This window comes from Pseudomonas sp. GV071 (genome assembly GCF_003050835.1).
Classification (GTDB): domain Bacteria; phylum Pseudomonadota; class Gammaproteobacteria; order Pseudomonadales; family Pseudomonadaceae; genus Aquipseudomonas.
Genome location: NZ_QAOJ01000010.1, coordinates 1 through 115343, shown reverse-complemented (window position 1 = coordinate 115343; position 115343 = coordinate 1). Strand labels below are relative to the sequence as shown.

The following is a 115343-nucleotide window of genomic DNA, read 5'->3' as shown; positions in this document are numbered from 1 at the left end:
TCCGCGCCAAACAGCTGCTCACCCAAAAAGGTGTAGCGTTCGAGGAAATCCGCGTCGACGGCAAGCCCGATGTGCGCGCCGAAATGACTCGCAAAGCCCGCGCCACCTCGGTGCCGCAAATCTGGATCGGCACCACCCACGTGGGTGGCTGCGATGACCTTTATGCCCTGGAACGCGCCGGCAAGTTGGACGCGTTGCTCAAGGGCTGATTTTTACTCCTTTAAACGATAAGAAGGTTTTTGCTAATGACTGACCAAGTGACCACTGAAGGCGCTGCTCAAGGCGCTGAAAACCCACAATTCTCCCTGCAACGCATCTACGTGCGCGACCTGTCGTTCGAAGCACCGAAAAGCCCGGAAATCTTCCGTCAGGAGTGGGCGCCAAGCGTTGCCATGGACCTCAATACCCGTCAGAAAGCGCTGGAAGGCGATTTCCACGAAGTGGTTCTGACCCTGTCGGTTACCGTTAAAACCGGCGAAGAAACCGCTTTCATCGCTGAAGTGCAGCAAGCCGGTATCTTCCTGATCAAAGGCCTGGACGCCGCGTCCATGAGCCACACCCTCGGTGCGTTCTGCCCGAACATCCTGTTCCCGTACGCCCGCGAAACCCTGGACAGCCTGGTAGTCCGTGGCTCGTTCCCGGCACTGATGCTGGCTCCGGTGAACTTCGATGCCCTGTACGCCCAGGAACTGGCGCGTATTCAGGCTGAAGGCGCGGGCGCTGCTCAGCACTAAGCTTCGCTGCAATAAAAAAGGCGCCCCGCGGGGCGCCTTTTTTTGTGGCCGTTATTCAGATCAAGAGCATCGCGGCTGAAGCCGCTGCTACAGGAAAAGGTGACCGTAGGAGCGGCTTTAGCCGCGATGCTGTTTGGATTTACTCGTCGCCAGCGGCGAAGTCGTAATCCATCGACTGACTTGGACCCTGCAGGTAGTAACCCTGGATGTAATTCACCCCGGCTTGCCACAAGGTGGCCAGCACGCTGGCGCTCTCCACGAACGGCACGATGGTCAGCTTGGCTTGCGCATGCAGGCTGCTGAGTAGGGTTTTCAGCGCTTCCTGGGCGTCGGCGGTGCTGAGGTCCTGGGAGAACGAACCGTCCACTTTGACGAAGTCGACACTCAGGTGCTTGAGCGTGTTGAACGGGTTCAGCGAGCAGCCAAACTGGCTCAGGGCGACCTTGCAGTGCAGCTCCGCCAAACCCTGGGTCAAGGCTTTCGCCTGTTTCAGGTAGGTGGTGGCATCCGGCTCGCTGAGCTGGAAGGCCAGGGCATCCGAGGGCAAACGCGCGGCTTTGAGGGCCACGCTCAGCCATGGCAACAGGGTCTGGTCCTGCACGCTGGCGTTCGACAGGTGCACGAACAGGCAGGTGTTGTGGCCCTTGGCACGGTGGTCGGCGAGCAGCTTGATCGAGTTGAGGATCACCCACCGGTCGATCTTCTCGGCCATGCCGGCATCGCGGGCGGCTTCGAGGAATTCGCCGGGAGGCACTTCGACGCCTTGCGGGTTGAGCAGGCGCAGCAGCACTTCGTAGTGCTCGCTGCTATCGCCCCGCAGGCTGATGATCGGTTGGAACAGCAGACGGAAACTGTTGTTTTCCAGGGCCTGCTGAACCATGGCGATGATGCTACCGCGGTTGGCGGCGGCGGCCAGTTCCTGCGCCGGGTTGTACAGCTTGAGCGCATTGCCATCGCCAAGTTCGTCGGCGCAGCGGTGCGCGCGGTCGACCACTTCCTGGGCGTTGGGGGTTTTTTCGTTGAGGCCGGCAACACCAATCGACAGGCTGGTCTGCACGGTGCGGCCGCTGACGTCGAACATATGCCCTTCGACCTTTTTCAGCAGCGCGGCCAGCTCGGGTTGCGCCTGTTCCGGGGGCTTGCCCGGTTGCAGCACGGCGAACACGTCGTCACCAAAGCGGGCCAATTGCGCGTCATCACTGAAGTGCTGGCGCAACAGGTTGGCGAGATCGGTGAGCAGCAGGTCGATGCCCGCCAGGCCGGTTTCGGCCAGCAGGTTGCTGTAGCGGTCGACGCGGATATAGCTCAGGGTCGCCGGCGTGCCGGCATTCACCGCGCGTTCGGCGGCAGCATCCATCAGCTCGAGGAAGTGGCTGCGGTTGAACAGGCCGGTGACCAGGTCCTGGCTGCTGATTTCCCGCAGCTTTTCTTCCAGTTCGGCGTTGCCGCTTTCGGCGCGGATCACCACCTGGATGCAGGGTTCGCTGTCGTAGGTGGCGGGCGAGAAGCTCATCCGGGCCGGGAAGGTCTGGCCGTTGGCCTTGATCCCGCTGCAGGTCAGTTCGGCACTGCCCTCGGCGCTCTGGTAGTTCTTCAGGAAGTCTTTGAAGTTGGCGTGGTCGCAGCTGGCGATCAGGTCGATCATCGGCATGCCTTCGAGCTCGTCGCCGTCTTCGTAATCGAACAGCTTCAGGTAAGCGCGGTTGGCATAGATGTGCATGCCGTCGTGCACGTAGGTGATGGCGTCCACCGAGCTGTCGAGCAGCAACTGGCAACGCTTCTCCGCTTCGCGCAGGGCGATTTCGGCCACACGCCGGCCGCGACGCTCTTCAAGGTTGGCCAGTTCACGATTAGCCACCAGGATCAGGCGCTCATCCTCGCCTTGCGGCAGGGCGTCTTGCGCGCCGAGGGCGAGGGCTTCGGTGATGGCGTCGGGGTCGTTGTCGGCGGTCAGCTGAATCAGCGGAATGTCTTTGGCCTGGCGGCGAATCGCATTGATCGCTTCGCTGGGGTCGAGGTTTTCACTGCTCGGCGCGGCAATCAGCAGGTCCCAGCTTTGCTGGAGGGCGGTGGCCAGGTCGTCGCTGGACGTCAGCCGGTGCACGCGGGTGGCGCGACCAGCATTGCGGAACAGGCTGACGAGACGCTCGGCCTCGTTCTGCGAGTCCTCGAGAATCAGCAGCCGGATGGTTTTTTTCTCAATGGCCATGGCGTGTGCTTAGACTGCGCCGAGCGGGCGCGAAAAGGCGACAAAAGGGGGTGTGCGGGGCAACTTACAGTGACTTCCAAAGTGAGTCAAAGTCTTCCTCGCCGCTTGCGCTCTGGTTCTTCTGTGGTGTGACCGGTTTCCCTTGTTCAGGGGGTGTCTGCTCTACCGCGCGGTACTCGAACTGGTTGAAGCTGCCGGTGCTGGTTTGCTTGCGGCTGAGCACGGCACGACGTTCTTCGCCGTTCAGGTTGATCTGCACTTTATTGCCTTCCTGGAACGGCAGGCGGGCGGTGATCAAGGTGGCCGGGCGCGAAATCGCGCTGATTTCTGGCAGCAGCAGGGCACGCAGGTACTGGCTGTTCTGGTCGGCCTTGCGTAGCAATTGCAGGCCACATGGCTGCGCATGCGGGGCGATCAGTTCGATACCCATCTGTGTGCCGCCACCACGAACCTGGCGAATCCAGCGCACCAGGGCGACGCTCCAGCTTTGTTCGGGCGAATCCTGTACGCCGAGCAATTCACCGGCTTGCAGTTGGGTTGGCACTTCTTTCGGCCAGCTCAGGCAATAACCGCCAGGGCTGTGGTTGACGATGGCCAGCTCGAACGTCGGGTAGCTGTTTTCGCCGGTGCCGGTAGCGGCCGCATCGGCTTCATTGGCCGGGCGCTGGTACTGGATTTCTTCGTGGGGCAGCGCCGCGTTCCAGTCCATGGTGACGTTGGCCTGGGCGTCGAAGGCGTTACGCCAGACATCCTTGGCGTCAGCATTGAACGCCTTGAAACTGGCGGTCTGGCGCTCTTCCGGGCGCTTGAGCACTTCGTTGAACGGCTTGCCGCCGGCCAGGAAGAAGTGCAGGGCGCTCATGCCCAGGCACAGGGTCAGGCTGCCCTGACCGGCATTGCGTTGGAAGGTGCGTTCGGCGATGTCGCCCCAGGCTGAGCTCAGGTGCTGCAGCAGGTCGATGCTCATGCCTTCGGGAATCAGCAGGCGCGATTCGCCGCGTTGCTCCGGCGTGAGCATCAAGTGTTCCTTGATCGCGTCCACCAGCGGCTGCGGGTCGATGCCCAGCAGGTTGTGCAACTCGTTGTCCTGGTACAGCGACTTGTAGCGTGGTGGGCCATCGACCTGAGACGGAATGGCGAACAGGCTGCCGGGTTCATCTGCCGCTTGCAGGTGCACCAGGCTGCTCCACGAACCGAGCACTTCGGAGAGCCGCGCAATGCCGCTCTGGCGCATCTGGTTGGTGCGCGCGCAGCCGAGCAGCAAGGCGATCAGGTAGGTCTGCTCAACGCTCAGGCCTTTGGTGTGCAGGGCCAGGTCGTCGCGTACGACAACGGTTTGCAGGGCACTGTTCTGGGCGATCTGGTAGAGCTTGTGCAGTTCCAGCCACAGGCCTTCGGGCACCGGGCAGTACAACTGGCTGGCGCGAATCAGCGGGCCGCACAGGCAGTGGGCTGCACGTTGAATGGCGATGGTCAGCAGTTGCAGCTGGTTGCGCTCGCGGCTGGTGCGTGACGCTTCCTGGGAAACGATCAGTTTGTAACCAGCGGCCAGGTGGTTTTCCAGGGCCTGGCAAAGGTTGGCCACTTTACGCGGGCGCTCATCCAGAACGATGGCCTGGTTGAGGAAGTGACGTTCCAGGTGTTTGCAGACGAAATACACTTCGGCGCGCAGCAGCTCGAGCAGCTGCAGGCGGTTTTCTGCGGGGGTGATCAGTTGGTTGAGCTCAACCAGGCATTGGTACAGCTGACGGGCCGTTTCGCCCAGATTGGCTTTCGGCAGGCCGGCGATCCAACGTTTCAGGTCGCGAGGGCTGGAGTCACAGAACGATAGCTTCTGCTGGTTTGGCGTGGGTACACGTAGCAGCAGGTGGGGATTCTGTTTATCCATGTAACTCGTAATCCATCTGGCTGGACACTCCTGCGCACGGGGGCGTGGCGAGTCGATCTGAATGTCTGGTTTTTCGAACTCTAGCAGCATCTTGCCACACCCGCAGCCAATCGAGGGTATGGCTAAGATGGCATTTTGCCTTTGTCGGCAGAGGTTTCTTCTGCTTGAGACCCCGGCGCCGACTTAGACGTTCAACAGCCGCGCAAATCAGCCGCTGTCGATGCGCCGCCAATGGCGGCGATCAGCGTGCGTCAGCCAGGCGTTCGCCCATGCGCGTGGCGCTGCCGGCGACCATGTGCTCAGCCCACTTCACCTGGTTCGGGCCAAACAGCACGATGGCGGTGGAGCCGAGTTTGAAGCGACCCAGCTCGGCGCCCTTGGCCAGCTCAATCGGCCCGCGTGCAGCGGCGTCGTAGCGGGTGGTTTTCAGCAGGCGTGCTGGCGGGGCGACCTGCCCGGCCCATACGGTTTCGATGGCAGCGACAATCATCGCGCCCACCAACACCACAGCCATCGGCCCGCGCTCGGTGTCAAACAGGCACACCAGGCGCTCGTTGCGGGCGAACAGCTCCGGTACGTTTTCGGCGGTGGTCTGGTTGACCGAGAACAGCCGGCCCGGCACGTACACCATTTCTTTCAGGGTGCCAGCCAGCGGCATGTGCACGCGGTGGTAGTCCTTGGGTGACAGATAGATTGTGGCGAACTCACCACCCATGAACGGCGCGGCGCGTTCGCTATCACCGCCGAGCAGTTCCACGGCGCTGAAGCTGTGACCCTTGGCCTGGAACAGGCGGCCATGTTCGATGGCGCCCAGTTGGCTGACTGCACCGTCGGCCGGGCAGAGTACTGCGCCAGGGGTTTCATCCAGCGGCCGCGCGCCATCCTTGAGGGCGCGGGTGAAGAAGGCGTTGAAGTTTTCGTAGGCGGTCGGGTCTTCGACCTGCGCTTCGCTCATGTCCACTTGGTACTGTTTGACGAACCAGTTGATCAGCGGATTTTTCAGCCAGGTCGCACGGCATTCAGCGATACAGCCAATCAGGCGCGACAGCAGGTGGTGGGGCAACAGGTACTGGCTGAGGATAAACAGACGGTCTTTCATGGGTGTCCTTGCATGGTGAATAAGTGGCCGGAAGTACGCGGGAGGTTCAGACCTCGATCGGCGTGTCCGGCAGGTTGCCCCACTCGCCCCAGGAGCCGGCATACGCCTTGACCCGTGGATAGCCCAGCGCCTTGGCCACCAGGTAGGTGAAGCCGGAGCGGTGATGGGTCTGGCAGTGGGTGATGATTTCTTTGTCTTTGCTGATGCCCAGTTCTTCGAGAATCGCCGGCATATCCTGGCGAATGCGCAGAGCACGGGTTTTGTCCATGCCGGCGGTCCATTCGAAATTCACCGCGCCAGGGATGTGGCCGCCACGGGCGGCGACGACTTTCTCGCCGCTGTATTCGAGTGGGCCGCGGGCGTCCCAGATCGCCAGGTCGCTGCTGCCCAGACGGCTTTGCAGGTATTCGCGGGTGGCGGTAGGGGCATCGTCAATGTGCAGGGCAACAGGTGCCTGGCTGCTGGCGGCCGGCACCTCGCTGCTGAGTTCGCGGTGCTCGGCTTGCCAGGCCAGCAGGCCACCGTCGAGGTAGTGGTACTGGCTGTGGCCGATCACATCCAGCAGCCAGATAAAACGGCCGGCCCAGCCGCCACCTTCATCGTCGTACACCACGTACACCGCATCGGGGTTGTGCCCCAGTTCGGCGAACAGTGCCTGCAGATTTTCAGCGCTCGGCAGCAAGCCGGGCGCTGGCGGCTGACCCAGTTGGGTGCGTTTGGGATCGACGAAGCGGGCGCCGGCAATATGGCCTTCGGCGTAGCGGGCTGCGCTGGTGAGATCGACCAGGATCAGCTCCGGCGCGTTCAGACGCGCAGCCAGTTCGGCGGGTTCGATGACCAGGGGCAAACCAGAGAAGGCGGACATGCTTGGCCTCCGAGCCAAATGATAAGGGGGCAAATTGTAGCGGAAAGGTTAGCGCCCGCGTTTGGCAAAGCTGGCCAAAGCGCGTTCGATGCATTGCGATATTTTGCCGAACGCCTGTACGCAAGGGTCGCTGAGCGGCGTGCCCTGCTGGTCGACCACCAGCAGCATCACCACCTTGCCGTTGTTGGCCAGCGAGCGGATCAGCATATGTTCACCGGGGAACAGGGCTTTCAGGGTGCCGGGCATGAGCGCGGAAAACTGCGCGATGTTTTCCGGGCTCAAGCGCAACTGCCCCGGCTGGGCCAGCAGGCGCTTGAGCACCTGGCTGTTGGCCGGGTCGAGGGTCAGCGCCTGGGCTTCTTTGGGCAGCCCGACGGTTTGCTGGGTCACCAGGCGGCTGTGCGTCTTGTCGGCCAGCAACACCAGCGCACGGCTCATGCCGCAGGCATCCAGGGCATCGCGGATGCAGGTGGTCAGTTGCAGCAGGTTGGCGAAGGCGCTCGGTTCGCGCAGCAGCTCGCGGCAGTGCTGCTGCCAGGCGGGCGAGGTGTCTTTGGCCACGGGTGGTGGCGGGGCCGCTTGCAGGCGACGGACATCCCAAGGCCAGAGCAAGGCCTGGGCCGGGTGCCATAGATCGCTGGCCGAGTATTGTCGCGCACTGTTTACCGCTTGCTGGTGAGTCAACTGCTGCAGCTCGGCCAGTGACACCTGCAGATACAGCGCGGTAATACGTTGCCAGCGCAGGCTGTGCGCGCTTTGCCAGCCGGCGTGGGAGCTCAGGGCCAGGGCATTGGCGAACACAATGGTGTTGCCAGGCTGGGTCAGCCAGCGCGACAGCGCCGGGTCGGCATCCAATAGCTGTTGCTGATGCAGCGGCTCTTCATTATTACGGGCAATGTGCAGCGCCTTGGCCAGCAGGCGGCGCTCGGTGGCCAACAGGCGGTAGGCCTGGATGATCCATGCCGGCAGGCGCCAGTGTTCAGCCAGGGCCAGGCATAGGGTGGGCAGTGACACCCCGAACAGCTCGCGCTCGACTTTTTGCGTAGGTTCGCCGAGGGCCAGCACGCGGTGTTCCCATTCTTCGATCAGCTCGGGGTGGGCTGCGGCCAATGGCCACAGCGGCGCCAGAAATAGAAGGCTGCTCCAGTGGATCTCCTGCCACAGCCGCGCCAGGCGATTGGCAAACAGGCCGCTGGCCTGTTGTGAGGCGTGCAGACTGATTAGCTGGATTTGCCGCAGCGGCTTGGGAATTTTGTCCTCGGCCAGCACCGGTAACATATTGAGAAGATCTTCTGTGCGCGCCAGGCCCAGGCGGCTGATGGCGATTTCCAGGCTTTCCGCAGGCTCGCTGAGGCTGTTGTTGCTGCGGTTGGCTTCACGCAACACCAGCAGGGCCAGCGAGGGGCTGGCCTCGATACGCTCGGCCACTTCGCGCAATGAGGTGCTGCTGCTGACCAGGGATCGCCGCACCCGCTCGTGGGTGGTTGCCAGGATTGGCAGGCGCACACTATCGAGATGCTTGAGCCAGGTTTTCAGGCTGGAGGGTAGCGGTGGCAAGGTCGGCATGTGTTTTTAGCCCATTGGCTTTTAACCTTAACTGGCTATAGTCTGGCGTATAAGTTCCGATAATTAGAAGGGCTGATTTTTATAACCCTTCCCTTGGCTGTGTCTTCTTGGCTTTTAAGTAACCTTCTATGGCAAAAATCATTGGCATCATTGTTGTGTTCGCTTCGGTTCTGGGCGGATACATTTTGTCCCACGGCAAGATCGCCGCGTTGATCCAACCCTTCGAGGTGATGATCATCGGTGGCGCTGCACTGGGCGCATTCCTTCAGGCCAACCCCGGCAGCACCTTCATGTCGGTGTTCAAGAAAGCCCTGAAGATGTTCGGTAACCGCTTTACCCACACCTTCTACCTTGAAGTGTTGAGCATGCTCTACGAGATCCTCAACAAGAGCCGTCGCGAAGGCATGATGGCCATCGAGGCCGATGTCGAAGACCCCGCCGCCAGTGCCATTTTCAGTAAGTACCCAGGCCTGCTCAAAGATGCCGGCATGACCGCGTTCGTCTGCGACTACCTGCGCATCATGTCCTCCGGCAACATGGCGCCGCATGAGCTGGAAGGCCTGTTCGACATGGAATTGGGCAGCCTCAAAGAAGAACTCGAACACAACTCCCACGCGGTCACCCGTATCGCCGACGGCTTGCCAGGCTTCGGTATCGTCGCCGCGGTACTGGGTATCGTGGTGACCATGGCCCTGCTCGGTCAGGTAGAGCAGTCGGCTCTCGGCCAGCACGTAGGTGCGGCGCTGGTGGGGACCTTCCTTGGGATTCTCGCCGCCTATGGTTTCTTCGGACCGCTGGCGACCTGCCTCGAACACGATGCCAAGGAAGAGTTGAACGTGTACGAAGCGATCAAGGCCACCTTGGTGGCGTCGGCCTCCGGTATGCCGCCGTCGCTGGCCGTGGAATTTGGCCGCAAGGTGTTGTTCCCCGCGCACAGGCCGAGTTTCAGCGAGCTGGAACAAGCGATTCGCGGTCGCTGATAGATGGATAACAACCAACCCATCATCGTTAAGCGCGTTAAAAAATACGCCGCAGGCCACCACGGTGGCGCCTGGAAAATCGCCTTCGCCGACTTCGCCGTCGCGATGATGGCGTTCTTCCTGGTGCTGTGGCTGATGTCCTCGGCTACTCCTGAGCAGAAGAAAGCCATCTCCGGTTATTTCCAGGACCCGGTCGGTTTCAGCGAAAGCGCCAGCCCCTACGTGATCGACCTTGGCGGTACGCCGACGCCGGCGCCGGACAAAACCCTGAACCCGGAAGTGAAAGACGCCAAGGCCGCCACCGATACCACCTCGGACACCGATAGCGATATCGCCCCGAGTGAAACCCAGGCCGAGAACATCGCCGAGAAACTCGAGAAAGAGCGCCTCGAACTGTTGCTGCAAGAGTTGCAGAACAAGGTCAACGAGAACCCCGAGCTGCAGCGCTTCAAGGACCAGATCCTGTTCGAGATCACCCAGGACGGCCTGCGCATCCAGATCATGGACGCCGCCAACCGGCCGATGTTCGACAGTGGCAGCGCGCGTTTGCAGCCGTACTTCGAAGACATCCTGCTGGCCATGTCCGACACCATCAAGGCGGTGCCGAACAAGATCAGCATCAGCGGCCATACCGATGCCAAGCCCTTTGTCGGGCGCGGCGACTATGGCAACTGGGAGCTCTCCGCCGAGCGCGCCAACGCCGCCCGCCGCACCCTGGTGGCCGGCAGTTACCCGGATGAACAGATTGCCCGCGTGGTGGGCTATGCCTCTTCGGCGCTGTTCGACCGCGACGACCCGATGAACCCGGTGAACCGTCGTATCGACATCATCGTGCTGACCAAAAAGGCTCAGCGTGCGATCGAGGGTGGGCAGGGTGCGGGTGAGGGTGGAGCAGATGCCCCGGCCGGCGAAGGCGCTCCAACTGCGCCAGGTACACCGGCTTCAGGCTCGCCTGTGCCAGCACCAGCTGGGGCGCAGACCACCCCTGAGCAACTCAAAGAAAAGCTCAACGTGTTTGACAACGGCGCGTTGAAGCTGGATCAGGCGCGGGAAAACTGAAGCCTGCTGTGAATGAAAAAGGCCGCGTCTCGACGCGGCCTTTTCGTTTCAGTAATCCTGCTCGGGCAGGGTCGAGATGATGTGCCGGTAGCTGGCCATCCGTTGCGGCTGCACGCGGCCTTCCTCGAGCGCCTTGAGCAAGGCGCAGCCGGGCTCGCGGTCGTGTTTGCAGTCGCGGAAGCGGCACTGGCCGATCAGGTCGTGGAATTCGATGAAGCCCGCCTCCACGTCATCGCGGCTGACGTGCACCAGGCCGAATTCGCGAATGCCCGGGGAGTCGATCAGTTCGCCGCCATTGGGAAAGTGGAACAGCCGCGCCGTGGTGGTGGTGTGGGTGCCCTTGCCGGTCAGCTCAGACAGCGGCCCGACACGGGTGTCGACTTCCGGCAGCAGGCTATTCACCAGGGATGACTTGCCCACCCCCGACTGGCCGACGAACACGCTGACATGCCCATCCAGCTCCGCCTGCAACAGCTGCATGCCGTTGCCATGGTGGGCGGACACTTCCAACAGTGGGTAACCCAGCTGGCGGTACACGCCGAGCAGTGCATTCAGCGCCACGGCGTTCTTGTCATCGATCAGGTCGGCCTTGTTCAGCAGCAGCAAGGGGCGGATGCCGGCGTGTTCGGCGGCAACCAGGTAGCGGTCGATGAGGTTGGCGTGGGGTTCGGGCAGCGGGGCGAAGACGATCACGATCAGGTCGACGTTGGCCGCCACCGGCTTCAGCACGCCACGGGTGTCGGGGCGGCAGAGTTCGGTATGGCGCGGCAGTTGCGCGACGATTACACCGATACCCTGGTTGCCGGCGCGCCACACCACCTGGTCGCCGGTCACCAGCGTCGGCAGGTTGGCACGTAGGTGGCAACGGAATACTTGGCCGGCCAATTCGCCGTCACGGGCTTCTACTTCCACTTGCACGCCGAAGTGGGCAATCACCAGGCCGACCTGTTCGGGGCCCAGGTCGCCGCCTTCCAGTGCGTCCAGCGATTGCGACTCGCGCTTGGCGGCGCGGGCAGCGCGCTCGCCTTGGATCTTCTCGATGCGCCAGTTCTGGCGACGGTTGAGCTGGCGTTTGGCCATGGGGCTTCCGGTGTGAGGGGGCAACAAATGCAGGACCTGCGACTGCGCAGGTGGGCGGCGAGTTTAGCACGCTGCTCAAGTTCGCCGCCGGGCGCTGTGGCTGAGCTAAACTGCGCAGCTACGTACGAGGAGCAGCCCCATCATGCAAAATCCGCAGAATCTGATCTGGATCGATCTGGAAATGACTGGCCTGGAGCCGGACACCGACGTGATCATCGAAATGGCCACCATTGTCACCGACAGCAACCTCAACGTGCTGGCCGAGGGCCCGGTGATTGCGGTGCACCAGAGTGATGAGGTGCTGGCTGCCATGGACGAATGGTGCACCCGTACCCACGGCGAGAGTGGCCTGACCCAGCGCGTACGCGACAGCAAGATCAGCGCCCAGGAAGCCGAAGCACAGACCATCGCCTTCCTCGAGCAATGGGTGCCCAAAGGCAAATCGCCGATCTGCGGCAACAGCATCGGCCAGGACCGTCGCTTCCTGTACCGCTACATGCCGAACCTGGAAGCCTACTTCCACTACCGCTACCTGGACGTTTCCACCCTCAAGGAACTGGTGGTGCGCTGGGCGCCGCAGATTCGTGACGGTTTCAGCAAGAAAGGCAGCCATCTGGCGCTGGACGACATCTACGACTCGATCGCCGAGCTGAAGTACTACCGCGAGCACTTCATCAAGAAGTTCTAAGCGCTCGAAGGCTCTTCGTAGGATCGGCTTTAGCCGCGATGCTTTTCACGTTAAAGAGCATCGCGGCTGAAGCCGCTCCTACGAAAGATGTATGACCTAACGCCCGTGCTGCGCCAACGCCCATTGCACATGCTCGCGGACCATCTCCGAGGCGTCCTCGCGTCGCGTTTCCAGGGCTTCCAGCACCGGAATGCTGGAAGGCGCATTGCCCAGGCCCACAGCCAGGTTACGCAGCCAGCGCTCATAGCCCGCGCGGCGTAGCGGCGAACCTTCGGTGCGGCTGAGAAACTCTTCTTCGCTCCAGCGAAACAGCTCCGCCAGTTGCGCGTTGTCCAGGCTATGCCGGGGGGCGAAGTCGCTTTGTTCGGTTGGCCGGGCAAAGCGGTTCCACGGGCAGACGATCTGGCAGTCATCACAACCAAACACCCGGTTGCCGATCAGCGGCCGCAGCTCAGTGGGGATCGGCCCTTTCAGCTCGATGGTCAGGTAGGAAATGCAGCGTCGCGCGTCCAGCACATAGGGTCCGACAAAGGCGTTGGTCGGGCAGATATCCAGGCAGGCGGTGCAGCGGCCACAGTGGTCAGCGGTGGTTGGTTCATCGACCGGCAGCGGCAGATCGACGAACAGCTCGCCAAGAAAGAAGTAGCTGCCGGCCTTGCGGTTGAGCACCAGGGTGTTTTTGCCGATCCAGCCCAGCCCGGCCTGCTCCGCGATAGCCTTTTCCAGCACCGGCGCGCTGTCGACAAAGGCGCGGTAGCCGAACGGGCCGATGGCTTGCTGAATGCGCTCGGCCAATTGTTGCAGGCGTTTACGGATCAGCTTGTGGTAGTCGCGGCCCAGGGCATAGCGCGACACATAGGCGGTTTCCTTTTCGCCAAGGCGCTGCGCCATCAGGGTGTCGCCGGGCAGGTAGTCCATGCGCAGCGACACCACACGCAAGGTGCCAGGCACCAGTTCATCCGGGTGCGAGCGTTTGCTGCCGTGGGCGCCCATGTAATCCATTTCGCCGTGATAGCCGGCCGTCAGCCAGCGCTCCAGGTGCGCTTCGTGTTCGCCCAGCTCCAGGCCGGCGATGCCGACTTGCTGAAAGCCAAGCTCACGGCCCCAGTCTTTGATCGACTGGGAAAGTGCGGCGAGATCGAGGGAGGGGGAGGACATGGCAACAGGCAACCGGGGCGGACGTGCGTATAATTCTGCCAGACATCCGAGCTGACTGACGCATGCCGCATTCCAACGCCCCCCTGCCCACCGCTTTACACAGTGCCGCCCAGGTACGTGATCTCGACGCCCGCCTGATTGCCGCGGGCACTCCCGGCTTTGAGCTGATGCAGCGCGCTGCCCATGCGGCCTGGCGTGCATTGCGTCAGCGTTGGCCGCAGGAGCAGGTGGTCACGGTGTTGGCCGGGCATGGCAACAATGCCGGTGACGCCTATTTGTTGGCCGCGCTGGCCCAGCGCGCCGGCTGGCAGGTGCAGGTGTATGCGGTGGGCGATCCGGCCCGCCTTTCGGGAGATGCGGCCAGTGCATATGCCGAAGCCAAGACTGCCGGTGTGAACGCCGAGCTTTGGCAGGACGGTGCCGCACTTCGTGGTGTGCTGGTCGACGGCCTGCTCGGCACTGGCCTTACCGGCGAGGTGCGCGCGCCTTACGCCCAGGTGATCGCAGGCATCAATGCGAGCGGCCTGCCCGTGCTGGCGCTGGACCTGCCGTCCGGCTTGTGCGCCGATACCGGCGTCGCCTTGGGCGCGGCGGTGAAGGCTGATCTGACCGTGACCTTTATAGGTCTGAAGATCGGCCTGTTCACCGGTGAAGCGCCGGCGCTGGTGGGCCATCTGCTGTTCGACGACCTGCAGGCGGATTCGCGCCTGGTGACGCAAACCGAGGCCGTGGCGCAGCGTCTGGCGGTCGCCACCCTGCCGCAACTGCCGCCGCGTTCGCCAACCGCACATAAGGGCCAGTTCGGCCAGGTGCTGGTGGTCGGCGGAGATCGAGGTTTCGGCGGTGCCGCGCTGCTAAGCGCCGAAAGCGCCTTGCGCAGTGGCGCTGGCATGGTGTCGCTGGCGACTCGCCCGGAGCATGTGCCGGCGGCACTGGTACGACGCCCGGAAATAATGACGGCCGGGGTCAGCTCGGCCAACCAACTGCTAGCCCTGACCAACCGCGCCACAGTGCTGGTGGTGGGCCCTGGCCTTGGTCAGGAGGCCTGGGGCCGCAGCCTGTTTTCAGTCGCACGCAGCGCCGAATTGCCGCAGGTCTGGGACGCCGATGCGCTGAACCTGTTGGCAGCAGCGCCGTGCGCCTTGCCAGCGGGCAGCGTTATTACTCCCCATCCCGGCGAGGCGGCGCGTTTGCTGGGCATTTCCACCGCCCAGGTGCAGGCCGACCGCCCGGCCGCCGCCCAGGCGCTGGCGCAGAAGTACGCGGTGGTGACGGTGCTCAAAGGGGCCGGCAGCCTGGTTGCTGCGCCGGATGGTCAACTCAATCTGTGCGACCACGGCCATCCGGCCATGGCCGGTGCCGGTTTGGGTGATGTGCTGGCTGGCGTCATTGGCGCATTGCTGGCCCAGGGTATGCCGGCCTTCGCAGCAGCCAGCCTGGGTGTCTGGCTGCATGCGCGGGCCGGGGAACAATTGGGCGCGCAGGGCCGCGGCCTGGCCGCCAGTGATCTGATTACCGTTATTCGTCAGCTTTTGCAGGAACAGTCGCCATGTCTGAACTGAGTGTGGATATCTATAAAGCCGACGAAGCGTCGATGCTGGAGTTGGGCGCGCGGATCGCCGAGTTGACCGGCGGGCGCGGCATCATCTACCTGCATGGCGACCTGGGGGCGGGCAAAACCACCCTGTCGCGCGGCATCATTCGTGGCCTTGGCCACACGGGCGCGGTGAAGAGCCCGACCTTCACCTTGGTCGAACCCTATGAGCTGGGCGCGGTGCGCGCTTACCACTTTGACCTGTACCGCCTGGCCGATCCGGAAGAGCTTGAGTTTCTGGGTATTCGCGATTATTTCGAGGGCGATGCGCTCTGCCTGATCGAATGGCCGCAGCGCGGAGCAGGCGTTTTGCCAAAGGCGGACCTGACCATTACCATTAGCCCCCATAAGAGCGGGCGCCTGCTGCGTTTTACGTCGCACAACGGATTGGGCGAGGCCTGGTGTGCCGCCTTAACCAAATACGAAAAGCATCAATAAGAGAGTGGGGTTGGGTATGCGCATGCGCGCGCTGGTTACCGGGGTTGCTGTGCTGCTTGCTGTATTGGCTGCCGACATTGTGGCTGCGGCCGATATCAAGAGCGTACGGCTGTGGCGCGCTCCGGATAACACCCGCCTGGTGTTCGACCTCTCCGGTCCGGTGACCCACAGCGTATTCACCCTGACCTCGCCCAACCGCATCGTCATCGACGTCAATGGCGCCACCCTGGCGACCAAGCTTGAGCAGCTGTCGATAGCCAATACGCCGATCACCAGCGTGCGCTCGGCGCAGCGCTCGCCGACCGACTTGCGCATCGTCATCGACCTGTCCTCTCCCGTGACGCCGAAAAGCTTCACCCTGGCGCCCAACCAGCAGTACGGCGACCGTCTGGTGGTCGATCTGTTCGACCAGGGTGCCGACAGCTCGCCGAGCCTGCCTTCGACCACCACCGCCGCCGCGCCAGAAGCGCCGGTGTCGCCGACCCAGCCGCCACCCAAACTGACTCCGCCCGACCCGAGCGGCAAGCGCGACATCGTGGTCGCCATCGACGCCGGCCACGGCGGCGAAGACCCTGGTGCGCTAGGCCCGCGCGGCGCCCGCGAGAAAGACGTGGTGCTCGGTATCGCCAAGGAGCTGCAGCGCCAGGTCAACGCCACCAAGGGCTACCGTGCCGAGTTGGTGCGTACCGGTGACTACTTCATTCCGCTGCGTAAACGCACCGAAATCGCCCGCAAGAAGGGCGCGGACCTGTTCGTTTCCATTCATGCTGATGCCGCGCCCAGCTCATCGGCGTTCGGTGCCTCGGTGTTCGCCTTGTCGGATCGCGGCGCTACCTCGGAAACGGCGCGCTGGTTGGCCGACAGTGAAAACCGCTCCGACTTGATCGGCGGTGCCGGCAACGTCAGCCTCGACGACAAGGACCCGATGCTCGCCGGGGTACTGCTCGACCTGTCGATGACGGCTTCGTTGTCTTCCAGCCTCAACGTCGGCCAGAAGGTGCTGAGCAATCTGGGCAGCGTGACCTCATTGCACAAACGTCGGGTAGAGCAGGCTGGGTTTATGGTGCTGAAGTCGCCGGACATCCCGTCGATCCTGGTGGAAACCGGGTTTATCTCCAACCCCAACGAATCGGCGAAGCTGGCCTCCGGCAGCCACCAGCAGTCGCTGGCGCGTTCGATTTCCAGCGGTATCCGCCAGTTCTTCCAGCAGAACCCGCCGCCAGGCACTTACATTGCCTTCCTGCGTGACTCCGGCAAGATCGCCCCTGGCCCGCGTGACCACATGGTGGCTCCCGGTGAAAGCCTGGCGTTGATTGCCCAACGGTATCAAGTAACCCAAGCGGCCATCCGCTCGGCCAACAACCTCAAAAGCGATTCCCTCAAGGCCGGCCAGCACCTGCAGATTCCGCCCACCGCGCTGGTGGCACAGCCATGAGCAACCTCTATTCGCCGCAAGCGCGGATTGAGTTGTTAAGCCCGCGCCTGGCCAACCAGATTGCTGCGGGGGAGGTGGTTGAGCGGCCGTCTTCGGTGATCAAGGAGCTGCTGGAAAACAGCCTCGACTCCGGCGCCACCCGCATCGATATCGACGCCGAACTCGGTGGCACCAAGTTGTTGCGCGTGCGCGATGACGGCAGCGGTATCGCCGCCGAAGACCTGCCGCTGGCATTGGCGCGGCACGCGACGAGCAAGATCCGCGAACTGGAAGACCTCGAAGCCGTGATGAGCATGGGTTTTCGCGGTGAGGCGCTGGCGTCGATCAGTTCCGTCGCGCGCCTGACCCTGACTTCGCGTACCGCCGACGCCGAGCAGGCCTGGCAGGTGGAAACCGAAGGTCGCGACATGGCGCCTCGGGTGCAACCCGCCGCCCACCCTGTGGGTACTTCGGTGGAAGTGCGCGACCTGTTTTTCAACACCCCGGCGCGGCGCAAGTTCCTGCGCTCGGAAAAGACCGAATTCGACAACGTCCAGGACGCGGTCAAACGTCAGGCCCTGGCGCGCTTTGATGTGGCCTTCCACCTGCGCCATAACGGCAAGACAGTGCTGGCGCTGCATGAGGCGCCGGATGAAGCCGGTCGTGCCCGGCGCGTGGCGGCGGTTTGCGGTTCGGCTTTCCTCGAGCAGGCAATGCCGATCGAGATCGAGCGCAACGGTCTGCGCCTGTGGGGCTGGGTGGGCTTGCCAACCTTTTCGCGCAGCAACACCGACCTGCAGTATTTCTTCGTCAATGGCCGCGCGGTGCGCGACAAACTGGTGGCTCACGCGATTCGCCAGGCCTACCGCGACGTGCTGTTCAATGGCCGGCATCCGACCTTTGTGCTGTTTCTGGAAATCGACCCGACTGTGGTCGACGTCAATGTGCACCCGACCAAGCATGAAGTGCGCTTTCGCGATAACCGCATGGTTCACGATTTCCTCTATGGCACTTTGCACCGCGCCCTGGGCGAGGTGCGCCCGGAAGACCAACTGGCCGCGCCGGCTGCCGTGGCCGGTATGTTGCGGCCCACTGGGCAGGCCGCGGGCGAGTTCGGCCCGCAAAATGAGATGAGCCTGTCGGCAAATGTGCTCGAGCGCCCGCTAAGTGAAAACACCTGGCGTGCGCCGGGTAGTGGGTACCAAGGGGGATATTCCGCGCCGCAGCCAACCTCTGGCCTGCCGATGGCCGAGAGCCAGGGCGTGTACCGCGAGTACTTTACGCCCCTGGCCAACGGCCCGACGCCAGCGGCCTTGCCGGACAACCAGGGTGACATCCCGCCGCTGGGCTACGCCCTGGCGCAGCTCAAGGGCGTGTACATCCTGGCTGAGAATGCTGTCGGCATGGTGCTGGTGGACATGCACGCCGCCCACGAGCGCATCACCTATGAGCGCCTGAAAATCGCCATGGCCAGCGAAGGCCTGAGCGGCCAACCGCTGCTGGTGCCGGAGTCGATTGCCGTAAGCCAGCGTGAAGCCGATTGCGCTGAAGAACATGCCGCCTGGTTCCAGCGCCTGGGGTTTGAGCTGCAGCGCCTGGGCCCGGAAACCCTCGCTATTCGCCAGATCCCGGCCTTGCTCAAACAGGCTGAGGCCAATCGCCTGGTGCATGATGTGGTCGCCGACCTGATGGAATACGGCACCAGTGACCGCATTCAGGCTCACCTAAACGAGTTACTTGGCACCATGGCCTGCCACGGCGCCGTGCGTGCCAACCGCCGTCTGACCATCCCGGAAATGAACGGCCTGTTGCGCGATATGGAAAGCACCGAGCGCAGCGGCCAATGCAACCACGGTCGGCCGACCTGGACGCAGCTGGGCATGGATGATCTCGACAAACTCTTTATGCGCGGCCGCTAAGGGCTACCTTCTATGTCCAGCCGCCTGCCTCCGGCAATATTCCTCATGGGGCCGACGGCCGCCGGTAAGACCGACCTGGCCATCGAGCTGACCCAGCATTTGCCCTGCGAGTTGATCAGCGTCGACTCGGCGCTGATCTACCGTGGCATGGATATCGGCACGGCAAAGCCGTCGAAGCAGCTGTTGGCGGAGTTTCCCCATCGCCTGATCGATATCCGCGACCCCGCCGAGCGTTACTCCGCCGCTGAATTCAGCGCCGACGCGCTGGCGGCCATGGCCGAAATCACCGCCAAAGGCCGTATTCCACTGCTGGTGGGCGGCACCATGCTGTATTACAAGGCATTGCAGGAAGGCCTGGCCGATATGCCAGCCGCCGATGCCGAGGTGCGCGCGCTGCTGGAACAGCGTGCGGCGAGCGAAGGTTGGGAGGTGTTGCACCGGGAATTGGCGGCGGTGGACCCGGAGTCCGCGGCGCGTATTCACCCCAATGACCCGCAACGGCTCACCCGAGCCTTGGAAGTATTTCTGGTCAGCGGCCAGACCATGACGTCGCTTAGAGAGCGTCAAGCCGCTCAAAACGGCGGTTCTAGCACAGCCGGTGCCCCGCAATTCCCCTATACTGTCGCCAACTTGGCCATTGCGCCTGCGCAACGCCAGGTTTTGCACGCGCGGATTGCCGAAAGATTTCAGGCCATGATGGAACAGGGCTTTGTCGAAGAGGTCGAAGCCCTGCGCAGTAGAGGTGACCTGCATGTCGGGTTGCCGTCTATACGGGCAGTGGGTTATCGCCAGGTCTGGGATTACCTCGACGGCAACCTGAGTCGGGAGCAAATGGTCGAGCGAGGCGTTATCGCCACTCGTCAATTAGCCAAAAGACAGTTCACCTGGTTGCGCAGTTGGTCCAATCTGCACTGGCTAGACAGTCTGGCTTGCGACAATCTGCCACGTGCCTTGAAATACTTGAAGTCGGTCTCCATATTGGACTGAGACCTTGCTTATTGCCGTCTACTCTTGGGGGTAAGGCGGCTAAGTCCACCACTTTTCATACTATAACTATCGATCTCCAAAGGAGTGCGGCACATGTCAAAAGGGCATTCGCTACAAGACCCTTACCTCAATACCCTGCGTAAGGAACGCGTACCGGTTTCAATTTATTTGGTTAACGGCATCAAGCTGCAAGGCCAGATCGAATCCTTCGACCAGTTTGTTATTTTGCTGAAGAACACTGTCAGCCAAATGGTCTACAAGCACGCAATCTCCACTGTGGTGCCGAGCCGTCCGGTTCGTCTGCCGAGCGCGACAGAAGGCGAGCAAGTCGAAGCAGAACCAGGTAACGCCTGATAGGAGTCTGCTTTGTTCTTCGAGCGTCATGAAGGTGGTGAACGGGCCATCCTGGTTCATCTGGAAGGCCAAGACCCAGAGGCGCGCGAAGATCCGCAGGAGTTCCAAGAGCTCGCCCACTCGGCGGGTGCGGACACGGTGGCGTTCATTAACGTGCCACGTCATCGGCCGACCGCAAAATTTCTGATTGGCAGTGGCAAGGTCGAGGAGTTACGCGACCTGGTCAAGGCCGAGCAGGCCGATCTGGTTATCTTCAACCACATCCTTACCCCGAGTCAGGAACGCAACCTTGAACGTGTGTTCGAGTGTCGCGTGCTCGACCGTACGGGGCTGATTCTGGATATCTTTGCCCAGCGTGCACGCACCCATGAGGGTAAGTTGCAGGTTGAGCTGGCGCAGCTCGATCACCTGAGCACGCGCCTGGTTCGCGGCTGGACCCACTTGGAACGGCAGAAGGGCGGTATCGGTCTGCGTGGTCCGGGTGAAACCCAGCTGGAAACCGACCGCCGCTTGCTGCGGGTGCGTATCGGTCAGATCAAACAGAAACTCGAACGCGTGCGCAGCCAGCGTGAGCAGGCACGGCGCGGGCGTAAGCGTGCGGATATTCCCTCCGTTTCGCTGGTGGGCTATACCAACGCCGGTAAATCCACCCTGTTCAACGCCGTTACCCAGTCAGAGGTGTACGCGGCGGATCAACTGTTCGCCACCCTCGACCCGACGCTGCGCCGCCTGGAGCTGGATGACCTCGGCCCCATTGTGCTGGCCGATACCGTGGGGTTTATCCGTCATTTGCCGCACAAGCTGGTCGAGGCCTTTCGCGCTACGCTGGAGGAGTCGAGCAACTCCGACTTGCTGCTGCATGTGATCGACGCGCACGAGCCGGACCGTCAGCAGCAGATCGAGCAGGTGTTAGCGGTGCTGACGGAAATCGGTGCTGATGAGCTGCCGATTCTCGAGGTGTACAACAAGCTGGATCTGCTCGAAGGCGTCGAGCCGCAGATTCAGCGTGATGAAGCGGGGCGTCCGCAGCGGGTGTGGTTGTCGGCCCGTGATGGGCGTGGCCTTGAGTTGTTGTCGCAGGCGGTTGCCGAGTTGCTCGGCAACGATCTGTTTGTAGGCACCTTGTGCCTGCCGCAGAAGTTGGGCCGCCTGCGCGCGCAGTTTTTTGCCTTGGGCGTAGTGCAAACCGAAGCGCATGATGAGCAGGGCGCCAGTCTCTTGGCTGTGCGGGTTCCACGTGTGGAGTTGAATAGGTTGATCAGTCGTGAAGGCTGGCAGCCGTCAGAGTTTCTGGAGCAACACACTTTGCAATAAAGCCTGCGACTGTGGCTTTGCTGCTGTTGGGTGGCATCTGTAGCATTGGCGGGCGCGCCGTGGGCGCGTCTTTGCTTTATCAGTATGGAGAGCGCTATGGCTTGGAATGAGCCGGGTGGCAACTCGAACAATCAAGACCCTTGGGGTGGACGCAAGGGTGGCGGTGACCGCAAAGGTCCACCGGATCTCGACGAAGCCTTCCGCAAGCTGCAGGAGAGCCTCAACGGGCTGTTCGGCGGCAGTAAAAAACGTGACAGCGATGGTGGCTCCAGTGGCGGCGGTGGCGGTGGCTTCGGCCTGATCGCTGTGGTCGTTGCGGTGTTGGCTGCTATCTGGCTGTACAGCGCCGTGTATGTTGTCGACGAGCAGGAACAGGCCGTGGTGCTGCGCTTCGGCAAGTACTACGAAACCGTCGGCCCAGGCCTCAACATCTATTTCCCTCCGATTGATCGCAAGTACCAGGAGAACGTCACCCGCGAGCGTGCTTACAGCAAGCAAGGGCAGATGCTCACCGAGGACGAGAACATCATCGAGGTACCGCTGACGGTTCAATACAAGATCAGCAACCTGCAGGATTTCGTACTTAACGTTGACCAGCCGGAAGTGAGCCTGCAGCAGGCCACCGACAGCTCGGTGCGCCATGTGGTGGGTTCCACCGCGATGGACCAGGTGCTCACCGAAGGCCGTGAACTGATGGCCAGCGAAGTCAAAGAGCGCTTGCAGCGTTTTATGGACACGTACAAGACCGGTATCACCGTTACCCAGGTGAACTTGCAGAGCGCCGCGGCGCCGCGTGAAGTTCAGGAAGCCTTCGATGACGTGATCCGTGCCCGTGAAGACGAGCAGCGCGAGAAGAACCTGGCCGAGTCCTACGCCAACGGTGTTGTGCCGGAAGCCCGTGGTCAGGCCCAGCGCTTGATCGAGGATGCCAGCGGTTATCGCGATGAAGTGGTTTCCCGCTCGACCGGTGAAGCAGATCGTTTCACCAAACTGGTCGCCGAGTACCGCAAGGCGCCGGAAGTTACCCGCGAGCGTCTGTACTTGGACACCATGCAAGAGCTGATGACCAACACCAGCAAAGTGTTGGTGACCGGCGAGAAAGGGCAGAACAATCTGCTTTATCTGCCGCTCGACAAGATGATCGATAGCCGTGGCGGTGCCGCTGCGCCGAGTGCTTCGAGCAATGCCGCCGCTGCTGATTTGGGTACGCGGGTGAATGCTGATTTGCAACAGCGTGATCTGCGGACAAGGGAGACTCGCTGATGAGCAATAAATCACTGGCTGCTCTGATTGTCGGCGTCGTCGTTTTGCTGGTTGGCTGGAACTGCTTCTACATCGTCTCGCAAACCGAGCGTGCGGTCATGCTGCGCTTCGGTCGTATCGTGCAGACCGATGTGGCGCCTGGCCTGCATGTGAAGGTTCCGTACGTCAACCAGGTGCGCAAGTTCGACGCGCGTCTGATGACCCTGGACTCCTCCACCTCGCGTTTCCTCACCCTGGAAAAGAAGGCATTGATGGTTGATGCCTACGCCAAATGGCGGGTGCTGGATGCTGAGCGTTACTACACCGCGACGTCGGGCATGAAGCAGATCGCCGATGAGCGTCTGTCTCGTCGTCTGGAAGCCTCGCTGCGTGACCAGTTTGGTAAGCGCACCTTGCACGAGTCGGTTTCCGGCGAGCGCGATGCGTTGATGGCAGACGTAACGGCTTCACTGAACAAAGCGGCGCAGAAAGAGTTGGGTATCGAAGTGGTCGACGTTCGCGTCAAGGCTATCGACCTGCCCAAGGAGGTCAACCGCAGCGTGTTCGACCGCATGAGTTCCGAGCGTGAACGTGAGGCCCGCGAGCACCGCGCCAAAGGTAAGGAGCTTGCCGAAGGTATTCGTGCTGACGCCGACCGGCAGAAGCGCGTGATCCTGGCTGAAGCGTATCGTGAAGCGGAAGAGATGCGCGGTGACGGTGATGCCAAGGCCTCGGCGATCTACGCCAAAGCCTACGGCATGGACCAGGAGTTCTACGGTTTCTACCGCAGCCTACGTGCCTACCGCGAAAGCTTCGCCGACAAGCGTGACGTGTTGGTGCTGGACCCCAGCAGCGACTTCTTCCGTTATCTGGAGAAGTCCAAGCCTTGATGTGAGTCGCTTCCGGCGGACGCCTGTCGTCCGTCGGGGTGACCGATCAGGCAAAGGTTGTTATGATGCGTCAGCCGGGAAATTCCCGGCTTTTTTGCGTCTGTGGGAATCATGTGGCAGGAACTCGGCATCGCGTTGTGTTTAGTGCTGGTGCTGGAAGGCATCCTGCCGTTCCTATATCCACGAGGTTGGCGTGAGACATTCATGCAGCTTTTACAGCTGTCTGATCGGCACTTACGCCTAATCGGGCTTGCCAGCATGCTGCTGGGAACAGTCCTCCTTTACTGGCTTCATTAATGGCTGCCGCCCGCAACGAGGGGAATGGCGAAATGGCAACGGTAGACCGCTGGCTGCTGCCAGATGGCATCGAGGAAGTACTGCCGCCGGAAGCGGCGCGCATCGAGGCGGCGCGCCGTCAGGTACTGGATCTGTTCCAGCGCTGGGGCTATGAGTTCGTCGTCACTCCACATATTGAATACCTGGAATCGCTGCTCACCGGCGCGGGCCAGGATCTGGATCTGCGCACCTTCAAGGTGATCGATCCGCAAACCGGCCGGCAGATGGGCTTTCGCGCCGACATCACCCCGCAAGTGGCGCGCATCGATGCGCACACCCTGCGTCGTGAAGGGCCGAACCGTCTGTGCTATGCCGGCAGCGTGCTGCACGCTCAGCCTCGCGCCCTGACCACCTCGCGCAGCCCGATTCAGCTGGGCGCCGAGTTGTATGGCGACGCCAGCCCGGCCAGCGACGTTGAAGTGATCAGCCTGCTGCTGGAAATGCTCGAATTGGCCGCCGTGCCGGACGTGCACATCGACCTCGGCCATGTCGGTATCTACCGCGGCCTGGCGCGTGCCGCCGGGCTGTCTGGTGAAGTGGAGCAGCAACTGTTCGACGCCCTGCAGCGCAAGGCGGTCGACGAAGTGGCGACCCTCACCGAAGCGGTACCGGCCGAACTGCAGAAAATGCTCCGTGCCCTGGCCGAGCTCTGCGGTGAGCGCGAAGTGCTGGACCTGGCCCAGGCCTGCCTGGTCGAGGCCCCAGAAGACGTACACCTGGCGCTGGACGAGTTGATCGCCATCGCCGATACCCTGGAGCGCCGCTACCCCGAAGTGCCGTTGTACTTCGATCTGGGCGAGCTGCGTGGCTACCATTACCACACTGGTGTGGTGTTCGCCGCGTTCGTGCCGGGTGTTGGTCAGTCCATCGCCCAAGGCGGCCGCTATGATGATATTGGTGCTGACTTTGGTCGGGCTCGCCCGGCGACTGGTTTCTCCACCGACCTGAAGACATTGGTGACGCTGGGCGCGATGCAGCTCGACGAGCCAGAGGCTGGGGTCTGGGCGCCGGACAATCATGATTTGTACCTGTGGAAGGCAGTTCGCCAGTTGCGTGCGCAGAACACGCGCGTCGTGCAGGCTCTGCCCGGTCAGGAAGTAAGTGCTGCGCACGAGGCGGGCTGCGATCGCCAGCTGGTGCTCACTGATGGGCGCTGGCAGGTTGTGCCATTGGCTGTTTAAAGGTTTCCGCTGGCTTTGGCCGGCATCAAGCTTCGAAGAGGACAAGTGTTATGGGTAAGAATGTCGTCGTCCTGGGCACCCAATGGGGTGATGAGGGCAAAGGCAAGATCGTTGATCTGCTGACTGAACACGCGGCTGCGGTAGTGCGCTACCAGGGCGGTCACAACGCAGGTCATACCCTGGTGATCAATGGCGAGAAAACCGTCTTGCACCTGATCCCCTCGGGCGTGCTGCGCGAAGGCGTGCAGTGCCTGATCGGTAACGGTGTGGTGGTCGCGCCTGACGCCCTGATGCGCGAAATCATCAAGCTGGAAGAGAAGGGCGTACCGGTGCGCGATCGTCTGCGCATCAGCCCGGCTTGCCCGCTGATCCTCTCCTACCACGTGGCGCTGGACCAGGCCCGTGAGCGTGCCCGCGGCGAAGCCAAGATCGGCACCACCGGTCGTGGTATCGGCCCGGCGTACGAAGACAAAGTGGCCCGTCGCGGTCTGCGCATCGGTGACCTGTTCCACCGCGAGCGTTTCGCCGCCAAGCTCGGCGAGTTGCTGGACTACCACAACTTCGTGCTGGTCAATTACTACAAAGAGCCGGCCATCGATTTCCAGAAAACCCTGGATGAGTGCATGGAATACGCCGAGCTGCTGAAGCCGATGATGGCCGACGTGACCTCCGTACTGCACGACCTGCGTCGCGATGGCAAAGACATCATGTTCGAAGGCGCGCAGGGTTCGCTGCTCGACATCGACCATGGTACTTATCCGTACGTCACCAGCTCCAACACCACCGCTGGCGGCATCGCCACCGGTTCCGGTTTTGGTCCGATGTACCTGGATTACATCCTTGGTATCACCAAGGCGTACACCACTCGCGTCGGTTCGGGCCCGTTCCCGACTGAGCTGTTCGACGACGTTGGTGCGTTCCTGGCCAAACGTGGCCACGAGTTCGGTGCCACCACCGGCCGTGCTCGTCGTTGCGGTTGGTTCGATGCCGTGATCCTGCGTCGCGCCATCGAAATCAACAGCATCTCGGGCCTGTGCCTGACCAAGCTGGACGTGCTCGACGGTCTGGAAACCATCCGCATCTGCGTGGGTTACAAGAACGAGAACGGCGCCGTCATCGACGCACCGACCGATGCCGACAGCTACATCGGCCTGGAACCGGTGTACGAAGAAGTGCCGGGCTGGAGCGAGTCGACCCTGGGCGCCAAGAGCCTGGACGAGCTGCCGGCGAACGCCCGTGCCTACATCAAGCGTGTGGAAGAATTGGTCGGCGCGCCGATCGATATCATCTCCACTGGCCCGGATCGCAACGAGACCATCGTCCTGCGTCACCCGTTCGCCTAAGCGCTAGCGCTGCCGCAGTTAGTGCGGTTGCATACGACAAAGGGTCGCCATTGGCGGCCCTTTGTCGTTTCTGCCTGTTTGTTCAGGTTGGCGGCATGGCGATTGCCTATCCTCAAGTTATCCCAGCGGTTGCCGTCACACAGGTGACGGGTATTGGAGGTTTGTCGTGTCAGCCATCGTTTCTCTCTTGCGTAGCCGCTTGCTGCGCCCGGTTTTCATTGCTCTTGGAATTGCACTGCTGGTGCAGGTCCTGGTGGCTGTTGCACTAACTCGGAGCACGGTCGGTGCGCTGGAGGTCGACCTGGGCACGCGCCTGGGGGCCGACACCCAGCGCCTGGAGTCCGAGTTGCAGGAAGCTGGGCGTGAGCTCTCCTCCGGACTCGGCACCTTGTCGACGCGTACCCGCGAGCGGCTGGCGGCGGGACTGTCATCGCGCTTGAAGGAGGAGCAGGCGCAGATACGCACGACCCTCGAACAGAACCTCAAAGATTCGGCCAACGACATGGCGCAGCTGCTTGCGGCTGTGGCACCACGAGCCATGTGGGATAACGACGGCCCGGCGTTGTCGGAATTCGCCCGCCGCGCCCAGCGCAACCCCAACGTGTTGTTTGTGGTGTACGACGATGCCCAGGGCCAGCACCTGACTCGCTACCTCAATCGCGAAAACCCGCTGATCAAAGCCCTGATGGAAAAAGGCGAGGGCGAGCGGGCGCTGGATAAAGTGCTCAACGCCGCACGCAACGACAAATCCGTGTACCTCATCGAGGCGCCCATCAGCCCCAACGGTGTGGAGATCGGCAAAGTCCTGATGGGGGTTTCCACCGCGTCGGTCGAACAGCAACTGGAGGCGTTGGATAAACGCTTCGCCGCGCTGATCGCCAGCGGTGATCAGTTGGTCGCCGATAGCCTGTCCGGCGCTGCCACCGACAGTACGGCCGCACTCACTGCGCGTCTGAAAGCGGCGCAGGCGGAAACCGCCGGTATGGCCGATGGCGCGCGCAGCTCGGTGCAAGAATCGGCGGCGACGCTGAAGTGGCGCATCGGCTTGAGCCTGGTGCTGGTCGGCTTGGGTGTGCTGCTGACCCTGGCGGTGGTGCTCGGTCAACGTGTGGTCAGCAAGCTGCACCTGCAGATTGCGGCGCTGAATGACCTGGCGGCGGGCGAGGGCGATCTGACCCGGCGTATCGAGGTGACCAGTCGCGACGAGATCGGCGACATGGCCATCGCGGTCAATCGTTTTGTCGAGAAGCTGCAGCCCATCGTTCGTGAAGCGGGCGAAGTGGCGGTCAGCACTGGCGTAGAAATCAAAGGCCTGGCCACCCGCAGCGTGGCAGCCGAAGCGGCGGCCGAACGTCAGCGCGACGAAGTGGCTGGCAGCCTGGAGGCGTTAGCGGTGATGGCCGGTGATGCCCAGGCGGAAAGCCGAGCCATGCAGGCAGCGTTGCAGCGAGTGGTATCGATCCGTCAGGACGCCAATGAAAACGCCGTGATTGCTACCAAGGTCGGTAGCTTGATTGAGGAGCTGGTGTCGCGCGTTGATGCAGGCTCAGCGGTGATCGAGCGCCTGGCGCGCCAGAGTGAACAGATCGAAATGGTCCTCACCGTTATCCATGGCATCGCTGAACAGACCAACTTGCTGGCGCTCAACGCAGCCATCGAAGCGGCCCGTGCTGGCGAAACAGGTCGTGGTTTTGCCGTGGTGGCCGATGAGGTGCGCGCGCTGGCCAGCAAGACTCAGCAATCCACTGGCGATATCCAGTCGCACATCACTGCCTTGCAGCAAGGTGCGAAGGAGGCGGTGTCGGTGATTGGTCGTGCCGGTCAGCAGGCCAATGAAGGTCTGGCGGCGCTGCGTGATAGCGAGCGGTTGCAGTTGTCGGTGCAGGCGGCGGTGGACGATGTGCACGCGGCGATCAAGGCGGCCACTCAGGCGGCGGCGCATCAAGCCGAAGGGGCGGATGCGGTGCGTGGTCGGGTGGAGGTAATCCATGCCGAAGCGCAGCGTGCGGCAGAGGCGGGGGCGGCGACGGCGGCCAGTGGGCGAGTGCTGGATGGCTTGGCGTCGCGATTGAAGTCGAGCCTGGGTCAGTTCCGCGTCTAGCCGAGCGAGAAATAAAGAAGCCGAGGTCGTCCTTGGCTTCTTTATTTTTGACCTGTCAGCAGCCAAATCGCAGGCACAAAAAAACCGGCCTAAGCCGGTCTCTTTGTTGCTGAGGTTGGTAGAACCTCAGTCTGAATTGGTGCCCAGGAGAAGACTCGAACTTCCACGATGTTGCCATCGCTAGGACCTGAACCTAGTGCGTCTACCAATTCCGCCACCTGGGCGTTGAGTTCGCTGATCGCTCGGCTACTTTCAACTACAACAACGTTGCCGCCGTTGTGGCGCGAAATATACGGGCCTGGCCGAACGTTGTAAACCCCTGAATATAAACGCTTTTCAGTAAACTGCAGGCACAAAAAAACCGGCCTAAGCCGGTCTCTTTGTTGCTGAGGTTGGTAGAACCTCAGTCTGAATTGGTGCCCAGGAGAAGACTCGAACTTCCACGATGTTGCCATCGCTAGGACCTGAACCTAGTGCGTCTACCAATTCCGCCACCTGGGCGTTGAGTTCATTGATTGCTCAACTACTTTCAACTACAACAACGTTTGCCGTCGTTGTGGGCGCGAAATATACGGACCGAGTTCAGGGTTGTAAACCCCTGGTGCGAAAAAAAACTTTATTCATACACGTGAGCAGACCAAGATAGCGTTTTCGCGCTTCAATAGGCGCATGACACTTACTTCTCTATATAGATAAGGCGAACCCTCTCTAATGGCCGATTGGCAATCCCTCGATCCCGAGGCCGCCCGTGAAGCGGAAAAATACGAAAACCCCATCCCTAGTCGTGAGCTGATTCTTCAGCATCTGGCTGATCGCGGTTCGCCGGCCAACCGCGAGCAACTGGTGGAAGAGTTCGGTCTCACTACTGAAGAACAGCTGGAAGCCTTGCGTCGTCGCCTGCGGGCGATGGAACGCGATGGCCAGTTGATCTACACCCGCCGTGGCACCTACGCGCCGGTGGACAAGCTGGACCTGATCCTCGGGCGCATCAGCGGTCACCGCGACGGCTTCGGCTTCCTGATCCCGGATGACAAAAGCGACGACCTGTTTCTGAGCCCGGCGCAGATGCGCCTGGTGTTCGATGGCGACCGTGCCCTGGCACGCGTTACCGGTCTCGACCGCCGTGGTCGCCGTGAAGGTGCGGTAGTGGAAGTGATATCCCGCGCCCACGAAAGTATTGTTGGTCGTTACTACGAAGAAAGCGGCATCGGCTTCGTGGTCGCCGACAACCCGAAAATCCAGCAGGAAGTGCTGGTCACCCCGGGCCGCAACGCCAACGCGAAGCAGGGTCAGTTCGTTGAGGTGAAAATCACCCACTGGCCAACCCCGCGCTTCCAGCCGCAAGGCGACGTGGTTGAAGTGGTCGGCAACTACATGGCGCCGGGCATGGAAATCGACGTGGCGCTGCGCAGCTACGACATTCCCCACGTCTGGCCCGAGGCCGTGCTGAAAGAAGCCGCCAAGCTCAAGCCGGAAGTGGAAGAGAAGGACAAAGAAAAACGCATCGACCTGCGCCATCTGCCGTTCGTGACCATCGACGGCGAAGACGCTCGCGACTTCGACGATGCGGTGTTCTGCGAAAAGAACGGCAGCAAGTGGGGCCTGTTCTCCGGCGGCTGGAAGTTGTATGTCGCCATCGCTGACGTTTCTTCGTACGTGAAAATCGGCTCGGCCCTGGACGACGAATCGCAAGTGCGCGGCAACTCGGTGTACTTCCCTGAGCGCGTGGTGCCGATGCTCCCTGAGGAGCTGTCCAACGGCTTGTGCTCGCTGAACCCGCACGTCGATCGTCTGGCCATGGTCTGCGAGATGAGTATCTCCAAGACCGGCAAGATGACCGACTACCAGTTCTACGAAGCGGTCATTCACTCCCATGCGCGCCTGACCTACAACAAGGTCAGCACCATCCTTGAGCAGCCGAAGAGCACCGAAGCCAAAGCCCTGCGCGGCGAATACGCTGACGTGGTGCCGCACCTCAAACAGCTGTACTCGCTGTATCAAGTGCTGCTGGCGGCCCGTCATGAGCGTGGCGCCATCGACTTCGAAACCCAGGAAACCCGCATCATCTTCGGTTCTGGCCGCAAGATCGCCGAGATCCGTCCGACCACGCGCAACGACGCGCACAAGCTGATCGAGGAGTGCATGCTGGCCGCCAACGTGGCCACCGCCGAATTCCTCAAGAAGCACGAAATTCCTGCGCTGTACCGCGTGCACGATGGTCCGCCGCCGGAGCGTCTGGAAAAACTCAAGGCCTTCCTCGGCGAGCTGGGTCTGTCGCTGCAGCGCGGCAAGTCCAAAGAAGGCCCGTCGCCCAAGGACTATCAGGCGCTGCTGGAAAATATCCGCGAGCGCCCGGATTACCACCTGATCCAGACCGTGATGCTGCGCTCCCTGAGCCAGGCGGTTTACAGCGCTGACAACCAGGGCCACTTCGGCCTGAATTACGAGGCGTACACCCACTTCACCTCGCCGATCCGTCGTTACCCGGACTTGCTTACTCACCGTGCGATCCGCAGCGTGATCCGCTCGAAGATCGACACCCCGCACGTCAAACGTGCTGGCGCGGTGATCATCCCGAAAGCGCGCATCTACCCGTACGACGAAGCCGCTCTGGAGCAGTTGGGCGAGCAATGCTCGATGTCCGAGCGCCGTGCCGACGAAGCCACCCGCGACGTGGTGAACTGGCTCAAGTGCGAGTTCATGAAAGACCGCGTCGGCGAAAGCTTCCCGGGCGTGATCACTGCAGTGACCGGTTTTGGTCTGTTCGTCGAGCTCAAAGACATCTACGTCGAAGGTCTGGTGCACGTCACCGCCTTGCCGGGTGACTACTACCACTTCGACCCGGTTCACCATCGCCTGGCAGGCGAGCGCACCGGTCGTAGTTTCCGTCTGGGTGACAGCATCGACGTCAAAGTCATGCGCGTGGACCTGGATGAACGCAAGATCGACTTCGAGCTGGCGCAAGCCACCATCGATGCGCCGATCGGCCGTAAAGGCCGTGCCACCACCTCGGCGACCAAAGGCGGCGCGCGCGAGCGTGCGGAAAAAGCCAATGCCGCTGGCGGCCGTGCTCCGGCTGCCACTGGCAGCACTGATGTGAAACGCAGCCGCGAAGTGAAAAGCGCGCTGCTCGCCGAAGCGAAAAGCAAAGGCAAAGCCAGCACTGCGGGCAAAAGTACTAAGCCCAGCAGTCACCGTAAAGGCCCGGCAAAGGCCGGCCCGGCGGCACCGAGCAAAAGCGGCGGGGCACGTAAGCCAAAGGGTAAAGCATGAGTCAGTTGGAAAAAATCTACGGCGTGCACGCCGTAGAAGCGTTGTTGCGTCACCACCCCAAGCGGGTCAAGCAGATCTGGCTGGCCGAAGGCCGTAACGACCCACGGGTGCAGGTGCTGCTGGAGTTGGCCGCGCAGTCGCGGATCGCTGTCGGTCAGGCTGAGCGGCGCGAAATGGACGCCTGGGTTGAGGGCGTACACCAGGGCGTAGTGGCTGAAGTCAGCCCGAGCCAGGTGTGGGGTGAGGCCATGCTCGACGAGTTGCTCGACCGCTCCGAAGGCCACCCGTTGTTGCTGGTGCTCGACGGCGTGACCGATCCGCACAACCTCGGTGCCTGCCTGCGTACCGCCGATGCGGCCGGTGCGCTGGCGGTGATCGTGCCGAAAGACAAGTCCGCCACCCTCAACCCCACCGTGCGTAAAGTCGCCTGTGGTGCGGCCGAGGTGATTCCGCTGGTGGCCGTGACCAACCTGGCGCGCACCCTGGAAAAACTCCAGCAGCGTGGTCTGTGGGTGGTCGGCACTGCCGGTGAAGCCGAGCAGGAACTTTACGAACAGGACCTGACCGGCCCGACCATCCTGATCATGGGCGCCGAAGGCAAAGGCATGCGTCGCCTCACCCGCGATCACTGCGACTACCTGGTGCGCCTGCCGATGGCTGGCAGCGTCAGTAGCCTCAACGTCTCGGTTGCCACTGGCGTGTGCCTGTTCGAAGCGTTGCGCCAGCGCAGCGTCAAGGCCAAAGCCAAGAAGTAATGCCGGCTCTGCGGTTGCGGGGAGGGCGCGCAATGCGCTTTCCCCGGTTGTTCAAATAATCACCAATTGCCTTGCGCCCCCCGGCCCCCTTCTCTACAATTGCGCCCCTTGCCGTGACGGCAGGCGCCTTCGTGCCCTGATGTCCGGTGAGCTAACAGTGTCATTCACTCCTTGTCTGACCGCCCTGGCGGCAGGCTACAACCCGTAAGGAGCATTTATGCGTCATTACGAAATCATCTTTCTGGTTCACCCGGACCAGAGCGAGCAAGTCGGCGGCATGGTTGAGCGTTACACCAAGCTGATCGAAGAAGACGGCGGCAAAATTCACCGCCTGGAAGACTGGGGCCGTCGTCAACTGGCCTATGCAATCAACAATGTTCACAAGGCTCACTACGTGATGCTGAACGTTGAGTGCACCGGCAAAGCCCTGGCTGAGCTGGAAGACAACTTCCGCTACAACGATGCCGTGATCCGTAACCTGGTCATCCGTCGCGACGAAGCCGTTACCGGCCAGTCCGAGATGCTCAAGGCTGAAGAAAACCGCAGCGAGCGCCGCGAGCGTCGTGACCGTCCTGAAGCCGATTCCATCGATGGCGACAGCGATGACAGCGACAACAGCGACAGCGACAACGCTGACGAGTAATCCACGGATCTATTGAGGAGCCAATCTCATGGCACGTTTCTTCCGTCGTCGTAAATTCTGCCGTTTCACCGCTGAAGACGTGAAGGAGATCGATTACAAAGATCTCAACACGCTGAAAGCCTATGTTTCTGAAACCGGCAAAATCGTTCCAAGCCGTATCACCGGTACCAAGGCTCGTTATCAGCGTCAGCTGGCTACCGCTATCAAGCGCGCCCGCTTCCTGGCCCTGCTCGCCTACACCGACAGCCACGGCCGCTGAGACCGGAAGGTCGATACGTAGTAAGGGATAGATCGCATGCGCGCAGTTGCTGAGTTCATCATGCGCGGTCGCATGCAAGCCACCCTGGTGGTGGTAGGTAGTGCGGCATTGCCGCTGCTGTTCTGGTTAAGTGCTGCTGCAGGGTGCCTGGTGCTCCTGCGGCGTGGTCTGAAGGACGCTGCTGGCGTTCTGGTTTGGGCTCTGCTGCCGGCCTTGGTCTGGTGGTATCTCGGCGAACCGCGCACCTTGTTGGTGTTGCTGGGCTCGCTGGGGCTGGCGTTGGTGTTACGCGCTGGCGGGTCCTGGAACCGGGTGCTGTTGTGCAGTGTTGCTCTGGGCCTGGTGTACGGTGTGGTGTTGGGTTCGCAGTATCGTGAATTCCTCGAAGCGGTAGCGCTGGAGTTGCAGAAACTCTTGCCGCAGGCCCTAGGGGAGCTCCATCAGCAATTGCCGGTGGAACAACGAGCGCGACTGGATGCCTTGCTGGTACCGGTACTGACTGGATTGCTGGCGTCGGTGCTGCAAATCGTCAGCCTGCTATGCCTGATTCTTGGGCGTTATTGGCAGGCGGCGCTGTACAACCCTGGTGGTTTCGGGCTCGAGTTTCGCGCCCTGCGACTGCCGCCAGCGTTGGCGATGGTGCTGCTGGTTTGCATGCTGCTAGGCCCGAATGTCGGGCCGCAATTGGCCATGCTGACCCCGCTGTGCAGCGTACCGCTGGCGTTTGCAGGATTGGCCTTGTTGCACGGGCTGGTCTTTGTGGGGCGACTGGGCAAGTTCTGGCTGGTCGGTGTGTACATAGGCCTGCTGCTGTTTATGCAGCTGATTTATCCGTTACTGGTGGCTTTGGCCATTGTCGACAGTCTGATTGATTTTCGCGGACGCCACGCACGCAACGGTGCCGGCCCCGCGAACGGTGAAGGTTAAAAGTTAAGAGGTAAGACCCAAATGGAAGTCATCCTGCTGGAAAAAATCGCCAACCTGGGCAACCTGGGCGACAAAGTGAACGTTAAGGCTGGTTACGGCCGTAACTTCCTGCTGCCGCAAGGCAAAGCCACTGCCGCTACCGCTGCGAACGTTGCTGCGTTCGAAGAGCGTCGCGCAGAGCTGGAAAAACTGGCTGCCGAGAAGAAAGCTTCGGCTGAAGCTCGTGCTGCTCAACTGGCTGAGCTGGAAGTGACCATCACTGCCACCGCTGGTGATGAAGGCAAGCTGTTCGGTTCCATCGGTACTCACGACATCGCTGACGCCCTGACCGCCTCCGGCGTTGAAGTGGCTAAAGCTGAAGTACGTCTGCCGAACGGTACCATCCGTCACGTGGGCGAATTCGACGTAGCTGTGCACCTGCACTCCGACGTTGAAGCTACCGTCCGTGTTGTCGTGGTAGCTGCTTAAGCAACACCAATCGTCTGGCACCCTGTGTGCGAGCGGTTTAACATCGGGCACGATTTGCGTAAGCAGATCGTGCCCTTTGTCTTTCTGTATTCCCTGTTTTGCATTCCTGACTCCATGTGGCCATGAACGATATTTCCGATCCCGAACAGTTCGACCTGCAAACCGCCGCGCTAAAGGTCCCGCCGCATTCCATCGAGGCCGAACAGGCCGTGCTCGGTGGTCTGATGCTCGACAACAACGCCTGGGAGCGGGTGCTGGACCAGGTCTCGGACGGCGACTTCTATCGCCATGACCACCGCTTGATCTTCCGTGCCATCGCCAAGCTGGCCGACCACAATTCGCCGTTCGACGTGGTGACCCTGTCCGAGCAGCTCGACAAGGAAGGCCAGACGTCGCAGACCGGTGGCCTGGCCTACCTCGGCGAGCTGGCGAAAAACACCCCGTCGGTGGCCAACATCAAGGCCTATGCGCAGATCGTTCGCGAGCGCGCCACGCTGCGCCAACTGATCGGCATCAGCAGCGAGATCGCCGACAGCGCTTTCAACCCGCAGGGCCGCCAGGCTGCCGAGATTCTCGATGAAGCCGAACGGCAGATCTTCCAGATCGCCGAAGCAAGGCCGAAAACCGGTGGCCCGGTCGGCGTGAACGCGCTGTTGACCAAAGCCATCGACCGCATCGACGAGCTGTTCAACACCGGTGAGGGCATCACCGGATTGTCCACTGGCTTCACCGACCTTGACGACAAGACCAGCGGCCTGCAGCCGTCCGACCTGATCATCGTCGCCGGCCGTCCGTCGATGGGTAAGACCACCTTCGCCATGAACCTGGTGGAGAACGCGGTACTGCGCAGCGACAAGGTGGTGCTGGTGTACTCGCTGGAGATGCCAGGTGAGTCGCTGATGATGCGGATGCTGTCCTCGCTCGGCCGCATCGACCAGACCAAGGTGCGCTCCGGTCAGCTTGATGACGACGACTGGCCGCGCCTGACCTCGGCGGTCAACCTGCTCAATGACCGCAAGCTGTTCATCGACGACACTGCCGGTATCAGCCCCTCGGAAATGCGCGCGCGTACCCGCCGTCTGGTGCGTGAGCACGGCGACATTGCCCTGATCATGATCGACTACCTGCAGCTGATGCAGATTCCGGGCTCCAGCGGTGACAACCGCACCAACGAGATCTCCGAAATCTCCCGCTCGTTGAAAGCCCTGGCCAAAGAATTCAACTGCCCGGTGGTGGCGCTGTCGCAGCTCAACCGCTCCCTCGAACAGCGCCCCAACAAGCGCCCGGTGAACTCCGACTTGCGTGAATCCGGCGCCATCGAGCAGGACGCCGACGTGATCATGTTCGTCTACCGCGACGAGGTGTATCACCCGGAAACCGAACACAAAGGCGTGGCGGAAATCATCCTCGGCAAACAGCGGAACGGCCCGATCGGTTTTATTCGGTTGGCGTTCCTCGGCAAATACACCCGTTTCGAAAACCTGGCACCGGGTAGCTACAACTTCGACGACGACGAGTAATTTCGACCCAGATCGGCCGGAGCCCCGCCTATGCTGCGTCGCGCGGTGCTCGTGATCTCATGGGCTTGAGCCCACTGCGGTCCCTGCGCTCCGGGCTTCTTGCCCAGACGACGCTCCGACCGATCTGGCGAGTCGAAATTAAGCCTCTTTCAGACCTTGTAGTGCGGCGAAATGAAGTCGGCGTCCACGTAGGGCGCCAGGTAGTCTTCCAGGCGCTGGCCGTCGGCACACTCAAAGTGCTCATCCGTATCGGTCAACGTATCCAGGCGGTCGATGCGGAAATTGCGGAAGTCGCCGCGCAGTTCGCACCAACTGCACAGCGTCCAGGTCTGCCCCCAGAAGAACAGCCCCAAAGGCCAGATGCAGCGTTCGCTGCTCTGGCCTTTTTGGTCTTTGTAGCCGAGCTGCAGCTTGCGTTGCTGGCGGATCGCCAGGCGTAGCTGGCCGAGCCAGTGCACGGGGTAGAGGTTGCTTTCCGGGGCGAACAGGTTATGTCGGTTGAGCTCGCTGCGCAGGTCTGCCGGCAGCACGCTGTGGATCTTTGCCAATGCCGATTCGGCGGCATGTTGCAGGGCCGGGTCGGCCCAGGCTTTGACCATCTTGGCGCCGATCATCAGCGCCTCGATCTCCTCGCGCTCGAACATCAGCGGCGGCAAATCCATGGGTTGACGCAGCACATAGCCGACGCCCGCTTCGCCCTCCAGCGGCACGCCGGACAGCGACAGGTCCTGGATATCCCGGTAGATGGTGCGCACCGACACCTGCAACCGCTCCGCCAGCCACTGCGCCGTGGTCAGGCGGCGGCTGCGCAGGAACTGCACGATCTGGAACAGGCGGTCGGCGCGTCTCATGGTTTGTCTCTAGAGGGTGGTGCTGCTATCGCGGCTGAAGCCGCTCCTACGGATTTCGCGGTCTGTAGGAGCGGCTTTAGCCGCGATGCTTTTAACAGCTCAGGACACGCTGTGCAGCCCCACGCTATTGCCTTCACTGTCTTTAATCAAGGCGATGAAACCATGCGGCGCGATCTCCGTGCGCGGTTGCACAATGCTGCCGCCGGCATTGGGGATGCGGTCCAGCACGGCGTCCAGCTTGCCCTCCACATTCAGGTATACGCGGGTGCCGCCGGTACCCGGGTGCATACCGGTCATGGCACAGATGCAGCCGCCCACGCCGCCGTTTTCTTCACCTGGGAAAATCCCCATGCGCGACATCGGCCCATCGACAATCGGCAGCTCAACGTCCAGCGCGCGCTGGTAGAAGGTGTGGGCGCGGTCGAAGTTGCTGACATACAGTTCAAACCAGTTCACGGCGTTCATGGCATTCATTCCTTGGCGATGTAGAGGGGTTGCAGGCGGGTCGTCCCTAGCTGCTGGTGGCTACTCTACGAGGGCCCTACTGACAGCCTTCTGTCAGTAGCCTGCAAAGATATTTCTGCGCCGCGCTGGGCTAAACTGCCGCTCCTTTTTTCCTGCTGTCGAGTTCGCCATGCGCCCTCTAGTCGCCACCATCGATCTGGCTGCCCTGCGCCATAACTACGCCGTCGCCCAGCGCTGTGCGCCAGGGCGGCAGGCCTTCGCGGTGGTCAAAGCCAACGCCTACGGGCACGGCCTGGCTGAGGTGGTTGCGGCGTTGGCGCAGGCGGATGGCTTTGCCGTGTGCTGCCTGGAAGAGGCGCAGGCACTGCGTGAGGTTAACGCCGACGCCCGTTTGCTGCTGTTGGAAGGCTGCTTTCAGCCGGCGGAATACCTGCACGCGGCAGCGCTTGGTCTGGATGTCGCGGTGCACAGCGCGGCGCAGGCCGAGGCGTTGTTGTCAGCAGCCCTGGCACAGTCGCTGAACGTCTGGTTGAAGCTGGACAGTGGCATGCATCGCCTGGGCTTTGCGCCCGCCGAGCTGCGAGCCTGGCATGGCCGCCTGGCTGGTACGACCAATGTCGCCGAGCTGAATCTGTTGGGGCATTTCGCCTGCGCCGATGAGCGCGGCCATGAGTTGAACGAGCAGCAGGTCGAGCAGTTTCTCGGCCTGCTGGACCTGGATTTCGACCAGCGTTCGCTGGCCAACTCCGCCGCGCTGTTGACCATCCCGGCGGCGCACATGGACTGGCAGCGCCCCGGCATCATGCTCTACGGCGCCACGCCGTTCGCCGAATTGAGCGCCAAGGACCTGGGCCTGCGCCCGGTGATGAGCCTGGCCGCGCAAGTGATTGCCCTGCGCGAAGTGCCGGCGGGCGAAAGCGTCGGTTATGGCGCCAGCTGGGTCGCGCAGCGGCCGTCGCTGATCGGCACCGTGAGTTGCGGCTACGCCGATGGTTATCCGCGCCATGCACCGCCGGGCACCGAAGTGGTGGTGCGTGGGCAGCGGGTGCCGCTGGCGGGGAGGGTGTCGATGGACATGCTCAGCATCGACCTCACCGACGTGGCCGGTGCGCAAGTGGGCGACGCGGTGGAATTGTGGGGCGCGCAGTTGCCGGTGGATGAACTGGCGCAGCGTTGCGGCAGTATTGGGTATGAGTTGTTGACCAAGGTGACTGGGCGCGTGCCGCGCATCTATCAAGCGTGATCGGCGGTCCTACGGGGGTACCGATTTTCTTGGGTTACACCAATCCTGTAGGCACCTGCAGCACATCCAGAAACAAGCACTGCTCCGGGCTCAGTGCGCCATCCTTGCCGCGCATGATGCAGCCTGAGCGGCCCTGGCTTTTCGCTTGGTACAACGCTTCATCCGCCGCCTTGTACAGCCCGGCGAACTGCTTGGCGTGTTGCGGAAACAGTGCGGCGCCGATGCTGATGGTCACGGCCAGGTTGTTGGCGCCATAGAGCACCGGGCGCGCCAGTTCGGTAAGCAGGCGCACGGCGATTTCCTGGGCGTGCTGCTCGGCTTCCGGGCCGCTGATAAGAATGGCGAATTCATCACCACCCAGACGCGCGACCATGTCGTTGCTGCGCACGTGCTCGCGCAGGCGCTGGCCGATGGTGCGCAGCATCAGGTCGCCGGCATCGTGGCCGTGGCGGTCGTTGATCGGTTTGAAGTGGTCGAGGTCGACCAGCAGCAGCGCCACCGATTCCTGGCGACGGTGGGCGTCGGCCAGTGCGTTTTCGACCCGCTCGATCAGGTAGCGGCGGTTCGGCAGGTCGGTCAGCGGGTCGTGGAAGGCGGCGTGCTGCAAGGCCTGCTCACGCTCACGCAGCTGCTGGTTGGCCAGGGCCAGTTCAGCGGTGCGCAGTTCCACCGCACGCTTGAGCTCGTCGGCGCTGGCCTGGATTTGCGACAGGCGCGCGGTCTTTTCCCGGTCGGCCTGTTGCAGGGCGGTGGTGCGCTCGTGCTTGAGGGTCTGAATGCGATAGGCGAGAGCGAAGGAGAACAGAATCGACTCCGCTGCCACAGCCAACGGGAACACATAGGCATTCCAGCCCGCCGGCTGGATCAAGCCGGTGGTGCGCATCAGCAGCAGGCCGGTGCTGCCCAGAATCAGGCCATAGCCGCACAGGTACAGAAAGGCCGGAAAGTAGTTCTGCCGCCAACGGATGAAGGCCGCACCCAGTGCCGCCGGAATGCTGGTGAACGACAGCAGGGCGATGATCCACGCCGCTGTGCCGCGCTGGCCAAACACATCCAGGGCCATCGCCACCACATACATCACGCAGGCCAGGTTCAGCAGGTGGTGGGCCCAGCGCACATAACGGCGGGTCTGCATCAGGGTCTGGGTAAAACGCGAGGCGAAAATGCCCCACAGCGACGGCAGGAAGATCCGGTCCAGCCACACCGGAACCGGGTGGTTGGGCCACAGGTACTGGAAGCCGTGGCCGGTCATGCTGACGATAAACAGCAGCGCGCCGCCGGTGGCCAGCACGTACCAGAAGTAAGCCGAGTCGCGCAGGCTGAAGAAGATGAACAGGTTGTACAGCAGCAGGGCGGTGATGATGCCGTAGATCACCCCCAGGCCGATGTTCTCGGTGGCGGCCAGCTGGGTGAGGTCATCCAGTTGCCAGACCTTGAGGGGAAAGGAGTTGCCGGCCGGGTCGTAGGTGCGCAGGTAAAAGGTCAGCGGTTCGTCGCCCATTTCCGGCAACTTGAACAGGGTGCGGCGGTAGGCATGGTCACGGCCGTCGGCGTAGTTCACCACCTCGCCGCCCTGGCGTTGCTGCCAGCTGGTGTGCGGGCCGGGCAGGTACAGCTGCATGTTCAGTTGGGTGACCGAGCCGACTTCCAGCCACCAGTGCGGCGGGGCATCGCTGCGCCGCTGCAAGCTGACTTTGATCCACCAGGGGTTGCGGCTCTGGCCGACGCTGGCCTTGCCATTGGCCGGTACGAAGCGCTGTTGCACGGCCGGATCGGCCAGGTCGGCGACTTTCAGCGTGGCGCCGACGTCTTCCAGCAATTCGATCTGCCCGTTCAGCGCCAGGCCGCTGCTGGTGCTGTCCAGGACGATTGGCGCGGCCGCAACGGCCTGGCTGCAGAACGCAGCCAGGCAGGCATACAGGCACATCTGCAGAATGTTCAGCCGCACCGCAAAACTCCTTGTAGCCAAGCGCTGCGGCCGGGCGATGAAAACTGCGTCGAGTATAGCCATGCCATCAGATTGTGATCACGGATCATATGAGACTTTTCTCGTCATCCATCGGCCATTAGCTGACTGACACAGTCGGATTCTGTACATTTTTTGTGCTATATTCCGCGCCCGCGATTTTCCATGCAACTGCCATACGGTTACCCCCATGCAAGCAGCCAAGCCGTTATTCGATTATCCAAAGTATTGGGCCGAGTGTTTCGGGCCCGCACCTTTCCTGCCAATGAGCCGGGAAGAGATGGATCAGCTTGGCTGGGACTCCTGCGACATCATCATCGTGACCGGTGACGCTTATGTGGATCACCCCTCGTTTGGCATGGCGATCATCGGTCGTCTGCTCGAAGCCCAGGGCTTTCGCGTGGGCATCATTGCCCAGCCGAACTGGCAGTCCAAAGATGACTTCATGAAGCTCGGCGAGCCGAACCTGTTCTTCGGCGTCGCGGCCGGCAACATGGACTCGATGATCAACCGCTACACCGCCGACAAGAAAATTCGCTCGGACGATGCCTACACCCCTGGTGGCCTGGCCGGCAAACGCCCGGACCGCGCCAGCCTGGTGTACAGCCAGCGCTGCAAAGAAGCCTATAAACACGTGCCGATCGTGCTCGGCGGCATCGAAGCGTCGCTGCGCCGCATCGCCCACTACGACTACTGGCAGGACCGCGTGCGCAACTCGATCCTGATCGACGCCAGCGCCGACATCCTCCTGTACGGCAACGCCGAGCGCGCCATCGTTGAAGTGGCCCAGCGTTTGTCCTTCGGCCACAAGATCGAAGACATCACCGACGTGCGCGGCACCGCGTTTATTCGCCGTGACACCCCGCAAGGCTGGTACGAAGTGGACTCCACCCGTATCGACCGACCGGGCAAGGTCGACAAGATCATCAACCCCTACGTCAACACTCAAGACACCCAGGCCTGCGCCATCGAGCAGGAAAAGGGTCCGGTGGATGATCCCGAAGAAGCCAAGGTCGTACAGATTCTGGCCAGCCCGCGGATGACCCGCGACAAGACCGTGATCCGCCTGCCGTCGATGGAAAAGGTGCGTAACGACCCGGTCTTGTATGCCCACGCCAACCGCGTGCTGCACCTGGAAACCAACCCCGGTAACGCCCGCGCCCTGGTGCAGAAACATGGCGAAGTGGACGTGTGGTTCAACCCGCCACCCATTCCCATGACCACCGACGAGATGGACTACGTGTTCGGCATGCCCTATGCGCGCATTCCGCACCCGGTCTACGGCAAGGAAAAAATTCCGGCCTACGACATGATCCGTTTCTCGGTAAACATCATGCGTGGCTGCTTTGGTGGCTGCACCTTCTGCTCGATCACCGAGCACGAAGGCCGCATCATCCAGAACCGCTCGGAAGACTCGATCATTCGCGAGATCGAAGAAATCCGCGACAAGGTGCCAGGCTTTACCGGGGTGATTTCCGACCTCGGCGGGCCGACCGCCAACATGTACCGCATTGCCTGCAAGAGCCCGGAAATCGAATCCGCGTGCCGCAAGCCATCGTGCGTGTTCCCCGGCATCTGCCCGAACCTGAACACCGACCACTCCAGCCTGATTCAGCTGTACCGCAGCGCGCGTGCATTGCCAGGGGTGAAGAAGATTCTGATTGCCTCGGGGCTGCGTTACGACCTGGCGGTGGAATCGCCTGAATACGTGAAAGAGCTGGTCACCCACCACGTGGGTGGTTATTTGAAGATCGCCCCGGAGCACACCGAGGAAGGTCCGCTGAATCAGATGATGAAGCCGGGCATTGGCTCCTACGACAAGTTCAAGCGCATGTTCGAGAAGTACTCGAAAGAGGCGGGAAAAGAGCAGTACCTGATCCCGTACTTCATCGCTGCGCACCCGGGCACCACCGACGAAGACATGATGAACCTGGCCTTGTGGCTCAAGGGCAATGGCTTCCGCGCCGACCAGGTGCAGGCCTTCTACCCCTCGCCAATGGCCACCGCCACCGCCATGTACCACTCGGGCAAGAACCCGCTGCGCAAGGTTTCCTACAAAAGCGACAGCGTGACCATCGTGAAGAGCGAAGAGCAGCGCCGCCTGCACAAAGCCTTCCTGCGTTACCACGACCCGAAAGGCTGGCCGATGCTGCGTGAAGCGCTGCTGCGCATGGGCCGTGGCGACCTGATCGGGCCGGGCAAGAACCAGCTGATTCCGCTGCACCAGCCGGCCACCGACAGCTACCAGAGCGCGCGCCGCAAGAACTCGACGCCAGCGGGTAGCCATAAGGTCGCCAAGGAAACCACCACCAAGATCCTTACCCAGCACAGCGGCCTGCCACCGCGCGCCAGCGACGGCGGCAACCCGTGGGACAAACGCGAGCAAGCCAAGGCCGCCGCGTTCGCCAAGAACCAGGAAGATGCCAAAGCGCGTCACGAGGCGGCCAAGGGCAACAAGGGCAAAGGCGGCAAGGGTGGCAAGAAGCCCGCGCGTCAGCCGGTGTTCCCGCGCTAGGTTTTTCGCCTGCAAACAAACACGCCAGCCTTCGAGCTGGCGTTTTTGTTTGGGAAAAGCTCAAGGCTGAAGCCTCTCCCACAAACAACGCGCTCCTTGTGGGAGGGGCTTTAGCCGCGATGCTTTTACTCTTCAGGGCTCATACCTTCCCGGCATATTTTTCATGCCTTGGATTTATCCCCCATACAGAACCCGCGTCCCATCTGCTTATTCGTTTAAACGCTAAAAATCCAAGTTTTAATTATTTTATTCCCGCCAATCCTCGCCATTACCTTGCCTGCACGCTTCCGGCAGCCCGCTGCCCAGACCTGATGCAGGAGTTCTCCCATGCCCGTTTCCCCGCTGTTACGCCGCGCCGCGGCTTCCACCTTGACCCTGGTGCTGGCCCTGGCCGCCAGCGGCGTGCTGGCGGGTGACCTGAAACAAATCCGTATTGCCGTGCCCGATATCAGCGCCGGCAAAACCCCGAGCGGCGCCGGGGTAGTGGACGTACTGCGCGACCGCCAGGACCTGGAAAAGGAATTCGCCGCCGATGGCATCGAAGTGCAGTGGACCTTCTTCAAAGGCGCCGGCCCGGCCGTAAACGAAGCCTTGGCCAACGGCCAGGTGGACTTCGCCTACCTCGGCGACCTGCCGGCCATCGTCGGCAAGGCCAATGGCCTCGACACCCGCCTGCTCAGCGCCACCGCCCGCGATGTAAAACAGTACCTCGGCGTGTTGCCGGGCTCGGGCATCACCTCGCTGGAAACCCTCAAAGGCAAGCGCGTGGCGATTTTCCGCGGCACCGCCACCCAACTGTCGTTTGACGCAGCGCTGGCCAGCAAAGGCCTGACCGAGCGCGACTTCAAAGTGATCAACCTCGACTACAACGCCTCCAGCGCCGCCCTGGCCGCCAAACAGATCGACGCCACCTGGACCGGCCCGGGCGTCTTCGCCCTGCAAGCCCGTGGCCTGGCCGAAGTGCCTATCAGCACCGCCGACCTCAACGGCGCGGGCAGTCTGCAGGCCGTGCTGGTTGGCACCGGCGCGTTTGTCGATGCCCATCCGGATATCGTCAAACGCCTGCTCAAAGCCCAGCAACCCGCCGTCACCTGGCTGCGCAACGAAGAACATAAACAGGCCTATGTCGACCTGGTGGCCAGGCTGTCGACCTACCCGGCGAGCATTCTCAACGCCGACGCCGGTACTCAGTCATTCGTGAAAATCTTCAACCCGCAGCTGGACCAGGAGTTCCTCGGCAACCTGCAAAACGGCGTTGACGTGGCCCTGGAGCAGAAGCTGATTCGCAAAGGTTTCACGGTTAAAGACTGGGCCCAGCCAGCGTTCCTCGATGCCGCGCTGCAAGGCCAGGAAGCCAGCGCCGCGCAGGCCTCGCGTTAAGTCGTCGGGCTGGGGGAGACGCCATGCGCCGTATCGACACCATCGCCACCTGGGCTCAGGTGATTGTTCGCGCCCTGGAAGCCGACGGCATTAGCAGCGCGCCGCTACTGCGTGAGGCCGGCATCGACCCGACCACGCTGCACGACGCCAACCAACGCATCGCCCAGGCCAATATGAGCCTGCTGTGGCGGGCGGCGCTGCGTGTCAGTGGCGATGAATGCTTCGGCTTGCGAGTCGCGCGATGCGGTTATCCGACCGACTTCCACGGCCTGTCGTTTGCCATGCAAAGCAGCTTTACCCTGAGCGAGGCGCTGGAGCGTTCGATCCGCTATTCCTCGGTGATCAGCACCTCCGCCGACATGCAGATCCAGCGGCTGCCCGGCGTTACCCGTCTGGTCTATGGGCTGGTTGACGGGGTGGTGGTGGAACGCATTGCCACTGAAGCCTTTATCGCCAGTGCGGTGCAATTCGCTCAGCAAACCTGGCGCGAGGCGGCGGTGATCAAGCGTGTCTGCCTGAGCCGGCCGACACCCGCTAACCCCGAACGCTGGGCGCAACTGCTCGGTTGCCCGGTCAGCTTCGATGCCCCGGTCAACGCCATCGACTACGACAACGCCTGGTTGCAGGCGCCGCTGCGCACCGGCAACAGTGAAGTGGCTCGCGGACTGGACCTGGTGTTGAGCGACTACCTCGAGCGCCAGCGCCGCAGTAATCTGCCCGAGCGCGTACGCAGCGTGATCGCGCGCCAACTGCCCCTGGGCGAAGTGCAGCAAAGCAAGGTCGCCGACGAACTCGGCATGAGCGTGCGCAACCTGCACCGCCACCTGCACAAACACGCCAGCAGCTTCAAAGATTTGCTCGACGAAAGCCGTCGGCAACTGGCAATCACCTACCTGCGCCAGTCGCACTGCTCCATCAACGAAATCTGCTACCGGTTGGGGTTCAACGAGCCGAGCAGTTTCAACCGCGCGTTTCGCCGGTGGACCGGCTGCAGTCCGGGGCAGTGGCGGCGTGAGGAGCTGACGCAAAGCTTGATGCCTGTTATGCCGCAGCGGTTGAAGCCGGCGGCGGTGATGCAACCTTTTGCATTGGCCGTGTAACCAACGCGGTCCCTGTACGAGAGGCTGAGCCTCTCTCACAAAAGCCCCCCACAGCGATAAGTTCCGCGTTGTCCATTTCGGACCATGGGTTGTCCGCCAAAGCCCGTCCCAGCCGCTTCGCCCTCCCTAGTATCAGCAGCCACTACCGAGATGCCGGGCCCACGATGGGACCCGCGCCGTTCTCCCAAGGAGCTGGCATGAACCGTTCACCCTACTGGCCGCAGTCGGCCCTCAAACCGTTAACCCTCGCCGTGCTGCTGGCCCTGCCTGGCGTGTTGCTGGCAGCCGAAACCGCACCTGCTCAAGAGTCTGAGACCAGCGCCGAACAGGACGCACCCAAACTCAAGACGGTGGTGGTCACCGCCCGCCGGCGTGCCGAGGCCGCGCAGGAAGTGCCCACGCCTATCACTACCCTGACTGGCGCCAACCTGGAAACCCAGAAGGTCTACCGCATTCAGGATCTGCAACAGGCGTTGCCCAGCGTAAACGTCGCCTATGTGCACGCGCGGGTGTCGAGCCTGGCGGTGCGCGGTATCGGCAACAACCCGGCCAGCGATGGTCTGGAAGGCAGTGCCGGGGTCTATCTGGACAACGTCTACCTTGGCCGCCCGGGCATGGCCGCGTTCGACTTGCTCGACGTCGAACAGCTGGAGCTGCTGCGCGGCCCGCAAGGCACCCTGTTCGGCAAGAACACCACCGCCGGGGTGCTGAACATCACTACCCGCGGCCCGACCTTCACCCCGGAAAAGACCCTTGAGGTGTCCGGTGGTGAGCGCGGTTATTTCCAGACCAAGGGCTCGCTCTCCGGCCCGCTGAACGACACCCTGGCCGGGCGCCTGTCGTTCTACCGCACCCGCGACGACGGCTACCTGGAAAACGACTACGACAACCGCAAGCTGCTTGGCGGCGAGCGCGAAGGCCTGCGTGGGCAACTGCTGTTCAAGCCCAACGACGATTTCAGCCTGCGCTGGATTAACGAGTACAACGAAGAAAACTCCACCAGCGGCAGTGCCGTGATCTATGGCGGCGGGCCGACGTTCTGGCAGCGCGCGACCCTGGTCGGCGCCAACCCGCAAGTGGGGCGCAGCAATATCGACGGTCGCCAGAACGTCAGCGTGCACCAGAATGGCAGCTCGGTTGAGGCCAACTGGAACCTGGCGGGCGGCTACACCCTGACCTCCATCAGCGCCTACCGCTACTGGCACTTCAACCCGGCCAACGATGCCGACCAGCTCGACGTGTCGGTCATCAAGGACTATGGCTACGAAGTGCACGACCGCCAGTTTTCGCAAGAGATTCGCCTGGCTTCGCCCAAGGGCGAGCACTTCGATTACGTGGTCGGCGCCTATGCCTTCAAGCAGGACTTGGGCAATCGGATTTTCTCCGACCTCGGCCCGCTGGCCGACCTGAACCTGATTGGTGCCAACCTCAACGCGCTGAACAATATCTACAGCGAAACCCACGGCAAGGTGGATACCGAGAGCTACGCGCTGTTCGGCCAGGGCACCTGGCACATCACCAACCGCCTGGACTTCACCGCCGGCCTGCGTGGCACCTACGAAGAAAAAACCGCCAGCGTCGAGCGCCTGGCACCGGTGGGCGGTGGCCCGACCGGCGCCTTCGGTGCCGCCGTGCGTGCCTCGCAAGTGGGTGCCTACGACAGCGGCGAGATCGGTCTGCACAACGCGGCGCCGTCGGCCTTGCTCAGCCTGAGCTACCAATTTACCGATGACGTACTGGGTTATGCCTCGTTGTCCCACGGCGAGAAATCCGGTGGGGTGAACCTGGCCATTGCCTCGGCACCGACTGCCGGCGCCGACTCGTTACTGGTCGGCCCCGAGCGCGCCAACGATGCCGAGCTGGGCATCAAAACCCAACTGTTCAACGACCGCGTGCAGTTCAATACCAACATCTTCTGGACCGGGGTCAACGGCTACCAAGCCACCTCGTACTACCAGCCGCCAGGCTCGGCTACCGGCTACCAGTTGCTGACCAACGCCGGCACCGTGCGCTCGCGCGGCGTGGAGTTCGAAGCGTCGGTGTTGCCGGTACGCGGCTTGACCATCAACGCCAACGGCTCGTTCAACGACGTCACCTACCTGGACTTCAAGGACGCCCCCTGCCCGGCAGAAGCGCCCGGCACCAGCTGCGACCTCAGCGGCGAGCGAGTGGCCGGCGCCTCCCGCTGGATCGGCAACCTCAACGCCGAATACAAATTCTCCCAGGTGGACCGCTTCGAACCTTACATCGCCGGCAGCTACAGCTACCGCTCCGACGCCGAAGGCACTCTGGATAACTCCAGCCTGGCGACCATTGATGGCTACTCGCTGACCAACTTCGTCACCGGTGTGCGAATCGAAACCGGCGACGGCCTGCTGGACGCGTCGCTGTGGGTGAAAAACGCCTTCGACAAAGAGTATTACCAAGCGGTCGGCACCGCCGGCAATGGCCTGTACACCGCTTCCCTGGGCCAGCCGCGCACCGCCGGCGTCACCCTGCGTTACGACTTCTGAGGTGCCCATGAGCCAACCTAAACACCTGACCCTCGGCGCCTTTCTGATGGGCAGCGGCCACCACCTGGCCGCCTGGCGCCACCCGAATTCCTACTCCGATGGCGGGCTGAACTTCGCCCACTTCAAACGCCTGGCGCAGACCGCCGAGCGCGGCAAGTTCGACGCGATCTTTTTCGCCGACAACCTGGCCATGCTGGGTGACAACGCGCTGGGTAAATACACCGCTTTGGGTGATGTATTCGACCCGCTGGTGCTGCTCTCCGGTCTGGCCACCGTGACGGAGCACATCGGCCTGATTTCCACGGTGTCCACCAGCTACAACGAGCCCTACCTGCTGGCCCGCAAATTCGCCTCGCTCGACCACCTGAGTGGCGGTCGAGCCGGCTGGAATCTGGTGACCTCGGCACTGGACCAGGAAGCGCAGAATTTCGGTCGCGACAAGCACTTCGAACACGATGATCGTTATGCCCGAGCCGAAGAATTTATCGACGTCGCCACGGGCCTGTGGGACAGCTGGGAGGACGACGCCTTTATCCGCGACAAGGCTGCCGGTGTGTACTTCCATCCGGAAAAACTGCACACCCTCAACCACAAGGGCGAGCGCTACCAAGTGCGCGGCCCGCTGAATATTCCGCGCTCGCCACAGGGCTACCCGGTACTGATTCAGGCCGGCTCTTCCGAGCCCGGCAAAGTGCTCGCCGCGCGTACCGCCGAAGTGGTGTTCACCGCCCAGCAAACCCTGGCCAACGCCCAGGCGTTTTACGCTGACCTCAAAGGCCGTTTGCCGTTGTATGGGCGTGCGGCGGATGAGCTGAAAATCATGCCGGGGATCTCGCCGGTGATCGGCCTTACCCAGAGCGAGGCGGAGGACAAATACGCGGAGTTGCAGAACCTGGTGGAGCCACGGGTTGGGCTGGGGTTGTTGGCGGGGATGGCGGGCGGGTTTGACCTGTCGGAGTACGACCTGGACGGGCCGTTGCCGGAGTTGCCGGTGAGCAATGCGATGCAGAGTCGGCAGCACCTGTTCATTGACCTGGCGCGGCGGGAGAACCTGACGATTCGCCAGTTGTACTTAAAGATTGCCGGGGCGCGGGGGCATCACACGGCGGTGGGCACGCCGGTGCAGATTGCGGATTTGTTGGAAGAGTGGTTTACCCAGGGTGGGGCGGATGGCTTCAACATCATGCCGCCGTTTTTGCCGGATGGGTTGGAGTTGTTTGTGGATTTTGTGGTGCCTGAATTGCAGAAGCGGGGGTTGTTTCGCACCGAGTATGAAGGGAAGACGTTGCGGGATAATTTGGGGTTGAAACGGCCGGTTAGTCGGTATGCGTAGGTAGTCTTTGGGCGGCCGGGGCGGGAGATAAACGCCAGATCAACAGCAGCCCTACGTTTGCTGTTTATCTCTGCGCCTGGGTCCCAGCCTGCGCTGGGACGACAGTGGCCTGGGCAAAAACCTCCGTCTTCCCAGCGCAGGCTGGGATCCAGAATCGTGCAGAAGGAGGGTGCTGGTTCCCGCGAACGCAAATCGCGCTGTTGATCTGGCTTGTGATCTTGATCTAGCAGCAGGGCAGCGAAGGGCCGAAACCTAACGCTCAGCGCACTCGGTAAAGAACACCGCCAGCGCTCGAAAACACAAGCTGGTGCGCAGCACCCAAGCTCCTGCGTCACACACCTGCCCTCTTTACGTGCGATGCTCTGCCCCACACCTCGCCATTAGCGCGATTTTGGTGCCGGGGCCTGGAGGCGGGTGGCGAATCCACCGGCCTCGCCCCGGCTGGCATAAGTCTTGCGCGGCTCACAGCCCGCCAAGGCTCGCAGGAGGCACGCCGTGTCGATTCATGTCGCATTGCACCATGTAACCCACTACCGCTATGACCGTGCGGTGGACCTGGGCCCGCAGATCGTGCGTTTACGCCCGGCTGCCCATAGCCGCACGCGGGTGCTCTCTTATTCGCTGAAAGTGCTGCCGGAAAAACACTTCATCAACTGGCAGCAAGACCCCCAGGGCAACTACCTGGCGCGCCTGGTGTTTCCGGAGAAGACCAATGAATTGCGCATCGAGGTCGATCTGGTCGCCGAGATGGCGGTGTTCAACCCTTTCGATTTTTTCCTTGAGCCCTACGCCGAAAAGATCCCGTTCGCTTACACCGCCGATGAAAAGCGCGAGCTGACGCCCTACCTGGCAACCCTCGAGCCGACCAAAAAATTCGCCGCCTATGTCGCCAGCATTGAGCGCGCACCATTGCCGACCATCGATTTCCTGGTGGCGCTGAACCAGCGCCTGAGCCAGGACATCGGCTACCTGATCCGCATGGAACCGGGTGTGCAAACGCCCGAGCAAACCCTGACCAACGCCTCCGGCTCGTGCCGTGATTCGGCCTGGCTGTTGGTGCAGATTCTGCGCAACCTCGGCCTGGCCGCGCGTTTCGTCTCCGGCTACCTGATTCAACTGACCGCCGACGTCAAAGCCCTCGACGGCCCCAGCGGCACCACCGTGGACTTCACTGACCTGCATGCCTGGTGCGAGGTGTATCTGCCGGGCGCCGGCTGGGTCGGTCTCGACCCCACCTCCGGGCTGTTCGCCGGCGAGGGCCATATTCCCTTGGCCTGCAGCCCCGAACCCTCGTCGGCGGCGCCCATCAGTGGTGTGGTCGAGCCGTGTGAGGCCGAGTTCACCCATGAGATGTCGGTGGAGCGTATCTGGGAGGCGCCGCGCGTCACCAAGCCCTACACCGATGAGCAATGGCTGGAGATCGAGCAGCTCGGCCGGCAGATCGACAACGACCTGCTCCAGGGCGATGTGCGCCTGACCATGGGCGGCGAGCCGACCTTCGTGTCCATCGATGACCCCGACGGCGCCGAGTGGAATACCGACGCCCTCGGCGACAACAAGCGCAAGCTCTCCGCCGAACTCTATCAGCGCATGCGCAAGCGTTACGCGCCCAAGGGCCTGGTGCATTTCGGCCAAGGCAAGTGGTACCCCGGCGAGCAGTTGCCGCGTTGGTCGCTGAACTGCTTCTGGCGCCATGACGGCGAGCCGATCTGGCACAACCCGGCGTTGATCGCCGATGAGCAGGAAGACTACAAGGCCGATGGCAAGCTGGCGGGGCTGTTTCTGGCCAGCGTGGCAGAGCGCTTGCAGCTCAACACCGAGTTCGTTTTCCCGGCCTATGAGGACAATTTCTACTACCTCTGGCGCGAAGGCGCGTTGCCGAAGAACGTCAGCGCCGAAGACCCGCGCCTGGGCGATGAAATGGAGCGCGCGCGGCTGCGCAAGGCGTTTGCCCAGGGCCTGGATAAGGTCATTGGCCAGGTGCTGCCGTTGGCCCGTAACGCGGCTGGCGATGCCTGGCAAAGCGGGCGCTGGTACCTGCGCGACGAGCACTGCCGCCTGGTGCCTGGCGATTCGGCCATGGGCTATCGCCTGCCGCTGGCTTCGCAGCCCTGGGTGAAGGCGGCCGAGTTTCCATTCGTGCATGCCCAGGACCCCAACCAGAATTTTGCCGAGCTGCCGCCCAGCGACGTGCTGCGTCTGCTGCCAGTCGAGCGCGGCGAAGTGCCGGCGAAAAGCGAGGAGCGCGAGCCGAAGATCGATGAGTCGGCGTCCTGGCTGACCCGCACGGCGCTGTGCGCTGAAGCGCGAGACGGGCGTCTGTACCTGTTTATGCCGCCACTGGCCGAGCTGGAGGATTACCTGGCGTTGGTCAGCGTGATCGAGGCCTGCGCCGAAGAACTGCATTGTCCGGTGTTGCTGGAGGGTTATGAGCCGCCGTCTGATCCGCGCCTGGGCAATTTCCGCGTCACCCCGGACCCCGGCGTGATCGAAGTGAACGTGCAGCCTTCGTCCAGCTGGCAGCAGTTGGTCGAGCGCACTGAGTTTCTCTATGAGGAGGCGCGGCAAACCCGCCTGACCACCGAGAAATTCATGATCGATGGCCGCCACACCGGCACCGGCGGCGGCAACCACTTCGTGCTCGGTGGTGCCACGCCGGCCGACTCGCCGTTCCTGCGTCGCCCCGATCTGCTGCGCAGCCTGATCAGCTATTGGCACAATCACCCGTCGCTGTCCTACCTGTTTTCCGGGCTGTTCATCGGCCCGACCTCGCAGGCGCCGCGCATCGATGAAGCGCGCAACGACTCGTTGTACGAACTGGAAATCGCCTTTTCACAGATGCCGGCGCCGGGCGAGCAATGCCCACCGTGGATCGTCGACCGTTTGCTGCGCAACCTGCTGATTGATGTCACCGGCAACACCCACCGCGCCGAGTTCTGCATCGACAAACTGTATTCGCCGGACAGCGCCAGCGGCCGCCTCGGCCTGCTTGAGCTGCGCGGTTTCGAAATGCCGCCGCATGCGCGCATGAGCCTGACCCAACAACTGCTGCTGCGCGCCCTGGTGGCGCGTTTCTGGCGCGAACCCTATGCGCCGCCGAAGCTGGCGCGCTGGGGCACCGAGCTGCACGACCGGTTCCTGTTGCCGCACTTTATTCAGCAGGATTTCGCCGACGTGATCGTCGACCTCAACGCCGCCGGTTACCCGCTGCGCGCCGAGTGGTTTGCCGCGCACCTGGAGTTCCGCTTCCCGAAAATTGGCGACTACGCCGTGGCCGGTATCGAGCTGGAATTGCGCCAGGCCCTGGAGCCTTGGCATGTGCTGGGTGAGGAGGGTGGCGCTGGCGGTACCGTACGTTATGTCGACTCGTCGCTGGAGCGCGTGCAGGTCAAACTCAGCGGCATGCCCCCGCAGCGCTACCTGCTCACCTGCAATGGCGTGCCGGTGCCGCTGCAACCGACCGGCCGGGTCGGCGAGTTTGTTGCGGGAGTGCGCTACCGCGCCTGGCAGCCATACAACTGCTTGCAGCCGACCATCCCGGTGCATGCGCCGCTGATTTTCGACCTGCTGGACACCTGGATGCAGCGCTCGCTGGGCGGTTGCCAGTATCATGTCGCCCACCCCGGCGGGCGCAATTACGAGACCCTGCCGGTGAACGCCAACGAAGCCGAAAGCCGGCGCATGGCGCGCTTCTTCCGCCTGGGGCACAACCCCGGTGTGCTGCCGGTGCCGGTGTTGCAGGTCAACGACGAGTTGCCGATGACCCTGGATTTACGTTTGCACCGAAGCTGAGCCATGACTTACCGCCGCCCTAAGCCGGCGGCGGGCTACGGGTGATATCCGTGGTCTGCGCTACGCTGTTTTTGACGGTTTTCTGTGATTGTTCCTGTCGTCTGCCGAGCGTTACATGCCTGACCTGCTAGACCTGTACCGGCTGACACCGGGTACCTACCACGAGATGCTCGACGGCGAGGGAAACCTGCGTGCCCATTGGCGCCGCATGTTCACTCAGCTGCAGCGCAGCAGCGTGCTGCAATTGGCCCAGCGCCAAGCCTTGCTGACTCGGCAGATTCAGGAAAACGGCGTCACCTACAACGTCTATGCCGACCCCAAGGGCGCCGACCGCCCGTGGGAGCTCGACCTGCTGCCCAACCTGTTGCCCGCTGATGAATGGCAGCAGATCGCCGCCGGCATCGCTCAGCGCGCCAAGTTGCTCAACAGCGTATTGGCCGACCTGTATGGCCCGCAAAAGCTGATCGCCGGCGGATTGCTGCCGGCCGAGCTGATCTTCGGTCACAACAATTTTCTGTGGCCATGCCAGGGTGTGCAGCCCCCCGGCGGCACCTACCTGCATGTGTATGCGGTGGACCTGGCGCGTACCCCGGATGGCCGTTGGTGGGTGACCGCCGACCGTACCCAGGCACCCTCCGGCGCCGGTTATGCCCTGGAAAACCGGCAGATCGTGTCGCGTGCGTTCCCGGAGCTGTACCGCGATTTGCAGATCCAGCACCTCAACGCTTTCTTCCGCACGTTGCAGGAAACCCTGGCGCACCAGGCGCCCACCGACGGCGAAGTGCCGCTGGTGGTGCTGCTGACGCCGGGGCGTTTCAACGAAAGTTATTTCGAGCACCTGTACCTGGCGCGCCAGCTCGGCTACCCGCTGGTGGAAGGTGGCGACCTGACCGTACGCGACGCCACCGTGTACCTGAAAACCCTCAGTGGCCTGCGCCGCGTGCACGCGATCATGCGTCGCCTGGACGATGACTTCTGCGACCCGTTGGAGCTGCGCACCGACTCGGCGTTGGGCGTGCCGGGTCTGCTGGAATCGGTGCGTCAGGGCCGGGTGCTGGTGGCCAATGCCTTGGGTAGCGGCGTGCTGGAATCGCCGGGTTTGCTCGGCTTTTTGCCGACCATCAATGAGCACCTGTTTGGCGAAGAACTGCTGCTGCCATCGATTGCCACCTGGTGGTGCGGCGAGGAGCCGGTGCTGGCCCAGGCCCTGGAAAAACTGCCGGAGCTGCTGATCAAACCGGCGTTCCCCTCGCAGAGTTTTACCCCGGTGTTTGGTCGCGACCTTAGCGAAGAACAGCGCGAGGCGTTGGCCAAACGTATTCGCAAACGCCCCTACGCTTACGTTGCTCAGGAGTTGGCGCAACTGTCGCAGGCGCCGATCTGGCAGCCGGAAAACGGTCAGCTGCAACCGCGCGCCATCGGCATGCGGGTGTATGCGGTGGCCGATGGCGAGGGCGGTTATCGCATCTTGCCGGGCGGCCTGACGCGGGTAGCGACCGAAGCCGATGCCGAAGTGGTATCGATGCAACGTGGCGGTGCCAGCAAGGATACCTGGGTGCTTGGCGAGCCGGCGCCCGGTGGCGAAACCAAACCGAATCCGAAAAACCTTGGCGGCCTCGGCCTGGTGCGCCGCGACCCGTATCTGCCGTCGCGGATCGTGGAAAACCTGTTCTGGTTCGGCCGCTATTGCGAGCGCTGCGACGACAGTGCGCGGCTGCTGCGGATCATGCTCGCGCGCTACGTCGAGGGCGATGATCCGCTGGCGCTGCAAGCGGCGGTAGAACTGGCAGAAAGCCTCAAGCTGTTGCCGGAAGCGGGTGATCTGCATGATCGCTTGCTGGTCGCCCTGATGGGGCCGGATTGGCCAGCCAGCCTGCGCGCCAATCTGCTGCGGTTGCAGTGGGCGGCCTCGCAAGTGCGCGGCAAACTTTCACGGGAAAACTGGCAGGCGCTGGTGCAGTTGCAACACGACGCGCAGATTCTCGACACGGAAGAGCCCGACTTCGGCGAGTTGTTGGATTTCCTCAACCGCCTGGTGATGTCACTGGCGGCGCTGTCCGGTTTTGCCCTGGACGACATGACCCGAGACGAAGGCTGGCGTTTTCTGATGGTCGGCCGGCAGATCGAGCGCCTGCAGTTTCTCGCCAGCAGCCTGGCGGAGTTTCTCCATGGCGTGGCGGTGTTCGACCAGGTCGGTCTGGAGTGGCTGCTGGAGCTGGGCAACAGCAGCATCACCTACCGCTCGCGTTACATGGCCGTGCCGCAGCTGATTCCGGTGCTCGACCTGTTGCTATTGGATGAACAGAACCCCCATGCAGTGCTGTTCCAGCTGCGCCTGGCGGTACGCTCGCTGAGCCGTTTGAACGAAGATTTTGCTGCGCCGCGCGAAGTAGGGCTGTCGATTCTCGCCGAACGTTTGGCCGCGTTTGACCTCGGCAGTCTGGAAAACCAGCTGTTCGGCGTCACCAGTTTGCGCGCGGTGCTGGATGGCCTGGTGGTGCTGCTCAAGCAGGTCTCCGAAGCCGCCGGGCACGCCTCCGATTGCCTGGCCCTGCGCCATTTCGCCCATGTCGACGATGTCAGCAAACAAACGGTGTCGGTGTAATGAGCGCGCGTTACCAGATTCTCCACGACACCCATTACCGCTACGACAGCCCGGTGTCGCTGGCCCAGCAGTTGGCGCATCTGTGGCCGCGGCCGAGCCCCTGGCAGATTTGCCTGGAGCAGGAACTGCAGATCAACCCCGAGCCCACCAGCCGCCGCGATGAGCAGGATGTGTTCGGCAACCCGATCACCCGCCTGGCCTTCGAACGGCCCCATGACGAGTTGCAGGTAAATGCGCGTTTGGTGGTGGAGTTGCGTGAACAGCCGGTGCTGGATTTCCACCAGTCACCAGCCTGGGACCACACCCGCAGCGTGCTCACCTACAACGGCAAGCCCAAGCCCGACCCGGTGCTGGACGCCTGCCGCTTCTGTTTCGAGTCGCCTTATGTGCGGTTGAAAAAAGCTTTTTCCGACTATTCCGACAGCTGTTTTCCGCCCAGCCGCCCCCTGTTGCTTGGTGTGCAGGCGTTGATGGAAAAGATCTTCCGAGAATTCACCTTCGACGCCGAAGCCACCCAGGTGGCTACGCCGCTGGTGGAAGTGCTGGAGCGTCGCCGCGGCGTCTGCCAGGACTTCGCCCACCTGATGCTCGCTTGCCTGCGCTCCCGAGGCCTGGCCGCGCGTTACGTCAGCGGTTACCTGCTGACCCAGCCACCGCCCGGCCAGCCGCGGTTGATCGGCGCCGATGCCTCGCATGCGTGGGTGTCGGTGTACTGCCCGAAACTGGGCTGGGTGGACTTCGACCCCACCAACAACCTGCGCCCGGCGCTGGAACACATCAGCCTGGCCAGAGGGCGAGACTTCTCCGACGTGTCGCCGCTGCGTGGAGTGATTCTGGGCGGCGGCAGCCATGACCCGGATGTGCAGGTCACTGTTATTCCTCTTTAAACCACCGCAGTCTGCTTTTGTGGGAGGGGCTTGAGCCGCGATGCTTTTGATTTTTTAAAAGCTCGCGGCTGAAGCCCCTCCCACATGGATTGCATTTCACTCGGCACTTTTCCGAAAACCACGTAGGGCTTGGTTTTTATTTTATGTGGAACTATAGTGCCAACTCTGTAGGAAACAAAAACTCATAAAAAAACCGAGCGGAGCCCGCCATGCGTATCGCCACCTTGTCCGTGTTAGCTGTGTCCGTGTTGCTTGCCGCGTGTGGCGAGCCGGAAAAACCGGCGGTCACCCACGTCGACTTCCAGAAAGAATTGCAAGCCAAGCTGATCAAGGCCAAGGCCGGTGATGTGATCGAGATTCCCGCCGGCACCTACCAGCTCGACCGCAGCCTGAGCCTCAAAGCCAGCGGCGTGACCATCAAGGGCGCCGGCATGGACAAGACCGTGCTCAGCTTCAAAGGCCAGAAGAGTGGCGCCGAAGGCCTGCTGGTGGATGCCTCGGACTTCACCATCGAAGACCTGGCGTTCGAAGACACCAAGGGCGACTCGCTGAAGGTGGTGGGCGGCAAGAACATCATCATCCGCCGCGTGCGCACTGAATGGACCAACGGCCCGGCCACCGAAAACGGTGCCTACGGCATCTATCCAGTGCAGACCGAAAACGTCCTGATCGATGGCGCGCTGGCCATTGGCGCGTCGGATGCCGGCATCTATGTCGGCCAGTCGCGCAACGTGGTGGTACGCAACAGCCGCGCGGAGAAAAACGTCGCCGGAATCGAGATCGAAAACACCATCGGCGCCGACGTCTACGACAACGTTGCCACCGGCAACACCGGCGGCATTCTCGTCTTCAATATGCCCAACCTGCAGCAGGCCGGGCGCGGCACCCGTGTTTATCACAACAAGGTGCAAGGCAATAACCTCGGCAACTTCGGCCACAAGGGCACACCGGTGGCCAGCGTGCCGGCAGGCTCGGGCGTAGTGATCAACTCCAACGACCAGGTGGAGATTTTCGACAACGATATCGGCGAGCACAAAACCGCCAACCTCATCGTCAGCAGCTACTTCAGCACCGGCTACACCAACCTCTCCACCGCCGAAGGTTTCGACCCCTACCCGGAGAGCATCTACATCTACGGCAACCGCTTTGGGCCGGGCGGCGACAGCCCTGACAACCTCGAACTCAAGGCCCTGCGCATCAGCCAGTACGGCCTGACCGGGCGCCTGCCGGACATCCTCTGGGACGGCTACGTCAACGTCGACAAGCTCAAAGACGGCAAGCTGCCGGCTGACCTGGCGATCTGCGTGGATAACGGTGAGGCCGGCATGATCAACGTCGATGCGCCCAACGGCTACAAGAACATCAGCACCGACATGAGCAGCCACAAGTGCAGCCTGCCGAAACTGCCAGCCATCGAACTGGCCTCGGCCAAAGCGGGGCAGGGTGCATGAGGGAATGGTTAGTGTTGGCGGGCACGCTGCTGTTGGCGGCGTGCTCCAAGCAGTCGGCACCGCTGTACTTGCCCGAGGGCGAGAACTACCCGCAAACCCTCAGTGAGTGGGGCATGTTGAAACTCGGCGACGGGCATTTGCAGCCCGTGGCCGAGGTCACCCCCTATGACCTCAATACGCCGTTGTTCACCGACTACGCGCACAAGATGCGCACCGTGTGGATGCCGTCAGGCGAGGCGGCGAACTACGGCGAGGAGCACTTCGACTTCCCTGTCGGCACGGTGCTGAGCAAAACCTTCTACTACCCCAAGGATGAGAAAGGCCAGTTGCGCCTGAACAGCCAGGACGACCGCGATGCCCACACCGGCCTGGAACTGGACCGCGTGCACCTGGTTGAAACGCGCATTCTGCTCAAGCAGAAAAGCGGCTGGGTGGCGCTGCCCTATGTCTGGGACGAAAAGCAGCAGGAGGCTCATCTGGAGCTGGCGGGTGACAGCCAGAGCCTGAGCCTGCTTGATGGCCAGGGCAAAACCCTGGCGGTGGATTACGAAGTACCCGACGCCAACCAGTGCGCCGGTTGCCACGAAGAAAGTCACGGCCAGGGCATCAACCCGCTGGGCCCCAAAGCGCGGCACCTGAACAAGGACCTGGTGTACGCCGATGGCAACGCCAACCAGCTGCAACACTGGCAGCAGAAAGGCCTGCTCAAGGGCTTGCCGGCAGAACTGGCGGGAGTGCCGCAGAACGCCTTATGGAGCCACCCACGGGCGGGCGAAAGCCTGGAGAAACAGGCACGCAGCTACCTGGATGCCAACTGCGCGCACTGCCATAACCCCAAGGGGCCGGCGCGCACGTCCGGGCTGATGCTCAACCTGGCGACCGCCACCGGTATTCATAGCGGGCTGTGCAAACAGCCGGTGGCGGCGGGCAAAGGTTCGGGGGATCGGTTGGTGGATATCCATCCGGGCAAGCCGGATGAATCGGTGCTGATCTACCGGGTCGAAAGCACCGACCCAAGCGTGATGATGCCGGAGCTGGGGCGCTCGGTGGTTCACCACGAAGGAGTGGAAGTGCTGACTCGCTGGATTGCCAGCCTGGACGGCGGCTGCTAGATCGCTATCGAGGCGTAGGTTGGGTTGAGCGCAGCGAAGCCCAACAGGAGGACCGATAAACACCGGCCTGTTGGGCTTCGCCTTTGGCTCAGCCCAACCTACGATCAGCTTCAGCTGCGCGTTTCTTCGCCTTCAGCCGAATCAGTAACCTCGTCCTCATCATCCTCAGGCGCCACGCCATGCTCTTGCTCATGGGCCAGCTTGCGTAGACGTTTTTCTTCTTTCTTCTGTTCCTTGGCTAAATCGCGCTGCTGTTTGGCGAAGGCGTAGTTGGGTTTGGCCATGGTGATCCTCTGCTGGGTATCGGTGCGCACTGCCATGATTAAAGCGCACCCGCTGTTTTTGCGCTGGTATTTCGGGCGCAACCAGGCAAATGGCGGGGGCCGTGCTAGCGTGTTTGGGGCACTCCTCACAGGCAAGGTGAATCACCATGGAAGACACCAACATCGTCAATGTCAGTACGGAGAAGTTCAACGCCCTGGCCACCCTGGCCCAGCAGTACGGCGCCGCTTTCGCGATCAAGATCCTCACCGCCATCGCCTTCTGGGTGATCGGCCGCTGGCTGATCGGCTTTGCCGTCGGCCTGGTGCAAAAGTCCCTCGGCCGGCAGAAGGTCGACCCCACTGTGCTGCGCTACGTGGGCTCGTTTATCACCGTGACCCTGAACATCATTCTGGTGATCGGCATCCTCGGTTATTTCGGTGTGCAGACCACCACCTTCGCCGCCCTGCTGGCCGCTGTCGGCCTGGCCATCGGCATGGCCTGGTCGGGCTTGCTGGCCAACCTCGCCGCCGGTGGTTTCATCATCGTGCTAAGGCCGTTCAAGGTCGGTGATTTCATCTGCGCCGGCGGCGTCACCGGCACGGTGATGGAGATCGGTCTGTTCGTCACCGCCATCAACACCCCGGACAATGTGCTGACCCTGGTGGGCAACAACAAGATCTTCTCCGACAACATCCAGAACTTCTCCCACAACCTGTTTCGCCGTGTCGAGCTCAAGGCGCAGATCTCCGGTGCTGCCGATTACCAGGCAGCCATCGCCCTGCTGAAACAGCGCATCAGCGAAATTCCCAACGTGCTCAAGGAGCCAGCGGTGGATGTGGAGATTCTGGAATTCAACCTGCTCGGGCCGGTGCTGGCGGTGCGGCCGTATTGCCACAACGACGCCTATTGGCAGGTGTATTTCGACACCAACAAGATGATCAAAGACGCCCTCGGCGAGGGCGGCTTCCCGGCGCCGATGCCGGCGCAGACGGTGATCATGCAGCAGCCGGCGTAACGCCTCCGGCCTCTGCAGAGGGTTTATTGCGGTTCGCGGTCCACCCACTTCGGTGCGACCGCCGGCTTCCACTGCGCCATTGCAGCGATCAACTCGGTAGGTGACTCGTTGATCTGCAGCATCGCCCGGTGCGGTGCACGGACGAAACGCTCTTCCACCAGGTGGTCGAGGAAGTCGTTGAGCTTGGCGTAGAAACCGTTCACTTCCAGTAGCCCCAGCGGTTTGCTGTGGTAGCCGAGCTGGCCCCAGGTCCAGACTTCGAACAGCTCCTCGAGGGTGCCGAGGCCGCCGGGCAGGGCAATAAAGCCGTCACTCAGTTCGGCCATCCGCGCCTTGCGAGCGTGCATGCCATCGACCACTTCCAGGCGAGTCAGACCGTTATGGCCGATTTCCGCGCTTTTCAGCGATTGCGGGATGATGCCGATCACTTCGCCACCGGCTTCCAGCGCTGCGTCGGCGACGATGCCCATCAAGCCCACCGCGCCGCCGCCGTAGATCAACTGGATACCTTGCTGCGCCAACGTACGGCCAAGGTTGATGGCTGCCTCACGGTAAACCGGGTTGGCGCCAGGGCTGGCACCGCAGAAAACGCATAGCGAACGCAACGACATAAGCAACTCCACAGGCAGAAACTGCCCCTAGGGTAGCGGCTGCCGGGGTGCTCACCAAGGGTTAAACGCCGAGGCGTTCATCACTGCAGGTGCCGCTGGCACCACAGGCGTAGGCGGCCAGCAGGCTGCGCAGCAGGTCATTAAAGATCATGGTCCGGTCCTCGTTGAATGAGTGGCCAGGCTACCCAGCGCGCGCGGTCGCGGCTGTTTGATTGTGTCGATAGGGGCAATAGCACTTTGGTAGTGCGGCTTTTTGCCTCGCGTTTGCTTGAGCCCGCTTGTGCTATCAATCGTCTGTGTAAACGCACGTTCATCTTTTTGTTGTCGCACTGCGCTTCGATGCGGCAGCTAAACCGGGCCATTGGCCCATCCTGCCAAGGAGTTCACCATGCTTCGCAAGCTTGTAGTCGCTTCCGTTCTTACCCTGGCCAGTGTTCAGGTCTTCGCCGCCGATTGCTCCGTGAACGTCGATTCCACCGACCAGATGAGCTTCGACACCAAAGAAATCAAAATCAGCAAAAGCTGCAAAACCTTCACCGTTAACCTGACTCACAGCGGCTCGTTGCCCAAGAACGTCATGGGCCATAACGTGGTGATTTCCAAGACCGCCGACATGGCCGGCGTTACCGGTGACGGCATGGGCGCTGGCATCGACGCCAACTACCTGAAAGCCGGCGACGACCGCGTGATCGCCCACACCAAGATCATTGGTGCTGGCGAGAAGGATTCGGTGAGCTTCGATGTGAGCAAGCTGAAAGCGGGCGAAGATTACTCGTTCTTCTGCTCGTTCCCGGGTCACTCTTCGATGATGAAAGGCGCGGTGACGCTGGTCGACTAAGTTGACGTAAATCTCGTAGGAGCGGCTTCAGCCGCGATTGCCTTGTGCAGGGATCGCGGCTGAAGCCGCTCCTACGAAGCTTTTGAAACCAGATACTTATCTGGAGTCGGTCATCTTGAAGATGCCTTGGGCATTGCTGCTGTCGAAATGCAGGTCCAACTCTCCGGTCTCTTCATCCACTTCCCGCTGAATAAACTCCACAAACGACCCCGGCACGCTGCGTTGCACGGTCTGCCCCTGGGCGTCGATAAAGTCGCGCTGCACTTGCACGGCTTTGTAGGCGGTTTGCATCACCCGGCGTGAACTGGAGATTTCGATGCTGTCTTTCATTGGCCGCAGCAGGGTGCTCTGGTGGTCGACCACGGCTTGCAGGTCGGCCACGCGGTCGGTGAGGTGGTTGAAGCGGTTACCTTCGGTGGCGATCCAAGCCATTTCCGCGCTTTCGCTGAGTAGGGCCTGGTAGTCACTTTCCTGGGCGGACGTGTGTTGGCAGTCGAAGGCCTGGTAAAGCGCCGGCATCAGCTCCAGCGCGGCGGCCAGGCTGCAATGGCGGGTTTGCCGCAGCGTGCGCAAGGTGGCCAGGTGCGCGGCGCTCAACGGATCACGGCTGGTGGCGCAAACGCGGGTGACCGCTTGCTGAAAGCCTTCGCTGAAACGCCCCGGGTGTAGCTCGGAAACGAAGAACTGGGCGATGTCCGCTGGCAGGTCCATTTGCCGGTAGGCATAGCCGGTCATTTTCAGTTTGGTCAGTGGGTAGGTGCGCACATCGGTAAAGCCCAGCGGCTCCAGCAGACGAGTGAAGGCGTGGCGACCGCGAGGCAGTTCGCCGTTTTCCGGCCAGTCGACGGTGCGGATGGCGCCGTGGTCGAACACCACCTGGCGGCCGTCCAGCAACTGTTCTTCTACATACAGGCGGCCGTTTGGCACCGCTTCCACCAGCTTGTGAAACAGGCACAGGTTAAGCGCTTCGGCCAGCCAGGCGCGGTGCAGTTGTTGTTCGCTGTTGGCAAACTGGCTCAGCCCCTGGGGGATCGCGACATGGGCAAACACCCACTCGGCGGCGGATTCACCGATGGCGGCGGTAACGAGCTGGAACAACTGCGGATCGCGGGACATGACGAAAACTCTGGACTGAGTGCGAGCCGCTATCAAACCTTCCGGCGGCGCGCGGAACAAGCGAAAAAAACTGCCAGGTTCATTCCATAAATTCCTGTACCGCCGCTATTCCAGCTGGTCGTGAATCCAGCGCACGAAGTCGCGCACCTTCGGCACCTCGGCGGCATGTTCAGCGTAGGCCAGGTAATAGGCGCTATTGCTGGTCAGGCTGTGTTGCCAAGGGATCACCAGCTTGCCTTCGGCCAGCTCTTCTTCCACCAGAAAACGCGGCAGCAGCGCCACCCCGCAACCCACCTGGGCGGCGCGGATACACATATAAAAACTGTCGAAACGCGGCCCGTGATAGCTGTGCTCGGTGTGCCGCTCCTGGCTGTAGAACCACTCATGCCAGGCCTCCGGGCGGGTGGCGTTTTGCAGCAGGACCAGGTCGGTGAGCTGGGTGGGGTCGGTGAAGGGCTCGGCCGGAAGTACGCTCGGCGCGCAGACCGGCACCATCTCCTCGCCGAACAGGCGCACGCACTCGGCGCCGGGGCGGGCGCTCTGGCCGAAGTAGAACGACACGTCGCTGCGGCCCTGGGCCAACTCGTCGGGCTCCACTTCGTTGAACACATCCAGGTGGATATTCGGGTGGCGCAAGCGCCAGCCCTTCAGCCGCGGCACCAGCCAGCGCGCGCCGAAGGTGGGCAAGGTAGCCACGCGCAGCACTTCGGTTTCACCGCCATAGGAGCGCAGGTAGTGGGTGGACATCTCCACCTGGGTCAGAATTTTGCGCACCTCGGCCAGGTACAACGAGCCGGCCGGAGTCAGTTGCAGGCTGCGCCGCACGCGGCGAAACAGCAGGTGTTGGACCACCTCTTCGAGCTGCGCCACCTGCTTGCTCACCGCGCTCTGGGTCAGCGCCAGCTCTTCGGATGCGCGGGTAAAACTCAGGTGGCGGGCCACTGCTTCGAAGCATTGCAGGGCGGTGAGCGAGGGCATATGGCGCTTGAGCATGGCAGTCCGGACGCGGGGTGAGGGTTTGGCATTACTAAACGGAATGATGTGTGGAGTAAAGGTCGTTTGTTGGGGGCGCGCCAGCCAGCTATTACTGCTGCCATCGAATTCACCCGCTATCGAAAAAGGTGCCATGACATGGTTGCTGCATTGCTGAACAAACTGGGCGTTGCCCCATCGCGTTATCAACAGGGCGCGCACGCCGTGTTTTCCCCTATCGACGGCGGTCAGATTGGCTCGGTGCAGTTGCAAGACGCAGCTTCCGTGCAGGCGCAGATCGGCCAGGCCGAAACCGCGTTCCAGGCCTGGCGCCAAGTGCCGGCGCCACGCCGCGGCGAGCTGATCCGCCTGTTCGGTGAAGCCCTGCGCGCCAACAAGGCCGAGCTCGGTGAGCTGGTGTCCTGGGAAGCCGGCAAGATCACCCAGGAAGGTCTGGGCGAAGTGCAGGAAATGATCGACATCTGCGACTTCGCCGTCGGCCTGTCGCGCCAGCTCTACGGTCTGACCATCGCTTCCGAGCGCCCAGGCCACCACATGCGGGAAACCTGGCACCCGCTGGGCGTGGTCGGCGTGATCAGCGCCTTCAACTTCCCGGTCGCGGTATGGGCGTGGAACACCACCCTGGCGCTGGTCTGCGGCAACTCGGTGGTGTGGAAGCCGTCGGAGAAAACTCCGCTCACGGCACTCGCCTGCCAGGCGCTGTTCGAGGGCGTGGCCAAGCAATTCAGCGATGCGCCGGCCAACTTGAGCCAGGTGATTATCGGCGCCCGCGAAGCTGGCGAAGCGCTGGTGCAGGACAGCCGCGTAGCTCTGGTGAGCGCCACCGGCAGCACGCGCATGGGCCGTGAAGTGGCGCCGGTGGTGGCCGCCCGTTTCGCTCGCTCGATTCTGGAACTCGGCGGTAACAACGCGATGATCCTCGCGCCAAGCGCCGACCTCGATCTGGCCGTGCGCGGCATTCTGTTCAGCGCCATCGGCACCGCCGGCCAACGCTGCACCACCCTGCGCCGCTTGATCGCCCATGAGTCGGTGAAAGACGAAATCGTCAGTCGGCTGAAAACCGCTTACGCCAAAGTGCGCATCGGCCACCCGCTGGAAGGCAACCTGGTCGGTCCGCTGATCGATAAACAGGGTTTTGATGGCATGCAGGCGGCGTTGCGTCAGGCCGAACAGGAAGGCGGCAGCGTCTTTGGTGGCACGCGTCAGCTGCAAGACCAATTCCCCAACGCCTATTACGTCGCCCCGGCCATCGTCGAGATGCCGGAGCAGAGTGCCGTGGTTCGCCACGAAACCTTTGCGCCTATCCTTTATGTGCTCAGCTACAGCGAGTTCGCCGACGCGCTCAAGCTCAACAACGACGTACCTCAGGGCCTGTCGTCGTGCATCTTCACCACCGATGTGCGCGAGGCGGAAATGTTCATGTCGGCAGTTGGCAGCGACTGCGGCATTGCCAACGTCAACATCGGCCCGAGCGGCGCGGAGATCGGCGGCGCGTTTGGCGGCGAGAAGGAAACGGGCGGTGGGCGTGAGTCGGGTTCGGATGCGTGGCGTGCGTATATGCGTCGGCAAACCAACACGGTCAACTACTCGCGCGAGTTGCCGCTCGCCCAAGGCATCACCTTCGACTGAAACCTACTGCGCTCGGGCAGGCGACGTTAAACACAGCTTCAAAAATGCTCATTGGCTACAGCCAACTCCGCTTTTTTCATCTGTGTTTGCCTTGCCTTGCCTGACCTGCGCTCGCTACGGTTTCAAAGAAGCATGCGGCGTTGTTGGTTGGGTTTCCTTTCGTTGGAGTCTGGTTATGCCGTTGAAGCAGTCGTGTTTGTGGGAAGAGTTGACGCCAGAACGCCCCAAGGCGGGCGCGTTAACGGGCGATCTGAAGGTTGATGTCTGCGTCATCGGCGCCGGCTTCACCGGGTTATCCACCGCGCTGCACCTGCTTGAGCAGGGCAAGCGCGTGGCGATTGTCGAGGCCCATGAAACCGGCCACGGTGGCTCCGGGCGCAATGTCGGGCTGGTGAATGCCGGCATGTGGATTGCCCCGGATGATGTTGAAGCAGGGCTCGGTCAGGAAGTCGGTAGCAAGTTGGTGGCGGAGATGGGTAACGCACCGTCGTTGGTGTTTTCCCTCATCGACCGCTACGAAATCGACTGCCAGGCCAAGCGCCACGGCACCTTGCACATGGCGCACAACGGCAGCGGTACCGCCGACTTGCAAAGCCGCTGCGCCCAATGGGTGCGCCGCGGCGCGCCGGTGGAGATGATCACCGGCGCGGCTTGCCATGCGGCTACCGGCACCAAACGCATCGACGCCGCCTTGCTCGATCGCCGCGCCGGCACCCTCAATCCCATGGCCTATGTCAGTGGCTTGGCCAAGGCGGTGGTGGGGCTCGGCGGTTTGCTCTATCACCATTCACCGGTCAGCCGGCTGGAGCGCCAGGGTGCCGATTGGTTGGTGGCGACGCCCCAGGGGGTGGTCACGGCCGAGAAAGTGGTGCTCGCATCCAATGCCTACACCGAAGGCGAATGGACTGAGCTGCGGCGCAATTTTTTCCCCGGCAGTTATTACCAGGTCGCCTCGGTGCCCTTGAGTGGAGCGGCGGCCGAGGCGATTTTGCCGGGCGGTGAGGGCTCCTGGGATACCCGTCAGGTGCTCAGCAGCATCCGTCGTGATGCCGATGGCCGTCTGTTGCTCGGCAGCCTGGGCAGCGCGGCGAACAAGCCCTTGTGGGCGGTGCGTGCCTGGGCCGACCGCATTCAGCAGTTCTACTTTCCGCAATTGGGCAAAGTGGAATGGCAAAGCACCTGGACCGGCACCATCGCTTTCACCCCCGACCACCTGATGCGTCTGTTCGAGCCGGCGCCGGGGCTGGTGGCTGTTACCGGTTACAACGGCCGCGGCGTCACCACTGGCACTGCGGTGGGGCGCGCGTTTGCCAACTACCTGCTCAGCGGGTCACGCGATGTATTGCCAATGCCCTTCCAGCCCATGGACGGCATCAGCGCGCCAGGGCTGCGCAGCGGATTGTATGAGTTGGGGTTTTCGCTTTATCACGCGGGGCAGTGTTTGCGGGTGGTTATCTAGCGCCGGACGTTCTAGCTCTATGTGGGTTTTGGTTTCTCCCAGCACCCGACCAGTACAGCTATGGGCTCTTTTCCTTCTTAAATGCGACCCCCTTCGCGCATTCCTGTAACCCTGCACTAGCCTGTATTGGTGCGTGTGCGCGCACTTTGCGCACCAGCGGTGTGCACTTCGGTGACAAGTACAGTTACGACGAGTTGCCCCGATTGGGGTGCTCGGTTGCTCTTGCCTGATCGTTAGGTTGCTCTTTAATTTTCTGTCGGGTTGCACCTTGTGAATTTGCTGGGTTGCACCCTGTTGAAGTAGGGCCTTTCGATGCCGTCGGTAAAACCATTCTGGTTTTTTTCGTCAGATCAAAAATGTGTGGCACGCCGCTTGCTCAACCATCTGCGCCTTCACATAACCCCTCAGGAGCAAAACTCCATGCCTCACAAGAAAACTTTTAAGAAAGGTATTCTGGCGTTCGCGGTTGCCAGTGCTATGAGCCTGACTTCCGTAGCCTTTGCCGATGTCGTTATCGGCGTAGCCGGTCCAATGACCGGTGGTAATGCTGCCTTTGGTGAGCAGCTGTGGAAGGGCGCCGAGCAGGCCGCGGCCGATATCAACGCCGCTGGCGGTATCAACGGTGAGCAAATCAAACTGGTTAAAGGCGACGACGCCTGCGAGCCGAAACAGGCCGTAGCCGTAGCCAACCGTCTGGTGGACTCGGACAAAGCAGTCGCCGTTATCGGCCACTTCTGTTCCTCGTCGACCATCCCTGCTTCCGAGGTTTACGACGAAGCAGGCATCATCTCCATCACTCCAGCCTCCACCAACCCGACTGTTACCGAGCGCGGCCTGTCTGGCGAGTTCCGTATCTGCGGTCGTGACGACCAGCAAGGCGTGGTGGCCGGCGACTACATCGTCGACAAGTTGAAACTGACCAAAGTCGCGATCATTCACGACAAAGACACCTACGGCCAAGGCCTGGCAGACGCCACCAAAGCCCAACTGACCAAGCGCGGCGTGAAAGAAGTGCTGTACGAAGGTCTGACCCGTGGCGAGAAAGACTTCAACGCCCTGGTCACCAAAATCCGTTCCTCGGGTGCTGAAGTGGTCTACTTCGGTGGCCTGCACGCTGAAGCCGGTCCGCTGGTCCGTCAGCTGCGCGAACAAGGTTCGACCGCGCTGTTCATCTCCGGTGACGGCATCGTGACCGACGAACTGGTGACCACCGCCGGTGGCGCGCAATACACCAAAGGCGTGCTGATGACCTTCGGCGCCGACCCGCGCAACATCGCTGACGGCAAACCAGTCATCGAGAAATTCCGCGCCAGCGGTTACGAGCCTGAAGGCTACACCCTGTACTCCTACGCAGCCGTGCAATCCGTTGCCGCCGCTTTCACTGGCATCAAAGGCACCGACGGCGCCAAGGCCAGCGCCTGGCTGAAGTCCAACCCGGTGAAAACCGTTATGGGCACCAAAGAGTGGGACAAGAAAGGCGACCTGAAAGTCTCCGACTACGTGATGTACGAGTGGGATGACAAAGGCAAATACCACCAGCAGTAAGAACTAGCTCGGCTAACCGCCCAAACGCTACCCGCGTTTGGGCGGTTAGTGCTTCTGGGCACTGCTGGTGTGTTTTGCAGGTGCGGTCGTAGTGGCTTCATCTGTGCAGCAGTACCCGTCTATCACTAGAGGCGGCAGGCCGAACCCCAAGGCACTGACCCCAACAGACGAGACTGCGTCAATGGACGGTATTTTCCTGCAACAACTGATCAACGGGTTGACCCTGGGATCGGTCTACGGGCTGATTGCCATCGGTTACACCATGGTTTACGGCATTATCGGCATGATCAACTTCGCCCACGGCGATGTGTATATGGTCTCTGCCTACCTGACGGCCATCGGCCTCGCGGTACTGACCTTCTTCGGTCTCGAATCCTTTCCGTTCCTGATCCTCGGCACGCTGATCTTCACCATTGTGGTGACGGGCGTGTACGGCTGGACCATCGAACGTATCGCCTACAAGCCACTGCGTAACTCCACGCGGCTGGCTCCGCTGATTTCCGCCATCGGCATGTCGCTGATCCTGCAGAACTATGTGCAGGTTTCCCAAGGCGCGCGTCAGCAAGGCGTACCCACCCTATTGGAAGGGGTGATCAAGTTTCACGTCGGCACCGGCTACGTGCAGCTGACCTACACCAAGCTGTTCATCATCATCGTCTCGCTGGTGGGCATGGGTGTACTCACCTACATCATCCAGAACACCAAGCTCGGCCGCATGTGCCGCGCCACTCAGCAAGACCGCAAGATGGCGTCGATTCTCGGCATCAACACCGACCGGGTGATCTCCTACGTGTTTGTCATCGGTGCCTGCATGGCGGCCCTGGCCGGCATGCTGATCACCATGAACTACGGCACCTTCGACTTCTACGCCGGCTTCATCATCGGCATCAAAGCCTTCACCGCAGCGGTACTCGGCGGTATCGGTTCGCTGCCCGGGGCGATGCTCGGTGGTTTGATTCTCGGCGTGGCCGAGGCGCAGTTTGCTGGCTTGGTGAACTCGGACTTCAAGGACGTGTTCTCGTTTTCGCTGCTGGTAATGATCCTGATTTTTCGACCGCAAGGGCTCATGGGTAAACCCCATGTGGCGAAGGTGTAAGCCATGTCGGCAAGCAACTCTATTGATATCAAGCGCTGCCTGATCGACACCGTTCTCGCTGGCCTCATTTCCCTGATCGTGTTCGGCCCCATCGTCGGCATCGTGCTGCAGGGCTATAGCTTCGACCTGCACCCGCAACGCCTGGCCATTCTGGTCGGCATCGTGATGGTTGGGCGTTTCTGCCTCAGCCTGTTCCTGCAAACCGCCCAAGGGCAGAAACTCGCCCACTCCATGCAAAGCAAAGACAGCGGCGTGCACGTGTTGCCGGCCGGCCACAAGTCGGCGCTGCGCTTTGTGATTCCGGTGTTGATTCTGCTGGCGATCTGCTTCCCGTTCTTCGCCAACAAATACCTGTTGTCGGTGGTCATTCTCGGTCTGATCTACGTGTTACTGGGCCTGGGCCTGAACATCGTGGTCGGGTTGGCCGGGCTGCTCGACCTGGGTTTCGTCGGCTTTTACGCCATCGGCGCTTATGGCCTCGGGCTGGGTTACGAATACCTGGGCCTGGGCTTCTGGGCGATGATTCCCTTGTCGATGCTGCTGGCGGCGTTTGCGGGGGCGTTACTGGGCTTCCCGGTTCTGAGGATGCACGGCGACTACTTGGCCATCGTGACCTTGGGTTTCGGTGAAATCATTCGCCTGGTCCTCAACAACTGGGTATCGCTGACCAATGGCCCGAACGGCATTCCAATTCCCGGCCCCACCTTATTCGGCTTGGAGTTCGGCAAGCGTGCCAAAGAGGGCGGTGTGCCTGTCCACGAATGGCTGGGCGTGAGCTACAACCCCAACGCTGAACTGATCTTCACCTTCGTGGTGTTGTTCATCGTGGTGATGGCCGTGCTCTACGTGAAACACCGCCTCACCCACATGCCGGTCGGGCGTGCCTGGGAAGCGCTGCGCGAAGATGAAATTGCCTGCCGCGCCATGGGTCTCAACCACGTGCTGGTGAAACTCTCGGCGTTTATGATCGGGGCTTCCACCGCAGGCCTGGCCGGGGTGTTCTTCGCCACCAAACAGGGTTTTATCGACCCGTCTTCGTTCACCTTCTTCGAGTCAGCGCTGATCCTCGCGATCATCGTGCTCGGCGGCCTCGGTTCGACCGTGGGCGTGGTGATTGCCGCCTTCGTACTCACTGTGGCGCCAGAGCTGCTGCGCAGCTTCGCCGAGTACCGGGTATTGATGTTCGGCATCCTCATGGTGCTGATGATGATCTGGCGGCCGCGCGGCCTGGTGCGTATCAGCCGTAACGGTTACGCGATTCGTAAAGGAGTGAAGCCGTGAGCAACGACGTCATTCTCTCGGTCGAGCATCTGATGATGCAGTTCGGTGGCATCAAGGCCCTGAACGATGTGAGCTTCAATATTCAGCGCGGTTCGATTTCGGCGCTGATCGGTCCCAACGGTGCCGGCAAGACCACGGTGTTCAACTGCCTCACTGGCTTCTACAAAGCCACCGATGGCGACATCACCCTGGACGCCCAGGCCAAGCTCACCAGCGTCGGCAAGATCATGGGCGAACCGTTCGAAGTCACCGACTTCGTCTCGCCGCCCAAGTTCTTCAACCGGCTGTTCTACAAAATGTTCGGCGGTACCCACCTGGTCAACCGCGCCGGCCTGGCGCGGACCTTCCAGAACATTCGCCTGTTCAAGGAAATGTCCGTGGTGGAAAACCTGCTGGTGGCCCAACACATGTGGGTCAACCGCAGCATGATCGCCGGTGTGCTCAACACCCCCGGCTACCGCCGTGCCGAAGAGAAGGCTTTGGATACCGCCTTCTACTGGCTGGAAGTGGTCGACCTGGTGGACTGCGCCAACCGCCTGGCCGGTGAGCTCTCCTACGGCCAGCAGCGCCGTCTGGAGATTGCCCGCGCCATGTGCACGCGCCCGGAAATCGTCTGCCTCGACGAACCGGCTGCCGGCCTCAACCCGGCGGAAACCGAAGCCCTCAGCGGCATCATTCGGCGCCTGCGCGAAGAACACCAAATCACCGTTCTACTGATCGAACACGACATGGGCATGGTTATGAGCATTTCCGATCACATCATCGTGCTCGATCACGGCGCGCTGATTGCCGAAGGCAACCCGGAAGAAATCCGCAACAACCCGAAAGTGATCGCTGCCTACCTGGGCGCAGACGAAGAGGAAGTGGCATGAGCAAGCCGATCCTCGAATTCAAAGACGTAGACGTGTTCTACGGGCCGATCCAGGCGCTGAAAAAGGTCAACCTGCACATCAACGAAGGTGAAACGGTGAGCCTGATCGGCGCCAACGGCGCGGGTAAATCCACGCTGCTGATGTCGATCTTCGGCCAGCCGCGTGCCGGTGGCGGCAGCATCGTTTACAACGGCATCGACATCACCAACAAGAGCTCGCACTTCGTCGCCTCCAACGGTATCGCCCAGTCGCCGGAAGGCCGCCGGGTGTTCCCCGACATGAGCGTGGAAGAGAACCTGTTGATGGGCACCATCCCGATCGGCGCCAAGCACGCGGACGAAGACATGCAGCGCATGTTCGAGCTGTTCCCGCGTTTGCTCGAGCGGCGTAATCAGCGGGCCATGACCATGTCCGGCGGCGAGCAGCAAATGCTCGCCATCGCCCGTGCGTTGATGAGTCGGCCTAAGTTGCTGCTGCTGGATGAGCCGAGTCTGGGCCTGGCGCCGATTGTGGTTAAACACATCTTCGCCACCCTCAAGGAACTGGCGAAGACGGGCATGACCATCTTCCTGGTGGAGCAGAACGCCAACCACGCGCTGCGCTTGTCGGACCGTGGTTATGTGATGGTCAACGGCGAAATCCGCATGACCGGCACTGGCCAGGAACTGTTGGGTAACGAGGAAGTGCGTAACGCCTATCTGGGCGGGCACTGATCACGCGCCCTTTCGGGGGCGCGTCTGTTGAATTTCGATACTGTCCCGCTGCAGCGTCGCGTTCATCGCGGCTAACGCCGCTCCTACACGTTTGTGCGATCCGTAGGAGCGGCTTCAGCCGCGAGCTCTTAGCGCCCATGCGAGGGCAGCAGGAGCACACCGAATGCACCACCTGCGCTTTTTCACCAACGCCGACGTCGTTCGCGCTTTGGATTACGCCCCCCTGATCGAAGCCCTGCGCACCGGCCTGGCCGTTGCCTGTGAGTCGCCCGTGCGCGGCTGCCACGACCTGCCTGACGACGCCAGCCTGCTGCACATGCCGGTGTGGCAGGAGGGGCAGGGCATCGGGGTCAAACTTGTCACCGTGTTCCCCCATAACAGTGCACGCCAGCTGCCCTCTGTGGCGGCGGTGTTCACCCTGTTCGACGACGCCACCGGCCAGCCGTTGGCCATGCTTGAAGCGTCGGAGATGACCGCGCGGCGTACCGCCTGCACCTCGGCGCTAGCTGCCGACTATCTGGTGCGCCACGACGCCGAGCGGCTGCTGATTGTCGGCAGCGGCACCCTGGCTGCGCACATGGTCCGCGCCCATTGCTGTGTGCGGCCGTACCGCACTATCGAGATCTGGGGCCGCAGCCCGGCCAAACTCGCGCCACTGGTGGCGCAGTTACAGGCCGAAGGCTATCCGGTGAGTGCCAGCGGCGATCTGCAAGGCAGCGTCGCCCAGGCCGACAGCATCACCTGCATTACCACCTCCCGTGAGCCGCTGGTACTGGGCGCCTGGTTGCAACCCGGCACGCATCTGGATTTGGTCGGCGCCTTCCTGCCCAGCATGCGTGAAACCGACTCCGCTGCCGTTGGGCGCGCGCGCATCGTGGTCGATACCCGTGAAGGTGCGCTGCACGAGGCGGGCGACTTGCTGTTCGCCATCGCCGATGGGGTTATCAACAGCCAGGCCATCGCCACCGAACTCAAGGATTTGCTCAATGGGCGCGGCCAACGCGCCGATGAGCAGGAAATCACCCTGTTCAAATCGGTGGGTTTCGCCCTCGAAGACCTGATCGCCGCACGCGCCTTGCTGGCGCAAAGCCCGGCCAGTTGAACTGTCCCCAAAAGCTGTGGGGCAATCTGTGGATAAGGTGGGCACAGGTAGGAAGGAGCCGCCATTCATGGGCCCTGCGCCATTCTGTAGGTTTTTTGTACAGGGGCCGTTTTAGCGTTGATTTCCACGTTAAAACAACGGCTTGGAGCGGTGTGGCGGCTTGCGTTGTGGCACGCGCGGGAAAACCCACAAGTTGCCCCCAACAACTGTGGGTAGTGTTGTGGATAAGCGTGGGAGCAATTGCTCGGTCCCTGTAACCACGCGGCATTCAGCGTATTGCGCAGTAAACGACCAATCCCCTGAAAGCCTCTCCGGCGGCATAACCCCGGCCGCTGCACAAGGGTTTTCCACTGCGCGCTGGGTTTTCCCCAGGAAACAATTTTCCCTGTGGATTTATGCAGAAAAACCTTGTGTAACAGCCGCCGATTTGCCTGCTGCGCCAGGCTGTGGAAAAACTGTCCCCAAAACCTGTGGATAGTTCTGTGGGCAAAATGGGGAAAGGTCTGTTCGAGCCCGTAATTTCGCGGCCTGGGGAAATCTGTAGGTTTTTTAACCAATCATTTTTTTGCCCACAAAACAGCGATTTACCTGGCTTTCAGCGCATATGTGCAGTAGCCCGTGATGAAAAATGCGCAGCTGTGGATATATCCAGTGGTTTTCTCCTGCCTGTGCATATCAGTGCAAAACAGGCTGCAAAAGCAAGGCTTTTCGGGCGCCTATCCACAGTTTTTGACTGCAGCGGCGCACAACTGTCCCCAAAAGCTGTGGGGCGTTCTGTGGATAAGGTGGGCAAAGGTCGCAAGGAGCCCCCATTCACGGGGCCTGGCGCAAATAGGGTGTTTTTTAACCACGCCGGCTTTGTCGCGTTAAAACAGTGAGTTATTCACTTTAAACGGGGCTTCCCAGGTAGTTTTGCGCACTTAACCCCAAAGTCTGTGGGCAGAGTTGTGGATAACGGTGGGAGTACTGCGTTTGAGCCCCGCAGCACTAGGTCTAGAGAGAATTGTATAGGAATTGATCAGCTGGGAGTAAATGTGCCTGGCGGCACTTATGCACAGCCTGCGTCAACCCATATTCAAGGTTTTTCAGTGGGTTAGCGGCAGTTTTCCTGACCGATTGGCAAGTTATCCAAAAGGCCTTGTGGATCAATCTGTGGATAAGGTGGGAGTAAGCTGGGGATGGTTGCCGTGAACTTTCTGACAGGGTAGGGCGGCGCAAGAGCAGAGTCGTAGTTTTGCAAGATTCTGGGTCCCAGCCTGCGCTGGGACGACCGAGGTTTTTGCACCTTCCGCCGTCCCGGCGCAGGCGGGGATCCAGGTTCGGAGATCGCAAGGTCCAGACTTGGGTGAGAGGTGGTCTGCACACTTGCCCCCAAACTCTGTGGGCAGAGTTGTGGATAACGCTGGGAGTACTAGCCAGGAGCCGCGCGTGGCGCGGCCTGGTGCAATTCGTACAGCAATTGATCAATTAGCTGGAAACGCCCGGCAGGGCACTTATGCACAGCCGGCGTCAATCGATATTCCAGCGTTTTCAGCGGCTTAGCGCGTAAACGTGCGGGCCGATTGATAAGTTATCCCACAGGCTTGTGGACGGAGCTGTGGGTAAGGTCGGCATAACCTGTTGATGACTACCCTTGATCCTATCCTGGCGGGGCCTGAGGAAAACTGTACGTTTTCTGCCCAAAGCCGCGCCGGCTGTGGCAATCAGGGCTGATTGGCGCCTAAAACCGTGGAGCGACCGAGCAATTGCAGGGCGCGGTCTGGGTAATCGGTGAATAACGCCTGGGCACCGATGTCCAGCAAGTGGCGCATAGCCGGCTGTTCGTTGATTGTCCACAGCTGCACGTTCAGGCCGCGGGCCTGGGCATCGCGGATCAGGCTGGCATCCACCACCAATGGGCCTTGCTCCGGCGGCAGCGCCAGCACTTGGTAGGACGGCGACAGCAGCTGCTCCAGGCCCAGCCAGTGCAACACCACCAGAATCTTCACCGAGGTCGGCCCGGCAGCGGTGGCCACATCGGGGCACTGATCATGGAAGGCGCGCAGGCTCGATTCATAAAAGCTGCTGACCACCACCCGTTGCTGCTGGTCGGCTTCGGTGAGCAGCTGGCACAGCTGCTCGGCGGCAGCCGGTTCGGCGTCTTTGATCTCCACTGATTTGGCGCTGCGCGGGTACTGCGCCAGCACCTCGGCAAAGGTGGGAATGCGGATGCCCTGGTTGCGGTAGGGATAACTCTCACCACCATCGGCAGTCCAGCGGTAACCGGCGTCAAGCGCTTGCAGCGCGGCCACGTCCTGCTCGGCGACCTGGCCGGCGCCGTTGGTAGTGCTGGCGACATCGGCGTCATGGGTAACCACCAACTGGCCATCGCGGGTCAGGCGCACGTCCATGTCCAACATATCCACATCCAGCGCGGTGGCGCGCTCGAAGGCGAACAGGGTGTTCTCCGGCCACAGCCCCATGCCGCCGCGATGGGCAATCACCAACGGTTCACTGCCCAAGCTGGTCAAGGCAATAGGGGGAATGGCCGGCTTGCTGGTCAGCAGCAAGACACCCAGGGCAATGGCCAGCAGTAACACCGGCGCCAGCAGAAAACGAGCGACACGCAACATGGCAAGCATCCAGGCCTGAAAAGAGGAGTGCGCTGACTATGCCAAAGCTGTGCCAGTGAAAAGAGGGGGCGCCTCGCAGAAAACGTCGCGGCGGGTTAAACGCTACCCAACCCCTGCCAATGCTTGGAGCCGATAAAGATAAAGCGCAGTTGCTGCGTCATCTTTGCCTGCGGGGTCAGGTGCTCGGGCAGCTCCAGCGCCAGCGGGTCGATCAGTTCGGGCAGGGTGGCGAATACGGTTTTCACCACCAGGTCGGCGATCACCGCCTGGGCGGCGATGTCCAGGTGCGGCAGTTTGGGCATGTGCCCGAGATCGCTCACCAGGTCGGCGGTAATGCCTTCGCGCAGGGCACCAATGGCTTGGCGCACGACCTTGGAGCCACCGTATTGCTCGCGGGCGAGGAACAGGAACTGTGAGCGGTTGGCGGCGACGTTGGTGAGGAAGATACGCACCGAGGCATCGATCACCCCGCCCATCTGCATTTCGTTGTGGCGCACCTGGCGAATGGCTTCGCGGAAGGTTTCGCCGACTTCGGTCACCAGGGCCAGGCCCAGTTCATCCATGTCGCTGAAGTGGCGGTAGAAACCAGTGGGCACGATGCCGGCGTGGCGGGTGACTTCGCGCAGGCTCAGGCTGCCAAACCCACGGCCGCTTTCCATCAGGTAACGCGCGGCATCAAGGAGCGCCTGGCGCGTCTGCTGCTTCTGTTCGGCACGAGGTGACATGCGTGGCGCGGTTCCCTGCGATGGTGTGCCGCGCACTCTAGCAAATGCCTTTGGCGGGCGTCGAACCTGTCGCGGGGTTGGCGGCTGATTGGCCGATGTGCTGGTCGATGATTTGGCGCCAGTGAACAAGTGTTGACTGAAAAGGGCTGTGTCTGGCACTTTGGTGAACAGTTGTTCACTGAATGGCGCTTGTCGCCTGCTCGCCAAGGAGCTCCCCTCCATGCCCCTTATTCCCTTTGCGCTGGTTCGCCACAGCGCCCGCTGGCTCGCGCCGCTGCGTTTCCTGGTCGCTCGCGGCTGGCTGCGCGAGGCCAGTGTCGACGCTGTCTTGGCCATCGTGCACCCGGCCTGGCGGTTGAACCGCGTGTTCGCCCGCCTGCGCGCCCGACGTTGGGTGGCGGACGATATGCTCGCCCTCACCCTGCAACCCAATGGCAACTGGCGCGGCGCTGAACCTGGGCAACACATCCAGGCCTATGTCGAACTCGCCGGTATCCGTCTGAGCCGCAGCTACAGCCTGACCGCGCTGCATGCCGACGGCAGTATCGAGATCGCGATCAAACGGCATCCCGGCGGACGCCTGTCCAACCGCCTGCTGGATTACCTGGCCGTCGGCGACGTAGTGGAAGTCGGCGAGCCCTTTGGCGAGTTGCACTGGCCGCATGACGCCGAGTCGGTACTGCTGCTGGCCGCCGGCAGTGGCCTGACACCTTTGTTGGGGTTGCTCCGGCAGGCCCTGCAAAAAGGCTTTGGCGCGCCGGTGGAGCTGCTGCATTACGTGCGCGACGCTGGCCAGCAGGCCTTCGCGCAAGAGTTGCAGGCGCTGCAGCAGCAATACCGCAACCTGCGGGTGCGTCCGATGTTCAGCAGCCAGTTGGGGCGCTTCTCCGTCGAGCACGTGCAGGGCAGCAGTGCGACCGAGGTGATCACCTGCGGGCCGTTCGGCTTTGTCAGCAGCGTGCGCGACTGGTGGGGCAGCACCGGCGCCGACAGGCCGCTGCAAGCCGAGTCGTTCAGCCCGCCAACCGTGAATAGCGAAAGCGGCCACAGCCCCTTGCTGATGCGTTTTGCCCGCGCCCAACAGGACGTGCTCGGCGACAGCGCCAGCCCGCTGTTGCAGCAAGCCGAAGCCGCCGGTTTGCGCCCCGCCCATGGTTGCCGCCAGGGTATCTGCGCCAGTTGCACCTGCCTGCTGCTCAGCGGCGTGGTGCGTGACCTGCGCAGCGGCGCGTTGCTCAGCGAGCCCGGCCAGGCCATTCGCCTGTGCGTGAGCGTGCCGCAGGGCGATGTGGTTGTGGATATCTGAGGAGAACCTTATGCGTAACGACCGCCAACTGACGGCCAGCGAACTGCAAGCCTTCGCCGCCGAGCTCGACGACCTCGGCCGTCGCACCCGCGCCGACCTCGGCGAGGTCGACGCCCGCTACATTCGCCGCCTGCGCAACGTGATCCGCCTGTTCACCCTCGGCGGTCGCGCCCTGTTGCTGCTCGGCTGGTTTCCACCGACCTGGCTGCTCGGCACCCTGCTGCTGGGCCTGGGCAAGATTCTGGAAAACATGGAGCTGGGCCATAACGTCATGCATGGCCAGTACGACTGGATGAACGAGCCGGAATTCAGCGGCCGCACCTACGAGTGGGACATCGCCGGGCCTTCGGACTTCTGGCGGCACACCCATAACCATATCCACCACACCTACACCAACGTGCTGGGCATGGACGACGACATCGGCTATGGCGTGGTGCGGCTGTTTCCCGAGCAGCGCTGGAAGCCGTTCTACCGCTGGCAGCCGCTGTGGGTCACGATCCAGGCGCTGCTGTTTCAGTACTCCGTGGCGGTGCAGCACCTGCGTCTGGACAAGGTCTACAAAGGCAAGATGAGCCGCGCCGAACTGCGTCCGCTGCTCAAGGTATTCAGCGCCAAGATCGGCCGCCAGTGGTTCAAGGACTACCTGTTTTTCCCGCTGCTGGCCCTGCTGCTCGGCGCTAACGCCATGGCGGTGTTGGCCGGCAACGCGGTGGCCAATCTGTTGCGCAATCTGTGGACCTTCCTGATCATCTTCTGCGGCCATTTCACCGAGCGCGCGGCGGTGTTTCCCAAAGAGATCGTGGTCAACGAAAGCCGTGGTCATTGGTACCTGCGCCAACTGCAGGGCTCCAGCAACCTAAAGGGCAGCAAGCTGTTTCATATCCTCAGCGGCAACCTCAGCCACCAGATCGAACACCACCTGTACCCCGACCTGCCGGCGCGCCGTTATGCGGCCATGGCGGTGGAGGTGCGCGAGATCGCTCGGCGTTACGGGCAGACCTATAACTGCGGGTCGCTGAGTGCGCAGTTCGGCACGGTGATGCGGCGGATCTGGGTGTACCGACGTCCCAACGTTGCCGCCGCCGGGGCGGCAAGTTGAATCATTTCGCCATCTCCTGAGTCGATAACTCTATGAAGCGCCGCACCAGGCCGTCGGCGACGCCTGGTTATACTGGCGCCCATCCCGCAGACGCCTCGCCGCATCATGCCGAGGCCTGTGGATCATGGAGAGTTGTGGATGACGTTGGCCCGTAAAGTGTTGCTCTGGTGCCTGGCCATTTTCCTGGCTGTGGTGGCGATCGTGTTGGTGGTGGTTGCCACCTTCGACTGGAACCGGGTGAAGCCGGTGATCAACGACAAGGTCAGCGAGCAACTCGGCCGCCCCTTCGCCATCAACGGCAACCTGGCGGTGCTGTGGTCGCGCGCGCCGGAGGAGACCGGTTGGCGCTCCTGGATGCCGTGGCCGCGTTTTGTTGCCGAAGACATCACCCTGGGCAACACCGACTGGGCCAAGGCGCCGCAGATGGTCAGCCTGCAGAAAGTGGAATTTCGCCTGGCGCCGTTGCCCCTGCTGTGGCGCAGCGTGACCATCCCGCGCATCGATCTCACCCAACCTACCGCCAGCCTCGAACGCCTGGCTGACGGCCGTAACAACTGGACCTTCACTCTCAAGCCGAGCGACCCCAACGAGCCGCCGTCGGAGTCGCCGTGGGTGGTGGATATCGGCGCCATTGGCTTCGACAAAGGTCAGGTCAAGGTCGACGACCAGAGCTTGAAAACCCAGATCGAACTGCTGATCGACCCGTTAGGCAAACCGGTGCCGTTCGCTGAGATCGTCGGCAAACCCAAGGCCGAGCAAACCGCGGAGCAGGGCGCCACGCCGCAGGACTACGCCTTCGGCTGGAAACTCAAAGGCCAATACAAAGGTCAGGCCCTGAGTGGCAACGGCAAGGTTGGCGGCCTGCTGGCGCTGCAAGACAGCCGCCAGCCGTTCCCGGTACAAGCCAACGTGCAGATCGGCACCACCAAGGTGTCGCTGGCCGGCACGCTGACCGACCCGAAAAACTTCGGCGCCCTCGACCTGCGCCTGCAACTGGCCGGCACCAGTCTGGGCAACCTCTATCCGCTCACCGGCGTGACCTTGCCCGACACCCCGGCGTACGCCACCGACGGCCACCTGCGCGCGCAACTGCGTGACCCGGCGGGCATGCAGTTCCACTACGAACAATTCAACGGTTCGATTGGCGACAGCGATATCCATGGCGACCTCAGCTACATCGCCGGCCAACCCCGGCCAAAACTCAGCGGCACATTGACCTCCAACCAGGTGCGCTTCGCTGACCTGGCGCCCTTGATTGGCGCCGACTCCAAGGCTGAACAGAAAGCCCGTGGGGTCACCAGCAAACAGCCGAGCAACAAGGTGCTGCCGGTGGAAGAGTTCCGCACCGAACGCTGGCGCGACATGGACGCCGACGTCACCTTCACCGGCAAGCGCATCGTCCACAGCGAGAAACTACCCTTCAACGACCTCAACGCCCACGTGCTGCTCGACGACGGCAAACTCAGCCTCGACCCGCTGCGCTTCGGCGTGGCCGGTGGCCAACTGACCTCCACCATCCGCCTCGACGGCAGCCGCACACCCATGCAAGGCCGCGCGCAATTGAGCGCGCGCAACTTCAAATTGAAAGAGCTATTCCCCACCTTCGCGCCGCTGCAAACCAGCTTTGGCGCGCTGCACGGCGACGTCGACCTGAGCGGCACCGGCAACTCGGTGGCGGCCCTGCTGGGCACCTCCAATGGCGATGTGCGCATGCTGATCAACGACGGTGCGGTGAGCCGTGAGCTGATGGAATTGGCCGGGCTCAACGTGGGTAACTACGTGGTCGGCAAACTGTTTGGCGACAAAGACGTAAGGATCAACTGCGCCGCTGCCGACATGGGCGTGAAGGACGGGTTGCTGACTACCCGCATGGTGGTGTTCGACACCGAGAACGCGCTGATTCATGTCGATGGCACCGCCAACTTCAAGACCGAGCAGCTGGACATGACCATCGACCCGCAATCCAAGGGCGTGCGAATTATTTCGCTGCGCTCGCCGTTGTATGTGCGGGGCACGTTCAAGAAGCCGGATGCCGGGGTGAAGACGGTGCCGCTGTTGGCGCGCGGGGCGGGGATGTTGGCGTTGGGGGCTATCGTTGCACCGGTTGCCGGGTTGGTTGCTCTGGTGGCGCCAAGCGGTGGCGGTGATCAGGTGAATGAGTGTGCGCCGTTGTTGGCGAAGATGAAGGCAGGGAAGTTGTAGTTTTCGGGTTGCGGCCCGGTGCCGCTTTTGGGGCGGTGTGATTCTTCGTTACCGCGTGCGCTGGGCGTTTTTGTTTCGCGCCTTACGCGCGACTCACTTTTTCCAGTCGCGGAAAAAGTAAGCAAAAACGCTTGCCCCCACCTTGGGTTTTCACTGCGTGAAAACTCCCCTCGTTCCATCGCTGCTCCGGGGGCACGCCACGACGGGCCGTCCCTGGCCCATCGTGCCTCTCGCGGCATCCCTGCCGCTCAACCCCCTCCACAACGATTCCACTCGGCCTGCGCTCAAGGGGCGGGCAGATCAAGATCAAAAGCCAGATCAACAGCAAATCAACAGCAAATCAACGGCCCCTCACCCCAGCCCTCTCCCGCAAGCGGGAGAGGGGGCAGATCGGAGTGGGTTTTTCGCTCTACGTCACCCCTCGCCCGCTAGGCCGGCCGGGCAGGCGAGAGGGGCCGGGGGTGAGGGGCGTTTGATTTGGCTTGTGATTTGTCCGCCCCTTTAGCGCCAGGCCGAGCGGAGTCGTTGCGTAAGGGGTCGTAGCGGTCGGGAGCCGCGGAGAGGGATGGGGCCATGGATGGCCCTCAGCCCGGCCCCTGGAGCAGCGACGGAGCGAGGGAAGTCGCAGCGCAGCGCAGACCCCAGGTAGGGGCAAGCGCTTTTGGTTACTTTTCTGGCGATTGAGAAAAGTGACTCGCGCGTAAGGCGCGAAACAAAAACGTCCAGCACCCGCGGTAATGAAGAACAACACAAAATGCGAAACCAGCACCAACGCTCTCAAGCATTCCCAGGCAACACCGGCAACCGAGCCAACCGCGCCGAAACCCCCAACGCCCCAACAAGCAACGCCCCAATAAACACCCCAACCCCCAACCACCCATAGTGATGCCAGAACACCCCACCCAAGGTCCCCGCCACACTGGACCCAAGGTAATAGCAAAACAAATACATGGAAGAAGCCTGCCCCTTGGCTACAAACGCCCGCCGGCCAATCCAGCTGCTGGCCACCGAATGCGCGCCAAAGAAGCCGAAGGTGAACAGCAACATGCCGATCAGAATCAGCGGCACCTGGGGGAACAGGGTCAGCAGCAGCCCGGCGAACATCAGCACAATCACCGCCCACAGCACTTTGCGTCGGCCCAGTTTGTCCGCCAGCGAGCCCACCCACGCCGAGCTGTAGATGCCCGACAGGTACACCACCGACAGCAATCCCACCACCGCCTGGCTCATGTGGTACGGCTCGCCCAGCAAGCGATAGCCGATGTAGTTGAACAGGGTGACAAACGCGCCCATCAGCAAAAACGCTTCAAGAAACAGCCACGGCAATCCCTGGTCACGCAGGTGCAGGCCGTAGTTGCCGATCAGGTTTTTCAGGTTCAGCGGGGTGGCGCGAAAGTGTTTCGACTCGGGCAGGATGCGCCAGAACAGCAGCGCCCCAAGCAGCGACATCAACCCCAGTGCGCCAATCGCTACACGCCAGTTGACGAAGTCCACCAGCACCCCGGCGATCAGCCGCCCGCCCATGCCGCCAATGGCATTGCCGCCGATATACAGGCCCATCGACAGGCCGATGAAGCGCGGATGAATTTCTTCACTCAGGTAGGTCATGCCCACCGCCGCCAATCCGCTCAAGGACAAACCGAGCAGGCCGCGCATCAGCAGCACGCCATGCCAGGTCGGCATGCAGGCGCTGGCCAGGGTGAACAGGGCGGCGCAGAGCAGCGAGAGGACCATGATCTGCTTACGCCCCAGGGCGTCGGAAATCGGCCCTGTAATCAGCAGCCCGATGGCCATCATGATGGTCGAGATCGAAAGCACCAGGCTGCTTTGCGCGGCATTCAGTTCGAACTCGGCCGACAGCACCGGCATCAGCGGTTGCACGCTGTACAGCAGGGCGAAGGTGGCGAAGCCGCCGGCGAACAGGGCCAGTGAGGTGCGGACGAATTGCGGGGTGCCTTTTTCGATAAAGGCTTCGGTTTGTTCAACCGTGCTCACCACCTCGGCGGCCGCGTCACGGGCGGCGTCGAGCAGGGCGGGGGAAGCGGAAGGGCGCACACAGACCTCGGGGTTGTTTCGATTCAGAGTAGCCAGGTGCAAAGAATAGTGAGCGGCGTTTATTATCTCCAATATATTGTTCGTGTTGATTGATCTGTTTTTCGACCTAATAACCGCCGGAGTTCGCCATGGAATTGCGCCATCTGCGCTACTTTGTCGCCGTTGCCGAAGAGCTGCATTTCGGGCGGGCTGCCGAGCAGTTGGGGATTTCCCAGCCGCCCTTGAGCCAGCAAATTCAGGCGCTGGAAGAAGAGATCGGCGCGCGCCTGTTTGAGCGCACCAACCGCCGGGTTGAACTCACCGAGGCAGGCCGACTGTTTCTCGACGAAACCCGGCAGATTCTCGCCCAGGTGGAAAAGGCCACGCAGATCGCCCGCCGCGCCCAGCAGGGCGAGATCGGTGAATTGAATGTCGGCTTTACTGCCTCGGCGCCGTTCACCTCGACTATTCCCCGCAGCATTCTGGCCTTCCGCCAAGCCCATCCACAGGTGCACCTGAGCCTGCGGGAAATGAGCAGCAAGGTGGTGATCGAGGCTCTGCAGGAACAGACCATACAGGTCGGGGTGATTCGGCCCTTTGCGCTGCCGGACAACATCAAGGCCGTGGAGCTGTTTCGCGATCCATTGGTGGCGGTGCTGCGCGCCGACCATCCGCTGGCCCAAGGCAATGACGACGGCATTTCGATTGCCGCACTGGCCGATGAGCCGTTTGTATTTTTTCCGCGCAGTTACGGCACCGGCCTGTATGACCAGTTGATCGGCTTGGCGCGCAACGCTGGTTTCAGCCCGCGCATCGCCCAGGAGGCCAGCGAGGCGATGACCATCATCGGCCTGGTGTCAGCCGGCCTGGGGGTGTCGATGTTGCCGGCTTCGTTCCGCCGCACGCGGGTGGATGGCGTGGTCTACCGCACCCTGCTGGACGAGGGCGCCACCAGTGCGGTGTGGCTGGTGGTGCGCAAGGACCAGCAAGCGCCGCTGGCGTTGGCCTTTGTCGAGCAGGTCACCCGCGAGGCAGCAGCATTACAGGCCAGTCAGGGCTGACCGGCCAGGCGTGCATCTGCGGCACCACCGAGGCGCTGGAGCAGGCGATGGCCGACGTCGTTGCTCCAGTTAAAGCTGTTCTGCAGCACCACCACGGCGGTTTTGTGCTGGCGGTCGAGGCCGATGTAGCTGGTGTAACCGGCCACCAGGCCGACCTGGTAGGTGATCTTCTGGCTGCCCACGCTGTCGACGATCCAGGCCACCGCCGCCGCCTCTTGCGGGCGGTCGACGCGCACGTTCAGAGTGTCCTGCAGCGCCGCATCCATCTCGGCATTGCCGGAGCCGTTGAGGTTGGCGGCGGCGTAGCTGAGCAGGTCATCGGCGTTGGAATACAGCGCCGCGGTGCCGTGCAGGATGTCGGTGAATTGCCAGTCCGGCACTGGCTGGCCGCGGCGGATGAATTTCGGTTGGTCGCCGGCATGGCCACGGGCGCGCTGGGCAAAGCCGGGCAGGTCTTCGGCGCGGTAGTCGGTGTTGCTCAGCCCCAGCGGCTCGGCCACCCGTGCCTGCAACAGGGCGTCGATCTTCTGCCCGCTGTGCAGCTCCAGCACATAACTGAGCAGGCCGTAACCGATGTTCGAATACTGCGGCCCCGGGTGCGCCGGGTGCTCGAATTCGGCCATGTAGCGCAGCAGGTAGTCGCGGTCGAAATGGCGGTAAAAGCTGTTACCGGTGAACAGGTATTCGACGAAATAACTCAGGGTCTGTGGCGTCATCGGCTGGCGTGGCAGGCCGGAGGTGTGGGTGGCCAGTTGCAGCAGAGTGATCTGCTTAGCGTCGTCGCTCAGCGGCGTGCCGGCTGGCAGTAATTGCTCCAGGCGGTCGTCCCAGTGCAGCACACCGTCCTGCACCAGCAGGGCCGCGATATCGCCGAGAAACCCTTTGCTCAACGAGCCGACGGCAAACAGGGTGTGGCCATCGGGCTTGCCGCCGCCGTCGTGATCGCGCACGCCGTAGCCATAAAAGTGCTTGTGGCCATCGGCGGTCAGTACGCCCACCACCAGCCCCGGTGTGCGCCCCGATTCCACCATGGGCGCGGCCAGCTCGTTGACCTCGCGGTCCAGATCACCGCTTTGCGCCAGGCGCAGGGCTTGCTCGTTGCTGCTGTCCAGCGGCATGCGCGACAGGGTTCCGCAGGCGCACAGCAGCAGTGAAAGCAAGGCACCGAGAAGCGGTTTGCGCAGGTGGCAAAGGGCAGAGGGGAGGCGAGCGGGGAACACGGGAACCTGCAGAAGGGCGGGGATGTAGGGGGTTCGACAGTCAGCGCGTGGGGCGCGTCACAGCTTAAGAGCATCGAGGCTGAAGCCTCTCTCACACCGACCGATGATCTGCGGTGGGAGAGGCTTCAGCCTCGATTGATGTTGCCGGTGACGGTATTACTTAACCGAAGCCAACTGTGCCTTCAGCGCTACACCGGCCATGATCGCGCCAGCGTGGCACTCATAGTTTTCCGGGTTTTTGTATTCGACGCCTTTGTAGTTGCTGGCGATTTCGATCACGGCGTTGGCGCCGGCGGCTTTGGCGGCGTTAGCCAGTTTGATCACAGCCGATTGCATGGCCCAGGCGCAAGCCACTTCGTCGGTCTTGTTGAAGGCATTGGTCTTTTGGCTGGTGGTGATTTGTGGGTTGATCACGGTGACCTTGCCCGCAGGCTTCTTGCCGGCCATGTAGAACTTCACGCTGCCATCCAGTTTGCCGGCGGCGGTCGCCTGGGCGATCACGGTTTCCAGCGGCAGGTAGTGGGTGGTGTCGCGCGCCTGGCTGATGCCGGGAATGGCGGCGAGCAGCAGGGCTGCGGCGGTGAGGCTTTTCAAGTGCATAGTCGTCTCCTTGACGGCGGTTGGGTGTTCTTTCATTGCCAGCGGCGGAAGATCAGCGAGGTGTTGACCCCACCGAAGGCAAAGTTGTTGTTCATCACGAACTCGTTGTTCATCTGCCGCGGTTCGCCGCGCAGGTAGTCTAGCTCTGCGCACTGCGGGTCGATGTGGTCGAGGTTCAGGGTGTGGATATAACGGTCGCTGTTGAGCATTTCGATGCTGAACCACGACTCAAGTGCCCCGCACGCGCCCAGGGTGTGACCCAGGTAACTCTTTTGCGAGCTGATGGCCATGCCCGAGCCGAACAGGCTGGCGGTGGCGTGGGTTTCGGCAATGTCACCCTGCTCGGTGGCGGTGCCGTGGCCGTTCACATAACCGATGGCGTGCGGGTCGAGGTTGGCGTCCTGCAGGGCCAGTTCCATCGCGCCGCGCATGGTCACCTGTTCCGGTTTGGTGGCGTGCTGGCCGTCGGCATTGCAACCAAAACCGACGATCTCGGCATAGATGGTGGCGCCACGCGCCTTGGCATGTTCGAGCTCTTCGAGCACCAGCATGCCGGCGCCTTCACCGATCACCAGGCCGTCGCGGCCACTGTCGTAGGGGCGCGGCGAGGTGTGCGGGGCGTCGTTTTTCAGGCTGGTGGCGTAGAGCGCGTCGAACACCATGGCCTCGGTCGGGCACAGCTCTTCGGCGCCGCCGGCGAGCATCATCGGCAGGCGACCGAACTTGATTGCCTCGTAGGCATAACCGATGCCCTGGCTGCCGCTGGTGCAGGCGCTGGAGGTCGGAATCAAGCGGCCTTTGAGGCCGAAGAAGATGCTGATATTGGCCGCGGTGGTGTGCGGCATCATGCGGATATAGGAGTTGGCATTCAGGCCGTCGGCCACCGAGTTGAGCAGCATGTTGCCGAAGGCTTTGATCTCTTCGGTGCTGCCAGTGGACGAGCCGCAGGCCACGCCCATGCGGCCATCGCGAATGCTTGCGTCGTCCAGCAGGCCGGCGTTGGCTAGCGCCTTTTCCGCGGCGAGCACCACCAGGCGGGACACCCGGCCCATGCTGCGCAACTGTTTGCGGTTCCAGGTTTTCGGCACCACGAAATCGTCGATGGGGCCGGCCAGACGGGTGTTCAGTTCGGCAAAGCGGTCCCACTCGTGCATGCGGCGAATGCCGCTTTTGTTGGCGCTGAAGTTGGCTTCGATGCTGGCCCAGTCGCTGCCCAGGGATGTGATGCCGGCCATGCCGGTAACTACCACGCGTTTCATCAGCACAGGCCTCCATTGACCGCGAGCACTTGGCGGGTGATGTAGGCGGCTTCGTCCGACATCAGAAAATTCACCGCGCCAGCGACTTCTTCCGGGGTGCCCATACGTTGGGCGGGGATCATCTTCATCATTTCTTCCAGCGGCAGATCGTCGTCGAGCATGGCCGTGTCGATCAGGCCGGGGGCCACGCAGTTGACCGTGATCTTGCGTTTGCCCAGCTCGATCGCCAGCGCCTTGGCGGCGCCGATCACACCGGCTTTCGAGGCGCTGTAGTTGACCTGGCCACGGTTGCCGATCATGCCGGAAACCGAGGTGATGCAGACAATACGCCCTGGCTTGCGGCGGCGAACCATCGGCATGACCAGCGGATGCAGGATGTTGTAGAAACCGTCGAGGTTGGTGCGCAGCACCACGTCCCAGTCGTCTTCGCTGAGCGCGGGAAAGGCGCCGTCGCGGGTCAGGCCGGCATTGCACACCACGCCGTAATAGGCACCGTGGGTTTCCACGTCGGCTTCGAGAATTTCCCGGCAGGCGGCGCGCTCGGCCACATCGAATTGCAGGATGCGTGCTTGCTGGCCGAGGGCGACCACTTCGGCCTGAACCGCTTCAGCCTCGGCACGGCCGCTGCGGCAATGCAGCACCAGGTCGAAGCCGGCGCGGGCCAGGCGCAGGGCGATGGCGCGGCCGATGCCACGGCTGGAGCCGGTTACCAGAATGGTGTCAGTCATGTGCGGGTTCTTCCAGGTAGCTGGCCACGTGCGGTGGGCGGAAAACGTTGAGGCGCGCCTCGGCATGAATGCCGGGGCCGGTCAGGTGGCATTCGAACACGCCCATGCCGTTGTCATCCTGCAGGGAACGCAGGGCGTGAATCTGCAACTCGGCACCCAGCGGGAATGCCTCGACGTTGCATTGGTAGTTGCGCGTGCCGAGCAGAAAACCGAGTTCCACCGGCAGGCCGACCTGGCGTGCCTGGCAGCCGGCAAACGCCGCCACGCTCTGCGCCATCAGCTCGATACCGACCCAGGCTGGCAGGCTACCGTCGGCTTGGCTGAACAGGCCGCCGGCGCGCACCTGCAAACGGGTGGTGACTTCTTCGTCGGCGAAGCTCAGCACTTCGTCCACCAGAATCATGTCGCCAGCGTGGGGCACCAACTCGGCAATTGGCCAGATCGTCATACGTGCACCTGGCCCAGGATCAGGCTGATGTTGTTGCCACCAAAGGCGAAGGAGTTGCTCATCATGCGGTACGGACCTTGGCCATCCAGGTGGGCGTTCAAATTGGTGAAAGAGAGCGCGGGCAATTGTTCATCGCCCTGGCCATCCCAGCTATGCGGGGGCAGGCGTTTAGCGGCCAGACTCAGCCAGCAGAACGCGGCCTCCAGCGCGCCAGCGGCGCCCAGGGTGTGCCCGGTCACGGCCTTGCTCGACGAGCAGGGCACGCCGGCCGGGAATACCTTGGCCACCGCCAGGCTTTCCATGGCGTCGTTGTGCTGGGTGGCGGTGCCGTGCAGGTTCAGGTAACTGATGTCTTCGGGCTGCAACTTGGCCTTGGCCAAGGCCTGGCGCATCACGTATTCGGCGCCTTTGCCCTCGGGGTCGGGCGCGGAAATATGGTGGGCATCGGAGTTGGCGGCGGCGCCCAGCAGGGCAATCGCTGACGGCTCTTTGCTCATCAGGAAGAGTGCGGCCGCTTCACCGATATTGATCCCGCTGCGGTTACGCGAAAACGGATTACACCGTTGATCCGACAGCGCTTCCAAGGCACCAAAACCATTCAGCGTCAGCTGGCACAGCGAATCCACGCCGCCACACAACACTGCGTCGCACAGGCCGCTGGCAAGCAGACGCTGGGCACTGAGCAGGGCGCGGGCGCTGGAGGTGCAGGCGGTGGAAATCACGTAGCAGGGGCCAGCAAGGTCGAGCTGCGCGGCGAGAAACTCGGCCGGCGCTGCCAGTTCCTGCTGGCCATAGTCGTAACTGGCCGGGAACGCGCCGTCTTGCAGAAACCGGCTGATGCCCTGGGTGGCTTCGTCGATACCGGTGGTGCTGGTGCCGAGCACCACGCCGATCCGCGCACGGCCATAACGGCCGATGGCCTGTTGAATATCGCCCTCGATCTGTTGCGCTGCCGCCCGCAACAACTGGTTATTGCGGGTGTTATGCGCCGTGCTGACGCCGTGCAACACCGGCAATTCGGCCTGCACCGCACCCACTGGCAACGGCCGCTCCGGCACCCAGCCGGCTTGCACCTGCATGCCGCTGGTGTCGCCAGCAAACAGGCGCTCGCTGACCTGGTGTTTGTCGTTGCCCAGGGCGCACAGCAGGCCCAGGGCATTGAGGTAGGCAGTCATGGCAATGTCTCGACGCGGTAGTTCGGCCCAGCCTGGGTGCGCAGCTGGAAATTCAGGGGTTGCGGATTGCTCTGTTGTGGATTGCTTTTCTGCGGGTAGATCACCTGCCAGCGGGTCTCGTCGCTGTCGCGTAACCAGCGTTGCTGGCCATGCTGTTGCCAGTCGGCGCCGGGGTAGCGGGCGGACACCTGTTCAACCGGGGTAAGGGCGAACAGCAAGGCGGCGAACAGTTCACGCGCCTCGGGGTTGGGCGGCAGCAGGCCGTCATTCTGCCACTGGTTGGCGCTCAGTAGTTGGCGCGCCAGCGGAATGCCCAGCGGGTCCATCAACGACCAGCGCAGCGCCGGCCCTTCCTGTTGCACCACCAACAGCCAGTCCTGGGTTTGCCCGGCCAGTTCACGCTGAACATGCAACTGCAGTGGCAGGTCCAGCCGTGGCGGTTGCTCGGGCAGCGGTGCCTGCTGGGCGCAAGCGCTCAGCAGTAGCAACAGCAGGAAGGGCAGCAGACGGCTTATCACAGGGGCATTCACAGGGGTTTCCGTACCGCGGCATTGACCAGGGTTTCATTGCGTTGGCCCACGGCCTTGGGTTTCACCAGCTTCCAGCGTTCGAGCAAACCGAAGTCGCTGGAACGGCTCCACCACAGGTAGGGGTAGGAGACATTTTGCGGGCCGAATTCGAAGCCTTGGTCGCGCAGCATCTGCAAGTACTCTTCGGCCGTGCGTTGCACGTGCATGGGGTGACGGAACAGCCAGCGGATCACCCAGGTGTCGATGTAAAACTGGGTCGACTCGGCGAACAGCAGCCAGCCACCCGGCTTGAGCACCCGCCAGAATTCGGCCAGGGCCGCTTCCTGTTCCACCAGGTGGTGGAAGGTCTGGTGGCAGAAAATCACATCGACACTGGCATCGCCCAACTGGATCGACGCGCAGTCGCTGCTCAGCAGCTGCACCTGCAAACCTTCGCGCTCGGCTTCGGCGCGGCTCATGGTCAGGCTGTGCGGGTCGGCGTCCAGGCCCATCAACTGCGCCGGGGCAAAGGCGTTCTGCAGCAAGCGGAAGGACTTGCCCTGACCGCAGCCGGCATCCAGCAGCACGGCGCCCTCGGGCAATGGCTGGCCGAGCAGGCCTTTGAGGTCGTTGATCGCCACCCGCAGCACGTGGTGCTGCCAGACGTGGCTCTGCAGGAACCAGAAGCCGAAGCGGGTTTCTTCGACGTACTTGTTCCCGGCCGGGTTGTGCGCGACAGGCTGCATCGGTGCGTTCATGGCTTCCCTTCCTGGTTGATCACGAGGTGGCGCAGAGCTCGGCCAATACCCGTAGGCGGCGCTTGGGTTCGGCCACGTAGGGGTTTTTCAGGTCCCAGGCGTAGCCTGCAAGAATCGAGCTGATCATCGCGCGGATCTCCGGCGAGCTGCCGGGGTGGTAGATCACGTCCTGGAAGCTCTCGTCGTACCAGCCTTCCACGTAGGCGCGGAAGGCGTCCACACCGCGCTTCAGCGGGGCGGCGAACTCGTTTTGCCAGTCCACGCTTTCACCGTTCAACTGACGGTGCAGCAAGCCCGCGGCCATGCTCGCCGAACGCATGGCGATGGTGACGCCGGAGGAAAACACCGGGTCGAGGAATTCGGCGGCATTGCCGAGCAGGGCAAAGCCCGGTCCGTGCAGGGTTTTGACGTTGGCCGAGTAGCCGCCGAGGCTGCGCACCGGGGTGTCCCACACGGCGTTTTTGATCAGGTTGCCCAGGCTCGGAGTCTCGGCGACAAAGCTGCGCAGCGCCGCTTCCAAGTCCTCCGGGCGACCCTGGTAACGTTCGCTGGAAGCGACCACGCCCATCGAGCAGCGGCCGTTGCTGAACGGGATCAGCCAGAACCACACGTCACGCATGGTCGGGTGGGTGGTGACCAGAATCTTCTCGCGGTCGAAGGTCGCATCGTCGATCCGGTCTTCGATATGGGTGAACAGCGCCTGGCGCACCGGGAAGGCCGATGGCGCTTCGAGGTCGAGCAGGCGCGGCAGCACGCGGCCATAACCGCTGGCATCGAGCACGAAGTCGGCCTGCACCTGGTACTCGCTGCCATCCAGACGGCGCACGGTGGCGGTGGGCTTGGCGCCGAAATCGGTGGCGATGATTTCTTCCTGGTAACGGATTTCCACGCCCTGCAGTTCAGCCTGGTCGGCCAGCAGTTTGTCGAAGGTGGCGCGCTGCACCTGGAAGGTCCAGCCCTTGCCCTCGGTGAATTTCTCGCGGAAGTCAAAGTGCGTGCGGCGCTCGCCCCAGGCGAACGCAGCGCCATTCTTGCGCTGGAAACCGGCGGCTTCGACCGCTTCGAGCATGCCCGCTTCTTCGACGAAATCCAGGCAATGGGCCAACAGGCTTTCACCGATGGAGAAGCGCGGGAACTGCTGGCGCTCGATGATCAGCACGTCGTGCCCGTTGCGTTTCAACAGGGCTGCGGCGATAGCGCCGGAGGGACCTGCGCCAATGACCAGTACGCGGCGCTGTTCCATTTCATGCGACACCATGGGGACTCCTTGTGGCGGACTGTTGCGAGGAAAGACGGGATTTGCCAACGCCGACCAGGGCCGGCAGCAAGGTGGAAAACAGGCTCATCAGCAGCAAGCTGAAATAGGTCAGGGCGTCGATCAATTGCAGTTGCAGGAGCAAGTTGAGGAACACCACTTCGGTCAGGCCGCGAATGTTCAGCAGCACACTTTCCGACCATTTCAGACGGCCGCTGGCTTCGGGCATGGCCCAGTGCAAGCCCAGCCAGCTGCCGAGCAGTTTGCTCAGCACTGGCAGCACCAGCAGGGCGCCGAGATTCAGCCAGGAATAACTGTCGCCGATGCCGTGGAAATCCACCCGCAGCACGCCGCAGGTGAGGATCAGCGGAATCGCCAGGCCATTGAGCAGCAGCTTCCATTGCCGCGCCGGGAGGGGCAGGGCAAAGGATTGCTTGAGGCCCGCCAGGCACAGCATGTAGCCAATACCGAATACCAGGGCGTTGAGCTTGAGCTGCTGGAACAGCAGCATCAGGGCGAAAAACGGCAGGCTGTAGAACAGCGGGTGACGCAGGCGCAGCGCTTTGTTCAGCAGCAGCGGCAAGCCGGCGGCCAGCACCGGCCAGAGCAGGGTGTGCGGGTCGGCGCTGCCTTGCGCCAGGCCGAACAGGCTCCAGCACATCAGGTCCATCAGAATCGCCGCGTGCAGTAGGCGCTTGATGCCATCGGCGGGGTAGCCGATGTTCTGCAGGTAGAGAAACAGCACCGGAATCGCGGTGATGGAAAACAGCAGGCCGATGCCCGCCGCGCTCAGCCAGGTGCGCTCGCCGGGCAGCAGCCACAGGGCGGCAGCGACGCCGGCCAGCAGCGGCAGGAGAAAACTCGGCAGGGCGATTTTCAGGCTGGCGCTGCTCAGCTCCAGGTCAACCACGTCGCTGAGGATATAACCCAGCAGCAAGGCAAAACTGAGGTTGTACAACAGGCTCAACCAGGTCGGCGCCAGCAGCTCTTTGGCTGTCAGTTGCCAGTGCGGTTCCACCCAGGCCAACAGCAGCAGCGGGATGGCGATGCTCGCCACCAGCAACTGGCCGACGATGGGAATCAGGCGCTGGCGACCTAGCAGCGCGACAGCGCCGTACAGGGCCAGGGCCAGAAGCCAGAAGACGATCACGTTCACGCTCGATGTTCCTTATCCGAGTGGCTGTCCTGCTCACCGGCCCAGGGCGAGAGCAGGAAACTGAAGGTCAGGCCGATGCTGATGGTCAGGCCGAAGTTGCTCACCGCCGGGGTACTGGACAGGGCCAGCAGGCCAAACGACAGCCAGGTGGTCAGCGCCGACAGCAAGGTGCCAAGCAGGCTGGTGGCGGCGCCGCCAACCCGTTCGCGCATGATGATGGCGTAATCCACACCGATGGCCGTGACCAGGAGTAAGCCAAACAGACTGAACAGCGTCAGCGGTTGTCCCAGCCAGCCGAGGCTGGCCAGGCTAGCCAGTGCCGCCAGCAGCGACACCGCCAGTACCCGCGCCGCGCCGCGCGGGCCGAAGGGCAGGCAGAGCAGGGCAAAAATCAGCAGGCAGGACGCCAGCTTCAGTTCGGCCGCGCTGATCTGCGTGGCGGCGAACAGGCGGTTCAGCTGGCCGAGACGGTCGACCAGCTTCACCCCCGGCAAACCCTCGGCTTGCGCCGCCAGCAGTTCGGTATCGCTGAGCCCCTGCAGGCTGACCAGCCCTGCCACCTGGCCGTCCGCCGCGCTGCCCAGCCACAGGTTGCGCCACGGCTCGCCGAGGGTGCCGGCCAGCGATTGTTCGATATTACGGTTGGGCAGCGCCTGCAACTGGCGCACTTCGTCCTGCACCTGCGCGGCGGTTACCCCGAGTGCCTGCAAGGCATCGCTGACGGCGGGCACGCGGCCCAGCGAATCGCGCAGGCTGGCTTGTTCGGAAACCGGCGCCACCAGTTGGCTGAGAGCCAGGTAGCTTTTCAGCTTGCCGTCGGCAATCAACTGGTCCAGGCGTTGGCTGAGCACCTGCTGGCGCTGCAGCAGCTGTTCTTCGTCCTTGCCGCGCACCAGGTAGAACTGGCTGGTGGGCTGGAAGCCAATGATGGTGCTGATCGCCATCGACTGTTGCAGCAACGCGGGCGGGGTACTGGCCCACTGGCGCAGGTCGTCCTTGTGCTTGAGCTGCAACACCCCGGCGGCGCAGAACAGCAGAAAGATCAGCAACAGCCACGGTGTACCGATGCGCAGCAACATCCGGCGGCGCCAGTCCAGCAAACGCTCGGCCAGGCCGTAGGGTTTGCGCCACGGCACGATCTGCACCTTGCCCAGCAACGCCGGCAACAGGCACACCGCACACAGGTAGGAACCGAGCAGGCCGGCCGAGGAGAAAATCGCCACCTGGCTCAAGGCCGGGAACGGGGTGAAGGCCAGGGCCAGGTAACCGATGACGTTGGTGGCCAGGCCCAGGCTCAGACCGAGGAAGGTGGCGCGCAGCGCTTGCCAGCTGTTCCAGGGTTGCAGGGTCCAGCTTTTCGACAGCAGGTGCAGCGGGTAGTCGATGGCGACGCCGATCAGGCTGGCGCCAAGCACCAGGGTCAGCACGTGGATGTTGCCAAACACTGCCACAGTCGCCGTCAACCCGGCGAGCACCCCAATAGCCGCCGGCAGCAGGGCCAGCAGCACACGCATGCGGCGAAAGGCCACGAGCATCAGCAACAAGGCGCCGACGCTGGAAATGCTGCCCATGAAACTGATTTCGCTAGTGGCCTGGCGTTGGCCGTGGGCCGAGTACAGCAGGCCGCTGCTGGCGAGGAGTTCGCCGCCCTGGGCTTCGATGTCGGCGCGGGCGTTGGCCACCAGATTCTCGACGGTCAGCGGCAGGTTGCCGTCGAAGGCATCGCCAGTGGTGCGGGCGCGCAGCAGCGCCCAGGTCTTGCCGTCGCTCTCGGCCAGCAGGGCGCCGCTGAGGTCGACCTGCACGTTATGAAAGTGCGGCAGGCTTTTTTCGATCCGCGCGCCGAGGCCCAGCCAGTCCTGCTCGGTACTGAGCAGGCCCTGGCTGTGGAAGGGGTCGAACAGGTCTTGCACGCGGCGCTCGACGAAGGCGCGCGGGTCTTGCTGGAGCAGTTGCCGATCAGCGCTGCCGAGCAGGGCCAGACGGCTGTCGAGCAATTGCTGGCGCAGTTGGTTGAGGTCGTAATTGACGTCCCACTGCACCTTCTCGAACACGGGCGTCTCAACCAGCTTTTCCTGCTGCCACTGCTGGCCGATAGCGGCGGCCTGGCGCAGGGCTTTTTGCCGGTCGGGGAAGCTGATCAGCAGCACCAGCTCGCGGTTCAGCGGCTCAGCAATGATCTTTTCCGCGCGCTGTTCCAGCGGGTCCGGGGTGTCGCTGGGCACCAGCTCCAACAGATTGGCGGACACCGGTGCGCCGGCGCGCCATTGCCAGGCGGTGAGCGCCAGCAAGGCCACCAGGGCGACGGTGAAGAGCCGTGGGCCCCAGTGCTCAATCCGCGAAAGCATGACGGTCCGTGTCGCTGAGCTGGCTGTCGGCGTGGCTGTCGGTCAGGCGCAACACCGTGCTGTCGCCCTGGGTTTCGCGCAGTTCGATTCGCGCCACCTGCTCGCCACCGGAAATCTGGATAGCGGTGAATATCTGCTTGAGCAGCAGGCTGCGTGGCACCAGGTCGAGGGTCCAGGCGTTGGCTTCGCCGGTTAGTGTCAGCTCGAAGTCCTGGCGCAGGCCGCTGCTGTCGCCTTTGAGCACGGAGAGAAACAGCCGGTTTTGCTGCGCGCTGGCGTTCTGTTGCGGCACCTGCTGCCAGCCTTGTAGCGTGCGTTTGGCAATGCCGTTGCCGTCGATGCGGTAGTCCTGTTGCAGCGGGCTTTGCAGCAGCCAGAGCAGGCCCAGGTCACGGCTCAAGACAAACTGCCCGGTGCTGGTCAGCGGCTTGGGCAGGGCGCGCAGGTGTTTTTCCTGGATGAACGGCCCGCGCACCACGGCTGGTTTGGCCAGTTGGGCGGCCAACTGGTCGAGGTCGAAGGCGAACGCCTGCGGCATCAGCGCCAGGCTCAGCAGCAAGGCCAGGAAACGTTTCATGCGATGGCCCGCTGCACGGCTTGGACGAACACAGTGGGCGAGGCCAATTGCATTTCCAGGCTGGCGATTTCCACCGCCACCTGCACGCTGCTGGCGCGGGTCATGCGCTCGCCGCTTTCGGCGTCGGTGATCAGGTAGTTGATCTTCAGGCGGTTCTCCCACTCCACCAGGTCGGCGCGCACGGTGAGGCGCTGGCCGAACTTGGCGCCGCGCATATAGCGCAGCTGCAGGTCGATGATCGGCCAGGCGTAACCGGCGTCGCGCATGTTGGCGTAGTTGTGGCCGATCTTGTCCAGCAGGGCACAGCGCGCCACTTCCAGGTACTTGACGTAGTGGCCGTGCCAGACCACTTCCATCATGTCGACGTCGAAGAACGGTACGAGGATTTCCACCTCGGCCTGGATCACCCCATTACTGCGCATACAGGCTCCAGTGGCGGCTACGGATGCGGGTCAGGCACAGGCGCAGTTCACGCTCCAGGGCGCGGTCCTCGATCACCGGCGGGAAGTCTTCGCCCAGTTGCTGGTGCATGGCGGCCAAGGAGGGCGGCAGCGGTCGCGCGTCTTCTTCATGGCCGCGCAGCCAGACGCCCTGGTTGGCGGCGATCAGGGTGGCGGCGGCGACCTGTTCGGTCAGCTCCAGGCTGCGCAGGGCATCGCGCGCGGCGATGGTGCCCATGCTGACTTTGTCCTGGTTGTGGCATTCGGTGGAGCGCGAGAACACGCTGGCCGGCATGCTGTTTTTCAGCGCTTCGGCGGTCCAGGCACTGGCGCCGATCTGCACGGCCTTGAAGCCGTGGTTGATCATCGCGGTGTGCGCCGGGGCGCCGGAGAGGTTGCTCGGCAGGCCGTGGTTGTAGCGGGTGTCGACCAGCAGCGCGAGCTGACGGTCGAGCAGGTCGGCGACGTTGGCCACCAGGTTTTTCAGGCCGTCCATGGCAAAGGCAATGTGCCCGCCATAGAAGTGCCCGCCGTGCAGCACGCGCTCGGCCTCGGCGTCGATGATCGGGTTGTCGTTGGCGCTGTTCAGTTCAATTTCGATGAACTGGCGCAGCCAGCCCAGGCTGTCGGCCAATACCCCGAGTACGTGCGGCGCGCAGCGCAGCGAGTAGCGGTCTTGCAGGCGGTGCAGCGGTGCGGTTGGCGCGTCGATGGCCAGGTCTTTGCGCAGCCAGGCGGCCACCTGGGTTTGCCCCGGGTGCGGTTTGGCGGCGAACAGACGCTCGTCGAAGTGCTCCGGGTTGCCTTGCAGCGCCACCACGTTCAGCGCGGTGATGCGGGTGGCCAGTTGCAGCAGGTAGTCGGCGCGCGAATAGGCCAGGCAGGCCAGGCCGGTCATCACCGCGGTGCCGTTCATCAAGGCCAGGGCCTCTTTCGGGCGCAGGGTCAGCGGCTGCCAATCGAGCTCGGCGTGCACCTCAGCGGCGCTGCGCACTTCGCCCTTGTACAGCACGTCGCGCACGCCGGTGAGGGTGGCGGCGACATACGACAGCGGGGTGAGGTCGCCACTGGCGCCCACCGACCCTTCTTCCGGAATCAGCGGCAGCACGTCGTGGTCGAGGAACGCTTGCAGGCGTTCGAGCAGTTCGATGCGCACCCCGGACACGCCTTGGCACAGCGACTGCAAACGCGCCGCCAGCACCGCGCGGGTGGCGACCGGGTCGAGCAGTTTGCCCAGGCCGCAACCGTGGAAGGTGAACAGGTGCCGGGGCAGCGCTTCCACGTGTTCCAGCGGCACGGCGACTACGCAGGAGTCGCCGTAACCGGTGGTCACGCCGTAGATCACGCCTTCCTTGTCCAGCAGCGAGTCGAGGAACTGCGCGCCTTTGGCGATGCGCTGGCGGAACCCGTTGTCGCTTTGCAGGGCGGTCGGGCTGCGCTGTTCGGCCAGGTTCACGACCTGCTCGATGCTGAGCGGTTGGGCGCCGAACACGACGACGGGGGCGTGGGTGTTAGTCATGGGCAATCCAGAAAGGGAAGAAGTTGAACCATTGCTGCGGCGCCTTCAGGCAGTAGTGCGCCAGCCGCTCGGCATAGGCTTGGGCGTGACCGGCAATCACCTGCTCGCGATCGCTGCGGCGCCACTCGATGCGCTCAGCGAAGGGTTCGAGGGTGACCTGGTAACGGCCATCGATTTTCAGACAGAAGAGCAAATTGATCGGGCATTGCAGCAGCCCCGCCAGCAGCCACGGGCCTTGCGGCAGGTCGGCCGGCTGGCCAAGAAAATTCACCCGTGCGCGGCGGCCGCCATGCAGCGGCACGCGGTCGCCGGCAATTGCCAGCCACTCGCCGCGCTCCAGGCGCTGGCTGAGTTGCAGCATGATGGCGGCGTCCAGTTCGCTGACCTGGATCAGGCGCAAATGGCTGGCGCCGGCCTGGTTCAGCAAGCGGTTGAACTGCTCGGCGTGCTTGGTGTGCACCAGCACATTCATCTGCACTTTTTCGCCGAGCTCGGCCAGGGCGCGGCACACCTCGAGGTTGCCCAGGTGCGCGCCGACCAGCATCTGCCCGCGTTTCTCGCGGTGCAGCTTGCCGCGGATATCCTCGGCATCGAGCAGGGTGATCTGCTCCAGGCCCAGGCGCCCGCTCCACACGTCGAGCTTGTCCAGCAGGGTGTCGGCAAAGGCCATGAACTGGTTGAACACCGAGCGCCGGGTTGGCTGCAGGTCGGTTCTGCCGCTCCAGTCGGCGAGGCGCTGCTGGTACTCGCGCACGCTGTGACGGGCGCTGCGGCCAGCAACATAGAAATACAGCACGATCAGGTGCAGCAGCGGGCTCAACACCCGGCGGCCGAGGTTACGCGCCAGCCAGGCGGTGAAGCTCATCAGCAGGTAGCTGCCGCGCTCGTTGTGCTTGGCCCAGTGCCCGCTACTCATGCCAGCAGCCTCCGGGTGAGGATCGCCGGCGAGCGCCAGAGCATGCCGAAGAACAGCTTGGCGTGCATTTTCGAGATCAGCACGTTGTCCAGCAGCAGGCGGAAATGCGACAGGCCATCCTGCGGGTAATGCACCTTGATCGGCACCCAGCTCATGGGCTGATTGCGCCAGCTCAGGCGGACCAGAATTTCGGTGTCGAAATCCATGCGCTTGCCGATGTTCACCGCGTTGATCAGCGCCAGGGTCGGCGCCAACGGGTAGATGCGAAAGCCGCACATGGAGTCGCGGATCTGCAGCGACAGGCTATTGATCCACACCCACACATGGGTGAGGTAGCGCGCATACAAACGGCCCTTGGGCACGCTGTGATCGTACTGGGGATAACCGCAGATCAGGGTCTGCGGCTGGTCCTTGGACTGCTGCAGAAACAGGCGCAGGTTTTCCAGGTCGTGCTGGCCATCGGCGTCCACCTGCAAGGCGTGGCTGAAGCCCAGTTTGGCCGCCTCGCGCAACCCGGCCATCACCGCACCGCCCTTGCCCTGGTTGACCGGCAGGTGCACCACGTAGGTGTCGGCCTGTTCACCGAGTTGGTCGATCACCACCGTGCATTCCGGGCTCGAGGCATCGTTGACCAGCACACAGGGCAAGCCCGCAGCGCGCAGCGCATCGACCACCGCAGGCAACGCATGCTCGTGGTTATACACCGGGATCACCGCGCAGACGGCGTGCGCCTGTGCGGGAGAATCAGGCTGGGACACGGGCAGCCTCCAGCAGAATGCGCCCGGACGAGCAGGCGGCCTCGCCATTGCGGTAGCTGAAGTACAACTTGCCGCGTTCGGCATCAAAGCGCAGGTGCAGCTGCAGGCGGTCGCCGGGGCGCGCCAGTTGCTGGAACTTCAACACTTCCATGCCGCAGAAGCGCTGCGGCAAATCCATGAAGCCGCGGGCCAGGGTTTGCGCCCAATCCACCTGCACCACGCCGGGCAAAATCGGCGTGCGCGGGAAGTGACCACTGAAATGCGCGAGGTCCAATGGCACGTCGAGCTCCAGGTGCCACTCGCCATTTTCTTCGCGCTGGCTGACCACTTCCGGCAGCAACGTGCGCGGCGCGTACAGCACCTGCTCAAGCACGGCCTGGGGCAGTTTTCCCTGGGCGTTCAGTGGCAGGTGGCGCACCAGGCGCCAGCGGCGTGGCAAGGCCAGGGCGATGCAGTGCGGGCTGAGGTGCTGGCGCAGGCTGTCGGTGAGCGCACGGCGGCCCTGGTTGCGCAAGGCATGCAGGCCGGCGTCATTCAGGGCGACCAGGGCGCCGATCGAGGCGCGCTTGTCCTGCACCACGCCAAACCGTGCGTCGGCCACCCACGGGTGACTGGCCAGCGCCTGTTCGAGCATGGGCAGGGAGATGCGTTTTTCTTCCAGCTTGACGATGCGGTCCAGGCGCCCGAGCAACTCGAAGCGGCCATCGGCGTGCAGGGTGGCGCCATCGGCGGTCTGTTCGGTGTGGCCGGCGGCCAGGTACGGCGAGCGAATGAACAGCGCGCCTTCCTCGTTCAGGCCCAGCTCGACGTCGGCAAACGGCTGCCACAGCGAACCGCCTTGGCGCCAGGCGATGCCACCGGTTTCCGAACTGCCGAAAATCTCGGTCGGCAGTTGGCCGAGCAAATCGCCCAGCTGCGCAGCGGTGTCTGCCGGCAGTGCGCCGCCGGAGGAAAACACCCGGCGCACACGGCCGAGTGCCGGCCAGTCGAGGTTGTCGCCCATGCGCTTGAGCAGGGCCGGGCTGGCGATCCAGGCGAAGTTTGGCTGGGCCAGGCTCCAGCGTTGCAGGTCTTCCGGGAACGGTTGGGCGCGGCGCACGAACACCCGGCCGGCACACAGCGGCCAGAGCACGCGGAACAGCAGGCCATAGATATGTTGCGCGGCAACGCTACCGACGATCACCGCATCGCCCAGTTCTTCGCCCCACAAGGTTTCCAGGGCCAGCACCTCGGCGTGCATCTGCCGCAGGGTTTTGTCGATCAGCTTGGGCTCGCCACTGGAGCCGGAGGTGCACAAGGTCAGGCCAACAAAATCCAGGTCCAGCGCGGCAGCTGGCAGCGGTTCGGCGTACAACTCGCTCAGGCTGGCATCGCCGTCCTGCTCGGTTATCCACAGGTCGACATGGGGCGCCAGGCGCTCGCGGCTCTGCGCTTGCAGGTCGGCCGGCAATAGCACGCGCACACCGGCACGCCAGGCGCCAAGCAGGGCGATGGCCAGCTCGCCGCTGTCTTCCAGGTGCACGGCCAGGTTACGCACGCCGCGCGCCTGCAGGCCGGCGGCCAGGCTCAGGGCCTGTACGCACAGGTCGGCATGCAGCAGCGCCGGCTCCAGGGTAACCGGGCGCTCCAGCACCGGATTGAGCAGGTGCTGCAGGTCAATCCACTTACTCATACATGGCCTCGCACACGTTGGCGCACCAGCCATTCAGCGGCGAACAACATGCCCATCAAAACGTAGGAAATCAGCCCGGTGTACAGCGTCCACCAGCTCAGTGGCGCCCACAGGGTCAACGCGCTCACCAGCGCGGCATTGAACAGAAAGAACCCGACCCACACCTTGGTCACTTGCCGGGTATAGGCAATCGCCACCTCGGGTAACTCCGGCTCACGCAGCCGCGCCAGGCGCTCGACCATCGGCGGGCCGTATTTCAGGCTGAGGCCGAACAGCGCCAGGCCAAACAGGCTGATCAGTGCCGGGTACCAGCGCAGCAGTGTCGGGCTGTCGACCAGGCCCAGCAGCACACAAAAGCTCAGGGCCGCGATGGCCATGCCGCGGCTGCCGGGCTTCTGCCCCTGGGCGAGGAAACGCGCCAGCCACAGCCCGCCCAGCAGCAGGGCGAAGAAACGCGGCGCCAGGTGCTGCTGGCCGTAATACACCGCGAATGGGTAGGCCAGCCCGGCCACCAGCAGCACCAGGCCAATCAGGCGGTTCATAACGCGAGCATCGAAGCGGGCATCATGCAGCGGGTGCGTTGACCAGGCGGAACACCGCCTCGACCACGTCACCGACGGTACGCACGGCCTTGAAGTCTTCGGCGGCGAGTTTCTTGCCGGTTTTGCGTTTGATGTGGTCGATCAGATCGACCGCGTCGATGCTGTCGATTTCCAGGTCCTGGTACAGGTTGGCTTCCAGGGTGACGCGCTCGGGTTCGAGTTCGAACAGTTCGACTAGCGACTCGCGCAGGGTGCTGAAAATTTCGTCACGGTTTTGCATGGTGGTCTCTCTTACGCGGCTTGCTGTGCGGACACGAACACAGCGAGGCTGGCCACGTTGGCAAAATGCTTGCGGGTGTCTTTGGCGTCGGCATCGATCTTGAAACCGAAGCGCTTCTGGATCGCCAGGCCCAGTTCCAGGGCGTCGACCGAGTCCAGGCCAAGGCCTTCGCCGAACAGTGCCATGTCGGCGTCGATATCGTCGGGGCCGATGTCTTCAAGGCCCAGGGCCTCGATGATCAGGTTTTTTATTTCAAGCTGCAGATCGCTCATCTTTGGCGAGCTCCTTAATAAAGTGTTGGTGCAGGTGTTCATTGAGTTTGCGCGAGGCGATTGGCGCCGAGCTGTGGGCGGCGAACTGCTGCGGGTCGATATCCTCGCCGACGCGCATCTGAAAGTGAAAACGCCGCGACGGAATGCGGTACCAGGGCTCGGCCTTGGTCAGGGTCGTGGGGGTGACGCTGATCACCACCGGGGTGACGATGCTGGCGCCGCGCAGGGCAATGGCCGCCGCGCCGCGGTGGAACTCCGGCGGCTGGCCCGGGGTGGTGCGGGTGCCTTCGGGGAACACGATCAGGGTTTGCCCACCGCGCAGGGCGTCGGAGGTTTCGTCGAGCATGTCCATGCTGCCGCTGTTGCTGATGTACTCAGCGGCGCGGATCGGCCCACGCATGCACGGGTTGTCCCATAGGCTCTGTTTCACCACGCAGTTGGCGTCACGGATAAAGGCGATCAGTACCACCACATCGATCAACGAGGGGTGGTTGGCGATCACGATCTGCCCGGGCCGGCCCAGGCGCTCGATGCCCTGCACCTCGAAGGTCAGCACGCCGGTGCGGTGCATGAATTCGACGAAAGCGCGGAAGGTCCAACTCACCGTGGCGCGGGCACGGGTGCGGCGCACCACGGCATCGCCCGGCAGCAAGGACAGCAGCGGGAATACCACGATGCGTAGAAACACGCCGCCCACACCAAACAGGGTGAAGCTCAGGGCAGTGGCGATCAGGCGCCACCAATAGGGCGCGCTGTAACGGCTCAGGCGCTGTTCTGTTGCCAGCTCCATTGTCGACTCCTCCAACGATGCTCCAGGGTGGTTGCGCCGTTACTCAGGGCGCGAACCAGGTTAAGTGCGTGCGGCCACTCTGCGGTGGCTGTATCGGCAGATGATGCGTTTGCTTGTAGCTGCAGCTGCCATTCCTGGCCGGGCTTGAGTAACAGCGCGACGGCATAAGGGAAGGGCACATCGGTGATCCACGGCGCGTAGGCGGCGGGCGGGGTGTCTTCGGCAATCACCAGCAGCACGGCCGGTGCGCCTTCGTTGAGCAGCAGTTGGGCTTCGATGATCGCGTGCTCGAGCGCGTCACCTTCGCCGGCCAGGGCGGTCATTTCACTGGTGTCACCGCGCATGATCGACCACTGGCCAATGATCGCGTTGTGCACCGACAGGCTGAATTGGGTGGGCGACAGTGGCGCTTGGGCGCTGACATCGCTGAGCAGGGCAAAGGTGCGTGGGGTTTCGCCATGGCGGGACATAAACACCAGCGGCAGCGGCGCGCCATGGGCGTCGGCCAGCGGCCAGGCGACACTGAATGCCATCCGCGCCAGGGGGCTCAGACGGCGGCGCTGCATGGCCGGGAGAAAATTCACATCGGGCAACGAATCGCTGGCGGCAGGCGGCTCGGACTGAAGGCTCCAGGCCTGCCAGTCGGCTTCTTGCTCGAGGCCAGGGGCCCAGGCGCGCCATTGTTCGATTGAAAAATGCATCGGCTGCTTTTTGCGTCCATGTAAAAAAAGAGGCGATCGTTCCTGGCTCCGGGGACCAGGTCTATCCGACAGCAACAGCTGTCTTCGCCGTTGTGGGAAAGCACAACCGCAATAGCGCCATAGCAAAGTGCCGGCATTATCCCGACGTGGCGGGGCACAGGCAAACATTGGTTACAGATGCGGATTGCGGGCGCTATTTTGCCCATGTTTGGGCGAAATATCCGCGCCGCTGGTCACTGTTCAATACTGCACCTCGCCCTGGCCCTGCGCTTTGCATAGAATCCCAGGCTATTCGAGGCTCAGGACGAGGTGGGGATATGCGACGTGTAGTGTTCAACCAGAAAGGCGGCGTGGGGAAATCCAGCATTGCCTGCAACCTGGCCGCAGTGAGCGCCAGCCAGGGCTACCGGACCCTGCTGATCGACCTGGATGCCCAGGCCAACTCCACGCAATACCTGACCGGCCTGACCGGCGAAGACATCCCCATGGGGATTGCCGATTTCTTCAAGCAGACCTTGTCCACGGGCCCTTTCTCGAAAAAGGGCCAGGTGGATATCTACGAAACCCCGTTCGATAACCTGCATGTGGTCACCGCCACCCGTGAGCTGGCCGACCTGCAGCCCAAGCTTGAGGCCAAGCACAAGATCAACAAGCTGCGTAAGTTGCTCGACGATTTGGCTGAGGACTACGATCGCATCTACCTGGACACCCCGCCTGCACTCAATTTCTATGCCGTTTCGGCGCTGATCGCGGCTGATCGCGTGCTTATCCCGTTCGATTGCGACAGCTTTTCCCGCCAGGCGTTATACGGCCTGCTTGGCGAGATCAACGAACTGAAGGAAGACCACAACGAAGGCCTGGAAGTCGAAGGCATCGTGGTTAACCAGTTCCAGGCCCGCGCCAGCCTGCCGCAGCAGTTGCTGGATGAGTTGATTGCCGAAGGATTGCCGGTGCTGCCGGTGTACCTGACCAGCTCGGTGAAAATGCGCGAATCGCACCAGGCTTCGGTTCCGCTGATATTCCTGGAGCCCAAGCATAAGTTGACGCTGCAGTTTGTGGAGTTGCATGACTTGTTGGAGGCGGGGAGTTAACGCTCGTTTGGTTTGGTTTGGTTTGGTTTGGTCTGGTCTGGCTGTGTTCTTGTTTACCGCGTGCGCTGGGCGTTTGGTTTCGCGCCTTACGCGCGAGTCACTTTTGTCATTGTCGGAATGCCGAACCAGACAAAAGTAACCAAAAACGCTAGCCCCAACCTTGGGTCTCCGCTGCGCTCCGACTCCCCTCGCTACATCGTTGTTCCGGGGGCCGGCGAGACGGGCCATCCATGGCCCATCACGCCTTTCGCGGCTCCCGGCTGCTCAACCCCCTGCACAACGACTCCGCTCGGCCTGCGATGAACGGGGCGGGTGGATCACAAGCCAGATCAAGATCAACAGCGGCCCTACGTTTGCTTTCTATCTCCGCTCCTGGATCCCAGCTTGCGCTGGGATGACGGAGGTTTTTGCGCAGTCCACCGTCATCCCAGCGAAAGCTGGGATCCAGAATCGTGCAGAGGTACGGTGTTCGTCCCGCGAACTAAGATCCCGCCCTGCTTGTGATCTGGCTGTTGATCCACCCGCCCCGTTAGCGAAGGCCGAGTGCAGGCGCTGCGTAAGGGGTCGAGCGGCCGGGAGCCGCGAGAGGCAAAGACAGGCTATGGATGGCCTGTTTTGCCGGCCCCTGGAGCAGCGCCGGAGTGAGGGGACCCGAAGCGCAGCGTAGGGCCGAGGTTGGGGCAAGCCGTTTTTGCTTACTTTTTAGGGCGACTGCTAAAAAGTGAGTCGCGCGTAAGGCGCGAAATAGAGCTTCCAGCTCACGCGGTAACGCAGAACGACAGCCTTTTTCGTGCGCGCGCATGTATAAAAAAACGGTCAAATCGACCGTTCGATAATCGAACGGATAGTCGATTATCGGATTGTCCCTCCCCCCACCGGGGCGTACTGTTTTCCCACCCGGCGTCCACCTCTCACCCGACGCCTCGGATAACAAGACGAGATCGAACATGGCTGAACTCCTGTCTCTGCGCGAAGCGGTCGAGCGCTTTGTCCATGATGGCGACACCGTCGCCCTCGAAGGCTTTACCCACCTGATTCCGACTGCTGCCTCCCACGAGCTGATCCGTCAGGGCAAAAAAGACCTGACCCTGGTGCGCATGACCCCCGACCTGGTCTATGACCTGCTGATCGGCGCCGGTTGCGCCAAGCGTCTGGTGTTTTCCTGGGGCGGCAACCCCGGTGTCGGTTCGCTGCACCGCCTGCGCGATGCCGTCGAAAAAGACTGGCCGCATGCGCTGGAGATCGAAGAACACAGCCACGCCGACCTCGCCAATTCCTATGTAGCTGGCGCCTCGGGCCTGCCGTTTGCGGTGCTGCGTGCTTACGCCGGTTCAGACCTGCCGAAGGTCAACCCGCTGATCAAGACTGTTACCTGCCCGTTCACCGGCGAAGTGCTGGCGGCGGTGCCGTCGGTGCGTCCGGACGTCACTGTGATCCACGCGCAGAAGGCCGACCGCAAGGGCAACGTGCTGCTCTGGGGCATTCTCGGCGTGCAGAAGGAAGCGGCCCTGGCGGCCAAGCGCTGCATCGTCACCGTCGAAGAAATCGTCGACGACCTCAACGCACCGATGAACGCCTGCGTGTTGCCGACCTGGGCACTGACCGCTGTGTGCCTGGTGCCGGGTGGCGCGCATCCGTCCTATGCCCATGGTTACTACGAGCGTGACAACCGCTTCTACCAAGCCTGGGACCCGATTGCCCGCGACCGTGCAACCTTCACCGCGTGGATCGATGAATACATTCGTGGCACCGAAGACTTCGCCGCTTTCCAGCAGAAGATCGCCAGCAAGCACGCCGCGGAGGGCAAGTGATGAGCGACTACAGCACCAATGAAATGATGACCGTCGCCGCCGCCCGCCGCCTGAAGAATGGCTCGGTGTGTTTTGTCGGTATCGGCCTGCCTTCCAAGGCCGCCAACCTGGCGCGCCTGACCTCCTCGCCGGATGTGGTTCTGATCTACGAGTCCGGCCCGATTGGCGCCAAGCCCACCGTACTGCCGCTGTCGATTGGCGACGGTGAGTTGGCGGAAACCGCTGACACCGTGGTGCCGACTGGCGAGATTTTCCGTTACTGGCTGCAGGGCGGGCGCATTGACGTCGGCTTCCTCGGCGCCGCCCAGGTCGACAAATTCGGCAACATCAACACCACCGTTATCGGTGATTACCACAAGCCCAAAGTGCGCCTGCCCGGTGCCGGTGGCGCCCCGGAAATCGCCGGTTCGGCGAAGTCGGTGCTGATCATCCTCAAGCAGTCGCACCGCACCTTTGTGGATAAGTTGGCGTTCATCACTTCGGTCGGCTTTGGCGAGGGCGGCGATCACCGTCAGCGCCTCGGCCTGCCAGGCAAGGGCCCGGTCGGGATCATTACCGACCTGTGCATCATGGAACCGGAAGCCGGCAGCAACGAGTTCATCGTTACGTCTCTGCACCCGGGCGTAACCCGCGAGCAGGTGGTGGAAGCCACCGGCTGGCAGATTCGCTTTGCCGACAACGTCAGCGTTACCGAAGCGCCGCAAGCCCACGAACTGGAAGCCCTGCGCGCCCTTGAAGCGCGCACGGCGGCGGCCCATGGTCAGGCAGGGGGTGAGGAATGAGCCGCGAGGTTTTCATTTGCGATGCGGTGCGTACCCCGATTGGTCGCCTGAATGGCGGCCTGGCGCCGGTGCGTGCCGATGACCTCGCCGCCATCCCGCTCAGGGCGCTGGTCGAGCGCAACCCGCAAGTGGATTGGAGCGCCGTCGACGAAGTGTTTATGGGCTGCGCCAACCAGTCGGGAGAGGACAACCGCAATGTCGCCCGTATGGCGGCGCTGCTCGCCGGCCTACCGGACAGCGTGCCGGGCGTGACCCTCAATCGCCTGTGCGCTTCCGGTATGGAAGCGGTCGGGGCAGCGTTTCGTGCCATCGCCAGCGGCGAGATGGAATTGGCCATCGCCGCCGGCGTCGAGTCGATGACCCGCGCGCCCTATGTGATGGGCAAAGCCGACAGCGCCTTTGGTCGCGGGCAGAAACTGGAAGACACCACCCTCGGCTGGCGCTTCGTGAATCCGGCGATGAAAGAGCAGTACGGCGTCGACCCGATGCCAGTCACTGGCGACAACGTGGCCGAAGACTACAACGTCAGCCGTGCCGATCAGGACGCCTTCGCCCTGCGCAGCCAGCAACGTGCGGCGGCTGCCCAGGAAGCTGGTTTCTTCGCAGAAGAAATCGTGCCGGTGGTGATCAAGGGCAAAAAAGGCGACAGCGTATTCAGCGTCGATGAACACCCGCGTGCCGACACCAATGCCGAAGGCTTGGCCAAGCTCAAACCGGTCAATGGCGCAGACAAAACCGTCACCGCTGGCAACGCCTCGGGCCTTAACGACGGCGCCTCGGCGATGATTCTGGCTTCGGCCGCTGCGGTGAAAAAGTTCGGCCTCACGCCGCGGGCGAAAGTGCTCGGCATGGCCAGCGGCGGAGTCGCCCCACGGGTGATGGGCATCGGCCCGATTCCGGCGGTGCGCAAGTTGCTGGAACGCTTGAACCTGTCCATCGATGCCTTCGATGTGGTCGAACTCAACGAGGCCTTTGCCGCGCAAGGCCTGGCGGTGATGCGTGACCTCGGCCTGGCTGACGACAGCGCCAAGGTGAACCCGAATGGGGGCGCCATCGCCCTCGGCCACCCGCTGGGCATGAGCGGTAACCGCCTGGTGCTGACCGCTGTGCATCAGTTGCAGAAAACCGGCGGCAAGCTGGGGTTGGCGACGATGTGTGTCGGCGTTGGCCAGGGCTTGGCTATCGCTATCGAAGCTATTTAAGGGCATCGCGGCTGAAGCTGCTCCTACAGGGTCATGCGATCCGTAGGAGGGGCTTTAGCCGCGATGCTTTTTGTTTTATTGGTTTGAACGGGGTTGCCGTTGCCGGGTCTAGACTCAGGCAAACCCTCTGATGAGTAACAATTTATGACCACCCCGCATTACACCGGCGAAGAGCGTAGCAAGCGCATCTTTGCGATCGTAGGTGCCTCTTCGGGCAACCTGGTGGAATGGTTCGACTTCTACGTCTATGCCTTCTGCGCCATCTATTTCGCCCCGGCCTTTTTCCCCTCTGACGACCCCACGGTGCAGTTGCTCAACACCGCCGGTGTGTTCGCCGCCGGCTTTCTGATGCGCCCCATCGGCGGCTGGCTGTTTGGCCGGGTCGCTGACAAACACGGGCGCAAGAATTCGATGATGATCTCGGTGCTGATGATGTGCGCCGGTTCGTTGGTGATCGCCTTTATGCCCACCTACGCCACCATCGGTGCCTGGGCGCCGGCCATCCTGTTGATGGCGCGGATGTTCCAGGGCCTGTCGGTGGGCGGCGAGTACGGCACCACGGCGACCTACATGAGTGAGGTGGCCTTGCGCGGCCAGCGCGGTTTCTTCGCCTCGTTCCAGTACGTGACCCTGATCGGCGGCCAGCTGCTGGCGGTGTTGCTGGTGGTGATCCTGCAGCAGTTCCTGACCGAAGAAGAACTGCGTGCCTGGGGCTGGCGCATTCCGTTTGTGGTCGGTGCCGCCGCTGCGGTGATTTCCCTGTTGCTGCGTCGCAGCCTGGAAGAAACCACCACCGCCGAGCAGCGTGCCGACAAGGACGCCGGCAGCGTTGCCGCGTTGTTCAAGCACCACAAAGCCGCGTTTATCACCGTGCTCGGTTACACCGCCGGTGGCTCGCTGATTTTCTATACCTTCACCACCTATATGCAGAAGTACCTGGTGAACACCGCCGGCATGCACGCCAAGACGGCGAGCTACATCATGACCGGCGCGCTGTTCCTGTACATGTGCATGCAGCCGCTGTTCGGCATGCTCTCGGACAAGATTGGTCGACGCACCTCGATGCTCTGGTTCGGCGCGTTGGGCACGCTGTGTACCCTGCCGATTCTGCTGGCACTGAAAACCGTCACCAGCCCGTTCCTGGCCTTTGTGCTGATTACCCTGGCCTTGTCCATCGTCAGCTTCTACACCTCGATCAGCGGCCTGGTGAAAGCCGAAATGTTCCCGCCTCAGGTACGTGCGCTGGGTGTGGGCCTGGCCTATGCGGTGGCTAACGCGCTGTTCGGCGGCTCGGCGGAATACGTCGCGCTGGGGCTGAAAAGCATCGGCATGGAAAACACTTTTTACTGGTACGTGACGGCGATGATGGCCGTGGCCTTCCTGTTTAGCCTGCGCCTGCCGAAACAGGCTGCGTACCTGCATCACGATCACTAAGATCGGCGGTTGCGGTGGCTGTTGTGGGAGGGGCTTCAGCCGCGAGCTTTTGATCTAAAGCATCGCGGCTAAAGCCCCTCCCACAATGGAACGAGGTTCTTTTTAAGGACGCTGTATGAGCAACAAGCTGTTCGACACTTACTTCACCCAGCCGGCCATGCGCGCGATCTTTTCCGATCACGGCCGGCTGCAGGGCATGCTCGATTTCGAAGCGGCGTTGGCCCGTGCGCAAGCGGCCACAGGGCTGATTCCGGCCGAGGTGGTGGCGCCGATCCAGGGTGCCTGCCAGGCCGAGTTGTTCGATGTCGATAGCCTCGCCGTGGCCATTGCCACTGCCGGCAACTCGGCGATTCCGTTGGTCAAAGCCTTGGGCAAACAGATCGCGGGCGTCAGTGCTGAGGCCGAGCGTTATGTGCACCTTGGCGCCACCAGCCAGGACGTGATGGACAGCGGCCTGGTGTTGCAGCTGCGCAGCGCCATCGACTTGTTTGAGCAGGACCTCACCCGCCTGGCCAATGCCCTGGCCAGCCAGGCCAGCCTGCACTGCGCCACGCCCATGGCCGGCCGTACCTGGCTGCAACACGCCACGCCGGTGACCTTGGGGATGAAGATCGCCAGCAGCCTCGGCGCCATCACCCGCCATCGTCAACGCCTGGCTGAATTGAAACCGCGTTTGCTGGTGCTGCAGTTCGGCGGCGCTTCCGGCAGCCTCGCGGCCCTTGGCGACAACGCCATGCCGGTGGCCGAAGCCTTGGCCAATGAGTTGAATCTGCAACTGCCGGAACAACCCTGGCACACCCAGCGTGACCGCCTGGTGGAGTTCGCCAGTTGGCTTGGCCTGGTGGCCGGCACCCTGGGCAAACTCGGCCGCGACCTCAGCCTGCTGATGCAAACCGAAGCCGGCGAAGTGTTCGAGCCGTCGGCGCCGGGCAAGGGCGGTTCGTCGACCATGCCGCACAAACGTAATCCGGTGAGCTGCGCCGTGTTGATCGGCGCCGCCACCCGCGCTCCGGGCCTGGTGGCGACAATGTTCTCGGCCATGCCGCAAGAGCACGAGCGCAGCCTGGGCCTGTGGCATGCCGAATGGGAAACCCTGCCGGAACTCTGCTGCCTGCTGTCCGGTGCCTTGCAACAGACGCTGGTGGTGGTGCCGGGTCTGGAAGTGAACGCCGAACGCATGCGCCACAACCTCGACCTGACCCAGGGCCTGGTGCTGGCCGAAGCAGTGAGCATCACCCTGGCCCAGCGCATCGGTCGCGACGCCGCCCACCACCTGCTGGAGCAATGCTGCCGGTTGGCGGTGGAGCAGGGCGTGCACCTGCGCCAGGTGCTTGGCGAAAACACCGAGGTCACGGCGCAACTGTCCAGCGACGAGCTGGACCAGTTGCTCGACCCCGCCCATTACCTCGGCCAGGCGCGTCTGTGGGTGCAGCGCGCGATTGCCGACCATCAGTTATTGAGTGCCTAGGAGCCTTGCATGCCTGCCGTACACCTCGCCGATGGCGACCTGAATTATCAACTGGATGGCAAAGCCGGTCTGCCGGTGCTGGTGCTGTCGAACTCGCTGGGCACCGACCTGCACATGTGGGACGCGCAGATCGAGGCGTTCACCCAGCACTTCCAGGTGCTGCGTTACGACACCCGCGGCCACGGTAAATCGCTGGTCAGCGAGGGCATTTACAGCATCGAACAGAACGGCCGTGACGTGCTGGCATTGCTCGATGCACTGAGCCTTGAGCAGGTGTTCTTCTGCGGCCTGTCCATGGGTGGCCTGATCGGCCAGTGGCTGGCGATCAACGCGCCGCAGCGCCTCAAGCGTGTGGTGCTGTGCAACACCGCCGCCAAGATCGGCAACGAGGATGTGTGGAACCCGCGCATCGAGATGGTCCTGCGCGATGGCCCGGCGGCGATGGTATCGCTGCGCAACGCCTCGATTGCTCGCTGGTTCACCCCGGAGTTTGCTGCGGCCGAAGTTGCCAAGGTCGAAGCGGTGGTGGGCATGCTCGCCGCCACCTCGCCGCAGGGTTACGCCGCCAATTGTGCAGCGGTGCGCGACGCCGATTTCCGGGAGCAGATTGCTGGCATCACGCTGCCGCTGCTGATGGTCTGCGGTACTGAAGATGCAGTCACCACGCCGGCCGATGGGCGCTTTATTGTCGAGCGCCTAAAGGGTGCCGAGTTGGTGGAGTTCCACGCCGCGCACCTCTCCAACGTCGAAGCGGGCGCGCTGTTCAGCCAGGCCGTTATCAACTTTCTTACCCACTGACTGGCGGACGCCCAATGGACGAAAAACAACGTTATGACGCGGGTATGCAAGTACGCCGCGAAGTGCTCGGCGACGCCCATGTCGACCGCAGCCTGAAGAACCTCACGCCGTTCAACGAAGAGTTCCAGGAAATGATCACCCGCCACGCCTGGGGTGATATCTGGACCCGCCCCGGCCTGCCGCGCCACACCCGCAGTCTGATTACCATTGCCATGCTGATTGGCATGAACCGCGAGGGCGAACTCAAGCTGCACCTCAAGGCCGCCAAGAACAACGGCGTGACCCGTGAAGAGATCAAAGAGGTGCTGATGCAGAGCGCCATTTACTGCGGGATTCCGGCAGCGAATGCGACGTTCCATCTCGCCGAAGAAGTGTGGGATGAGATGGGCGTGGAATCTTTGAAATGATCAATCAAAAGCATCGCGGCTAAAGCCCCTCCCACAGAGGACCGCGACTCCTTGTGGGAGGGGCTTTAGCCGCGAGCTTTTGATCGTTCAATCCCAGGCCGGCGCAAACGCCGGATTTACAATCCGCACATCCTTGCGCAAGGCGGCAATCGCGGCGCGGTCTTCGTCGTCCAGTTTGACCTTCAAGGCCTCCAGGTTGGCCTGCTGATTGACCAGGCTATTGGACTTGGGAATCGCCGCCACGCCGTCCTGTTCCAACACCCAACCCAAGGCAATCTGACTCGGCAGCACGCCATGTTTTTTGGCGATGCGCTGCACGGTTTCGGTGTCCGCGCCCTGGCCGCGCGCCAGTGGCGTGTAGGCGGTCAACGCCATGCCGTGCTGACGAGCGAAGTCGAGCACCGGCTGCTGGTTCAACAGTACGTGGTATTCCACCTGCACCACCGCCAGCGGTGCACCCAGCTCCACCACCGCCCGTTGCAGCAAGGCAACGTTGAAGTTGGCCACGCCAATCTGCCGCGCCTTGCCTTCGTCGCGCAGGGCCACCAGGGTTTCGACGCTGCGCTCCAGGCTCCAGCCTGCGGCGGCGTTGCCCGGCCAATGGATCAGAAACAGGTCCAGGCAATCGTCGCCCAGGGCTTTGCGGCTGGCGTCCAGTGACTGGCGCATGGCCTGCGGGGCGAGCTGGTCGTGCCAGACCTTGGTGGTGACGTGGATCTGCTCGCGTGGAATGGCGGTTTGCGCCAAGGCTTTGCCGACGGCGGCTTCGTTGTCATAAGCGGTGGCGGTGTCGATGTGCCGATAACCGAGGTCCAGTGCTTGCTCGACCAGGCGCGTGCAGTCATCGCCGAGCATCCGCCAGGTGCCCAGGCCGACTTTGGGAAGCTGCAGGCCGGTGCGGGTGGTGATGGATTCCATAAAGGGGCTCCCTGTGGGGTGGGTGTGGGGGTTGGACTCTACAGCGTTGTGTGCGTTCGCAATCACCACCGTCGTCCCAGCGCAGGCTGGGACCCAGCATGCTCCGGCATACGCGTCTGCTGAGCGACTCTGGATCCCAGCCTTCGCTGGGATGACGGGTGTTTTTGCATAAAAAAGCCCGTCACGAGGACGGGCTAAAGGTATTCACGCACAAGGAGTAGAGCTAGTCAGATCACAGCAACGAAATCGGGTAGCTGATGAACAAGCGGTTCTCGTCGAACTCGTTGGTGCTGTAGTCGCGGCGCATGGTCGAGTTGCGCCATTTGACGTTGAGGTTTTTGAACGTGCCGCTCTGCACGGTGTAGGCCAGCTCGGACTCGCGCCCCCACTCCTTGCCATCGGTGATGGTGCCGGTGTGCACGTTGTCACCGCTGATGTA

Annotated in this window: 100 protein-coding genes and 2 tRNA genes (1 of these 102 running past the window's edge); 58 read left to right on the top strand and 44 right to left on the bottom strand. The window is 62.5% G+C overall.

Annotated features, from left to right (window positions below):
- On the top strand, positions 1-209 hold the 3' portion of the coding sequence (gene grxC, locus C8K61_RS19300; RefSeq protein WP_108097912.1) for a glutaredoxin 3. It extends 46 nt beyond the left edge of the window; the window shows 209 of its 255 coding nt (coding positions 47-255); its start codon lies off the left edge, out of view; the stop codon is at positions 207-209.
- A 36-nt stretch (positions 210-245) separates the two neighbouring features.
- Positions 246-734: a protein-export chaperone SecB gene (secB, locus tag C8K61_RS19295; protein ID WP_108097911.1), complete on the top strand. Its 489-nt coding sequence runs from the start codon at positions 246-248 to the stop codon at positions 732-734.
- Between the two features lie 139 nt (positions 735-873).
- On the opposite strand, the gene C8K61_RS19290 is transcribed toward secB, so the two are convergent.
- The 5 genes from C8K61_RS19290 to C8K61_RS19270 form a co-directional block, all read right to left on the bottom strand.
- Positions 874-2943 (bottom strand): EAL domain-containing protein, encoded by a 2070-nt coding sequence (locus tag C8K61_RS19290; protein ID WP_108097910.1) that lies wholly within the window; start codon positions 2941-2943, stop codon positions 874-876.
- 64 nt (positions 2944-3007) lie between these two features.
- Entirely contained in the window at positions 3008-4831 is a 1824-nt protein-coding gene (locus tag C8K61_RS19285) for a molecular chaperone (protein WP_108097909.1), read from the bottom strand.
- Between the two features lie 241 nt (positions 4832-5072).
- On the bottom strand, positions 5073-5930 hold the full coding sequence (gene asd, locus C8K61_RS19280) for an archaetidylserine decarboxylase (protein WP_108097908.1): 858 nt from the start codon (positions 5928-5930) through the stop codon (positions 5073-5075).
- Between the two features lie 46 nt (positions 5931-5976).
- Entirely contained in the window at positions 5977-6795 is an 819-nt protein-coding gene (locus C8K61_RS19275) for a rhodanese-like domain-containing protein (RefSeq protein WP_108097907.1), read from the bottom strand.
- Positions 6796-6843: 48 nt separating this feature from the next.
- Positions 6844-8361 (bottom strand): HDOD domain-containing protein, encoded by a 1518-nt coding sequence (locus tag C8K61_RS19270; RefSeq protein WP_108097906.1) that lies wholly within the window; start codon positions 8359-8361, stop codon positions 6844-6846.
- Positions 8362-8489: 128 nt separating this feature from the next.
- Here C8K61_RS19270 and motA point away from each other — a divergent pair, with 128 nt between their 5' ends.
- Positions 8490-9341: a flagellar motor stator protein MotA gene (motA, locus tag C8K61_RS19265; protein ID WP_108097905.1), complete on the top strand. Its 852-nt coding sequence runs from the start codon at positions 8490-8492 to the stop codon at positions 9339-9341.
- 3 nt (positions 9342-9344) lie between these two features.
- Positions 9345-10400, top strand: coding sequence for a flagellar motor protein MotB (gene motB / locus C8K61_RS19260; protein ID WP_108097904.1), 1056 nt, complete (start codon positions 9345-9347; stop codon positions 10398-10400).
- A gap of 48 nt (positions 10401-10448) precedes the next feature.
- Here the strand turns inward: motB and rsgA are convergent, their stop codons facing one another.
- Positions 10449-11480 (bottom strand): small ribosomal subunit biogenesis GTPase RsgA, encoded by a 1032-nt coding sequence (gene rsgA, locus C8K61_RS19255; RefSeq protein ID WP_108097903.1) that lies wholly within the window; start codon positions 11478-11480, stop codon positions 10449-10451.
- 142 nt (positions 11481-11622) lie between these two features.
- Between rsgA and orn the strand changes: the two genes are divergently transcribed.
- On the top strand, positions 11623-12168 hold the full coding sequence (gene orn / locus C8K61_RS19250; RefSeq protein WP_108097902.1) for an oligoribonuclease: 546 nt from the start codon (positions 11623-11625) through the stop codon (positions 12166-12168).
- Between the two features lie 96 nt (positions 12169-12264).
- Here the strand turns inward: orn and queG are convergent, their stop codons facing one another.
- Positions 12265-13326, bottom strand: a complete 1062-nt coding sequence (queG, locus tag C8K61_RS19245; RefSeq protein ID WP_108097901.1) for a tRNA epoxyqueuosine(34) reductase QueG — start codon at positions 13324-13326, stop codon at positions 12265-12267.
- Between the two features lie 62 nt (positions 13327-13388).
- Between queG and C8K61_RS19240 the strand changes: the two genes are divergently transcribed.
- The 13 genes from C8K61_RS19240 (at position 13389) to C8K61_RS19180 (ending at position 28439) form a co-directional block, all read left to right on the top strand.
- Positions 13389-14888 (top strand): NAD(P)H-hydrate dehydratase, encoded by a 1500-nt coding sequence (locus C8K61_RS19240; protein ID WP_108097900.1) that lies wholly within the window; start codon positions 13389-13391, stop codon positions 14886-14888.
- Complete coding sequence (gene tsaE, locus C8K61_RS19235; RefSeq protein WP_108097899.1) at positions 14876-15358, top strand: tRNA (adenosine(37)-N6)-threonylcarbamoyltransferase complex ATPase subunit type 1 TsaE; 483 nt, start codon at positions 14876-14878, stop codon at positions 15356-15358. Before C8K61_RS19240 ends, tsaE begins: the two co-directional genes overlap by 13 nt.
- Positions 15359-15362: 4 nt before the next feature.
- Positions 15363-16793, top strand: a complete 1431-nt coding sequence (locus C8K61_RS19230) for an N-acetylmuramoyl-L-alanine amidase (RefSeq protein WP_178086477.1) — start codon at positions 15363-15365, stop codon at positions 16791-16793.
- Positions 16790-18691: a DNA mismatch repair endonuclease MutL gene (gene mutL, locus C8K61_RS19225; protein ID WP_108097897.1), complete on the top strand. Its 1902-nt coding sequence runs from the start codon at positions 16790-16792 to the stop codon at positions 18689-18691. The genes C8K61_RS19230 and mutL overlap by 4 nt, the downstream gene beginning before the upstream one ends.
- 12 nt (positions 18692-18703) lie before the next feature.
- A complete protein-coding gene (gene miaA / locus C8K61_RS19220; protein WP_108097896.1) occupies positions 18704-19678 on the top strand; it encodes a tRNA (adenosine(37)-N6)-dimethylallyltransferase MiaA in 975 nt (324 codons plus the stop codon).
- Positions 19679-19771: 93 nt separating this feature from the next.
- Positions 19772-20032 carry an RNA chaperone Hfq gene (hfq, locus tag C8K61_RS19215; RefSeq protein WP_108097895.1) on the top strand — a complete coding sequence of 87 codons (261 nt, stop codon included), beginning with the start codon at positions 19772-19774 and terminating at the stop codon, positions 20030-20032.
- A 12-nt stretch (positions 20033-20044) separates the two neighbouring features.
- Positions 20045-21346: a ribosome rescue GTPase HflX gene (gene hflX / locus C8K61_RS19210; RefSeq protein WP_108097894.1), complete on the top strand. Its 1302-nt coding sequence runs from the start codon at positions 20045-20047 to the stop codon at positions 21344-21346.
- 96 nt (positions 21347-21442) lie between these two features.
- Positions 21443-22609 (top strand): FtsH protease activity modulator HflK, encoded by a 1167-nt coding sequence (gene hflK, locus C8K61_RS19205; RefSeq protein WP_108097893.1) that lies wholly within the window; start codon positions 21443-21445, stop codon positions 22607-22609.
- On the top strand, positions 22609-23478 hold the full coding sequence (gene hflC, locus C8K61_RS19200; RefSeq protein WP_108097892.1) for a protease modulator HflC: 870 nt from the start codon (positions 22609-22611) through the stop codon (positions 23476-23478). Before hflK ends, hflC begins: the two co-directional genes overlap by 1 nt.
- Before the next feature lie 111 nt (positions 23479-23589).
- The gene (locus C8K61_RS19195; RefSeq protein WP_108097891.1) at positions 23590-23775 is read left to right on the top strand and encodes a DUF2065 domain-containing protein; all 186 of its coding nucleotides are present in this window, start codon (positions 23590-23592) and stop codon (positions 23773-23775) included.
- Positions 23776-23807: 32 nt separating this feature from the next.
- Complete coding sequence (locus tag C8K61_RS19190) at positions 23808-24995, top strand: ATP phosphoribosyltransferase regulatory subunit (protein ID WP_108098036.1); 1188 nt, start codon at positions 23808-23810, stop codon at positions 24993-24995.
- Between the two features lie 50 nt (positions 24996-25045).
- Entirely contained in the window at positions 25046-26338 is a 1293-nt protein-coding gene (locus C8K61_RS19185; protein ID WP_108097890.1) for an adenylosuccinate synthase, read from the top strand.
- Positions 26339-26504: 166 nt separating this feature from the next.
- The gene (locus C8K61_RS19180; RefSeq protein WP_108097889.1) at positions 26505-28439 is read left to right on the top strand and encodes a methyl-accepting chemotaxis protein; all 1935 of its coding nucleotides are present in this window, start codon (positions 26505-26507) and stop codon (positions 28437-28439) included.
- 137 nt (positions 28440-28576) lie between these two features.
- Here the strand turns inward: C8K61_RS19180 and C8K61_RS19175 are convergent.
- Together C8K61_RS19175 and C8K61_RS19170 are read right to left on the bottom strand one after the other, a co-directional pair.
- Positions 28577-28663, bottom strand: a tRNA-Leu gene (locus tag C8K61_RS19175).
- 190 nt (positions 28664-28853) lie between these two features.
- Positions 28854-28940: transfer RNA gene (locus tag C8K61_RS19170), tRNA-Leu, on the bottom strand.
- Positions 28941-29150: 210 nt separating this feature from the next.
- Between C8K61_RS19170 and rnr the strand changes: the two genes are divergently transcribed.
- The 7 genes from rnr to dnaB all read left to right on the top strand — a co-directional run bounded on the left by rnr (position 29151) and on the right by dnaB (position 36284).
- Positions 29151-31712, top strand: coding sequence for a ribonuclease R (gene rnr, locus C8K61_RS19165; protein ID WP_108097888.1), 2562 nt, complete (start codon positions 29151-29153; stop codon positions 31710-31712).
- Positions 31709-32467: a 23S rRNA (guanosine(2251)-2'-O)-methyltransferase RlmB gene (gene rlmB, locus C8K61_RS19160; RefSeq protein WP_108097887.1), complete on the top strand. Its 759-nt coding sequence runs from the start codon at positions 31709-31711 to the stop codon at positions 32465-32467. Before rnr ends, rlmB begins: the two co-directional genes overlap by 4 nt.
- Positions 32468-32684: 217 nt before the next feature.
- On the top strand, positions 32685-33110 hold the full coding sequence (gene rpsF, locus C8K61_RS19155; protein WP_108097886.1) for a 30S ribosomal protein S6: 426 nt from the start codon (positions 32685-32687) through the stop codon (positions 33108-33110).
- Positions 33111-33138: 28 nt separating this feature from the next.
- Complete coding sequence (gene rpsR, locus C8K61_RS19150) at positions 33139-33369, top strand: 30S ribosomal protein S18 (protein ID WP_002551829.1); 231 nt, start codon at positions 33139-33141, stop codon at positions 33367-33369.
- 36 nt (positions 33370-33405) lie between these two features.
- Positions 33406-34296, top strand: coding sequence for a hypothetical protein (locus C8K61_RS19145; protein ID WP_108097885.1), 891 nt, complete (start codon positions 33406-33408; stop codon positions 34294-34296).
- 21 nt (positions 34297-34317) lie between these two features.
- Positions 34318-34764, top strand: coding sequence for a 50S ribosomal protein L9 (rplI, locus tag C8K61_RS19140; RefSeq protein ID WP_108097884.1), 447 nt, complete (start codon positions 34318-34320; stop codon positions 34762-34764).
- A gap of 122 nt (positions 34765-34886) precedes the next feature.
- Positions 34887-36284, top strand: a complete 1398-nt coding sequence (gene dnaB / locus C8K61_RS19135) for a replicative DNA helicase (RefSeq protein ID WP_108097883.1) — start codon at positions 34887-34889, stop codon at positions 36282-36284.
- A 149-nt stretch (positions 36285-36433) separates the two neighbouring features.
- Here dnaB and C8K61_RS19130 read toward each other — a convergent pair whose 3' ends face one another.
- Both C8K61_RS19130 and C8K61_RS19125 read right to left on the bottom strand, forming a co-directional pair.
- Entirely contained in the window at positions 36434-37135 is a 702-nt protein-coding gene (locus C8K61_RS19130; RefSeq protein ID WP_108097882.1) for a YafY family protein, read from the bottom strand.
- A 99-nt stretch (positions 37136-37234) separates the two neighbouring features.
- Entirely contained in the window at positions 37235-37600 is a 366-nt protein-coding gene (locus C8K61_RS19125) for a VOC family protein (protein ID WP_218277829.1), read from the bottom strand.
- Positions 37601-37769: 169 nt separating this feature from the next.
- Here C8K61_RS19125 and alr point away from each other — a divergent pair, with 169 nt between their 5' ends.
- Positions 37770-38843: an alanine racemase gene (gene alr, locus C8K61_RS19120; protein ID WP_108097880.1), complete on the top strand. Its 1074-nt coding sequence runs from the start codon at positions 37770-37772 to the stop codon at positions 38841-38843.
- 34 nt (positions 38844-38877) lie between these two features.
- Here alr and C8K61_RS19115 read toward each other — a convergent pair whose 3' ends face one another.
- Complete coding sequence (locus C8K61_RS19115) at positions 38878-40770, bottom strand: diguanylate cyclase (protein ID WP_108098035.1); 1893 nt, start codon at positions 40768-40770, stop codon at positions 38878-38880.
- 229 nt (positions 40771-40999) lie between these two features.
- Between C8K61_RS19115 and C8K61_RS19110 the strand changes: the two genes are divergently transcribed.
- The 10 genes from C8K61_RS19110 to C8K61_RS19065 all read left to right on the top strand — a co-directional run bounded on the left by C8K61_RS19110 (position 41000) and on the right by C8K61_RS19065 (position 59497).
- Complete coding sequence (locus tag C8K61_RS19110) at positions 41000-43324, top strand: YgiQ family radical SAM protein (protein WP_108097879.1); 2325 nt, start codon at positions 41000-41002, stop codon at positions 43322-43324.
- 327 nt (positions 43325-43651) lie between these two features.
- Positions 43652-44704, top strand: a complete 1053-nt coding sequence (locus C8K61_RS19105; protein ID WP_108097878.1) for an ABC transporter substrate-binding protein — start codon at positions 43652-43654, stop codon at positions 44702-44704.
- A 23-nt stretch (positions 44705-44727) separates the two neighbouring features.
- Positions 44728-45804, top strand: a complete 1077-nt coding sequence (locus C8K61_RS19100; RefSeq protein ID WP_108097877.1) for an AraC family transcriptional regulator — start codon at positions 44728-44730, stop codon at positions 45802-45804.
- A 197-nt stretch (positions 45805-46001) separates the two neighbouring features.
- On the top strand, positions 46002-48317 hold the full coding sequence (locus C8K61_RS19095; protein WP_108097876.1) for a TonB-dependent receptor: 2316 nt from the start codon (positions 46002-46004) through the stop codon (positions 48315-48317).
- Positions 48318-48324: 7 nt separating this feature from the next.
- A complete protein-coding gene (locus C8K61_RS19090; protein ID WP_108097875.1) occupies positions 48325-49650 on the top strand; it encodes an LLM class flavin-dependent oxidoreductase in 1326 nt (441 codons plus the stop codon).
- Positions 49651-50145: 495 nt separating this feature from the next.
- Positions 50146-53442 carry a DUF2126 domain-containing protein gene (locus tag C8K61_RS19085; RefSeq protein ID WP_108097874.1) on the top strand — a complete coding sequence of 1099 codons (3297 nt, stop codon included), beginning with the start codon at positions 50146-50148 and terminating at the stop codon, positions 53440-53442.
- 115 nt (positions 53443-53557) lie between these two features.
- Positions 53558-56047 carry a circularly permuted type 2 ATP-grasp protein gene (locus C8K61_RS19080; protein WP_108097873.1) on the top strand — a complete coding sequence of 830 codons (2490 nt, stop codon included), beginning with the start codon at positions 53558-53560 and terminating at the stop codon, positions 56045-56047.
- A complete protein-coding gene (locus C8K61_RS19075; RefSeq protein ID WP_108097872.1) occupies positions 56047-56934 on the top strand; it encodes a transglutaminase family protein in 888 nt (295 codons plus the stop codon). The genes C8K61_RS19080 and C8K61_RS19075 overlap by 1 nt, the downstream gene beginning before the upstream one ends.
- A gap of 209 nt (positions 56935-57143) precedes the next feature.
- The gene (locus C8K61_RS19070; protein ID WP_108097871.1) at positions 57144-58385 is read left to right on the top strand and encodes a parallel beta-helix domain-containing protein; all 1242 of its coding nucleotides are present in this window, start codon (positions 57144-57146) and stop codon (positions 58383-58385) included.
- Complete coding sequence (locus tag C8K61_RS19065; RefSeq protein ID WP_108097870.1) at positions 58382-59497, top strand: SO2930 family diheme c-type cytochrome; 1116 nt, start codon at positions 58382-58384, stop codon at positions 59495-59497. Before C8K61_RS19070 ends, C8K61_RS19065 begins: the two co-directional genes overlap by 4 nt.
- Before the next feature lie 110 nt (positions 59498-59607).
- Here the strand turns inward: C8K61_RS19065 and C8K61_RS26855 are convergent, their stop codons facing one another.
- Positions 59608-59781 carry a hypothetical protein gene (locus C8K61_RS26855; RefSeq protein WP_178086476.1) on the bottom strand — a complete coding sequence of 58 codons (174 nt, stop codon included), beginning with the start codon at positions 59779-59781 and terminating at the stop codon, positions 59608-59610.
- A gap of 146 nt (positions 59782-59927) precedes the next feature.
- Between C8K61_RS26855 and C8K61_RS19055 the strand changes: the two genes are divergently transcribed.
- Complete coding sequence (locus C8K61_RS19055; protein WP_108097868.1) at positions 59928-60776, top strand: mechanosensitive ion channel family protein; 849 nt, start codon at positions 59928-59930, stop codon at positions 60774-60776.
- A 23-nt stretch (positions 60777-60799) separates the two neighbouring features.
- Here the strand turns inward: C8K61_RS19055 and C8K61_RS19050 are convergent, their stop codons facing one another.
- Positions 60800-61387, bottom strand: coding sequence for a TIGR00730 family Rossman fold protein (locus C8K61_RS19050; protein WP_108097867.1), 588 nt, complete (start codon positions 61385-61387; stop codon positions 60800-60802).
- A 388-nt stretch (positions 61388-61775) separates the two neighbouring features.
- Here C8K61_RS19050 and azu point away from each other — a divergent pair, with 388 nt between their 5' ends.
- Positions 61776-62225 (top strand): azurin, encoded by a 450-nt coding sequence (azu, locus tag C8K61_RS19045; protein WP_108097866.1) that lies wholly within the window; start codon positions 61776-61778, stop codon positions 62223-62225.
- A gap of 96 nt (positions 62226-62321) precedes the next feature.
- Here the strand turns inward: azu and C8K61_RS19040 are convergent, their stop codons facing one another.
- On the bottom strand, positions 62322-63341 hold the full coding sequence (locus C8K61_RS19040) for a 2-oxoadipate dioxygenase/decarboxylase family protein (RefSeq protein ID WP_108097865.1): 1020 nt from the start codon (positions 63339-63341) through the stop codon (positions 62322-62324).
- Between the two features lie 105 nt (positions 63342-63446).
- The gene (locus tag C8K61_RS19035) at positions 63447-64334 is read right to left on the bottom strand and encodes a LysR substrate-binding domain-containing protein (protein ID WP_108097864.1); all 888 of its coding nucleotides are present in this window, start codon (positions 64332-64334) and stop codon (positions 63447-63449) included.
- A gap of 138 nt (positions 64335-64472) precedes the next feature.
- Here C8K61_RS19035 and C8K61_RS19030 point away from each other — a divergent pair, with 138 nt between their 5' ends.
- From C8K61_RS19030 to C8K61_RS18995, 8 genes are all read left to right on the top strand, one after another.
- Complete coding sequence (locus tag C8K61_RS19030) at positions 64473-65963, top strand: aldehyde dehydrogenase family protein (RefSeq protein WP_108097863.1); 1491 nt, start codon at positions 64473-64475, stop codon at positions 65961-65963.
- A gap of 175 nt (positions 65964-66138) precedes the next feature.
- Entirely contained in the window at positions 66139-67422 is a 1284-nt protein-coding gene (locus C8K61_RS19025; protein WP_108097862.1) for an FAD-binding oxidoreductase, read from the top strand.
- Between the two features lie 420 nt (positions 67423-67842).
- Complete coding sequence (locus tag C8K61_RS19020; RefSeq protein ID WP_108097861.1) at positions 67843-68967, top strand: branched-chain amino acid ABC transporter substrate-binding protein; 1125 nt, start codon at positions 67843-67845, stop codon at positions 68965-68967.
- Between the two features lie 181 nt (positions 68968-69148).
- A complete protein-coding gene (locus C8K61_RS19015; RefSeq protein ID WP_108097860.1) occupies positions 69149-70063 on the top strand; it encodes a branched-chain amino acid ABC transporter permease LivH in 915 nt (304 codons plus the stop codon).
- 3 nt (positions 70064-70066) lie between these two features.
- Positions 70067-71344, top strand: coding sequence for a high-affinity branched-chain amino acid ABC transporter permease LivM (gene livM / locus C8K61_RS19010; protein ID WP_108097859.1), 1278 nt, complete (start codon positions 70067-70069; stop codon positions 71342-71344).
- Between the two features lie 32 nt (positions 71345-71376).
- Complete coding sequence (locus C8K61_RS19005) at positions 71377-72216, top strand: ATP-binding cassette domain-containing protein (RefSeq protein WP_178086479.1); 840 nt, start codon at positions 71377-71379, stop codon at positions 72214-72216.
- The gene (locus tag C8K61_RS19000; protein ID WP_108097857.1) at positions 72213-72929 is read left to right on the top strand and encodes an ABC transporter ATP-binding protein; all 717 of its coding nucleotides are present in this window, start codon (positions 72213-72215) and stop codon (positions 72927-72929) included. The genes C8K61_RS19005 and C8K61_RS19000 overlap by 4 nt, the downstream gene beginning before the upstream one ends.
- A gap of 163 nt (positions 72930-73092) precedes the next feature.
- Positions 73093-74031 (top strand): ornithine cyclodeaminase family protein, encoded by a 939-nt coding sequence (locus C8K61_RS18995; RefSeq protein ID WP_108097856.1) that lies wholly within the window; start codon positions 73093-73095, stop codon positions 74029-74031.
- Between the two features lie 1703 nt (positions 74032-75734).
- On the opposite strand, the gene C8K61_RS18990 is transcribed toward C8K61_RS18995, so the two are convergent.
- Positions 75735-76643 carry a glycerophosphodiester phosphodiesterase gene (locus C8K61_RS18990; RefSeq protein ID WP_108097855.1) on the bottom strand — a complete coding sequence of 303 codons (909 nt, stop codon included), beginning with the start codon at positions 76641-76643 and terminating at the stop codon, positions 75735-75737.
- Positions 76644-76738: 95 nt separating this feature from the next.
- Positions 76739-77368, bottom strand: a complete 630-nt coding sequence (locus C8K61_RS18985) for a TetR family transcriptional regulator (RefSeq protein WP_108097854.1) — start codon at positions 77366-77368, stop codon at positions 76739-76741.
- 220 nt (positions 77369-77588) lie between these two features.
- Here C8K61_RS18985 and C8K61_RS18980 point away from each other — a divergent pair, with 220 nt between their 5' ends.
- The 3 genes from C8K61_RS18980 (at position 77589) to C8K61_RS18970 (ending at position 81975) form a co-directional block, all read left to right on the top strand.
- A complete protein-coding gene (locus C8K61_RS18980) occupies positions 77589-78674 on the top strand; it encodes a flavin reductase family protein (RefSeq protein ID WP_108097853.1) in 1086 nt (361 codons plus the stop codon).
- Between the two features lie 10 nt (positions 78675-78684).
- Positions 78685-79773 carry a fatty acid desaturase gene (locus C8K61_RS18975; protein WP_108097852.1) on the top strand — a complete coding sequence of 363 codons (1089 nt, stop codon included), beginning with the start codon at positions 78685-78687 and terminating at the stop codon, positions 79771-79773.
- A 138-nt stretch (positions 79774-79911) separates the two neighbouring features.
- Positions 79912-81975 carry an AsmA family protein gene (locus C8K61_RS18970; protein WP_108097851.1) on the top strand — a complete coding sequence of 688 codons (2064 nt, stop codon included), beginning with the start codon at positions 79912-79914 and terminating at the stop codon, positions 81973-81975.
- 777 nt (positions 81976-82752) lie between these two features.
- Here C8K61_RS18970 and C8K61_RS18960 read toward each other — a convergent pair.
- Entirely contained in the window at positions 82753-84030 is a 1278-nt protein-coding gene (locus tag C8K61_RS18960) for an MFS transporter (RefSeq protein WP_256589490.1), read from the bottom strand.
- 128 nt (positions 84031-84158) lie between these two features.
- On the opposite strand from C8K61_RS18960, the gene C8K61_RS18955 reads away from it, so the two are divergent.
- Positions 84159-85070 (top strand): LysR family transcriptional regulator, encoded by a 912-nt coding sequence (locus C8K61_RS18955; protein WP_108097849.1) that lies wholly within the window; start codon positions 84159-84161, stop codon positions 85068-85070.
- Here C8K61_RS18955 and C8K61_RS18950 read toward each other — a convergent pair.
- From C8K61_RS18950 to C8K61_RS18845, 22 genes are all read right to left on the bottom strand, one after another.
- Positions 85061-86290 carry a serine hydrolase gene (locus C8K61_RS18950; protein WP_218277828.1) on the bottom strand — a complete coding sequence of 410 codons (1230 nt, stop codon included), beginning with the start codon at positions 86288-86290 and terminating at the stop codon, positions 85061-85063. The genes C8K61_RS18955 and C8K61_RS18950 overlap by 10 nt on opposite strands.
- A gap of 156 nt (positions 86291-86446) precedes the next feature.
- Positions 86447-86890 (bottom strand): excinuclease, encoded by a 444-nt coding sequence (locus C8K61_RS18945; protein ID WP_108097847.1) that lies wholly within the window; start codon positions 86888-86890, stop codon positions 86447-86449.
- A gap of 32 nt (positions 86891-86922) precedes the next feature.
- Positions 86923-88149 carry a beta-ketoacyl-ACP synthase gene (locus C8K61_RS18940; protein ID WP_108097846.1) on the bottom strand — a complete coding sequence of 409 codons (1227 nt, stop codon included), beginning with the start codon at positions 88147-88149 and terminating at the stop codon, positions 86923-86925.
- On the bottom strand, positions 88149-88877 hold the full coding sequence (locus C8K61_RS18935; RefSeq protein WP_108097845.1) for a 3-ketoacyl-ACP reductase FabG2: 729 nt from the start codon (positions 88875-88877) through the stop codon (positions 88149-88151). Before C8K61_RS18935 ends, C8K61_RS18940 begins: the two co-directional genes overlap by 1 nt.
- Complete coding sequence (locus C8K61_RS18930; protein WP_108097844.1) at positions 88870-89325, bottom strand: hotdog family protein; 456 nt, start codon at positions 89323-89325, stop codon at positions 88870-88872. Before C8K61_RS18930 ends, C8K61_RS18935 begins: the two co-directional genes overlap by 8 nt.
- The gene (locus C8K61_RS18925) at positions 89322-90500 is read right to left on the bottom strand and encodes a beta-ketoacyl-[acyl-carrier-protein] synthase family protein (RefSeq protein ID WP_108097843.1); all 1179 of its coding nucleotides are present in this window, start codon (positions 90498-90500) and stop codon (positions 89322-89324) included. The genes C8K61_RS18930 and C8K61_RS18925 overlap by 4 nt, the downstream gene beginning before the upstream one ends.
- A complete protein-coding gene (locus tag C8K61_RS18920) occupies positions 90497-91015 on the bottom strand; it encodes a DUF3261 domain-containing protein (protein ID WP_371920010.1) in 519 nt (172 codons plus the stop codon). The genes C8K61_RS18925 and C8K61_RS18920 overlap by 4 nt, the downstream gene beginning before the upstream one ends.
- 11 nt (positions 91016-91026) lie before the next feature.
- Positions 91027-91767, bottom strand: a complete 741-nt coding sequence (locus C8K61_RS18915) for a class I SAM-dependent methyltransferase (RefSeq protein ID WP_256589488.1) — start codon at positions 91765-91767, stop codon at positions 91027-91029.
- Between the two features lie 19 nt (positions 91768-91786).
- Positions 91787-93025: an NAD(P)/FAD-dependent oxidoreductase gene (locus C8K61_RS18910; protein WP_108097842.1), complete on the bottom strand. Its 1239-nt coding sequence runs from the start codon at positions 93023-93025 to the stop codon at positions 91787-91789.
- Entirely contained in the window at positions 93012-94178 is a 1167-nt protein-coding gene (locus C8K61_RS18905; RefSeq protein ID WP_108097841.1) for a sodium:proton antiporter, read from the bottom strand. The genes C8K61_RS18910 and C8K61_RS18905 overlap by 14 nt, the downstream gene beginning before the upstream one ends.
- Positions 94175-96526, bottom strand: a complete 2352-nt coding sequence (locus tag C8K61_RS18900) for an MMPL family transporter (RefSeq protein ID WP_108097840.1) — start codon at positions 96524-96526, stop codon at positions 94175-94177. The genes C8K61_RS18905 and C8K61_RS18900 overlap by 4 nt, the downstream gene beginning before the upstream one ends.
- On the bottom strand, positions 96510-97103 hold the full coding sequence (locus tag C8K61_RS18895; RefSeq protein WP_108097839.1) for an outer membrane lipoprotein carrier protein LolA: 594 nt from the start codon (positions 97101-97103) through the stop codon (positions 96510-96512). Before C8K61_RS18895 ends, C8K61_RS18900 begins: the two co-directional genes overlap by 17 nt.
- Complete coding sequence (locus C8K61_RS18890; RefSeq protein WP_108097838.1) at positions 97100-97525, bottom strand: thioesterase family protein; 426 nt, start codon at positions 97523-97525, stop codon at positions 97100-97102. Before C8K61_RS18890 ends, C8K61_RS18895 begins: the two co-directional genes overlap by 4 nt.
- Complete coding sequence (gene hutH, locus C8K61_RS18885) at positions 97515-99062, bottom strand: histidine ammonia-lyase (RefSeq protein ID WP_108097837.1); 1548 nt, start codon at positions 99060-99062, stop codon at positions 97515-97517. Before hutH ends, C8K61_RS18890 begins: the two co-directional genes overlap by 11 nt.
- On the bottom strand, positions 99055-99978 hold the full coding sequence (locus C8K61_RS18880) for a glycosyl transferase (RefSeq protein ID WP_108097836.1): 924 nt from the start codon (positions 99976-99978) through the stop codon (positions 99055-99057). Before C8K61_RS18880 ends, hutH begins: the two co-directional genes overlap by 8 nt.
- Positions 99975-100736 carry a glycosyltransferase family 2 protein gene (locus tag C8K61_RS18875; protein ID WP_256589486.1) on the bottom strand — a complete coding sequence of 254 codons (762 nt, stop codon included), beginning with the start codon at positions 100734-100736 and terminating at the stop codon, positions 99975-99977. The genes C8K61_RS18880 and C8K61_RS18875 overlap by 4 nt, the downstream gene beginning before the upstream one ends.
- A complete protein-coding gene (locus C8K61_RS18870; RefSeq protein ID WP_108097834.1) occupies positions 100723-102408 on the bottom strand; it encodes an acyl-CoA synthetase family protein in 1686 nt (561 codons plus the stop codon). Before C8K61_RS18870 ends, C8K61_RS18875 begins: the two co-directional genes overlap by 14 nt.
- Entirely contained in the window at positions 102405-102950 is a 546-nt protein-coding gene (locus C8K61_RS18865) for a hypothetical protein (protein WP_108097833.1), read from the bottom strand. The genes C8K61_RS18870 and C8K61_RS18865 overlap by 4 nt, the downstream gene beginning before the upstream one ends.
- 22 nt (positions 102951-102972) lie before the next feature.
- Positions 102973-103230 carry an acyl carrier protein gene (locus C8K61_RS18860; protein WP_108097832.1) on the bottom strand — a complete coding sequence of 86 codons (258 nt, stop codon included), beginning with the start codon at positions 103228-103230 and terminating at the stop codon, positions 102973-102975.
- An 11-nt stretch (positions 103231-103241) separates the two neighbouring features.
- Entirely contained in the window at positions 103242-103502 is a 261-nt protein-coding gene (locus tag C8K61_RS18855; protein ID WP_108097831.1) for a phosphopantetheine-binding protein, read from the bottom strand.
- Positions 103483-104292 carry a 1-acyl-sn-glycerol-3-phosphate acyltransferase gene (locus C8K61_RS18850; protein WP_178086475.1) on the bottom strand — a complete coding sequence of 270 codons (810 nt, stop codon included), beginning with the start codon at positions 104290-104292 and terminating at the stop codon, positions 103483-103485. The genes C8K61_RS18855 and C8K61_RS18850 overlap by 20 nt, the downstream gene beginning before the upstream one ends.
- A complete protein-coding gene (locus C8K61_RS18845; RefSeq protein ID WP_108097830.1) occupies positions 104265-104993 on the bottom strand; it encodes a beta-ketoacyl synthase chain length factor in 729 nt (242 codons plus the stop codon). Before C8K61_RS18845 ends, C8K61_RS18850 begins: the two co-directional genes overlap by 28 nt.
- A gap of 317 nt (positions 104994-105310) precedes the next feature.
- On the opposite strand from C8K61_RS18845, the gene C8K61_RS18840 reads away from it, so the two are divergent.
- On the top strand, positions 105311-106084 hold the full coding sequence (locus tag C8K61_RS18840; protein WP_108097829.1) for a ParA family protein: 774 nt from the start codon (positions 105311-105313) through the stop codon (positions 106082-106084).
- A gap of 529 nt (positions 106085-106613) precedes the next feature.
- On the opposite strand, the gene C8K61_RS18835 is transcribed toward C8K61_RS18840, so the two are convergent.
- A complete protein-coding gene (locus tag C8K61_RS18835; RefSeq protein ID WP_108097828.1) occupies positions 106614-107033 on the bottom strand; it encodes a hypothetical protein in 420 nt (139 codons plus the stop codon).
- Here C8K61_RS18835 and C8K61_RS18830 point away from each other — a divergent pair.
- The 7 genes from C8K61_RS18830 to pcaC all read left to right on the top strand — a co-directional run bounded on the left by C8K61_RS18830 (position 107032) and on the right by pcaC (position 113986).
- A complete protein-coding gene (locus C8K61_RS18830) occupies positions 107032-107895 on the top strand; it encodes a CoA transferase subunit A (protein WP_108097827.1) in 864 nt (287 codons plus the stop codon). The genes C8K61_RS18835 and C8K61_RS18830 overlap by 2 nt on opposite strands.
- Positions 107895-108677: a CoA-transferase subunit beta gene (locus C8K61_RS18825; RefSeq protein ID WP_108097826.1), complete on the top strand. Its 783-nt coding sequence runs from the start codon at positions 107895-107897 to the stop codon at positions 108675-108677. Before C8K61_RS18830 ends, C8K61_RS18825 begins: the two co-directional genes overlap by 1 nt.
- Entirely contained in the window at positions 108674-109879 is a 1206-nt protein-coding gene (gene pcaF / locus C8K61_RS18820) for a 3-oxoadipyl-CoA thiolase (protein WP_108097825.1), read from the top strand. The genes C8K61_RS18825 and pcaF overlap by 4 nt, the downstream gene beginning before the upstream one ends.
- 144 nt (positions 109880-110023) lie before the next feature.
- Positions 110024-111313, top strand: a complete 1290-nt coding sequence (locus C8K61_RS18815) for an MFS family transporter (RefSeq protein WP_108097824.1) — start codon at positions 110024-110026, stop codon at positions 111311-111313.
- Positions 111314-111428: 115 nt separating this feature from the next.
- Positions 111429-112781 (top strand): 3-carboxy-cis,cis-muconate cycloisomerase, encoded by a 1353-nt coding sequence (locus C8K61_RS18810; RefSeq protein WP_108097823.1) that lies wholly within the window; start codon positions 111429-111431, stop codon positions 112779-112781.
- 9 nt (positions 112782-112790) lie between these two features.
- A complete protein-coding gene (gene pcaD / locus C8K61_RS18805) occupies positions 112791-113579 on the top strand; it encodes a 3-oxoadipate enol-lactonase (RefSeq protein ID WP_108097822.1) in 789 nt (262 codons plus the stop codon).
- Between the two features lie 14 nt (positions 113580-113593).
- Entirely contained in the window at positions 113594-113986 is a 393-nt protein-coding gene (pcaC, locus tag C8K61_RS18800; RefSeq protein ID WP_108097821.1) for a 4-carboxymuconolactone decarboxylase, read from the top strand.
- 87 nt (positions 113987-114073) lie between these two features.
- Here pcaC and C8K61_RS18795 read toward each other — a convergent pair whose 3' ends face one another.
- Both C8K61_RS18795 and C8K61_RS18790 read right to left on the bottom strand, forming a co-directional pair.
- Positions 114074-114904, bottom strand: a complete 831-nt coding sequence (locus tag C8K61_RS18795; protein WP_108097820.1) for an aldo/keto reductase — start codon at positions 114902-114904, stop codon at positions 114074-114076.
- Positions 114905-115136: 232 nt separating this feature from the next.
- Positions 115137-115343 (bottom strand): OprD family outer membrane porin (locus C8K61_RS18790; RefSeq protein WP_146174308.1); only part of this gene is annotated, 207 nt, incomplete at its 5' end.

Coding starts and splice junctions, on each gene's coding strand:
- C8K61_RS19025 (WP_108097862.1), top strand. CDS start 66,139: ATGCCGTTGAAGCAGTCGTGTTTGTGGGAAGAGTTGACGCCAGAACGC.
- C8K61_RS19005 (WP_178086479.1), top strand. CDS start 71,377: ATGATGCAGTTCGGTGGCATCAAGGCCCTGAACGATGTGAGCTTCAAT.
- C8K61_RS19100 (WP_108097877.1), top strand. CDS start 44,728: ATGCGCCGTATCGACACCATCGCCACCTGGGCTCAGGTGATTGTTCGC.
- rnr (WP_108097888.1), top strand. CDS start 29,151: ATGGCCGATTGGCAATCCCTCGATCCCGAGGCCGCCCGTGAAGCGGAA.
- queG (WP_108097901.1), bottom strand. CDS start 13,326: ATGTCCTCCCCCTCCCTCGATCTCGCCGCACTTTCCCAGTCGATCAAA.
- C8K61_RS19130 (WP_108097882.1), bottom strand. CDS start 37,135: ATGAGACGCGCCGACCGCCTGTTCCAGATCGTGCAGTTCCTGCGCAGC.
- C8K61_RS19110 (WP_108097879.1), top strand. CDS start 41,000: ATGCAAGCAGCCAAGCCGTTATTCGATTATCCAAAGTATTGGGCCGAG.
- C8K61_RS18940 (WP_108097846.1), bottom strand. CDS start 88,149: ATGAAACGCGTGGTAGTTACCGGCATGGCCGGCATCACATCCCTGGGC.
- C8K61_RS19095 (WP_108097876.1), top strand. CDS start 46,002: ATGAACCGTTCACCCTACTGGCCGCAGTCGGCCCTCAAACCGTTAACC.
- C8K61_RS18870 (WP_108097834.1), bottom strand. CDS start 102,408: ATGAGTAAGTGGATTGACCTGCAGCACCTGCTCAATCCGGTGCTGGAG.
- C8K61_RS18910 (WP_108097842.1), bottom strand. CDS start 93,025: ATGGTGTCGCATGAAATGGAACAGCGCCGCGTACTGGTCATTGGCGCA.
- motB (WP_108097904.1), top strand. CDS start 9,345: ATGGATAACAACCAACCCATCATCGTTAAGCGCGTTAAAAAATACGCC.
- hfq (WP_108097895.1), top strand. CDS start 19,772: ATGTCAAAAGGGCATTCGCTACAAGACCCTTACCTCAATACCCTGCGT.
- C8K61_RS18825 (WP_108097826.1), top strand. CDS start 107,895: ATGAGCGACTACAGCACCAATGAAATGATGACCGTCGCCGCCGCCCGC.
- rlmB (WP_108097887.1), top strand. CDS start 31,709: ATGAGTCAGTTGGAAAAAATCTACGGCGTGCACGCCGTAGAAGCGTTG.
- C8K61_RS19075 (WP_108097872.1), top strand. CDS start 56,047: ATGAGCGCGCGTTACCAGATTCTCCACGACACCCATTACCGCTACGAC.
- C8K61_RS18815 (WP_108097824.1), top strand. CDS start 110,024: ATGACCACCCCGCATTACACCGGCGAAGAGCGTAGCAAGCGCATCTTT.
- C8K61_RS18990 (WP_108097855.1), bottom strand. CDS start 76,643: ATGTTGCGTGTCGCTCGTTTTCTGCTGGCGCCGGTGTTACTGCTGGCC.
- C8K61_RS18890 (WP_108097838.1), bottom strand. CDS start 97,525: ATGCGCAGTAATGGGGTGATCCAGGCCGAGGTGGAAATCCTCGTACCG.
- C8K61_RS19020 (WP_108097861.1), top strand. CDS start 67,843: ATGCCTCACAAGAAAACTTTTAAGAAAGGTATTCTGGCGTTCGCGGTT.
- C8K61_RS19290 (WP_108097910.1), bottom strand. CDS start 2,943: ATGGCCATTGAGAAAAAAACCATCCGGCTGCTGATTCTCGAGGACTCG.
- C8K61_RS19285 (WP_108097909.1), bottom strand. CDS start 4,831: ATGGATAAACAGAATCCCCACCTGCTGCTACGTGTACCCACGCCAAAC.
- miaA (WP_108097896.1), top strand. CDS start 18,704: ATGTCCAGCCGCCTGCCTCCGGCAATATTCCTCATGGGGCCGACGGCC.
- C8K61_RS18995 (WP_108097856.1), top strand. CDS start 73,093: ATGCACCACCTGCGCTTTTTCACCAACGCCGACGTCGTTCGCGCTTTG.
- rplI (WP_108097884.1), top strand. CDS start 34,318: ATGGAAGTCATCCTGCTGGAAAAAATCGCCAACCTGGGCAACCTGGGC.
- C8K61_RS18935 (WP_108097845.1), bottom strand. CDS start 88,877: ATGACTGACACCATTCTGGTAACCGGCTCCAGCCGTGGCATCGGCCGC.
- livM (WP_108097859.1), top strand. CDS start 70,067: ATGTCGGCAAGCAACTCTATTGATATCAAGCGCTGCCTGATCGACACC.
- C8K61_RS19275 (WP_108097907.1), bottom strand. CDS start 6,795: ATGTCCGCCTTCTCTGGTTTGCCCCTGGTCATCGAACCCGCCGAACTG.
- C8K61_RS19065 (WP_108097870.1), top strand. CDS start 58,382: ATGAGGGAATGGTTAGTGTTGGCGGGCACGCTGCTGTTGGCGGCGTGC.
- C8K61_RS18975 (WP_108097852.1), top strand. CDS start 78,685: ATGCGTAACGACCGCCAACTGACGGCCAGCGAACTGCAAGCCTTCGCC.
- C8K61_RS19030 (WP_108097863.1), top strand. CDS start 64,473: ATGGTTGCTGCATTGCTGAACAAACTGGGCGTTGCCCCATCGCGTTAT.
- motA (WP_108097905.1), top strand. CDS start 8,490: ATGGCAAAAATCATTGGCATCATTGTTGTGTTCGCTTCGGTTCTGGGC.
- C8K61_RS18860 (WP_108097832.1), bottom strand. CDS start 103,230: ATGCAAAACCGTGACGAAATTTTCAGCACCCTGCGCGAGTCGCTAGTC.
- pcaC (WP_108097821.1), top strand. CDS start 113,594: ATGGACGAAAAACAACGTTATGACGCGGGTATGCAAGTACGCCGCGAA.
- alr (WP_108097880.1), top strand. CDS start 37,770: ATGCGCCCTCTAGTCGCCACCATCGATCTGGCTGCCCTGCGCCATAAC.
- C8K61_RS26855 (WP_178086476.1), bottom strand. CDS start 59,781: ATGGCCAAACCCAACTACGCCTTCGCCAAACAGCAGCGCGATTTAGCC.
- C8K61_RS19070 (WP_108097871.1), top strand. CDS start 57,144: ATGCGTATCGCCACCTTGTCCGTGTTAGCTGTGTCCGTGTTGCTTGCC.
- C8K61_RS18835 (WP_108097828.1), bottom strand. CDS start 107,033: ATGTTCGATCTCGTCTTGTTATCCGAGGCGTCGGGTGAGAGGTGGACG.
- C8K61_RS19090 (WP_108097875.1), top strand. CDS start 48,325: ATGAGCCAACCTAAACACCTGACCCTCGGCGCCTTTCTGATGGGCAGC.
- secB (WP_108097911.1), top strand. CDS start 246: ATGACTGACCAAGTGACCACTGAAGGCGCTGCTCAAGGCGCTGAAAAC.
- C8K61_RS19270 (WP_108097906.1), bottom strand. CDS start 8,361: ATGCCGACCTTGCCACCGCTACCCTCCAGCCTGAAAACCTGGCTCAAG.
- C8K61_RS18850 (WP_178086475.1), bottom strand. CDS start 104,292: ATGGAGCTGGCAACAGAACAGCGCCTGAGCCGTTACAGCGCGCCCTAT.
- C8K61_RS18930 (WP_108097844.1), bottom strand. CDS start 89,325: ATGACGATCTGGCCAATTGCCGAGTTGGTGCCCCACGCTGGCGACATG.
- C8K61_RS19105 (WP_108097878.1), top strand. CDS start 43,652: ATGCCCGTTTCCCCGCTGTTACGCCGCGCCGCGGCTTCCACCTTGACC.
- C8K61_RS19050 (WP_108097867.1), bottom strand. CDS start 61,387: ATGTCGTTGCGTTCGCTATGCGTTTTCTGCGGTGCCAGCCCTGGCGCC.
- tsaE (WP_108097899.1), top strand. CDS start 14,876: ATGTCTGAACTGAGTGTGGATATCTATAAAGCCGACGAAGCGTCGATG.
- orn (WP_108097902.1), top strand. CDS start 11,623: ATGCAAAATCCGCAGAATCTGATCTGGATCGATCTGGAAATGACTGGC.
- rpsF (WP_108097886.1), top strand. CDS start 32,685: ATGCGTCATTACGAAATCATCTTTCTGGTTCACCCGGACCAGAGCGAG.
- C8K61_RS18865 (WP_108097833.1), bottom strand. CDS start 102,950: ATGAACCGCCTGATTGGCCTGGTGCTGCTGGTGGCCGGGCTGGCCTAC.
- C8K61_RS19115 (WP_108098035.1), bottom strand. CDS start 40,770: ATGTGCCTGTATGCCTGCCTGGCTGCGTTCTGCAGCCAGGCCGTTGCG.
- C8K61_RS19000 (WP_108097857.1), top strand. CDS start 72,213: ATGAGCAAGCCGATCCTCGAATTCAAAGACGTAGACGTGTTCTACGGG.
- dnaB (WP_108097883.1), top strand. CDS start 34,887: ATGAACGATATTTCCGATCCCGAACAGTTCGACCTGCAAACCGCCGCG.
- C8K61_RS18925 (WP_108097843.1), bottom strand. CDS start 90,500: ATGACTGCCTACCTCAATGCCCTGGGCCTGCTGTGCGCCCTGGGCAAC.
- C8K61_RS18900 (WP_108097840.1), bottom strand. CDS start 96,526: ATGCTTTCGCGGATTGAGCACTGGGGCCCACGGCTCTTCACCGTCGCC.
- pcaD (WP_108097822.1), top strand. CDS start 112,791: ATGCCTGCCGTACACCTCGCCGATGGCGACCTGAATTATCAACTGGAT.
- C8K61_RS18830 (WP_108097827.1), top strand. CDS start 107,032: ATGGCTGAACTCCTGTCTCTGCGCGAAGCGGTCGAGCGCTTTGTCCAT.
- C8K61_RS19240 (WP_108097900.1), top strand. CDS start 13,389: ATGCCGCATTCCAACGCCCCCCTGCCCACCGCTTTACACAGTGCCGCC.
- C8K61_RS18985 (WP_108097854.1), bottom strand. CDS start 77,368: ATGTCACCTCGTGCCGAACAGAAGCAGCAGACGCGCCAGGCGCTCCTT.
- C8K61_RS19145 (WP_108097885.1), top strand. CDS start 33,406: ATGCGCGCAGTTGCTGAGTTCATCATGCGCGGTCGCATGCAAGCCACC.
- C8K61_RS18795 (WP_108097820.1), bottom strand. CDS start 114,904: ATGGAATCCATCACCACCCGCACCGGCCTGCAGCTTCCCAAAGTCGGC.
- C8K61_RS18880 (WP_108097836.1), bottom strand. CDS start 99,978: ATGAGTAGCGGGCACTGGGCCAAGCACAACGAGCGCGGCAGCTACCTG.
- C8K61_RS19040 (WP_108097865.1), bottom strand. CDS start 63,341: ATGTCCCGCGATCCGCAGTTGTTCCAGCTCGTTACCGCCGCCATCGGT.
- C8K61_RS18915 (WP_256589488.1), bottom strand. CDS start 91,767: ATGAACGCACCGATGCAGCCTGTCGCGCACAACCCGGCCGGGAACAAG.
- C8K61_RS18955 (WP_108097849.1), top strand. CDS start 84,159: ATGGAATTGCGCCATCTGCGCTACTTTGTCGCCGTTGCCGAAGAGCTG.
- C8K61_RS19185 (WP_108097890.1), top strand. CDS start 25,046: ATGGGTAAGAATGTCGTCGTCCTGGGCACCCAATGGGGTGATGAGGGC.
- pcaF (WP_108097825.1), top strand. CDS start 108,674: ATGAGCCGCGAGGTTTTCATTTGCGATGCGGTGCGTACCCCGATTGGT.
- C8K61_RS18945 (WP_108097847.1), bottom strand. CDS start 86,890: ATGCACTTGAAAAGCCTCACCGCCGCAGCCCTGCTGCTCGCCGCCATT.
- C8K61_RS19015 (WP_108097860.1), top strand. CDS start 69,149: ATGGACGGTATTTTCCTGCAACAACTGATCAACGGGTTGACCCTGGGA.
- C8K61_RS18980 (WP_108097853.1), top strand. CDS start 77,589: ATGCCCCTTATTCCCTTTGCGCTGGTTCGCCACAGCGCCCGCTGGCTC.
- rpsR (WP_002551829.1), top strand. CDS start 33,139: ATGGCACGTTTCTTCCGTCGTCGTAAATTCTGCCGTTTCACCGCTGAA.
- rsgA (WP_108097903.1), bottom strand. CDS start 11,480: ATGGCCAAACGCCAGCTCAACCGTCGCCAGAACTGGCGCATCGAGAAG.
- hutH (WP_108097837.1), bottom strand. CDS start 99,062: ATGACTAACACCCACGCCCCCGTCGTCGTGTTCGGCGCCCAACCGCTC.
- C8K61_RS19035 (WP_108097864.1), bottom strand. CDS start 64,334: ATGCTCAAGCGCCATATGCCCTCGCTCACCGCCCTGCAATGCTTCGAA.
- C8K61_RS18895 (WP_108097839.1), bottom strand. CDS start 97,103: ATGAAACGTTTCCTGGCCTTGCTGCTGAGCCTGGCGCTGATGCCGCAG.
- C8K61_RS19195 (WP_108097891.1), top strand. CDS start 23,590: ATGTGGCAGGAACTCGGCATCGCGTTGTGTTTAGTGCTGGTGCTGGAA.
- hflK (WP_108097893.1), top strand. CDS start 21,443: ATGGCTTGGAATGAGCCGGGTGGCAACTCGAACAATCAAGACCCTTGG.
- azu (WP_108097866.1), top strand. CDS start 61,776: ATGCTTCGCAAGCTTGTAGTCGCTTCCGTTCTTACCCTGGCCAGTGTT.
- C8K61_RS18845 (WP_108097830.1), bottom strand. CDS start 104,993: ATGCATTTTTCAATCGAACAATGGCGCGCCTGGGCCCCTGGCCTCGAG.
- C8K61_RS18840 (WP_108097829.1), top strand. CDS start 105,311: ATGCGACGTGTAGTGTTCAACCAGAAAGGCGGCGTGGGGAAATCCAGC.
- C8K61_RS18855 (WP_108097831.1), bottom strand. CDS start 103,502: ATGAGCGATCTGCAGCTTGAAATAAAAAACCTGATCATCGAGGCCCTG.
- asd (WP_108097908.1), bottom strand. CDS start 5,930: ATGAAAGACCGTCTGTTTATCCTCAGCCAGTACCTGTTGCCCCACCAC.
- C8K61_RS19080 (WP_108097873.1), top strand. CDS start 53,558: ATGCCTGACCTGCTAGACCTGTACCGGCTGACACCGGGTACCTACCAC.
- C8K61_RS19125 (WP_218277829.1), bottom strand. CDS start 37,600: ATGAACGCCGTGAACTGGTTTGAACTGTATGTCAGCAACTTCGACCGC.
- mutL (WP_108097897.1), top strand. CDS start 16,790: ATGAGCAACCTCTATTCGCCGCAAGCGCGGATTGAGTTGTTAAGCCCG.
- C8K61_RS18970 (WP_108097851.1), top strand. CDS start 79,912: ATGACGTTGGCCCGTAAAGTGTTGCTCTGGTGCCTGGCCATTTTCCTG.
- C8K61_RS18810 (WP_108097823.1), top strand. CDS start 111,429: ATGAGCAACAAGCTGTTCGACACTTACTTCACCCAGCCGGCCATGCGC.
- hflC (WP_108097892.1), top strand. CDS start 22,609: ATGAGCAATAAATCACTGGCTGCTCTGATTGTCGGCGTCGTCGTTTTG.
- C8K61_RS19055 (WP_108097868.1), top strand. CDS start 59,928: ATGGAAGACACCAACATCGTCAATGTCAGTACGGAGAAGTTCAACGCC.
- C8K61_RS19190 (WP_108098036.1), top strand. CDS start 23,808: ATGGCAACGGTAGACCGCTGGCTGCTGCCAGATGGCATCGAGGAAGTA.